Origin of the sequence: Marinobacter sp. EhC06 (assembly GCF_001650915.1) — a bacterium.
Classification (GTDB): domain Bacteria; phylum Pseudomonadota; class Gammaproteobacteria; order Pseudomonadales; family Oleiphilaceae; genus Marinobacter.
This window is the reverse complement of the sequence record NZ_LXYO01000001.1, coordinates 1-115,343: the sequence shown is the minus strand read 5'-3', so window position 1 is coordinate 115,343 and position 115,343 is coordinate 1. Positions and strand designations below refer to the sequence as shown.

91 protein-coding genes and 4 tRNA genes (1 of these 95 running past the window's edge) are annotated in these 115,343 nt (G+C 57.2%); 63 read left to right on the top strand and 32 right to left on the bottom strand.

What is annotated here, in order from left to right:
- Positions 1 to 540, top strand: the 3' portion of a protein-coding gene (locus A8B84_RS00470; protein WP_064228906.1) for an amino acid ABC transporter ATP-binding protein. Its footprint begins 231 nt before the window's first position; 540 of the gene's 771 nt are visible here — the last part of the coding sequence; its start codon lies off the left edge, out of view; the stop codon is at positions 538 to 540.
- Positions 541 to 578: 38 nt separating this feature from the next.
- Here A8B84_RS00470 and A8B84_RS00465 read toward each other — a convergent pair whose 3' ends face one another.
- Positions 579 to 1,304: a UDP-2,3-diacylglucosamine diphosphatase gene (locus A8B84_RS00465; protein ID WP_064228907.1), complete on the bottom strand. Its 726-nt coding sequence runs from the start codon at positions 1,302 to 1,304 to the stop codon at positions 579 to 581.
- Positions 1,301 to 1,801 carry a peptidylprolyl isomerase gene (locus A8B84_RS00460; protein WP_064228908.1) on the bottom strand — a complete coding sequence of 167 codons (501 nt, stop codon included), beginning with the start codon at positions 1,799 to 1,801 and terminating at the stop codon, positions 1,301 to 1,303. The genes A8B84_RS00465 and A8B84_RS00460 overlap by 4 nt, the downstream gene beginning before the upstream one ends.
- A gap of 138 nt (positions 1,802 to 1,939) precedes the next feature.
- On the opposite strand from A8B84_RS00460, the gene A8B84_RS00455 reads away from it, so the two are divergent.
- From A8B84_RS00455 to A8B84_RS00445, 3 genes are all read left to right on the top strand, one after another.
- Positions 1,940 to 3,619, top strand: coding sequence for a glutamine--tRNA ligase/YqeY domain fusion protein (locus tag A8B84_RS00455; protein WP_064228909.1), 1,680 nt, complete (start codon positions 1,940 to 1,942; stop codon positions 3,617 to 3,619).
- Positions 3,616 to 5,004 (top strand): cysteine--tRNA ligase, encoded by a 1,389-nt coding sequence (gene cysS / locus A8B84_RS00450; protein WP_064228910.1) that lies wholly within the window; start codon positions 3,616 to 3,618, stop codon positions 5,002 to 5,004. Before A8B84_RS00455 ends, cysS begins: the two co-directional genes overlap by 4 nt.
- 150 nt (positions 5,005 to 5,154) lie before the next feature.
- Positions 5,155 to 7,335 (top strand): malate synthase G, encoded by a 2,181-nt coding sequence (locus A8B84_RS00445; protein WP_064228911.1) that lies wholly within the window; start codon positions 5,155 to 5,157, stop codon positions 7,333 to 7,335.
- 138 nt (positions 7,336 to 7,473) lie between these two features.
- On the opposite strand, the gene folD is transcribed toward A8B84_RS00445, so the two are convergent.
- Positions 7,474 to 8,331, bottom strand: coding sequence for a bifunctional methylenetetrahydrofolate dehydrogenase/methenyltetrahydrofolate cyclohydrolase FolD (folD, locus tag A8B84_RS00440; protein ID WP_064228912.1), 858 nt, complete (start codon positions 8,329 to 8,331; stop codon positions 7,474 to 7,476).
- Between the two features lie 223 nt (positions 8,332 to 8,554).
- Here folD and A8B84_RS00435 point away from each other — a divergent pair.
- The 10 genes from A8B84_RS00435 to A8B84_RS00390 all read left to right on the top strand — a co-directional run bounded on the left by A8B84_RS00435 (position 8,555) and on the right by A8B84_RS00390 (position 17,842).
- A tRNA-Pro gene (locus A8B84_RS00435) sits at positions 8,555 to 8,631 on the top strand.
- A gap of 32 nt (positions 8,632 to 8,663) precedes the next feature.
- A tRNA-Arg gene (locus A8B84_RS00430) sits at positions 8,664 to 8,740 on the top strand.
- Positions 8,741 to 8,815: 75 nt separating this feature from the next.
- A tRNA-His gene (locus A8B84_RS00425) sits at positions 8,816 to 8,891 on the top strand.
- 79 nt (positions 8,892 to 8,970) lie between these two features.
- Positions 8,971 to 9,055, top strand: a tRNA-Leu gene (locus A8B84_RS00420).
- 223 nt (positions 9,056 to 9,278) lie between these two features.
- Positions 9,279 to 10,583 carry a trigger factor gene (tig, locus tag A8B84_RS00415; protein ID WP_064228913.1) on the top strand — a complete coding sequence of 435 codons (1,305 nt, stop codon included), beginning with the start codon at positions 9,279 to 9,281 and terminating at the stop codon, positions 10,581 to 10,583.
- Between the two features lie 172 nt (positions 10,584 to 10,755).
- The gene (gene clpP / locus A8B84_RS00410; RefSeq protein ID WP_064228914.1) at positions 10,756 to 11,391 is read left to right on the top strand and encodes an ATP-dependent Clp endopeptidase proteolytic subunit ClpP; all 636 of its coding nucleotides are present in this window, start codon (positions 10,756 to 10,758) and stop codon (positions 11,389 to 11,391) included.
- A 76-nt stretch (positions 11,392 to 11,467) separates the two neighbouring features.
- A complete protein-coding gene (gene clpX / locus A8B84_RS00405; protein ID WP_064228915.1) occupies positions 11,468 to 12,751 on the top strand; it encodes an ATP-dependent Clp protease ATP-binding subunit ClpX in 1,284 nt (427 codons plus the stop codon).
- 161 nt (positions 12,752 to 12,912) lie between these two features.
- Positions 12,913 to 15,330 carry an endopeptidase La gene (lon, locus tag A8B84_RS00400; protein ID WP_064228916.1) on the top strand — a complete coding sequence of 806 codons (2,418 nt, stop codon included), beginning with the start codon at positions 12,913 to 12,915 and terminating at the stop codon, positions 15,328 to 15,330.
- A gap of 238 nt (positions 15,331 to 15,568) precedes the next feature.
- Positions 15,569 to 15,841, top strand: coding sequence for an HU family DNA-binding protein (locus A8B84_RS00395; RefSeq protein ID WP_008174603.1), 273 nt, complete (start codon positions 15,569 to 15,571; stop codon positions 15,839 to 15,841).
- Between the two features lie 156 nt (positions 15,842 to 15,997).
- Positions 15,998 to 17,842 (top strand): SurA N-terminal domain-containing protein, encoded by a 1,845-nt coding sequence (locus A8B84_RS00390; RefSeq protein ID WP_064228917.1) that lies wholly within the window; start codon positions 15,998 to 16,000, stop codon positions 17,840 to 17,842.
- A gap of 79 nt (positions 17,843 to 17,921) precedes the next feature.
- On the opposite strand, the gene A8B84_RS00385 is transcribed toward A8B84_RS00390, so the two are convergent.
- The 4 genes from A8B84_RS00385 to A8B84_RS00370 form a co-directional block, all read right to left on the bottom strand.
- On the bottom strand, positions 17,922 to 18,350 hold the full coding sequence (locus A8B84_RS00385; RefSeq protein WP_082905029.1) for a hypothetical protein: 429 nt from the start codon (positions 18,348 to 18,350) through the stop codon (positions 17,922 to 17,924).
- A 72-nt stretch (positions 18,351 to 18,422) separates the two neighbouring features.
- Positions 18,423 to 21,587: a pullulanase-type alpha-1,6-glucosidase gene (gene pulA / locus A8B84_RS00380; protein ID WP_064228918.1), complete on the bottom strand. Its 3,165-nt coding sequence runs from the start codon at positions 21,585 to 21,587 to the stop codon at positions 18,423 to 18,425.
- Between the two features lie 217 nt (positions 21,588 to 21,804).
- Positions 21,805 to 23,133, bottom strand: coding sequence for a carbohydrate porin (locus A8B84_RS00375; RefSeq protein WP_227512766.1), 1,329 nt, complete (start codon positions 23,131 to 23,133; stop codon positions 21,805 to 21,807).
- 275 nt (positions 23,134 to 23,408) lie between these two features.
- A complete protein-coding gene (locus A8B84_RS00370) occupies positions 23,409 to 24,281 on the bottom strand; it encodes a MurR/RpiR family transcriptional regulator (RefSeq protein WP_064228920.1) in 873 nt (290 codons plus the stop codon).
- Between the two features lie 211 nt (positions 24,282 to 24,492).
- Here A8B84_RS00370 and zwf point away from each other — a divergent pair, with 211 nt between their 5' ends.
- From zwf to A8B84_RS00355, 3 genes are read left to right on the top strand one after another with little or no spacing between them, the layout of a single operon-like run.
- Positions 24,493 to 25,968 carry a glucose-6-phosphate dehydrogenase gene (gene zwf, locus A8B84_RS00365; protein ID WP_064228921.1) on the top strand — a complete coding sequence of 492 codons (1,476 nt, stop codon included), beginning with the start codon at positions 24,493 to 24,495 and terminating at the stop codon, positions 25,966 to 25,968.
- A complete protein-coding gene (gene pgl / locus A8B84_RS00360) occupies positions 25,961 to 26,674 on the top strand; it encodes a 6-phosphogluconolactonase (protein WP_082905043.1) in 714 nt (237 codons plus the stop codon). Before zwf ends, pgl begins: the two co-directional genes overlap by 8 nt.
- A 29-nt stretch (positions 26,675 to 26,703) precedes the next feature.
- Positions 26,704 to 27,351, top strand: coding sequence for a bifunctional 4-hydroxy-2-oxoglutarate aldolase/2-dehydro-3-deoxy-phosphogluconate aldolase (locus A8B84_RS00355; protein ID WP_064229015.1), 648 nt, complete (start codon positions 26,704 to 26,706; stop codon positions 27,349 to 27,351).
- A 569-nt stretch (positions 27,352 to 27,920) separates the two neighbouring features.
- On the opposite strand, the gene pyk is transcribed toward A8B84_RS00355, so the two are convergent.
- Both pyk and gap read right to left on the bottom strand, forming a co-directional pair.
- A complete protein-coding gene (gene pyk, locus A8B84_RS00350; RefSeq protein ID WP_064228923.1) occupies positions 27,921 to 29,369 on the bottom strand; it encodes a pyruvate kinase in 1,449 nt (482 codons plus the stop codon).
- Positions 29,370 to 29,437: 68 nt separating this feature from the next.
- A complete protein-coding gene (gene gap, locus A8B84_RS00345; RefSeq protein ID WP_064228924.1) occupies positions 29,438 to 30,442 on the bottom strand; it encodes a type I glyceraldehyde-3-phosphate dehydrogenase in 1,005 nt (334 codons plus the stop codon).
- Between the two features lie 169 nt (positions 30,443 to 30,611).
- Here gap and edd point away from each other — a divergent pair, with 169 nt between their 5' ends.
- Together edd and A8B84_RS00335 are read left to right on the top strand one after the other, a co-directional pair.
- Complete coding sequence (gene edd / locus A8B84_RS00340; RefSeq protein ID WP_064228925.1) at positions 30,612 to 32,432, top strand: phosphogluconate dehydratase; 1,821 nt, start codon at positions 30,612 to 30,614, stop codon at positions 32,430 to 32,432.
- Positions 32,429 to 33,394, top strand: coding sequence for a glucokinase (locus A8B84_RS00335; RefSeq protein ID WP_064228926.1), 966 nt, complete (start codon positions 32,429 to 32,431; stop codon positions 33,392 to 33,394). The genes edd and A8B84_RS00335 overlap by 4 nt, the downstream gene beginning before the upstream one ends.
- A 21-nt stretch (positions 33,395 to 33,415) precedes the next feature.
- Here the strand turns inward: A8B84_RS00335 and A8B84_RS00330 are convergent, their stop codons facing one another.
- Entirely contained in the window at positions 33,416 to 34,156 is a 741-nt protein-coding gene (locus A8B84_RS00330; RefSeq protein ID WP_064228927.1) for a nitroreductase family protein, read from the bottom strand.
- Positions 34,157 to 34,248: 92 nt separating this feature from the next.
- Here A8B84_RS00330 and A8B84_RS00325 point away from each other — a divergent pair, with 92 nt between their 5' ends.
- Positions 34,249 to 34,851: a uracil-DNA glycosylase family protein gene (locus tag A8B84_RS00325; RefSeq protein ID WP_064228928.1), complete on the top strand. Its 603-nt coding sequence runs from the start codon at positions 34,249 to 34,251 to the stop codon at positions 34,849 to 34,851.
- 14 nt (positions 34,852 to 34,865) lie between these two features.
- On the opposite strand, the gene A8B84_RS00320 is transcribed toward A8B84_RS00325, so the two are convergent.
- On the bottom strand, positions 34,866 to 36,617 hold the full coding sequence (locus tag A8B84_RS00320; RefSeq protein WP_064228929.1) for an ABC transporter substrate-binding protein: 1,752 nt from the start codon (positions 36,615 to 36,617) through the stop codon (positions 34,866 to 34,868).
- Between the two features lie 359 nt (positions 36,618 to 36,976).
- Between A8B84_RS00320 and A8B84_RS00315 the strand changes: the two genes are divergently transcribed.
- Positions 36,977 to 38,119 (top strand): porin, encoded by a 1,143-nt coding sequence (locus A8B84_RS00315; RefSeq protein ID WP_064228930.1) that lies wholly within the window; start codon positions 36,977 to 36,979, stop codon positions 38,117 to 38,119.
- A 275-nt stretch (positions 38,120 to 38,394) separates the two neighbouring features.
- Here the strand turns inward: A8B84_RS00315 and glpD are convergent, their stop codons facing one another.
- Together glpD and A8B84_RS00305 are read right to left on the bottom strand one after the other, a co-directional pair.
- Entirely contained in the window at positions 38,395 to 39,924 is a 1,530-nt protein-coding gene (glpD, locus tag A8B84_RS00310) for a glycerol-3-phosphate dehydrogenase (RefSeq protein WP_064228931.1), read from the bottom strand.
- Positions 39,925 to 40,106: 182 nt separating this feature from the next.
- A complete protein-coding gene (locus A8B84_RS00305; RefSeq protein ID WP_053112348.1) occupies positions 40,107 to 40,865 on the bottom strand; it encodes a DeoR/GlpR family transcriptional regulator in 759 nt (252 codons plus the stop codon).
- 204 nt (positions 40,866 to 41,069) lie between these two features.
- Here A8B84_RS00305 and glpK point away from each other — a divergent pair, with 204 nt between their 5' ends.
- Complete coding sequence (glpK, locus tag A8B84_RS00300) at positions 41,070 to 42,542, top strand: glycerol kinase GlpK (RefSeq protein WP_064228932.1); 1,473 nt, start codon at positions 41,070 to 41,072, stop codon at positions 42,540 to 42,542.
- Between the two features lie 26 nt (positions 42,543 to 42,568).
- On the opposite strand, the gene A8B84_RS00295 is transcribed toward glpK, so the two are convergent.
- Positions 42,569 to 44,449: a sigma-54-dependent Fis family transcriptional regulator gene (locus A8B84_RS00295; protein ID WP_064228933.1), complete on the bottom strand. Its 1,881-nt coding sequence runs from the start codon at positions 44,447 to 44,449 to the stop codon at positions 42,569 to 42,571.
- A gap of 332 nt (positions 44,450 to 44,781) precedes the next feature.
- On the opposite strand from A8B84_RS00295, the gene A8B84_RS00290 reads away from it, so the two are divergent.
- The 10 genes from A8B84_RS00290 (at position 44,782) to A8B84_RS00245 (ending at position 57,069) form a co-directional block, all read left to right on the top strand.
- The gene (locus A8B84_RS00290) at positions 44,782 to 45,876 is read left to right on the top strand and encodes an ABC transporter ATP-binding protein (protein ID WP_064228934.1); all 1,095 of its coding nucleotides are present in this window, start codon (positions 44,782 to 44,784) and stop codon (positions 45,874 to 45,876) included.
- Complete coding sequence (locus tag A8B84_RS00285) at positions 45,876 to 46,976, top strand: ABC transporter ATP-binding protein (protein WP_064228935.1); 1,101 nt, start codon at positions 45,876 to 45,878, stop codon at positions 46,974 to 46,976. Before A8B84_RS00290 ends, A8B84_RS00285 begins: the two co-directional genes overlap by 1 nt.
- Entirely contained in the window at positions 46,976 to 47,842 is an 867-nt protein-coding gene (locus A8B84_RS00280) for a carbohydrate ABC transporter permease (RefSeq protein ID WP_064228936.1), read from the top strand. The genes A8B84_RS00285 and A8B84_RS00280 overlap by 1 nt, the downstream gene beginning before the upstream one ends.
- Before the next feature lie 10 nt (positions 47,843 to 47,852).
- Positions 47,853 to 48,659 (top strand): carbohydrate ABC transporter permease, encoded by an 807-nt coding sequence (locus tag A8B84_RS00275; RefSeq protein WP_064228937.1) that lies wholly within the window; start codon positions 47,853 to 47,855, stop codon positions 48,657 to 48,659.
- Positions 48,660 to 48,670: 11 nt separating this feature from the next.
- Positions 48,671 to 48,946: a DUF2160 domain-containing protein gene (locus A8B84_RS00270; protein WP_064228938.1), complete on the top strand. Its 276-nt coding sequence runs from the start codon at positions 48,671 to 48,673 to the stop codon at positions 48,944 to 48,946.
- Positions 48,947 to 49,168: 222 nt separating this feature from the next.
- Complete coding sequence (locus A8B84_RS00265; protein ID WP_064228939.1) at positions 49,169 to 50,911, top strand: extracellular solute-binding protein; 1,743 nt, start codon at positions 49,169 to 49,171, stop codon at positions 50,909 to 50,911.
- A 214-nt stretch (positions 50,912 to 51,125) separates the two neighbouring features.
- A complete protein-coding gene (locus A8B84_RS00260) occupies positions 51,126 to 53,132 on the top strand; it encodes a methyl-accepting chemotaxis protein (protein WP_064228940.1) in 2,007 nt (668 codons plus the stop codon).
- A gap of 162 nt (positions 53,133 to 53,294) precedes the next feature.
- Positions 53,295 to 54,596, top strand: coding sequence for a phosphopyruvate hydratase (gene eno, locus A8B84_RS00255; RefSeq protein WP_064228941.1), 1,302 nt, complete (start codon positions 53,295 to 53,297; stop codon positions 54,594 to 54,596).
- 23 nt (positions 54,597 to 54,619) lie between these two features.
- Positions 54,620 to 55,426 carry a triose-phosphate isomerase gene (gene tpiA, locus A8B84_RS00250; RefSeq protein WP_064228942.1) on the top strand — a complete coding sequence of 269 codons (807 nt, stop codon included), beginning with the start codon at positions 54,620 to 54,622 and terminating at the stop codon, positions 55,424 to 55,426.
- Between the two features lie 11 nt (positions 55,427 to 55,437).
- Positions 55,438 to 57,069, top strand: coding sequence for an NADP-dependent glyceraldehyde-3-phosphate dehydrogenase (locus tag A8B84_RS00245; protein WP_064229016.1), 1,632 nt, complete (start codon positions 55,438 to 55,440; stop codon positions 57,067 to 57,069).
- Between the two features lie 23 nt (positions 57,070 to 57,092).
- On the opposite strand, the gene A8B84_RS00240 is transcribed toward A8B84_RS00245, so the two are convergent.
- From A8B84_RS00240 to A8B84_RS00230, 3 genes are all read right to left on the bottom strand, one after another.
- Positions 57,093 to 58,343, bottom strand: coding sequence for a substrate-binding protein (locus A8B84_RS00240; RefSeq protein WP_064228943.1), 1,251 nt, complete (start codon positions 58,341 to 58,343; stop codon positions 57,093 to 57,095).
- Positions 58,344 to 58,520: 177 nt separating this feature from the next.
- Positions 58,521 to 59,399, bottom strand: coding sequence for an aldo/keto reductase (locus A8B84_RS00235; RefSeq protein ID WP_064228944.1), 879 nt, complete (start codon positions 59,397 to 59,399; stop codon positions 58,521 to 58,523).
- A 7-nt stretch (positions 59,400 to 59,406) separates the two neighbouring features.
- Positions 59,407 to 61,230, bottom strand: coding sequence for an alpha-amylase (locus tag A8B84_RS00230; protein WP_064228945.1), 1,824 nt, complete (start codon positions 61,228 to 61,230; stop codon positions 59,407 to 59,409).
- Between the two features lie 261 nt (positions 61,231 to 61,491).
- On the opposite strand from A8B84_RS00230, the gene malE reads away from it, so the two are divergent.
- From malE to malG, 3 genes are all read left to right on the top strand, one after another.
- Positions 61,492 to 62,691 (top strand): maltose/maltodextrin ABC transporter substrate-binding protein MalE, encoded by a 1,200-nt coding sequence (gene malE / locus A8B84_RS00225; protein WP_064228946.1) that lies wholly within the window; start codon positions 61,492 to 61,494, stop codon positions 62,689 to 62,691.
- A gap of 163 nt (positions 62,692 to 62,854) precedes the next feature.
- The gene (malF, locus tag A8B84_RS00220) at positions 62,855 to 64,348 is read left to right on the top strand and encodes a maltose ABC transporter permease MalF (protein WP_413772189.1); all 1,494 of its coding nucleotides are present in this window, start codon (positions 62,855 to 62,857) and stop codon (positions 64,346 to 64,348) included.
- A gap of 10 nt (positions 64,349 to 64,358) precedes the next feature.
- Complete coding sequence (gene malG / locus A8B84_RS00215) at positions 64,359 to 65,249, top strand: maltose ABC transporter permease MalG (protein ID WP_064228948.1); 891 nt, start codon at positions 64,359 to 64,361, stop codon at positions 65,247 to 65,249.
- Positions 65,250 to 65,447: 198 nt separating this feature from the next.
- Here malG and malK read toward each other — a convergent pair whose 3' ends face one another.
- Entirely contained in the window at positions 65,448 to 66,563 is a 1,116-nt protein-coding gene (gene malK, locus A8B84_RS00210) for a maltose/maltodextrin ABC transporter ATP-binding protein MalK (RefSeq protein WP_064228949.1), read from the bottom strand.
- Positions 66,564 to 66,594: 31 nt separating this feature from the next.
- A complete protein-coding gene (locus tag A8B84_RS00205) occupies positions 66,595 to 68,208 on the bottom strand; it encodes an alpha-glucosidase family protein (RefSeq protein ID WP_064228950.1) in 1,614 nt (537 codons plus the stop codon).
- Between the two features lie 217 nt (positions 68,209 to 68,425).
- Between A8B84_RS00205 and A8B84_RS00200 the strand changes: the two genes are divergently transcribed.
- Entirely contained in the window at positions 68,426 to 69,439 is a 1,014-nt protein-coding gene (locus A8B84_RS00200) for an FAD:protein FMN transferase (RefSeq protein ID WP_227512767.1), read from the top strand.
- A 21-nt stretch (positions 69,440 to 69,460) separates the two neighbouring features.
- Here A8B84_RS00200 and A8B84_RS00195 read toward each other — a convergent pair whose 3' ends face one another.
- Genes A8B84_RS00195 through A8B84_RS00185 form a run of 3 tightly spaced genes read right to left on the bottom strand, consistent with a single transcriptional unit; the run spans position 69,461 to position 74,765 of the window.
- On the bottom strand, positions 69,461 to 71,020 hold the full coding sequence (locus A8B84_RS00195; RefSeq protein ID WP_064228951.1) for a hypothetical protein: 1,560 nt from the start codon (positions 71,018 to 71,020) through the stop codon (positions 69,461 to 69,463).
- A gap of 12 nt (positions 71,021 to 71,032) precedes the next feature.
- Positions 71,033 to 73,498: a LamG domain-containing protein gene (locus A8B84_RS00190; RefSeq protein WP_138103132.1), complete on the bottom strand. Its 2,466-nt coding sequence runs from the start codon at positions 73,496 to 73,498 to the stop codon at positions 71,033 to 71,035.
- Between the two features lie 31 nt (positions 73,499 to 73,529).
- A complete protein-coding gene (locus A8B84_RS00185; protein ID WP_138103134.1) occupies positions 73,530 to 74,765 on the bottom strand; it encodes a hypothetical protein in 1,236 nt (411 codons plus the stop codon).
- A 170-nt stretch (positions 74,766 to 74,935) separates the two neighbouring features.
- Between A8B84_RS00185 and A8B84_RS00180 the strand changes: the two genes are divergently transcribed.
- From A8B84_RS00180 to A8B84_RS00115, 15 genes are all read left to right on the top strand, one after another.
- The gene (locus tag A8B84_RS00180; RefSeq protein ID WP_064228954.1) at positions 74,936 to 77,626 is read left to right on the top strand and encodes a PD40 domain-containing protein; all 2,691 of its coding nucleotides are present in this window, start codon (positions 74,936 to 74,938) and stop codon (positions 77,624 to 77,626) included.
- Positions 77,627 to 77,648: 22 nt separating this feature from the next.
- Positions 77,649 to 78,401, top strand: a complete 753-nt coding sequence (locus A8B84_RS00175; protein ID WP_064228955.1) for an SH3 domain-containing protein — start codon at positions 77,649 to 77,651, stop codon at positions 78,399 to 78,401.
- Entirely contained in the window at positions 78,371 to 79,015 is a 645-nt protein-coding gene (locus A8B84_RS00170; RefSeq protein ID WP_064228956.1) for an outer membrane beta-barrel domain-containing protein, read from the top strand. The genes A8B84_RS00175 and A8B84_RS00170 overlap by 31 nt, the downstream gene beginning before the upstream one ends.
- A gap of 17 nt (positions 79,016 to 79,032) precedes the next feature.
- A complete protein-coding gene (locus tag A8B84_RS00165) occupies positions 79,033 to 79,530 on the top strand; it encodes a TlpA family protein disulfide reductase (protein ID WP_064228957.1) in 498 nt (165 codons plus the stop codon).
- An 18-nt stretch (positions 79,531 to 79,548) separates the two neighbouring features.
- Positions 79,549 to 79,785 (top strand): DUF4266 domain-containing protein, encoded by a 237-nt coding sequence (locus tag A8B84_RS21155; protein WP_082905028.1) that lies wholly within the window; start codon positions 79,549 to 79,551, stop codon positions 79,783 to 79,785.
- Positions 79,772 to 80,935: a DUF3570 domain-containing protein gene (locus tag A8B84_RS00160; RefSeq protein WP_064229018.1), complete on the top strand. Its 1,164-nt coding sequence runs from the start codon at positions 79,772 to 79,774 to the stop codon at positions 80,933 to 80,935. Before A8B84_RS21155 ends, A8B84_RS00160 begins: the two co-directional genes overlap by 14 nt.
- A gap of 19 nt (positions 80,936 to 80,954) precedes the next feature.
- On the top strand, positions 80,955 to 81,506 hold the full coding sequence (locus A8B84_RS00155) for a hypothetical protein (RefSeq protein WP_064228958.1): 552 nt from the start codon (positions 80,955 to 80,957) through the stop codon (positions 81,504 to 81,506).
- A gap of 20 nt (positions 81,507 to 81,526) precedes the next feature.
- Entirely contained in the window at positions 81,527 to 83,461 is a 1,935-nt protein-coding gene (locus A8B84_RS00150) for a hypothetical protein (protein WP_227512769.1), read from the top strand.
- The gene (locus A8B84_RS00145) at positions 83,454 to 86,339 is read left to right on the top strand and encodes a tetratricopeptide repeat protein (RefSeq protein WP_064228959.1); all 2,886 of its coding nucleotides are present in this window, start codon (positions 83,454 to 83,456) and stop codon (positions 86,337 to 86,339) included. The genes A8B84_RS00150 and A8B84_RS00145 overlap by 8 nt, the downstream gene beginning before the upstream one ends.
- Positions 86,326 to 86,895 (top strand): tetratricopeptide repeat protein, encoded by a 570-nt coding sequence (locus tag A8B84_RS00140; protein ID WP_064228960.1) that lies wholly within the window; start codon positions 86,326 to 86,328, stop codon positions 86,893 to 86,895. Before A8B84_RS00145 ends, A8B84_RS00140 begins: the two co-directional genes overlap by 14 nt.
- 15 nt (positions 86,896 to 86,910) lie before the next feature.
- Entirely contained in the window at positions 86,911 to 87,216 is a 306-nt protein-coding gene (locus A8B84_RS00135) for a hypothetical protein (protein WP_064228961.1), read from the top strand.
- A 139-nt stretch (positions 87,217 to 87,355) separates the two neighbouring features.
- Entirely contained in the window at positions 87,356 to 88,063 is a 708-nt protein-coding gene (locus A8B84_RS00130; RefSeq protein WP_064228962.1) for a MotA/TolQ/ExbB proton channel family protein, read from the top strand.
- Positions 88,064 to 88,088: 25 nt separating this feature from the next.
- Positions 88,089 to 88,601 carry an ExbD/TolR family protein gene (locus tag A8B84_RS00125; protein ID WP_064228963.1) on the top strand — a complete coding sequence of 171 codons (513 nt, stop codon included), beginning with the start codon at positions 88,089 to 88,091 and terminating at the stop codon, positions 88,599 to 88,601.
- Complete coding sequence (locus A8B84_RS00120) at positions 88,598 to 89,098, top strand: ExbD/TolR family protein (protein ID WP_064228964.1); 501 nt, start codon at positions 88,598 to 88,600, stop codon at positions 89,096 to 89,098. Before A8B84_RS00125 ends, A8B84_RS00120 begins: the two co-directional genes overlap by 4 nt.
- A gap of 5 nt (positions 89,099 to 89,103) precedes the next feature.
- Positions 89,104 to 90,102: an AgmX/PglI C-terminal domain-containing protein gene (locus tag A8B84_RS00115; protein WP_201257839.1), complete on the top strand. Its 999-nt coding sequence runs from the start codon at positions 89,104 to 89,106 to the stop codon at positions 90,100 to 90,102.
- A gap of 24 nt (positions 90,103 to 90,126) precedes the next feature.
- On the opposite strand, the gene A8B84_RS00110 is transcribed toward A8B84_RS00115, so the two are convergent.
- From A8B84_RS00110 to A8B84_RS00100, 3 genes are all read right to left on the bottom strand, one after another.
- Positions 90,127 to 91,491 (bottom strand): sodium:solute symporter family transporter, encoded by a 1,365-nt coding sequence (locus A8B84_RS00110; RefSeq protein ID WP_064228966.1) that lies wholly within the window; start codon positions 91,489 to 91,491, stop codon positions 90,127 to 90,129.
- Between the two features lie 99 nt (positions 91,492 to 91,590).
- Positions 91,591 to 93,393, bottom strand: a complete 1,803-nt coding sequence (locus A8B84_RS00105; protein ID WP_064228967.1) for a PHA/PHB synthase family protein — start codon at positions 93,391 to 93,393, stop codon at positions 91,591 to 91,593.
- A gap of 9 nt (positions 93,394 to 93,402) precedes the next feature.
- Positions 93,403 to 93,735 (bottom strand): phasin family protein, encoded by a 333-nt coding sequence (locus A8B84_RS00100; protein WP_064228968.1) that lies wholly within the window; start codon positions 93,733 to 93,735, stop codon positions 93,403 to 93,405.
- A gap of 143 nt (positions 93,736 to 93,878) precedes the next feature.
- Between A8B84_RS00100 and A8B84_RS00095 the strand changes: the two genes are divergently transcribed.
- The 7 genes from A8B84_RS00095 (at position 93,879) to A8B84_RS00065 (ending at position 102,584) form a co-directional block, all read left to right on the top strand.
- Entirely contained in the window at positions 93,879 to 94,199 is a 321-nt protein-coding gene (locus A8B84_RS00095; protein ID WP_064228969.1) for a TraR/DksA family transcriptional regulator, read from the top strand.
- A 7-nt stretch (positions 94,200 to 94,206) separates the two neighbouring features.
- Complete coding sequence (locus A8B84_RS00090; protein WP_064228970.1) at positions 94,207 to 94,938, top strand: ABC transporter ATP-binding protein; 732 nt, start codon at positions 94,207 to 94,209, stop codon at positions 94,936 to 94,938.
- A gap of 20 nt (positions 94,939 to 94,958) precedes the next feature.
- A complete protein-coding gene (locus tag A8B84_RS00085; protein ID WP_064228971.1) occupies positions 94,959 to 97,340 on the top strand; it encodes an ABC transporter permease in 2,382 nt (793 codons plus the stop codon).
- 32 nt (positions 97,341 to 97,372) lie between these two features.
- Complete coding sequence (locus tag A8B84_RS00080; RefSeq protein WP_064228972.1) at positions 97,373 to 98,578, top strand: efflux RND transporter periplasmic adaptor subunit; 1,206 nt, start codon at positions 97,373 to 97,375, stop codon at positions 98,576 to 98,578.
- Between the two features lie 98 nt (positions 98,579 to 98,676).
- Positions 98,677 to 100,425 carry an N-acyl-D-amino-acid deacylase family protein gene (locus A8B84_RS00075; protein WP_064228973.1) on the top strand — a complete coding sequence of 583 codons (1,749 nt, stop codon included), beginning with the start codon at positions 98,677 to 98,679 and terminating at the stop codon, positions 100,423 to 100,425.
- 20 nt (positions 100,426 to 100,445) lie between these two features.
- A complete protein-coding gene (locus A8B84_RS00070; protein WP_064228974.1) occupies positions 100,446 to 101,051 on the top strand; it encodes a DUF2238 domain-containing protein in 606 nt (201 codons plus the stop codon).
- 51 nt (positions 101,052 to 101,102) lie between these two features.
- Complete coding sequence (locus A8B84_RS00065; RefSeq protein ID WP_064228975.1) at positions 101,103 to 102,584, top strand: SLC13 family permease; 1,482 nt, start codon at positions 101,103 to 101,105, stop codon at positions 102,582 to 102,584.
- Here A8B84_RS00065 and malT read toward each other — a convergent pair.
- Positions 102,581 to 105,337, bottom strand: a complete 2,757-nt coding sequence (gene malT / locus A8B84_RS00060; RefSeq protein WP_064228976.1) for an HTH-type transcriptional regulator MalT — start codon at positions 105,335 to 105,337, stop codon at positions 102,581 to 102,583. The two genes, A8B84_RS00065 and malT, sit on opposite strands and share 4 nt — an antisense overlap.
- 249 nt (positions 105,338 to 105,586) lie before the next feature.
- Between malT and A8B84_RS00055 the strand changes: the two genes are divergently transcribed.
- The 4 genes from A8B84_RS00055 to A8B84_RS00040 all read left to right on the top strand — a co-directional run bounded on the left by A8B84_RS00055 (position 105,587) and on the right by A8B84_RS00040 (position 110,208).
- Positions 105,587 to 106,387 carry a C39 family peptidase gene (locus tag A8B84_RS00055; RefSeq protein ID WP_064228977.1) on the top strand — a complete coding sequence of 267 codons (801 nt, stop codon included), beginning with the start codon at positions 105,587 to 105,589 and terminating at the stop codon, positions 106,385 to 106,387.
- 54 nt (positions 106,388 to 106,441) lie between these two features.
- On the top strand, positions 106,442 to 107,452 hold the full coding sequence (locus A8B84_RS00050) for a hypothetical protein (protein WP_064228978.1): 1,011 nt from the start codon (positions 106,442 to 106,444) through the stop codon (positions 107,450 to 107,452).
- A 38-nt stretch (positions 107,453 to 107,490) separates the two neighbouring features.
- Positions 107,491 to 109,116, top strand: coding sequence for an OmpP1/FadL family transporter (locus A8B84_RS00045; RefSeq protein ID WP_064228979.1), 1,626 nt, complete (start codon positions 107,491 to 107,493; stop codon positions 109,114 to 109,116).
- A gap of 117 nt (positions 109,117 to 109,233) precedes the next feature.
- A complete protein-coding gene (locus A8B84_RS00040) occupies positions 109,234 to 110,208 on the top strand; it encodes a MalM family protein (RefSeq protein ID WP_227512770.1) in 975 nt (324 codons plus the stop codon).
- 4 nt (positions 110,209 to 110,212) lie between these two features.
- On the opposite strand, the gene A8B84_RS00035 is transcribed toward A8B84_RS00040, so the two are convergent.
- Genes A8B84_RS00035 through A8B84_RS00025 form a run of 3 tightly spaced genes read right to left on the bottom strand, consistent with a single transcriptional unit; the run spans position 110,213 to position 112,628 of the window.
- On the bottom strand, positions 110,213 to 111,244 hold the full coding sequence (locus tag A8B84_RS00035) for a polysaccharide deacetylase family protein (protein WP_064228980.1): 1,032 nt from the start codon (positions 111,242 to 111,244) through the stop codon (positions 110,213 to 110,215).
- A gap of 45 nt (positions 111,245 to 111,289) precedes the next feature.
- Positions 111,290 to 111,955 carry a DNA-J related domain-containing protein gene (locus tag A8B84_RS00030; RefSeq protein ID WP_064229021.1) on the bottom strand — a complete coding sequence of 222 codons (666 nt, stop codon included), beginning with the start codon at positions 111,953 to 111,955 and terminating at the stop codon, positions 111,290 to 111,292.
- Between the two features lie 28 nt (positions 111,956 to 111,983).
- The gene (locus tag A8B84_RS00025) at positions 111,984 to 112,628 is read right to left on the bottom strand and encodes a TetR/AcrR family transcriptional regulator (protein ID WP_064228981.1); all 645 of its coding nucleotides are present in this window, start codon (positions 112,626 to 112,628) and stop codon (positions 111,984 to 111,986) included.
- A gap of 72 nt (positions 112,629 to 112,700) precedes the next feature.
- Between A8B84_RS00025 and ttcA the strand changes: the two genes are divergently transcribed.
- Complete coding sequence (gene ttcA / locus A8B84_RS00020; protein WP_064228982.1) at positions 112,701 to 113,615, top strand: tRNA 2-thiocytidine(32) synthetase TtcA; 915 nt, start codon at positions 112,701 to 112,703, stop codon at positions 113,613 to 113,615.
- Between the two features lie 4 nt (positions 113,616 to 113,619).
- Here the strand turns inward: ttcA and A8B84_RS00015 are convergent, their stop codons facing one another.
- The 3 genes from A8B84_RS00015 to A8B84_RS00005 all read right to left on the bottom strand — a co-directional run.
- On the bottom strand, positions 113,620 to 114,309 hold the full coding sequence (locus tag A8B84_RS00015) for a sulfite exporter TauE/SafE family protein (protein ID WP_064228983.1): 690 nt from the start codon (positions 114,307 to 114,309) through the stop codon (positions 113,620 to 113,622).
- Positions 114,306 to 114,566, bottom strand: coding sequence for a cbb3-type cytochrome oxidase assembly protein CcoS (gene ccoS / locus A8B84_RS00010; RefSeq protein WP_064228984.1), 261 nt, complete (start codon positions 114,564 to 114,566; stop codon positions 114,306 to 114,308). Before ccoS ends, A8B84_RS00015 begins: the two co-directional genes overlap by 4 nt.
- Positions 114,567 to 114,603: 37 nt before the next feature.
- On the bottom strand, positions 114,604 to 115,343 hold a 740-nt coding region (locus tag A8B84_RS00005), incomplete at its 5' end, for an HAD-IC family P-type ATPase (RefSeq protein ID WP_138118288.1).

Sequence of the window (115,343 nt, the reverse complement as noted above, 5' to 3'; positions counted from 1 at the left end):
GAGCTGACCGATGATGTCCGCCATATTGATACGGTTCGGCGGGAAGTCGGCATGGTGTTTCAGCACTTCAACCTTTTCCCGCACCTGACCGTCCTCGAAAACTGCTGCCTGTCGCCGATCTGGGTGCGAAAAACGCCCCGAAAGGAAGCGGAAGCATCGGCGATGGAGTATCTGGAGCGGGTCAAGATTCCGGACCAGGCCAACAAATTCCCGGGGCAGCTTTCAGGGGGGCAGCAGCAGCGCGTGGCTATCGCCAGGGCACTCTGCATGAAGCCGAAGATCATGCTGTTCGACGAGCCAACCTCGGCCTTGGATCCGGAGATGATCAAAGAGGTGTTGGATGTCATGATCGAGTTGGCGGGCAGTGGCATGACCATGCTCTGCGTAACCCACGAAATGGGTTTCGCGAAGACGGTGGCGGACCGGGTTATCTTTATGGATGGAGGTGAGATCGTAGAGGAGGCGCCACCCCACGAGTTCTTCACAAACCCACAGGAAGCCAGAACTCAGAAGTTCCTCCAGCAGATACTGGCGCACTGAAGCCAAGGTTAGAAAAGCCGGGCATTTGCCCGGCTTTTTTATAATGGCTGCTTTTTCAACTCGGGCTCTTCGCCCGGTTTCGCCTCAAGCCACCAGACGTTCCTGTCCCAATCCCCCAGAACAATGCGCTTGGCCGGCGAGCCGTTGGCGGTAAGCTCATGCATTGCGGGGCGATGGGTGTGGCCATGGATCAGTCTCTGAACCCCGTACTTTTCCATGTCCCTCACGACTTCCTCGGGCGTTACGTCCATGATGAATTCTTCCTTGCCCTGGTTTTTCGCCATGCTGATTTCCCGAAGCTGGCGGGCCATCTGCTGTCGGTCTTCCAGTGGGCGTTGGAGAATCATCTGCTGCCACTGCGGGTTACGCATGTTGGCCCGGAATTTCTGGTACTCCACATCGGCGGTACACAGGCTGTCGCCATGCATCAGCAGAGTAGGGGTGCCGTGCAGATCAATCACCGTTGGGTCGTCCAGAAGCGTTGCGCCGGCCCGGTCGCAGAAGTCCTGGCCGATCAGGAAATCCCGGTTGCCGTGCATCAGGAAGATATCGGTGCCGCTGTCCCGAAGCTTGCGCAGGGCCGCAGCGACCTGCTCCTGAAGCGGCGTGCGCTCGTCATCGCCGATCCAGGCCTCGAAGAAATCGCCGAGGATATAGAGCTGATCGACACCCCTGGCTTTCTCGTCAAGAAATGTGAGAAACGCCTCAGTGATATCCGGACGGGATTCCTCGAGGTGGAGGTCTGAAATAAACAGCGTGGTCACGCGTCCTCCAGAACCTCGGCCTTTTCGATAACCACGTCTTCCGCTGGCACATCCTGGTGGCCGGCGCGCATGGTGGTGCGAACGGCGCGGATCGCGTTTACCGTGTCCATGCCTTCGACGACTTTGCCGAACACGCAGTAGCCCCAGCCTTCCGCGTTCTTGGCTGTGTGGTCCAGGAAGCCGTTGTTCTCAACGTTGATAAAGAACTGGGCTGTAGCAGAATGCGGGTCCATGGTGCGTGCCATGGCAATGGTTCCCTGCATGTTGCTCAGGCCATTATCGGCTTCGTTCTGGATGGAGTCGCGGGTTTTACGTGGGGTCATGCCCGGCTCGAAGCCGCCGCCCTGAATCATGAAATTGCTGATCACACGGTGAAAGATCAGGCCATCGTAAAAACCGTCGCGAACGTACTGTTCGAAGTTTTTGGCGGTTTCCGGTGCCTTGTCGTAGTCCAGTTCCAGCTTGATGTCACCGTAGTTGGTTGTCAGCAGAATCATCAGGTTTTCCTGTTCAGAAAGGTTAGGTACGTTAACGGGCCCATTGTACTCAAGAGTTTCCCGCTATGCATGAGTCCGGCAAGGATTTGTGAGTATAATACGCGGTTTAAGATTCACTCCCCTTTTAACAGAGATTGTATGAGCGCCGAGTCGAAGAAAGCCCACAACTTTATCCAGAGCCTGATCGAAGACGCCATCGCCAGCGGAGAGCATACCGGCAAGGTGGTCACCCGATTCCCGCCGGAGCCCAATGGCTACCTGCATATTGGTCACGCCAAATCGATCTGCCTGAACTTTGGCATTGCCGAGACCTTTTCCGGCGACTGTAACCTTCGGTTTGACGACACCAACCCGGAAAAGGAAAACCAGGAATACATCGACGCCATCAAGCAGGATGTGGAGTGGCTTGGCTACGAGTGGGCCGGGGACGTGCGTTACGCCTCCGATTACTTTGACGCCCTTTATGAATTTGCCGAGGAGCTGATTACCCGGGACAAGGCCTACGTCTGCGCCCTGACGGCCGATGAAATGGCCGAATATCGGGGCAGCCTGAAAGAGCCCGGCAGAAACAGCCCCTACCGTGACCGCCCGGTGGAAGAAAGTTTGCAGCTGTTCCGTGATATGCGGGACGGAAAGTACCAGAACGGCGAACTGGTACTGCGGGCGAAAATTGATATGGCCTCTCCGAACATCAACATGCGGGATCCGATCCTTTATCGCATCCGTTACGCCGAACACCATCAGACTGGGAACAAGTGGTGCATCTACCCGATGTACGACTTCACGCATCCGATTTCCGATGCCATGGAAGGAATCACCCATTCCCTGTGCACACTGGAGTTCGAGGATCACCGGCCGCTGTATGACTGGGTGCTGGATAACATTTCCGGCCCCTGCCATCCGCGTCAGATCGAGTTTGCCCGGCTGAATCTGAACTACACCATCACCTCCAAGCGCAAGCTCAAGCGTCTGGTGGATGAGAATGTGGTTGATGGCTGGAACGATCCGCGTATGCCTACCATTTCCGGTATGCGCCGGCGTGGCTACACGCCGGAATCCATCCGCACCTTCTGCGACATGATTGGCGTGAACAAGGCTGGCGGTACCGTGGATGTGGGCATGCTGGAGCACGCCATTCGGGAAGACCTTAACACTCGCGCGCCGCGGGCCATGTGTGTGATGCGCCCGTTGAAAGTCACGCTGACCAATTACCCGGCGGATCAAAGCGAAACGCTCACCTTGCCAGTGCACCCGCAAAATCCGGATATGGGCGAGCGGGAAGTGCCCTGGACCCAGACTCTGTACATCGACCGGGAAGATTTCGAAATGGAACCGCCGCGTAAATGGAAGCGGCTGGCCCCGGACCAGGCCGTACGTCTCCGTGGCGGCTACGTGATGACCTGCCGGGAAGTGATCCGTGACGACAGTGGCCAGATTGTCGAGCTCAAGTGTGAGTACGATCCCAACACTCTGGGCGTCAATCCCGAGGGCTACAAACCGAACGGCGTGATTCACTGGGTTTCGGCGAGTGACAGTGTAGAGGCAGACATCAATCTGTATGACCGCCTGTTTAACCACGAGTCGCCGGACAGTGACAAGGAAGGGGATTTGATGGATCACCTGAACCCGGAATCACTGGTGGTTCTGAAAGGTGCACGGGTCGAGAAGAGCCTGGCCGCGCCCCGCACAGATCTTCCCTACCAGTTCGAGCGGGAAGGCTATTTCTTCTGTGATCAGGCCCATACCGAAGCTGCCGGTCGGCCGGTATTCAACCGCACTGTTACGCTCAGGGATTCCTGGGGTAAGGGGGGCAAGTGATCCGCATCTACAACACGTTGACTCAGCAGAAGGAAGAGTTCCGGCCGATTGAGCCGGGCAAGGTCCGGATGTATGTCTGCGGGATGACAGTTTACGACTACTGCCACCTGGGCCATGCCCGGGTGCTGGTAGCCTTTGACGTGATTACCCGTTACCTGCGTCATCGCGGCTACGACGTGAACTATGTTCGCAACATCACCGATATTGACGACAAGATCCTGCGCCGTGCGGATGAGAACGGTGAGCCCTATAACGAGCTCACGGACCGGATGATCAAGGCGATGCACGAAGACGAAGCCCGTCTTGGTGTGTTGTCTCCGGATGAAGAGCCCCGGGCTACGGCGTATATCGACGAAATCATCGCGATGATCCACAAGCTGATTGCCAGTGGCCACGCCTACGCGGCGGACAATGGCGATGTCTACTTTGCCGTTGATTCCTTCGATGACTACGGCAAGCTCAGCAAGAAAAAGCTCGAGGATCTGCTGGCGGGCGCGCGGGTGGATGTTCAGGAAGCCAAGCGCAGCCCGGCGGATTTCGCGTTGTGGAAAGCAGCAAAGGCAGGGGAGGTCAGCTGGCCTTCGCCCTGGGGGGATGGTCGTCCCGGCTGGCACATTGAGTGCTCCGCCATGTCCACCTGCTGCCTGGGCGATACCTTCGATATTCACGGTGGTGGCCCGGATCTGCTGTTCCCGCATCATGAGAACGAGATCGCCCAGTCGGAATGTGCCACCGGCCATACCTTTGTGAATACCTGGATGCACGCGGGTGCCATCCGGGTAAACAAGGAAAAGATGTCCAAGTCCCTGGGCAACTTCTTTACCATCCGTGAAATCATGGAGAAGTACCCGGCAGAAGTGGTCCGTTACTTCCTGGTTTCCAGCCACTACCGCAGCCAGGTGGATTACTCCGAGGAAAATCTGGCCGAGGCCGGCCGCACGCTCACCCGGCTTTACCATGCGCTGAGGGGTATTGTGCCCGCCAAGGCCGCTGATGTGCCGGAATCCGAGCACGACGAGCGATTTGCCGAGGCGATGGACGATGATTTCAACACCGCCGGAGCAATTGCTGTCCTGCATGCTGTTGCCAACGAGATCAATCAGCATCGTCGCGATGGTCGTGAAGACGATGCCAAGCAAAGTGCGGCGATTCTGGTGAGGCTCGGTGGTGTTCTGGGTCTGCTGCAGCAGGACCCCGAGGCGTTCTTCCAGGCAGACACGGGTGGTGAGCTCAGCGCCGAAGACATTGAAGCACTGATCCAGGCCCGGGCTGATGCCCGCAAGGCAAAGAATTTTGCCGAGGCCGACCGGATCCGCGACGAGCTCCTGGCGAAAGGTATTATTCTGGACGATTCCCGAGAGGGGACGACCTGGCGTAAAGCCTGAATTTCCGGGAGCTGCCGGTTGGTCAGACCAGTTTTGCGCCTGCAGGAATGATCTTGTAAGGATTTTCCCTTACAATGCGGCGCTCAAATTAGAATGCCCCCTCAAGATGAAGGGGGAGTCGGGAAACGTAACCCACTGAGGCAGACAACGATGACAGAACGCGTACAAGTCGGCGGCATTCAGGTCGCAAAGAATCTGTATGATTTCGTGAACAACGAAGCGATCCCGGGCACAGGAATCGATGCCGATAAATTCTGGGCAGAATTTGACAAGATCGTGAACGAGCTGGCGCCACGCAACCGTGAGTTGCTGGCCAAGCGTGATGCTATCCAGGAAAAAATGGACAGCTGGAACCGCGACCACAAGGGCCAGAAGCTGGACATGGCCGGGTACAAGTCTTTCCTGAAAGACATCGGTTACCTGGTTGACGAGCCTTCCGAGTTCAAGATCTCCACCTCCAATGTTGACCCGGAAGTGGCAACCATGGCCGGCCCTCAGCTGGTGGTTCCGATCATGAATGCCCGTTTCGCGCTTAACGCGGCGAACGCGCGTTGGGGTAGCCTGTACGATGCCCTCTACGGTACCGACGCGATTTCCGAGGAAGACGGCGCTGAAAAAGGCCGTGGTTACAACCCGGTTCGCGGTGCCAAAGTGATCGAATGGGCCCGCAACCTGCTCGACAGCTCAGCGCCATTGGCCTCTGGCAGCCATAAAGATGCTGCCAGGTATCTGGTTGAAGGCGGCAAGCTGGTGGTCAAGCTGCAGAACGGTGAGTCCACCGGCCTGAAAGACGAAGCCGGCTTTGTTGGCTACACCGGTGCTGCTGACGCGCCTACCGGCGTACTGCTGGTCAAGAACGGCATGCACTTCGAGATCCAGATTGACGCCAGCCACCCGATTGGTAAAGACGACGGAGCCAACGTCAAAGACGTACTGATGGAGTCTGCACTGACCACTATCATGGACTGCGAAGATTCGGTCGCCGCCGTAGACGCTGACGACAAGGCGCTGGCCTACCGTAATTGGCTGGGTCTGATGAAGGGCGATCTGCAGGAAACCTTCGAAAAAGGTGGCGAGCAGTTAACCCGCAAGATGAATCCGGACCGCACCTACACCGCGCCGGACGGCAGCGAGCTGAGCCTCAAAGGCCGCAGCCTGATGTTTATCCGTAACGTCGGCCACCTGATGACCAACCCGGCCATTCTGCTGAAAGACGGCAACGAAGTGCCGGAAGGCCTGATGGACGGCCTGATCACCTCGCTGATCGCCATTCACGATATGAAGGGCAATGGCCAGTTCCAGAACAGCACCAAAGGCTCCATGTACATTGTGAAGCCGAAGATGCACGGTCCGGAAGAAGTGGCGTTCACCAATGAATTCTTTGGTCGTGTTGAAGATGCGCTGGGCCTGCCGCGCTTCACCCTGAAAGTGGGCATCATGGACGAGGAGCGCCGCACCACGGTTAACCTGAAGTCCTGTATCCATGCTGCCAAAGAGCGCGCTGTGTTCATCAACACCGGCTTCCTGGACCGCACCGGCGACGAGATCCACACCTCCATGGAGCTGGGTCCGTTCATCCGCAAAGGCCCGATGAAGCAGGCGACCTGGATCAATGCCTACGAACAGTGGAACGTGGACATCGGCCTGGAAACCGGTTTCCGTGGTGTTGCCCAGATCGGCAAGGGTATGTGGGCCATGCCTGACCTGATGGCCGGCATGCTGGAGGCGAAAATCGGCCATCCGAAGGCGGGCGCCAACACTGCGTGGGTTCCTTCTCCCACGGCGGCCACGCTGCATGCCACTCATTACCATCAGGTGAACGTGGCTGACGTCCAGAAGCAGCTGGAAAGCCGCACCCGTGCCGCGCTGGAAGATATCCTGACGGTGCCGGTGATGGATGATCCGGCCTCCTTGAGTGCCGAAGATATCCAGCAGGAGTTGGACAACAACGCCCAGGGTATCCTCGGTTACGTTGTGCGCTGGATCGACCAGGGCGTTGGCTGCTCCAAGGTACCGGACATTAATGATGTCGGCCTGATGGAAGACCGTGCGACTCTGCGTATCGCCTCCCAGCTGCTGGCCAACTGGCTGCACCATGGTATCTGCTCTGAAGATCAGATCATGGAGACCATGAAGCGTATGGCAGCGGTGGTCGACAAGCAGAACGCCGGCGATTCGGCGTATCGCCCGATGGCCGGGAACTTTGATGACAGCGTCGCCTTCCAGGCAGCGCTGGATCTGGTTCTCAAGGGGCGGGAGCAGCCGAACGGCTACACCGAGCCGCTGCTGCACGCCTACCGTCTGAAGGCGAAAGCCAAGTACGGGCAGTAAGCGCTGCGCACAAAAAACCCCGCTTCGGCGGGGTTTTTTGTGGCTTGTCGGATTACGGCTTCGCCTAATCCGACCTACCTGACAGACTGCTCCCTTCCGTAGGTTGGATTAGGCGAAGCCGTAATCCAACACCTGAGCTCAGTCCTTGTGCAGTACGTCTGCGGCGTACAGGGTATTCTGCAGCAGGGTCGCGATGGTCATTGGCCCCACACCGCCGGGAACCGGCGTGATGTAGGCGGCGCGTTCAGAAGCGGCTGCGAAGTCCACATCGCCATGCAGTTTCCCGTCCTCCATCCGGTTGATGCCCACGTCAATCACGGTTGCCCCCGGCTTTACCCAATCGCCCTTGATCAGGCCGGGCTTTCCGACGGCAGCGACCAGGATGTCGGCTTCCCGGACAAACTTCTCCAGATCCGGTGTGAATCGATGACAGACGGTAATGGTGGCGCCCTTGAGCAGCAATTCCATGCTCATGGGGCGCCCGACAATGTTGGATGCGCCGACAATCACGGCATGCTGGCCCTTGTAGGGCGTGTCAATGCTGTCGAGCAGGGTAATGATGCCAGCCGGTGTGCAGGGGCGCAGGGTGGGTTTGCGCTGCATCAGGCGACCGATGTTGTATGGGTGGAAGCCATCAACGTCTTTATCTGGCCGGATTTTCACCAGAATCGGATCTGCATCCAGGTGAGCCGGCAAGGGAAGCTGCACCAGTATCCCGTCCACGGTGGGGTTTTCGTTCAGCTCATCAATCAGTGCCTCAAGCGCTTCCTGGGAGGTGTCTTCCGGCAGATCATATGAGAGGGAGAGGATTCCGGCTTCATCGCAGGCTTTCCGCTTGTTGCCTACGTATACATGGGACGCGGGGTCGTTGCCGACCAGCACCACGGCCAGTCCCGGAGCCCGGAGCCCCTGCTGTGTGCGTGCTTCTACCCCGGCGGCGACCTGCTGTCTTACTTCGCCGGCAATTTCTTTTCCGTTGATCAGTTTGGCGGTCATGTCTCGTCTTGTCGGTTGGGCATCGGTAAATTGGAGGCCGGGCATTGTCTCATGCTTCCGCCGGAACTCCAATTGGGTGGGGGCTCAGCGGAACTTTCGTCAATGTGCTTTGTCACTGAAGAGCCTGTTGTTTCAGGGAATTTGGAAATCCGTGTTGACGGAACCCTCCGGCGCCGGTAATATGCGCGCCAACTTTGCTGAGGCACTTGTTGTTCAGTTCAAACGGGGTATAGCGCAGTCTGGTAGCGCGCCTGCTTTGGGAGCAGGATGTCGGGAGTTCGAATCTCTCTACCCCGACCATTTTCTGGATGTTCAGGTGGGCGAACGGTCAAGCGCCCGTAGCTCAGCTGGATAGAGCACCCGCCTTCTAAGCGGGTGGTCGCAGGTTCGAGTCCTGCCGGGCGCGCCATCAAGTCGTCGGCTTGGTCCGCGCCGGAGCGACCGTAACCAGCAAAGTTGAAAAGTAAAGGCATGTCCCGATGTGGTGGACGTAGCTCAGTTGGTAGAGCTCAGGATTGTGACTCCTGCGGTCGAGGGTTCGAACCCCTTCGTCCACCCCACTTTTCTTTAAGAGTTGATTCCGCGTTTGTTGAATAGATTGATGGCACTCTGGCCATCGGGCATTCTTCATTCTGTTGTGCGCGAGTGGCGGAACTGGTAGACGCGCTGGATTTAGGTTCCAGTGGGGCAACCCGTGAGAGTTCGAGTCTCTCCTCGCGCACCACCCCTTTCTTTTTTCTGTTTCGTCCCCATCTCTTTTTTTACCCGATTTACCAGCCGTGTTTTTAAGTGATATCAAACTGCACAGCAGGGTGATTCTCTCGGCGGTGCAAAGCATGATAAACTACCGGCTTTTAATTTTCGGTCCTTTTGCGGGAATTCCCCCGGAATCGGACTTTTGGGTTTAATTTCATTCACATACCGAACCTGTAATTTGAGGATCTTCCATGCAAGTGTCTGTTGAAACGACCTCCAACATCGAGCGTCGCATGACGATTGGTGTGCCCGCCCAGGAAATCGACCAGGCGGTCCAGAAACGCCTGCAGGAAACCGCGCGTACCGTGCGCCTGAACGGTTTCCGTCCGGGTAAGGTGCCCATGAGCGTCGTCAAACGTCGTTTCGGTGACAGCGTCCGCCAGGAAATCGTTGGCGAGGTTATGCGCGACAACTACATCAAGGCACTGCAGGAACAGGATATCAACCCGGCAGGTTGGCCGAAGTTTGAGCCGAAGACCATGGAAGAGGGCAAAGACCTGGAATTCGTTGCTATCTTCGAAGTGCTGCCGGAAATCGAATTGGGCGATCTGAGCAAGATTTCAGTCGAAAAGCTGACCTCCGAGATCACCGACAAAGACGTCGACAACATGATCGACAACCTGCGTCGTCAGCAGGCCACCATGAAAGAAGTCAAGCGCAAGTCGAAGAACAAGGACGTGCTGACCATTGACTTCAAAGGTTTCATCGACGGTGAAGAATTCGAAGGCGGAGCCGCTGAAAGCCACCGTCTGACTCTGGGTTCCGGCCAGATGATTCCGGGCTTTGAGAAGGCTATCGTTGGTGGTAAGGCTGGCGAAGACATGGAAATCGAGGTTACCTTCCCGGAGGATTACCACAACGAAGATCTGGCAGGTAAACCGGCCAAATTCGAGATCAAGATTCACAAGGTTGAAGAGCCGCAGTTGCCGGAACTCGACACCGAATTCTTCAAGAAGTTCGGTATCGATGCCGAAGATGAAGCGACTTTCCGCGAAGAAGTCAAAAAGAACATGGAGCGCGAGCTCAAGCAGGCGGTTTCCAACAAGGTCAAGAACGACGTTGTTGACGGACTGCTGGAAACCACCGAGCTGGATATTCCGGCTGCCCTGGTTGATCAGGAAATCGATCGCCTGCGTCAGGATGCCGTTCAGCGTTTCGGTGGCCAGGTTGATTTCCAGCAGCTGCCGAAAGAAATTTTCCAGGAGCAGGCTGAGCGCCGTGTGAAGACCGGCCTGCTGTTCCAGGAAGTGGTCAAGAAGAACGACCTGAAGGCCGACCCGGCGAAGGTAGACGAAAAGATCCAGGAAATCGCGTCTACGTATGAACAGCCGGAAGAGGTTGTTGCGCACTTCAACAGCAACCCGGAGCAGAAGTCCCAGATTGAGTCTTCTGTCCTGGAAGATGCGGTTGTTGACCATGTGCTGGAGCAGGCCAAGGTCAAAGAGAAGAAGGTCAAGTACGAAGAGGCCGTTCAGGCCGGTCAGCCCCAGCGCTGATTTTGCCCGGGTCCGGCGTAAAAGCCGGTCCCGAAGGCCGACCCCGAGAACAGCCGGCATGCCCGGCTGTTTTCATCTGGGGCTGCTGCTGGCAAAGTATGGGGTGCAACATTACTGAAACTGCCGTGGCGCGAGTCCACGACCCATTGTCCATAAGGAGTTCAGGCGCATCATGACGCAGAAACCAATCGATGGTCCCGCAATGGTTACCAATTCCGGACTGGTACCGATTGTTATCGAGCAGACAGCTCGCGGCGAACGGTCGTTCGACATTTATTCTCGTCTGCTCAAAGAGCGGGTGATCTTCATGGTGGGCCCGGTCGAGGACCACATGGCGAATCTGATCGTGGCCCAGCTCCTGTTCCTGGAGTCTGAAAATCCGGACAAGGATATTCACTTGTACATCAACAGCCCGGGTGGCTCGGTAACTGCTGGCATGTCCATCTACGACACCATGCAGTTCATCAAACCGGACGTTGCGACCCTGTGCGTCGGCCAGGCGGCCAGCATGGGCGCGTTTTTACTCGCCGGCGGTGCCGCTGGAAAGCGGGCCTGTCTGCCCAACTCCCGCGTGATGATTCATCAGCCGCTGGGTGGTTACCAGGGGCAGGCAACGGACATCGAGATTCACACCCGGGAAATCCTGAAGATCCGGCACACGCTGAACTCCATCCTGGCCCATCACACCGGGCAGGATCTGGAGACGATCGCCAAGGATACCGACCGTGACTACTTCATGGATCCGGGCCAGGCGAAAGAGTATGGACTGATTGATTCAATACTTGATAAGCGCGTACCGAATAAATAATACTGGAAGTAATCGCATCATACTTGGCCGGCGTATCAGGCAGTGACGCCGGCAAAACGAGATCAGAGGTATTTCAATGGCAGATGAAAGAAACGGCAGGGGCGACGATAACGGCAAGTTGCTCTACTGCTCGTTTTGTGGAAAGAGCCAGCATGAAGTCCGAAAGCTCATTGCAGGGCCCTCGGTGTTCATCTGCGACGAGTGCGTCGACCTGTGCAACGACATTATCCGGGAAGAAATCCAGGAGAATGCGCAGGAAGAGCCGAGCGATCGCCTTCCTACACCGGCCGAGATCCGCACTACTCTCGATGAATACGTCATTGGTCAGGATCGCGCCAAGGTGGTGTTGTCGGTTGCGGTCTATAACCACTACAAGCGTCTTCGTTATGGTGAAGGCAAGGGTGATGTTGAACTCGGCAAGAGTAACATCCTGCTGATCGGTCCTACGGGTAGCGGTAAGACGCTGCTTGCAGAGACCCTGGCGCGGATGCTGAATGTGCCCTTCACCATTGCCGATGCCACCACGCTGACCGAAGCCGGTTACGTGGGTGAGGATGTCGAGAACATCATCCAGAAGCTTCTGCAGAAGTGCGATTACGATGTCGACAAGGCCCAGCGGGGAATTGTTTACATTGACGAGATTGACAAGATTTCCCGCAAGTCAGACAACCCGTCCATTACCAGGGATGTTTCCGGTGAGGGTGTTCAGCAGGCGTTGTTGAAGCTGATTGAAGGTACCGTTGCGTCGGTCCCGCCGCAGGGTGGCCGCAAACATCCGCAGCAGGAGTTCCTGCAGGTTGATACCGGCAATATGCTGTTCATCTGCGGTGGTGCCTTTGCCGGGCTCGACAAGGTCATTCGCGAGCGTACCGAAAAGAACAGCATCGGTTTCTCCGCTTCGGTAGCCAGTCAGGACGACGCCAAGAACACCGGCGATGTCATCAAGGACGTGGAGACCGAGGATCTGGTGAAATACGGTCTGATCCCCGAGTTCGTGGGTCGTTTGCCGGTAGTTGCCACTCTCAACGAGCTGGACGAGGAAGCGCTGGTGCAGATTCTGACCGAGCCCAAGAACTCCCTGACCAAGCAGTACCAGAAACTGTTCGATATGGAAGGGGTTGAGCTTGATTTCCGGGAAGACGCATTGCGGGCTGTTGCCCGGAAGGCCATGGAGCGCAAGACCGGCGCCCGGGGCTTGCGTTCCATTATGGAAGCCACGCTGCTGGACACCATGTACCAGATTCCTTCTGAGCATGACGTGACCAAGGTTGTGATCGACGAGAGTGTAATCAGCGGGGACTCCGAGCCCTTCAAGATCTACGCGAGCAGTGATCACGCCAAGGCTGTGCCCGAGGATTGAAGGCTGTTCAGTGGTTAAAATGAAAAGGGGCGGTGACGCCCCTTTTCGCGTTTTGTATCCCGATATTCCTGCCCTGTTTCGTTTGGTAAAAATATTGCAATTTTTGCGGGCGCCCCAATGAAGGGTGATATGCTGAAGTAAATACCGTCAGAGGATTCCCAATGACCCGTATACCCGAGAATGCCGTGCAAGAATACCCGCTGCTCCCGCTGCGTGACGTGGTGGTGTTTCCGCACATGGTGGTCCCGCTGTTCGTGGGCCGTGAAAAATCCATTCAGGCTCTTGAAGCCGCGATGGAAGGAAGCAAGGAAATCCTCCTGGTAGCCCAGAAAGATGCTTCCACCGATGAACCTGGTCCCAAGGATGTGTTCGAGATGGGCACTCTGGCCACGGTCCTGCAAATGCTCCGCCTGCCCGACGGCACCGTCAAGGTGCTCGTGGAAGGTAATGCCCGCGCCACTATCAGCGATATCACTGAGGGCGAATACCTGTCCGGTAGCGCTGTCCTTATGGATGAAGAGGGGCTGCCTGAGCGTGAGCAGGAAGTGCTCGTCAAGACCTTGATGGACGAGTTCGAGAAGTACGTAAAGCTGTCCAAGAAGGTGCCCTCCGAAGTTTCCAATGCTCTCACGGGTATTGAGGAGCTGGAACGTCTGGCCGATACCATGGCCGCGCATCTGGAAATGCGCATTCCCGAAAAGCAGGAGCTTCTTGAAGCGCTGGATATCCGCAAGCGCGTGGACCTGCTGCTGGGCAAGCTCGATGGCGAGATCGACCTGATCGAGGTCGAGAAGCGTATTCGTGGCCGCGTTAAGAAGCAGATGGAGCGTAGCCAGCGCGAGTACTATCTGAATGAGCAGATGAAGGCTATCCAGAAGGAGATGGGTAACCTGGGCGAAGGCAACAACGACTTCGAGGAACTTGAGCAGAAGCTTGAGGAAGCTGGTCTGCCGGAAGAAGCCCGCAAGAAGACCGAAACCGAACTGAACAAGCTCAAGATGATGTCGCCAATGTCTGCGGAAGCTACCGTAGTGCGTGGCTACATCGACTGGATGCTGGCGATTCCCTGGAAGAAGCGCAGCCGTGTCCGTCACGACATCGAGAAAGCCCGCGAAATCCTCGACAGGGATCATTACGGCCTGGATGAGGTCAAGAAGCGCATTCTGGAATACCTTGCGGTTCAGAGCCGTGTGAAGAAGGTCAAGGGTCCGGTGCTTTGCCTGGTTGGGCCTCCTGGCGTTGGTAAAACGTCGCTCGGGCAGTCCATCGCCCGTGCCACCAACCGGAAGTACACTCGCATGGCCCTGGGTGGCGTTCGGGATGAAGCCGAGATCCGTGGTCACCGGAAAACCTACATCGGTGCGCTGCCGGGCAAGCTTCTGCAGAAGTTGTCCAAGGTGGGCGTGAAAAACCCGCTGTTCCTGTTCGATGAAATCGACAAGATGGGTATGGATCACCGCGGTGATCCGGCATCAGCGCTGCTTGAGGTTCTGGATCCGGAGCAGAATCACACATTCAACGATCACTACCTGGAAGTGGATTACGATCTCTCCGATGTGATGTTCGTGTGCACCTCGAACTCCATGGACATTCCGCCGGCGCTGCTGGACCGGATGGAAATTATCCGGATTCCCGGGTACACGGAGGACGAGAAGGTCAACATTGCCCTGCGGTATCTGTTGCCCAAGCAGATCAAGGCAAACGGGCTGCGCAAGGACGAATTGAAGCTGCCCGAGGATACCCTCCGGGACCTGATCCGATACTACACCCGTGAAGCCGGTGTGCGTGGCCTGGAGCGCGAGATTGCGAAGATCTGCCGTAAGGTGGTACGCGACCACGTGGAGAGTGGCGAGAAGGCGTCTGTGACCCTGAGTCAGGACATGCTTGAAGACTACTCAGGGGTCAAGAAATTCAAGTACGGCCTCGCCGAGGAAAAGAACGAGATCGGTCAGGTTACGGGTCTGGCCTGGACCCAGGTTGGCGGCGAACTGCTGCACATTGAATGTGCACTCACACCGGGCAAGGGCCGGGTAGTCAAAACCGGTTCCCTGGGTGATGTGATGCAGGAGTCCATCCAGACGGCCCTGACAGTGGTACGCAGTCGTGCACCCGGACTGGGTATTGCGGATGATTTCCACGAGAAACACGATCTGCACGTCCACGTACCGGAAGGTGCAACACCGAAAGACGGCCCGAGTGCCGGTATCGGCATGTGCACGGCGCTGGTTTCTTCACTGACCAAGATTCCGGTTCGCGCCGACGTGGCAATGACCGGTGAGATTACCCTGCGCGGGCGTGTACTGGCCATCGGCGGCTTGAAGGAAAAGCTGCTGGCGGCGCACCGGGGTGGCATCAAGACGGTGATTATTCCGGATGAAAATGTCCGGGATCTCAAGGAGATACCGGAGAATATCAAGGAATCGCTGGAGATTCGCCCGGTGAAGTGGATTGACGAAGTGCTGGATATTGCGCTGGCTTATCCGCCCGAGCCCAGGGCGGAAGATTCATCCCCGGAAACCGGGTCTGGTAAGCCGCGTGATGAAGAAGGTGACGCGTCAGAACGCATAAATACACATTAAAGCCTTGATGAGTTGTTGACATGCCTGAGAGCCCATTGGTATAACTGTTTCGCCGTGAAGCAGCCAATACCAAGGGCTCCCGCGCAGTTAGTGCCTATTCCGAATGCCGGTATAAAGCCGAAAGGAATAAGAAAACTGAAGAATGGAATTCTCTGACCGCTTATGCGATAGTCGAGAACGTCCGAGAAAAAACAAACCAACCTATAACATCTTCAACCTGAAATCGAAGGGGTTTAGTGTGAACAAGTCCGAACTTATCGATGCAATTGCAGAGTCCGCAGATATCTCCAAAGCCGCCGCTGGCCGTGCTCTGGACGCAATGACCAACTCCATCACCGGTGCCCTGAAAAAAGGCGATCAGGTAACTCTGATCGGTTTTGGTACCTTCTCCGTTAAAGAGCGTGCTGCTCGTACCGGTCGTAACCCGCAGACTGGTGCCGAGATCAAGATTCCGGCCTCCAAAGTGCCTGGGTTCAAAGCAGGCAAGGCCCTGAAAGACGCCGTTAAGTAACGGTTCTTTCTCCGGTGGCTCCTGTCACAGGGAGCCACCCAAGAAGAATTCAAGGCGCATTCCAGACCGGGTGCGCCTTTTTACGTTAAGTCCGCCCGTAACAGCGCGCTCAAACGAATAACACTGCACGACCTTGAACAGGGATCCGGGAGAAACATGCTTCAAGATATTCGGGAAAATGCCCAGGGCACGATTGCCAAGATCATCATTGGTCTTCTGATTGTGTCGCTATCCATCTGGGGAATGGACGCCATTGTTGGCGGCTTCTCCGGCGAGCCTGAAGTGGCAACGGTCAATGGCGAGGATATTACCGAGCGGGAGTTTCTCCGCGTGGTGCAGATGGAGAGCCAGCGCAGGCTATCCAGAATGGAAACTCCCGATCCTTCCATGCTTAACGAAGACCAGATCCGCACGGATGTACTGGATTCCCTGATCCAGGAGCAGGTCCTGATCCAGGATGCCAATGCCCAGGGTCTGGAACTCAATGATACCGATATCGATGCGTTGATTACCCAGATGCCGCAGTTCCAGGTGGACGGACAGTTTAACCGCGACCGGTTCGTTTCCACGGTGCGCAACATGGGCATGGGTGTCGGCGAATTCCGCGAAGCCATGCGCAAGCAGTATGTGGTTAACCAGATCCGTGCAGGCATCGTCCAGAGTGGCCTGGTGGCGGATGAGAACGCCGAGCAACTGCTCCAGATCCAGAATCAGACCCGCAGTTTCCGGGTGCTGGATATTCCTGCCAGCGCAGTGGCCGACACTATCTCGGTTACTGAGGCTGATATTGAAGCCTTCTATGAAGAGAATTCAGGGGCATTCCAGAAGCCGGAGCGGGTCGATGCAGCCTATATCACCCTGTCCCAAGGTGCCCTTGCCGAGAGCATTGAAATTGACGATGCGGAGCTTCAGGCCTATTACGAGCAGCGGTCGGCTGATCTGGCGAGCGAGGAGCGTCGTGCGGCTCATATCCTGATCGAAGAGGGCAGCGATGCGGACGAGACCATGGCGACTATCCAGGAGCGCCTGGCGGCCGGTGAGTCCTTTGCCGATCTGGCCCGGGAGTATTCGATCGATACCGTCTCCGCTGAGGAAGGCGGCGATCTGGGTTATGCCGGCAGGGGAATCTATGCCGAGGCTTTCGAGGAAGCGTTATTTGCCCTTGAAGAGGGGGAAATTTCCGAGCCGGTTCGTACGTCATTTGGTGTCCATCTGATCCGCCTGGAAGATGTGAGGGAGTCAGAGGTGCCGTCTCTGGCCGAAATGGAAGAGCAACTGCGTCGTGAGCTGGCTCGTGAACAGGCCAGGGAGCGTTTTGCGGAAGTTCGTGCCGAGCTCGCCGACTCTGCCTATGCAGCCGATGATCTGGCCGGCCCTGCGGAAGAGCTCGGTCTGGAGGTGCGTGAGGCCACCGGCATTACCCGCGAAGGTGGTCAGGCTCCGTTTGATCATGCCGGCCTGGTTCGGCAGCTGTTCTCCGAGGATGTTCTGGAGGCGGGCTACAATACCGAGTTGATTGATGTCGGTGACAACGTGTCCGTTGTCGCGCGGGTTCGGGAGTACCATGAGGCCGAACAGCTGCCGCTGGACGAGGTTCGTGGTCAGATCCGAACCACACTTGAGCAGCGCAAGACACGTGAGGCTCTCTCTGAAAGGGCCGATATGATTATCGCTGACCTTGAAGCGGGCGATACCCCTGAGGGTATTGGTGAATGGTCGAGCTATGAAGGGCTTGCCAGGAACTCCTCGGATGTTGGGCCTGCCATTTTGCAACAGGTCTTTTCTCTGCCCCGTCCTGCGGATAACACCCGTTTCGGCAAGGCTGTTACGGCCAATTCAGCTGCTGTGATCGCGTTGGATGAGGTCACCGACGGTCAGGTGGCCGAAGAAAGCACTGAGCTGAACCAGCTCCGTGAGTTCCTGGCGTCGCTTGAAGGGCAGCGTGAATACGCCGCCTACCAGCAGTTCCTGAGGAACCGGGCGGAAGTCGAGAGACCCTGATGTCTGCTCCATAAAAAAGGGCGCCGAATGGCGCCCCGCGAGAGATGAAAAGCCCGGTGCGAATGCCCGGGCTTTTCTGTTATTCGGCCTTCTTGATATAGACCTGTGGCACTTCGCCGGAGGTGTCAAAATAGAAGCCATAGACCGCCGACTCCGGTGGTGTGAAACGGAAGTTCTCGAACACGGCGGAACAGTTAGCGTTTACCGGCTTGTCCAGCTCAACCACCTTGTCGTCGGCCTCTGAGAGATAGCCACAATTGGTGCCACTGCTCCAGTTGGCATCGCCAAACTTGAATTCGTAGGGCTGACCGTCCGCTTTCAGTTCCACTTCAGTCCGGTACAGCCCGCTGTCGACCTTCTTCACTTTGTACTCTGGCAGTGCATCCCACCAGGCAAACTGGCCTCTGAGATACAGCGAGTCACTGTAGTCTCGCTCGCCCCCGGTCGTCGCGCAACCGGTGACGGCCAGAACGGAAGCCAGGGCGAGAGTGTGGAGTTTCATGTTCATGGGTGTTCTCCTTCTTTTTGTAGAAGCCACCGGGTGGCCCGGTGGCTGTTTGGTGGTCCCAGTACCCGCCGGTCAGCGGGCAAAGACGCCAACGGACAGTGCGGGAACGGAGAAATCGCCGCCCGACGCGCTGGCCGTGCTGGTTGGCGAGGTGTCCGCCAAGACAGCAAAGGTGCCGGTCAGCGCCGTACTTAGAGTCTGGGTGGTATTGCTGGCATTGATCACAACAACAATCTCGTCGTTGGCGGCATCCAGATCTGCAAGGTCGTTGCTGGTGTCATCCAGCAGGCTGTAACCGATTACTCCTGGAATCTGCCCGGTGCCTGTATTCAGGAAGTGCAGCCGATTCTGGATAGCCTCGGCCGTCTGCAGGCGGAACAGCGGGCTGTCCCTGCGCACGGTCAGAAGCTCACCGACCTGTTCGTTGGTGTAGGCAATCGCTTGAGGCGTTGGCGCTGCACCGGCTCCTGCGGACTGAATCACTTCGCTGATGAGGTCCCAGTTCGAGCCGTCCTTGTCCTGGCGTGGCAGACCCCGATTCCAGGCGGAGCTCTGGTAACTGAAGTCCACTTCGTTGTACCAGTCGCCGGAGTCGTAGCTGTCCCGTTCCATGGATTTTGAGCGCAGCAACTCCGAACCCATATGCAGGAATGGGATGCCCTGGCTGAGGATGGGTACGGCCAGGCTGATCACCTGCATCTGTGCCCGCTCCATAGTGGTCGCGGCATAATCTGCCTTGTACTGGTTGTTGTCCCACAGGGTCTGGTTGTCGTGCTTCGAGACGTAGTTGATGATTTCCTGGGGATCGTCGGTGTAGCCGGCATTCTGCCCGTTGTAATCAATCTGGGCGCCACTCAGAATCTCGCCGTTGGCCGTCTCAAAGCTGAAATCCTTCAGGCTGCCGGCAATACCGATGCGCACCCAGTCGCTGAGCTGCAGCAGGCGGTTTTTCTCGTCTTCGCTGCCACTGTTGCGATCGTTCGGTAAGGTGAAGAGCCCATTGCCAAAGCCCTGGTTGGCGCGTATGGCATCGCCGCCGTCAAATGGGCCACCGCCACGGACGGCATCCCGGAGCCGGTCGTTGAAAGAGCCGATGCCGGTGCCTGCCATATTCGACTGGATGGCGTTTTGGCCCCGGGCATTATTGGCCACTTCGCCGAAGTTCCAGGCCTCCCCGTAGAAGTAGGTGTCCGGATCAACTGCCTTTACCGCTGCAAGGGCTTTTTCCATATTGCTGAGCATATGGTGGCCCATGAGGTCGAAGCGGAAACCGGAGATCTTGTAATGGTCCGCCCAGGTCACCAGTGAGTCCACCATGAGCTTTTCCATCATGGCGTGTTCGCTGGCGGTATTCTCGCAGCAGGTGGATTGTTCCACCGCTCCGGTTTCCGGATTCTGGCGGTGGTAATACCCCGGGACCAGCTTGTCCAGTACGGAATTCTCGGCAAGCCCGGATGAGTTGGTGTGGTTGTAGACCACATCCATGACCACGTTCAGGCCGAGTGCTGTCGCCGCCTGCACCATTTCCCGGAACTCCAGAATACGCTGGGTGCCGTCCGCATCGGAGGCATAGCTGCCCTCAGGAACGGTGAAGTGTACCGGGTCGTACCCCCAGTTGAAGCTGTCCAGGTCCCGGAAGGTGTTGTACAGAGCCTGGGCGTCGCCGGTCAGCGGATCAAATTCAGCCAGCACCTGACGAATCGTTTTGCCACTGGCGCAATATGACTGATAGGCGCTGGCAGTATCGTCGGAAAGATCGCAAAGACGGCCGAAGTCGTCACTGATGTCGACCACCGCGGTGGGGTCCTCGTTGACGGTGGCAATATCGAAAGCGGGAAGCAGGTGGAGGTGGGTGACGCCGGCATCGGCCAGGGATTTCAGGTGTGCGACGCTGTCGACGCTACCGTCTGCGGGTGCGGTGAATGCACGGTATTTGCCCCTCAATGCCGGATCCAGGGTTTCATCGGTGGCGCTGAAATCACGAATGTGGGTCTCATAGACAACCACATCCTCCGGCGCCAGCATGGCCGGTGTTGACAGAGAATCCCAGCCAGCCGGTTTGTGGTTGCTCTCCAGATCCACAACCTGGGCATACTCGCCGTTGGTTGAGAGGCTGAGCGCGTAGGGATCTGAAACCATGGTGGTTTCGATGGCGCCTGTTCTTGGGTGGTAGACAGTCACCTCGTACTGGTAGAACTGCTGATCGAGGTCCCCAAAACTTCCGCTGTGGGTCCAGACACCATCGGTTTCAGTCATGCTGACCGGGTAGCCTGTAAGCAGAGTGCCAGAATCGTCGAAAACGTGCAGACGCAGAGACCGTGCGGTGGGCGCCCAGACGGCGAAGTCTACGTCTGCGCCGTTTACCACGGCACCCAGCTCCCCGTTATAGGCAAACAGATCGTCCAGCACCCCCGGAATCTGGACGCCGGTCGCCATGACCAGATCGTCACTACTGTTGAAGCCGGCGGCCACTAGTTGGCCTTTGAGGGCCGCTTTGATGTCCGAGTTGCCTGCCTGAACCTCAAAGGCCGGCCAGTCACTCAGGTGCGGGAATTTTTCCGCAAGGGCAGGAGCAAGGGACGTTGCCGATAGTGCCAGGGACTGTCCCCCGTTGAGCGTTTCGCTTTCGGTAACATTGATTTGCGCATTCTGGTCGTGCCGTAGTTCAACCCGGGCTAGGCTACCTGCGTCCTTGATCACAACCGTGGTTTCATCGAGCCAGTGAGCCTTGAACCCGGCGATGGTTACGGCCTCTGCCTCATTCGGGTTTTGTGACAATTCCTGGCTGCCGCTGAGGGTAAAAATTCGGTCGCCGAGGGAGCCGAAGTGCCAGCGGTGATCAAGGCCGCCCAGATCTTTTTCATCGCCCTTGTGCATGATGAAGTTCATGCACTCTCCGGCTTCGCGCATCGGGATCAGGTACCAGGCTCCGTAAGTGTCGCTGACACCATCGGGCAATCGTGGGCTGCTCCATTCTGTTGGAACCCCCTCGGCAAGGCCGTCGCAGCCATCTGCGGGGTTGTTCCAGAGATGCAGGCCCCAGCCGCTGTAGTTTTCGTCAGGTCGTTTGTAATAGAGCAGTGCTTCGTTTTCACCCGGCTCCAGCAGTGTGTCGGTCTGGCCGCCACCACCGGTGCCGTCATCCGGCGCAGGGCTGTCGCTTCCGGAATTGCAGCCGGCCAGCGCCAGCGAAAACGCCAGTGCCAGGCTGCCTGCAACCAGTTTTTGCTCAGGCATGGGAAATCCCCTTTTCCATTGTTTTTGTTTGGCTTTGAACCCTTTCGGGTCAGTTTCATAGTTGCGTGATAAAGCCGGAAGAACATCCTTCGGCGGGCAATTTTTCGGGGCGTAGATGGAATGGTGCTGGGGTAGTAGAAACGGTTCAGCAGGCAAAAAAAGGGGCCGGCAAAAGCCGGCCCAGAGGAGGTCCAACGAGAGTGTGGGTTTTAGAGCCTTACCACCAGGCTTCGATCTGGGCGCCGATCTGGATATCTCCATCGACACCTTCACCACCGCGAGCTCCTTCGGCTTCGTCACCAAAGAAGGTTGCGGCGTAGGCACGGATAACCGGGCGCGCCCAGTATCCGGGGCCTGCTTGCCACTGCTGGGCGATCGCGAATTTACCGAGGTCCTGGGATTCGGTGAACCAGGGGCGGTCGGTGTCGCTGTAGCCCACTTCGATTGCGGTGCTCATCACTGGCGACCAGTTGTAGATCGGGCGCGCAACAATGCTCAGGCGTTCGCCGTCTTTGGCGGACGGGTCATGAGACTCGGCCTGCTCGTAGACAACGGAGTGGCCGAGATCCCAGCCTTTGCCCAGCTTGATCACACCGTGGTTGAGCACGCGCCAGCTGGATTCGAAGTAGCCGGCCACGTTGCCGTTGTCCACCCGGCCACCACTGGCATTCTCCGCCAGGGCGAAGCCCATGGAGTCAGCGCCGTACTGAACCGCAAATTTGTTGAAGCCGCCCATCACGCCGGACGAGAATTCAGCGGTGAAGAAGTAGCCGTTCTCATCATTTACGCCGGCGTCTTCCTGGGCGTCGGTCAGGTCGGCCATGGCGTAGATGCCGATCAACTCCAGGTTGTTACCGCCTGCCAGAGGGAAGGAGTAGCGCACGTCGACTTTGTTGTTCTGAACAAAGTTGTCACCATCACTGGTATCGGAGTTGGTATAGGCCAGAGAGAGTTGGCCGGAGCCTGCGGTGATGTTCTCGATACCGGCACCGTAACCGGCGTTACTGACGTAGAACAGGTCCAGCTGGTGGATGTCCTTCCGCTTGTAGAAGCGCTTACCGGCCCAGAGGGTAGCGCCGGGCAGTGATTCAATCACGTTGTTGGCGGAGACATAGAGCTGGCGAAGCGCAATGTCACCCCCGCCGTAGGGGTCGGAGCTGTTCGAGGTGGTTTCCTGATTGCCAAAATCCACGTTGTTGATGTTGTTGAAGCCGTTCAGGGCCTGGTAGTCGTTGCCCTGGCGGTTGGCGCTGTAGGCCAGCATGGAATCAAACCGGAAGGTTTTGCCGTCCTGGCTGAATAGTTCGTCGCCAAGTGCCAGTTCAGAGTAGGTGTCGCATTCATCGGCCAGACGACCAACGTAGTGGCCGGTGGAGCCGCTGCCAAAACAGGTTTGCTCGCCACCGCTGCCAATGTTCGTGGACACGCCTGCCCGGGCATAACCGTGGAAGTCAACGGCAACGGCTGGCGTTGCCAGGACTGCGGCGGTGATTGCTGCAGCCAGGGGAAGCTTGTTTGCAGTAAAGCGCTTTTTATTTTGCATCATCTGTGTCCTGTGCTTTTTGTCTTTTTTAAATGTCAGGGAAGCGGAATCTCCGGTTGCCGGTTATGGTTCAGCCATGGCCGGATCAGGCTTCCGGTTCCCGCGATTGCAGCTTCTGCCAATCAGACATTGGGAAACCGGATTTCATAGTGTTGTAACGTAGTGGTTAGTACATCATCCGCCCCAAAGAATTTGGGGGGTGAGTTTTCAGGGGGAGGAGGGGCGTAGGAGGATGAGCCCCTCTGTTATTCGCTTTGCTACCTTTCCTGTGGTTGCTTTCAGTTCGGCGGGAAGCGGGTGGGCTTGAGGCTTTCCTTGATCTTCTTGAGGTGCCCGAGGAAGTCAGCGCCGCGTTTCAGGGTTACGCCGGTTGCCAGGATGTCGATAACGCTCAGGTGAATGATGCGTGAGGACATTGGCATATAGACCTCGGTGTCCTCCGGAGCGGTCACGCCCAGCACCACCGTGCAGCTTTCTGCCAGGGGTGAGTCGGGGTTGGTGATGCCAATCACAGTAGCACCGTTGGCCCGCGCCAGTTGGGCGATATCCACGGTTTCCCGGGTGCGGCCTGTATAGGAGATGAGCACGATGACATCACCCACGTTGGCGCCGGCCGCAACCATGCGCTGCATCAAAGCGTCGTCGTAAGACATGACCGGGATATTGAAGCGAAAGAACTTGTGCTGGGCGTCCATCGCCACAGCAGCAGAGCCGCCCATACCAAAGAAGTTGATCTGTTTTGCCTGGATCAGGTAATCGATCGCAGTGGCCAGGGCTTTCGGGTCGAGCGCCTGCCGGGCCTTGTCCAGGCTGGCAATGGTACTGAGCATGATCTTGTCGGCGAATTCGGCAACGGTGTCGTCAGGCTCGACGTTCTGGCCGATATAGGGGGTGCCGGTGGCGATGCTCTGGGCAAGGCGGATCTTGAAATCCGGGAAGCCTGTGGCCGAGAAACCCCGGCAGAAACGGTTAACCGTTGGCTCGCTGACGTCGGCGGCTCTGGCCAGGGCAGCTATGCTGTAACGGGTGGCCGCGCTTGGGTCGCGGAGAATGGCCTCAGCCACTTTCCGCTCGGATTTGTTAAGGGTCTCCAGCCTGGACTGGATGTCCTCAAGCAGATTGTCGTCACGGTGCGCCTGGTTCGCGGCCATCAATGGTACTCCCTGAATCATGGGCGGTCGTTGTCTTGAAAATGCGGTGATTATACCGCTTTTTTACCGGTTTTGGGGTAGTAAAAGTATCACGAAACGCAGTTTTTTCTTGGAAAATTGATTTTTGGATGTCATTATTTGTTTAAAATTACTACATTGATGCCTGTCATCGAGTTTTTGCGACGGGCTGCCCACCAGAGAGAAGGAACCAATGGTCAACAAGATTAATACCCGTTGTGACCTCATGCTATTCGGAGCGTTGGGTGACCTTGCCCAGCGAAAACTGTTTCCGGCCCTGTACCAGCTGGAGCGCGCCAACCTCCTGGCCGACGGTAGCCGGGTGCTGGCTATTGCCCGCACAGAGGCGGATACCGAGACCGTGCGCCAGCAGTTGTTTGACAAGCTGAAGCAGCATGTAAAGCCAGAAGAGTTCGATGCTGAACTGGCCAAGTCCTTTCTGAAGCGGGTTGATTACCAGATTCTGGATTTTAACGAACCGGACGCTTTCGGTGTGCTCAACGAGTGGCGTGATGACGCGAACAATGAGCTTATTGTTTATATGGCAACCCCGCCGTCCATGTATGGCGTCATAGCCCGAAACCTGCGCTCCGCCAGTTGCTGTACCGAGAAGACGCGGGTGGTAGTAGAAAAACCGATCGGTCACGATCTGGAGTCGTCGAAGGTGATCAACGACGAGCTGGGCGAGGTCTACAACGAGAACCAGCTGTTCCGGATTGATCATTACCTGGGCAAGGAAACCGTTCAGAACCTGATCGCTCTGCGTTTTGCCAACAACCTGTTTGCCTCCCAATGGGACCAGAACCACATCTCACACGTGGAAATTACCGTTGCTGAAAGTGTTGGCATTGAGGGCCGGTGGGGTTATTTCGACAAGGCCGGCCAGATTCGCGACATGATCCAGAACCACCTGTTGCAGCTGCTGTGTCTGATCGCCATGGACCCGCCTTCGGATTTGTCCGCGGACAGCATTCGGGATGAAAAGGTAAAAGTGCTCAAGGCGCTGAAGCAGATTACTCCGGACATGATGGACAGCTACGTTGTGCGTGGTCAGTACACCGCCGGCACCAGTAACGGCAAACCGGTTCCCGGTTATCTCGAAGAAGAGGGTGCGAACAAGGGCAGTGCCACCGAAACCTTCGTGGCGCTCAAGGCCGAGATCGACAACTGGCGCTGGTCCGGTGTTCCTTTTTACATCCGCACAGGCAAACGCCTGCCGGAGAAGCTGTCGCAGATTATTATTCACTTCAAGCCGGCGCCGCACTACATCTTTGATCCGGACCAGAAGCACCTGGCCAACAACAAACTCATCATCCGTCTTCAGCCGGATGAAGGTATGGCCCTGAAAATCCTCACCAAGGACCAGGGTCTGGACAAGGGCATGCGCCTGCGCCAGGGCCCGCTGGAGCTGACGTTTTCGGAGACGTTTGCCACTGATCGTATTCCCGACGCTTACGAGCGTCTGCTGTGGGAGGTGATGAAGGGCAACCAGTACCTGTTTGTCCGCCGGGATGAGGTGGAATATGCTTGGCGCTGGGTAGATCAGGTTATCCAGAACTGGAAAGACAGCGGCGAGCCGCCCAAGCGGTATGCCGCTGGAACCTGGGGGCCGGTCGCCTCCATTGCCATGATTACCCGGGACGGAAGGAGCTGGTATGAAGATGTCTGATCTTCGCTTGCCCGAGGGAGTTAGCGGCCGTTCAGGTGAAACGCCAGAGAAAGTGGCCCTGAATCTTGCGGATGCGGTCGCCGGGTTCCTGGATGCCCGCCTTAGAGAGGCGCCCAGGGCGAGCCTGGTGGTATCCGGCGGCTCCACGCCGCTGCCATTTTTCAAAGCGCTTTCCGGCAAGGATCTGGAATGGAGCAGGGTAGACGTGCTGCTGGCGGATGAACGTTGGGTGGATGAAACCGACGACGCCAGCAATACCCGCCTGGTTCGCGAGCATCTGCTGCAGAACAAAGCTGCGTCGGCCCGCTTCCTGTCCCTCAAACAGCCCGGCGCCACGCCTGCCGAGGGCCTTGAGCGGGTGAAGGCCGAGCTGGCGGATCTGGCTCTGCCCATCGACGTGCTGATTCTGGGCATGGGCAACGACGGCCACACGGCGTCGCTGTTCCCGGACGCACCGGAGCTGGAGGGCGCCATGAATCCGGAGTGTCAGGAAATCGTTGCGGCCGCCACGCCCGCGTCGCAACCCCAGAAACGCATCACCCTGACATGGCCACCCCTGAGAGATGCCCGCTTCACCGCCTTGCATCTCAAGGGCGAGGACAAGCTGCAGACACTCGAGCGGGCCATGTCCGAACCGGACAAGGTGCTCGAAATGCCCATCAGAGCTTTCCTGAAGCCTGGCCTCCAGGTGTTCTGGAGCCCCTGAAACGCCCGATCTTTGTTATGGAGAAAATCATGAACCAACTTTCCGATTACCATCGCGAGCGCGTCAGGGCGGTACTGCAATCCTCACCCCTGGTGCCTGTGATCGCTATTCAAGATCTCGAAGACGCCGTGCCACTTTGCCAGGCACTGGTTGATGGCGGCATCAACGTCCTGGAAATCACTTTGCGTACCGAACACGGCCTCAAAGCCATCGAAAAAGTCCGCAAGGCCATCCCGGACGCCTGGGTGGGTGCGGGCACCGTCACCAGCATTGCCCAATACCGTCAGGTGGAAGCTGCAGGCGCCCAGTTTGTTATCACCCCGGGTGTGACCGAAGCCATCCTGGAATTCGGCGTGACCTCCGAAGCCCCGCTGTTGCCGGGCATTGCCACCATCTCAGAGTTGATGGTCGGCTATAACCTCGGCTACCGCGAATTCAAATTCTTCCCCGCCGAGGTCGCCGGCGGCATCCCGGCCCTAAAAGCCTTCAGCGGGCCATTCCCGGATGTCACCTTCTGCCCCACCGGCGGCATCCGCCGCAACACCGCGGCAGATTACCTGGCACTGGGCAACGTCCAGGCTGTTGGTGGCACTTGGTTGACCCCTGCGGATGTGGTGGCGGCCAAAGACTGGTCGCAGATTACGGAGATTGCGCGGGGGAGTCTGGCTGATCTCTGACTTCCAACTTGGTTTCCCAGACTGGAAGTTTTGGAGTGGACGCACTTTGGGGCAGGGCTCCCGGGAAACGCTACGAGCACATCCATGTGCGCTTGGCGCTGGCCATCCTTGGCCAGCGACATTCCCGGAAACCCTGCCCCAAAGTGCTGGTTAAACCGTCCGATAACGCGAGTATTCGCCGTAACTTCGTAGGTCGGATTAGCCCCAGGCGTAATCCGACAATCAATCTCGGAAACCCAAAAGAGGTCCGTCGGATTACGCCTGCGGCTAACCCGACCTACATGCTGTCCCCGTAAAGAGTTGGCCTTTCAGTAGGAGAAGCGGAAGTTTTATCCGTCGAATGATGAATTGCTGAAAAGCTTTCGCGCTGAGATATCTTCAAGAGTTTGGAAGAGGGAGTGGGGTTCCCCTTTCCAAAAATGGCTGTGGCCAAGGATGGCCACAGCCAAGCGCACATGGATGTGCTCGTAGCGGTTTTTGGAAAGGGGAACCCCACTGCCGATTCGCACATTGCCGCAGGCTACAAGGCCATGCGCCAATCGACTAAGGGCTGGAGAGAGGGCTTACAGTCAGCGAATATCAGAACCAACCCGAACAATCTTCATGGTATTGGTACCACCCTGGGCATTCACATAATCACCCTTGGTAATCACCACCAGATCACCATCCTTGACCGCCCCGCGGTTCACCAGCTCCGACACCGCCAGCGCATTGGTCCGCTCGTTCGGAATCTTGGCAGAATCGAAAGGCACCGTCTGAACGCCCCGGAACATCACAACCCTGTGCTGCGTGGAGTGATGACGCGAGAACGCAAAGATCGGCAGGCTCGATTTGATGCGCGACATCAGCCTTGGCGTGGCCCCGGTTTCGGTCATGCAGATGATGGCTGAGACGCCTTCAAGATGGTTGGCCGCGTACATGGCAGACAGGGCAATGGCCTCGTCCACCGCTTCCATGCTTTCGTGAATTCGGTGCTTGGACTGATGCATGGACGGATGCTTCTCTGCACCCAGGCAGATCCGCACCATGGCTTCCACGGCTTCCTTCGGATAATCACCCACAGCGGTTTCCGCAGACAGCATGACTGCATCGGTGTAGTCCATCACCGCGTTGGCAACGTCTGAGACTTCGGCTCGCGTTGGCATCGGGCTGGTGATCATCGACTCCATCATCTGCGTGGCTGTGATCACCGCACGGTTAAGGACGCGAGCACGGGAGATAATGTGTTTCTGTACGCCAACCAGCTGGGCGTCGCCGATTTCCACGGCCAGGTCGCCCCGGGCAACCATCACGGCATCGGATGCTTCAATTACCGCGTCCAGGGCTTCGACATCGTCGGCAAGTTCCGCCCGCTCAATTTTCGCGACCAAGCCCGCGTCAGAGCCTGCCTCTTTCAGCAGGCGCCGGGCGATGTGCATATCCTCGGCGGTGCGGACAAACGAGACCGCCACGTAATCCGCGCCCAGTTTGGCGGCCGTTACGATGTCCTGCTTATCCTTTTCCGTCAGTGCTTCAGCGGACAGGCCGCCGCCGCGCTTGTTCAGGCCCTTGTTATTGGAAAGCGGGCCGCCGATCAGAACGGTGGAGGTGATGCTGTGGTCATTGACCGACTGCACTTCCATCTCTATACGGCCGTCATCGAGAACAAGAATGTCGCCTGGTTCCACATCTTCGATCAGTTGCTCGTAATCGATACCGACTCTTTCTTCAGTGCCCGCTTCCTTATCCATGGCGGCATCCAGGATAAACGTCTCGCCTGCCTTGAGGGTGACCTTGTTTTCCGAAAACCGGGCAATGCGGAGCTTTGGGCCCTGCAAATCGGCCAGCAGTGCGACGAACCGGCCCTGTGATGCTGCCGCCTCGCGAACGCGGCGGGCTCGTCCAATGTGCTCCTCGGCGCTGCCGTGGGAAAAGTTAAGTCGTGTAACGTCTACACCGGCGGCGATAATGGCCGCGAGGGATTCCGGTGAGTCGGTGGCGGGGCCGAGGGTGGCGACAATCTTGGTACGCCTGAGCATGGTTGGTGTCCTTTGGTTCTTCAAAATGGTCTCGAACAGAGTAGCGGAATCAGCCGGGACGGCCAGATTTACTGGCCGGCCTTGATCAGGGCGAGGGCATTATCCAGCATGCGGTTCGAGAAACCCCATTCATTGTCGTACCAGGCCATGACTTTTACGTGACGACCCAGAACCCGTGTGTGGTTGGCGTCATAAATGCTGGAGAGCGCATTGTGATTGAAGTCCACGCTTACCAGTTTCTCGATATTATAGCCAAGAACCGGATTTTGCTCGGCGGCTGCTTTAACCGCGTCGTTCACTTCCTCCACGGTTGTTTCCCGGCTGGCAATAAAGCCGAAATCTACCAGTGACACATTGATGGTGGGAACGCGAACCGCCAGGCCATCGAGTTTGCCGTCAAGCTCCGGAATGACCTTGCCAATGGCGGCGGCAGCGCCTGTCTTGGTTGGAATCATCGACTGGGTGGCAGAGCGTGCGCGATAGAGATCGGAATGGTAAACGTCGCTCAGCTTCTGATCGTTGGTGTAGGAGTGGATGGTGGTCATCAGGCCACTCTCGATGCCAATGGTCTTTTGCAGGGCTTCAACAACCGGTGCCAGGCAGTTCGTGGTGCAGGACGCGTTGGAAATGATCTCGTGTTCGGCGGTCAGTGTATCGTGGTTCACGCCGTATACCACCATGGCATCCGCATCGGGGCTGGGCGCCGAGATGATGACCTTGCGGGCGCCTGCCTTCAGGTGTGCCGCTGCCTTGTCGCGTTTGGTAAAAAGGCCGGTACACTCGAAAACAACATCAACACGGTGATCTTTCCAGGGCAGTTCTTCGGGATTGCGGAGAGCGGTAATGGCAATCCTGTCCCCGTTGACGGTCAGGGATTCGGCGTCGTGGCTGACGTCAGCATTAAATCGGCCATGAACGCTGTCATACTTGAGCAAATGGGCGTTGGTCTCGGCGTCGCCAAGGTCGTTGATGGCAACAACCTGGAGCTGGCTCCGGTAGTTATTTTCATACAATGCTCTGAGAACATTGCGACCGATGCGGCCAAAACCGTTGATTGCGATACGGATTGTCATGGTCTGACTCCTTGGGTGGTCGTTTTTTGTTCGTTTAACCTCGGTAATGTAGTAAATATAACAACAAAAAAAGAAGAAATGAACGATTCAACGGTGGAAATGACAAAAAAAGGAAGTAAAATTACGTCTAAAAACGACCACTCTAATAAATTATGCAATGGAGCCCACCATGCACCCGACCGTAGACAAGGTTACTCAGAGAATTATCGAGCGCAGTCGCTCAACGCGGCAGGACTACCTGGACCGCATGAATGCTCTCAAAGCCCAATCCCCGCACCGGAGTTCTCTGTCCTGCGGCAATCTGGCCCACGGTTTTGCGGCCTGTAATCAGGGCGACAAGGACACCCTGAAGTTCATGAACAAGGCCAACGTGGCCATGGTAACGGCCTATAACGATATGCTTTCGGCCCACCAGCCCTACGAAAAGTTCCCGGATCTTATTCGGGAGGCGGCCCGGGGGATGGGATCCGTGGCTCAGGTGGCCGGTGGCACGCCCGCCATGTGTGATGGCGTAACCCAGGGCCAGCCGGGTATGGAGCTGAGCCTGTTTTCCCGCGACACCATCGCCATGAGTACCGCCGTGGCCCTGAGTCACAACATGTTCGATGCCACGATGCTACTGGGCATTTGCGACAAGATTGTGCCGGGCCTTCTGATCGGCTCGCTGAGCTTTGGCTACCTTCCCACCATCCTGGTTCCTGCAGGCCCCATGCCTTCAGGGCTGCCGAACAAGGAAAAACAGCGTATTCGCCAGCTTTACGCCGAGGGCAAGGTTGGCAAGGACGAGTTGCTGGAGGCCGAGAGCAAGTCCTATCACAGTCCGGGCACCTGCACGTTTTATGGCACGGCTAACAGCAACCAGCTGTTGGTGGAGGTCATGGGTCTGCACATGCCGGGGTCGGCTTTTGTAAATCCCAATACGCCGCTGCGCGATGAGCTCACCCGGGCGGCAACCGAGCAGGTGATCAAACTGTCGAAGCCTCACGGCGGCGAGCTCGGCCTGGGCGACATGGTGGATGAAAAGAGCATCGTCAATGCCCTGGTGGCATTGCTGGTTACCGGTGGCTCCACCAATCACACCATCCACTGGATTGCTATTGCCCGTGCGGCAGGGATCATCATCGACTGGAATGACTATGCCGAGCTTTCCTCGGTGGTTCCGTCCATGACCCGGATCTATCCCAACGGGCAGGAAGACGTGAATGCCTTCCACGAGGCAGGCGGTACCCCGTTCCTGATCAGGGAGCTGCTGAGCGGTGGCTTCCTGCACAATGACGTGAACACCGTGGTGGGCTTTGGCCTGGAGCGATACACCGAAATGCCGGAACTGGTGGGTGAGAAGCTGGTTTGGAAGCCGGCGCCGGAAAAAAGCCTGCGCCCGGATGTGCTGAGCCCGGTTGCGGAACCGTTTGCGCCGGATGGCGGCCTGAGAGTGCTTGATGGCAACCTTGGGCGGGGCGTCATCAAGGTATCTGCCGTTGCCCCGGAACACCGGAAAGTTGAAGCGCCGGCCGTTGTCTTTAATGACCAGAACGAACTCAAGGCAGCCTTTGAGGCTGGCGACCTGGACAGGGATTGCATTGTGATCGTGCGTTTCCAGGGGCCCAAGAGTAATGGCATGCCGGAACTGCACAAGCTCACCCCCTACCTTGGCGTGTTGCAGGATCGCGGGTTCAAGGTGGGCCTCGTGACAGATGGCCGTATGTCCGGCGCATCGGGCAAGGTTCCCGCGGCGATCCATGTGTACCCAGAGGCACTGGATGGTGGTCCCCTGGCGAAGGTCAAGAATGGTGATACGGTCTGCCTGGATGCCGAAAACGGTGTTCTTGCCATCCGCGTGGATGAACAGGAGTTCGCCGGCCGGGAATCTGAAAAAGCCGACCTGACCGGGTATCATCACGGATATGGTCGGGAGTTGTTTGGCTGGATGCGTCGCGCTGCCAGCAATCCCGAGGAAGGGGCCAGCTTTTTCTGGAATCATGAGGCATGACAGCAACACATTATTCACTGGTTGGTGATATTGGCGGCACCAATGCGCGGTTTGCCCTGGTAGAGCAGGGCAGCGTGCAGCCTCGTGCCATCGAGATTCTGCCCTGTGGGGAATATACAAATCTTGATGACGCCGTGCGGGATTATCTGGCCCGGGTCGGGGTTTCAGAGGTAAATGGGGCCTGTCTGGCAGTTGCCTCACCGGTTCGCGGTACCCAGGTTCGGATGACCAACAACCATTGGCGTTTCGATACCGATGAAGTCCGGGAACAGTTTGGCTGGTCCACGTTCAAGGTAATCAATGATTTTACCGCCATGGCCCTTGGCGTTCCCCACGTTGCGGACGACCATCTGGTGCATGTTTGTGGCGGCCCGGGTGACAGCCGTCGCCCCAGACTCGTTATGGGTCCTGGAACTGGGCTCGGTGTTTCAGGCCTGGTGCCCATTGAGCATGGCTGGGTGCCGTTAATGACCGAGGGTGGCCACGTGGATTTCGCTCCCACGGACGATACCGAAATGGCTGTGCTGCGGATTCTCAAGGCCCGGTTTGGCCGCGTGTCCGTAGAACGAATTCTGTGCGGCCAGGGCCTGCTCAACCTGTATCAGGCCCACGCAGAAATTCAGGGCGTGGCCGCCCCACTGGATGCACCGGAGAAAATCACTTCGGCTGCGGTGGAAAACACCGATAGCCTGGCTCGTCACACGCTTCGCCATTTCTGTGAAATCCTCGGTCGGGCAGCCGGCAATGGGGTTCTGACCCTGGGGAGCACTGGCGGTGTCTACCTGTGCGGCGGAATCCTGCCCCGTTTCCTCGAGTTCTTTCTGGAAAGTCCATTCCGTAATGGCTTTGAGGATAAAGGAAGAATGCGTCCGCTGCTGGAGTTCACACCGGTCTATGTGGTCACCGAGCCCTACACCGGTCTGCTGGGAGCAGCCGAGGCACTGGGCAATCCGGAGGTGTGACGCCGGATTGCCGCCGCGTGATCAGAGGTAATGCACCACTTGGCTCTGGTCGAAACGGTACTGACGGTTGTACACGCCGTTTTCTGCCCGTCGGCCGGCTGCCAGTACCATGGTCACCAGTCCTTTCCCGGGCAGGTTGAGCAGTTTCTTGACACGGTACTCGTCAAAACCCTCCATGGGGCAGGAATCATAGCCGTGGGCCCGGAGCGCAAGCATCAGATTCTGGGCCGCCAGGGCTGTGGATTTGGTGGCCCAGATTTTCATCTCGCAGGTGGAGTATGGGCCCCGGGGCACAGGTCGGGTGATTCCCACCGCAAGGCCCGCCGCTTTCTTTGCTAATCCCAGAATACCGAAGGGGCCCTGGTTGTAATGAATGGGGGCGACTTTGCGGTAGTACTTTTCAACGATGGGCGGCAGCTTTTCTTCCGGCCAATCCTCCAGCGCTTGCCGCGCATGGGCCCGCCAGGTATCGGGTCGGGCAACCACTACGATTAGCGCGGCGGCGGTTTTCGCGGCATTCTGGCCAAGGCAGGCGTGGGCAAGCTTTTCTTTCAGCTCCGGAGTGCGGACAACGAAAAATTCCCAAGGCTGCAGGTTACTGGAATTGGGAGCCAGGGTCGCCAGCTCCAGGCAATCCTCAAGCACCGTCTCGGGAATCGGCTCATCGGTGAAGCGCCTGATGGAACGGCGCGTGCGAACGACTTTCCGGAACTCTTCGATATCGATTTCGGGCAGCGGTAGAGGGCCTGCTTTGGCATTCATGATGTGTCCTTCGAGACTTGTTGTGTCGTGATTGTGCCTCTATCGTTACGAGAAAAGTCTGTTTATGCAATCACCCTGAAGACGGAACGCTCATGACTGAGGATCTTTCCCGGCTTCCCTTCGACGACCTGGTTCGACGCGTGCGGGCCTGTACGATTTGCGCCGACGTTCTGCCCCGTGGGCCAAGGCCGGTCATACAGATATCGGAAAGCGCCCGCATTCTGGTGGTCGGGCAGGCCCCGGGCAGGCGAGTGCACGAGACCGGGCTGCCCTTCAACGACCCCAGCGGCGATCGGCTTCGGCAATGGATGGGGATAACCCGGGATACCTTCTATGACGAGCAAAAGCTCGCCATCCTGCCCATGGGGTTTTGCTATCCGGGTACCGGAAAATCCGGGGATCTTCCGCCGCGGCCGGAGTGCGCGCCAGCCTGGCGCAACTTGTTGCTGGATCGTCTGCAGCATATCGGGTTGACTCTGGTTATCGGCCAGTATGCCCACGCCTGGCACCTGGCCGATTGTCGTAAATCCGTCACGGCCAATGTGCAGCATTGGCAGGAGTATTGGCCGGACGTTCTGCCTATGCCTCATCCCAGCCCCAGAAATAACCTCTGGCTGCGCCGCAATCCCTGGTTCGAAAGCGAAGTGGTGCCCGCGCTGCAGGGTCGAGTTGCCAAGCTTCTTGAGCCCGATTGAGGCCGGGAGGTTGTTTACTTGCCCGCGATGTCCCACTGCCTGAGCAGGTCCTCATAGCGGATGGTTTTGCCCTGGGGTTTTTCATTGTTCAGGCGAGGCTTCGGCGCACCGGGTTGGCCCAGCCACCACTCTTCGCCCTTTAGCTGTTCTTCATCCGCCATTCTCGGGCCGCAATCACCGGCCAGGAAATTACGCTCAATGACCGACAGGGTTCTGTCCTGTGCCGCAGCCAGGTTATCGAGCGCCTGCTGCGGGCTGACTTTACCCGTCACCGCATCGGCGATGTTTGGCCACCAGAGCTTTGCCAGCCTGGGGTAGTCTGGCACGTTCACTCCGGTGGGCGACCAGGCTGTACTCGCTGGACTGCGGTAGAACTCGACCAGGCCTCCCAGTGCCGGCGCTCTTTGCTGCATTTGCGGCGATTCCAGGTCTGAAAGCCGGATGGGTGTCAGGCCGTAGAGGGTTTTCTGCAGTGACACGGTGCGCGAGACGGTGAATTGGGCGTAAAGCCAGGCTGCTTTCTGCTGGTCAGCCCCCATTGCGCGCGGAATAGTCCAGGCACCAACGTCCTGGTATCCCAGTTTCATTCCCTCCTGCCAGTAGGCGCCGCGGGGGGAGGGCGCCATGCGCCATTTTGGGGTGCCGTCTTCGTTGACGACGGGTAAACCCTCTTTTGTCATATCGGATGTAAAGGCTGTGTACCAGAAAATCTGCTGTGCAACCTGTCCCCTGGCCGGTACGGGCCCGGCTTCCGAAAACGTCATGTCCGCAGCTTCCGGCGGAGCGAAGCGCTGCAACCAGTCAATGTATTTGTCCAGTGCGTAGACCGCCGCCGGGCTGTTGGTAGCGCCGCCACGACTAACCGACGAGCCAACAGGATGGCAGCCCTCCATACGAATGCCCCATTCATCGACCGGTAATCCGTTGGGGATGCCACGGTCACCTGCGCCTGCCATGGAAAACCAGGCATCGGTGAAGCGCCATCCCAGGGACGGGTCCCGTTTGCCGTAGTCCATGTGCCCGTAGACGCGCTCACCGTCAATTTCCTTCACGTGTACCGTGAAAAATTCCGCAATGTCTTCGTATGCGGACCAGTTAACGGGCACGCCAAGCTCGTAGCCGTAACGTTCCCTGAAGTGGGCCCTCAGTTCCGGCCGCTGGAACCAGTCGTAACGGAACCAGTACAGGTTGGCAAACTGCTGGTCGGGTAGCTGGTAGATCTTGCCATCCGGACCGGTGACGAACTCCAGGCCAATGAAATCTTCCAGTGCCAGGGTCGGCAGTGTAAATGCCTTGCCCGTCCCCTCCATAAAATCGCTCAGTGCCAGAGCCCAACCGCTGCGAGAATGGGTACCGATCATGTCGGAGTCATTGACGAATGCGTCATAACGGCCTTTGGCAGCCATGATCCGCTGCAGGTTTATCTGGCGGATGACCTCGCCTTCCGGTTTTCTGTCGTGAGTTACGGGAATCTCCGTGAGCTTCGAAAACGCAGGCGCTAAAACCCGAGCTTCATAGTCATGGGTTGGCAGTTGTTCCGACAGGACCGAGATCTCGGTTCCCTTGAGCTCCATGGCTGCGTGGGCGAACCAGGCCAGCTCTTCGGCCTGTTCATCCCCCGACAGGGTCGAATCCGGAAAGTGGTCATGGATCAGCGTGCGGATGAGCGATCGCTTTTCATCGGACAGCGAGTCGAAGAGGGGGCCGGCTATTGCCGGGCGGCTAATCACTAGCATCAAGCCGATAAATAGCAGAAATGTTTTCATGATCGTCTCTTGTTTTTGTTGCTTTTCGTACAATTAACGATCTTATGACTAGATAGAAGGTTCGTCAACGAAAAAAATATTGATCAGTTGTTTATTGGATTAAAGTGCTATTAAACAATAATTTAAGTGGTTTTTATGGTATTTTTGCCTTTCTGAAGCTCGTCTAAACGAAAATTTTTTCGATCATAAACTTTTCATTTCCGATTTTCGGCGTTAGATTTGTTCTGTTTCGAACTGTTGCGTTTTAAAACGAAAAGCGGGCAGTTCGTTAACGCAGTTAGCCACCCATGGCTATGTCCTTCGCAAGACGTTTTGGGTGGCTGACGATCGTTCAGCGCTAACAAAAACAGGAAGCTAACATGATCGAAAATAACAATGTTCCAACGTCGTCCAACAACCACTCGTTCCGAAAAGCTCCTCTGGCAGCCGCGCTCTTACTGGCGGCAGGCGTTTCTTCGCCAGCCCTGGCGGAAGTTTCTTTTGAGTCTGATAACGGGTGGAAAGCCGGTTTTAACGGGCATATTCCGATCTTTGCGGTGTTCGGGAACTATGACCAACCAACCGATGAGGATTCATTCACCATCACGACCGGCTTTAATCCGGCAACACTGCAAACCAACATCTATGCGCCGACCCAGAATGGCCTGGAAGTCTCTGGTCATTTCCAGATGAACGCCAACATTGCACCGGGCGATGCCAACGCCGAGTTCCGTAGCCGGGTTTCCGAGATTGCCGTGGCCGGCGATTTCGGCAAGGTCAATATTGGTAAGGGCTTCGGGATCTATGGGGTTCCTGCTATTGGTGATAACGGCAGCGCGCTGGGTGTCGGCCTGATCGGTGGGCCGGACCAGGTGGCAGCCACCGCCGGGCGCATCGGTAACGGTTACTTCTACGCCAACTTCACGCCCCGCGTGATGTATACCTCCAACAGCCTGGGCGGCCTGCAATTCAAAGTTGGCCTGTTCAGTCCGTCGAAGGTTAGTGAAGCAGATTTTCCAGCGGCGGCAGACGCTGAATACACCATGCCCCGGATCGAAGCGAACGTGGTGTACTCCGGCAACAATTTCTCCCTATGGTCCAGTGGCTTCACTCAGGACGTGGACTCGAAAACCGGTGCTTTTGATAACTACACCATGTCCGGTATCGATTTCGGTGGCTCCGTCTCACTTGGTGGTCTGAGTGTTCGCGGTAACTACGGCATGACCCAGGGTACCGGCAACGGCGTTTTTGCGGCCCGCCTGGACCCGAACGAGGAAGACGCCAGCCAGTGGTATGTTGAAACCACCTACCAGATCAACCGAACCACGCTGGGTGTCAGCTATGGTGAAGGCGAGGACGACTTTATTGCCGGTGACGGTGACGATACCGATCTGACCATGCTCTTCGCCCGGTATGCGGCGACAGACCACCTGACCCTTATGGCGGAATACACTACTCTGGGTACGGGTGACGGGCAGGGCGAATATGATGCGATCATCTTTGGTTCGCAGCTGACGTTCTGATTGATGCCAGATGACTGCTCCTCCAACCATAGGGGATGCAATGAAAAGGTTGAGGGTCATTCCTCAACCTTTTTTGTTGGAGTTTATGCACAAAGTTTCCGAGGGCAGGGGGAGGACTTACCCAAAACCGTGCGGAGCCAGGGATGGCGGAGCCGAGCTTACAGGGACGTATTTACAGCGTGTTTTGGGAAAGCCCTCCCCCTGTCCGTGTACTCCGGCGTAAAAAAGCTCCGGGCGGATAGAATCCGGCCGGAGCATAAATGCCTGAGAGAGCTTCAGGCGCTGTGGTGGAGAGCAGTTTTGCGAGTTTCAGTAGTGACAGTTTTCATCAGATAACGTTCCAGGGCTTCAATATCGGAGTCGCTGGCGTATAGCCCCTGTTTGGTCCTGCGCCAGAGAATATCCTCTGACGTCATGGCCCATTCGTTCTTGATCAGGTGCTCGACTTCGCGCTGATACAGCGTCCCGGCGAAATGTATGCCCAGATCGTCCATCGAATGGCAATCCCGGAGAATGTCATAGCTGGTTGTGCCATAGGTGCGCACATAGCGGCTAATCACCTTCTCTGAGAGCCAAGGGAAGTCTCGTCTGAGCTTTTCTTCAAGTGCCTCGTGGTTGGCAAAGTCGCCGCCCGGCAAAACTCCGGTCTTGGTCCAGCGCCCGCCAGCCTCTGGAAAGAACTGACACAGTTTGTCAGTGGCGGCTTCGGCCAGCTTGCGATAGGTCGTGATCTTGCCCCCGAAAACCGAAATCAGCGGCGCCTTCCCTTTTTCACTATTGACCTCGAAGGAATAGTCTCGTGATGCCTTTTGGGCATTCTCCTGCTCATCGTCCATAAGGGGGCGCACACCGGAGTAAGACCAGATCACATCCGAAGGCTCCAGTTGTCGCTTGAAATGGGAGTTCACGATGTTCAGAAGATAGTCGGTTTCTTCAGGCGAGATCTTTGCTTCTTTCGGGTCACCCTCGTAATCGACGTCGGTGGTGCCCACCAGCGAGAACTCATCCTCGTAGGGAATGACAAACACGATCCGCTCATCTTCATTCTGAAGAATGTAGGCTTCGGTGCCCTTGTTAAGCCTTGGAACCACGATATGGCTGCCTTTGACCATACGAATCATTTTCGGGGCCGGCATCGACAGGGTTTCACCGAATAACCTGCTCACCCAGGGGCCGGAGGCATTAACAATGGCCTTGGCCGACACGGTTTTTTCCGTTTCATCGGTCATGTCGCGGAGGGTGACTTTCCAGTCTCGGTTGCCCTGTTCCGCTTTGACGCACTTGGTGCGAGTCAGTATCTGCGCACCGAACTGCTGTGCTTTTTTCGCGGTCAGAACCACCAGGCGAGCATCGTCGACCCAGCCGTCCGAGTACTCGAAGCCCTTGGTGATATCGGGTTTCAGCGGATCGTTCTCACCGAACTTGATTGAGCGGGAGCCCGGCAGGATTTCCCGTTTTGCCAAATGGTCATACAGAAAAAGACCGGTGCGAATCATCCAGGCTGGGCGCAGGTGAGGACGGTGAGGTAACCGAAAGCGCATCGGCCACATGATGTGTGGGGAATTGCGCAGCAGGGATTCGCGCTCGGCGAGAGCTTCCCGGACAAGGCGGAATTCATAATGTTCCAAATAGCGCAGACCACCGTGTATCAGCTTGCTGCTGCTTGATGACGTGGCTGATGCCAGATCATTCATTTCGCAAAGCAGGACCTTCAGGCCTCTCCCCGCCGCGTCCATGGCAATGCCAGTGCCGTTGACTCCGCCGCCAACGACAATAACGTCAAACTGATCGTGCTCCATAGTCATTGTTGGTCATCTCCTGACGCCAATGGAAAAGACGCTTTGTTGTCATGCGCACTTTTCAATGTTCAATATGCGGTATGACTCTATTATGCGAAAGCCAAAGATATTCGTAAAGGAAAAAATAGAAAAAAAACGAAAAAGCGGAGGCGTTCACGTTTTCGTATAGAGGGGCAAGCGAAAAGCAATCAGACGATGTGGAGTTGTACGTTGTGTTCGGTCAGCAGCTGGCGGATTTCCACGGGAGGTTGCTGGTCCGTAAACACGTGATCGGCCTGGGAAATGCTACCGAGTCGGACCATGGCATTGCGCCCGAACTTGGAGTGGTCGGCTGCGAGAAGAACCTGGTTGGAGTTGGCAATGATTGCCTGGGCGACGCGGACTTCGCGGTAATCAAAGTCCAGGAGGGAACCATCGTTGTGAATACCGCTGATGCCAATAATGCCGAAGTCCATCTTGAACTGGTTGATGAAGTCTCGGGTAGCTTCGCCGACAATCCCGCCATCCCTGTTGCGTACCTCACCACCGGCAATGATCACGTGGAAATCTTCTTTGGCTGAAAGTATGGACGCAACGTGAAGGTTGTTGGTGACGATCTGCAGGTTGTTTTTTTCCAGCAGGGCCTTGGCAATAGTCTCGGTGGTGGTGCCGATATTGATGAACATCGAGGAGTTGTCCGGAATCAGTTCCACTAGAGCCTCAGCGATCCTTTCCTTGGCCTCTAGATCCATGATCTTGCGGGCTTGATAGGCGGTGTTGACCGTACTGGAATCGATGCCCGCTCCGCCATGGTGTCTGCGGAGCTTTTTCTGCTTGGCGAGTTCATTCAGGTCCCGGCGGATGGTCTGGGGCGTAACCTTGAACTGGTCTACCAGCTGCTCGGTCGTGACGAAACCGTTCTGCTGGATCAGCTCCATAATCAGATCCTGTCGGCGACGCTGTGCCATTAAAACCTCCTCCGCTCTGTCATTTTTCTCATGCGAAATACTGTGCGTCCGAAAACAGTCTCAAAGTTTAGTAGTTTTCAGCGGGTTATGCAGCTTTTTTAAAGGGGCTGGTTGGTAATATGCGCGCTTACCGTGAAAACCACTTGGCATTTATGTTCAAAAAAGTAAAAATACGAAAAAATAAGAAACCGAGGTCGAAACCCTATGAGCCAATACATACTTTCCATCGATCAGGGGACTACCAGTTCCCGAGCCATACTCTTTGACCTGCAGGGCAACATACATGCCACCCGCCAGCAAGAGTTTCCTCAGCACTTCCCGGCCAGTGGTTGGGTTGAGCATAATCCGGAAGATCTCTGGTCTTCGGTTCAGCAGACCTGTCACGCAGTAATGGCCGAAGAGTGTGGTGATCGTGGTGAAGTGGTTGCTGTAGGCATTACCAACCAACGCGAGACCACTGTAGTCTGGGATCGCAAAACCGGAGAGCCCGTATACAACGCCATCGTCTGGCAGGACCGGCGAACCGCCTCCTACTGCGAGTCCCTGAAAAGTGAAGGGCTCGAACCCTGGGTCAACAGCAAGACCGGCCTGCTGATTGATCCTTATTTCTCTGCCACCAAAATCCGCTGGATTCTGGAAAATGTCGACGGAGTGCGGGAGCGTGCGGAGCGCGGCGAGTTAGCTTTCGGTACCGTCGACAGCTTTTTGTTGTGGCGATTGACAGGTGGCCGCGAGCATCGCACTGACGCCACCAATGCCAGCCGTACAATGCTGTTCAACATTCACAACCAGAAATGGGATCCGGAGCTCCTGGAGCTTTTCGGCATTCCCGAATCGCTGTTGCCCGAGGTAATGGACTCTGCCGATCAGTTCGGAGAGATCACAGAGGGTGGAGCCCTTAACGGAACCTCGGTGCTCGGTATTGCTGGAGATCAACAAGCGGCCCTGTTCGGTCAGACCTGCTTCGGTATCGGTATGGCGAAAAGCACCTACGGCACCGGTTGCTTCCTGATGCTCAATACCGGCGACAAAGCCTTGCAATCGGAGCACCGGTTGCTGACCACGGTGGCCTATCGGGTGAATGGCAAGCCTACTTATGCCCTTGAGGGCAGTATCTTTATCGCCGGCGCCACCATTCAATGGCTGCGGGACGGCCTTCAGCTTATCCGGGATGCCTGTGAAACGGAGCCTCTGGCTGAGGGAACGCCAGTCGATCATGGTGTATACCTGGTGCCGGCATTTACCGGGCTTGGGGCGCCCTATTGGGATCCCAATGCGAGAGGCGCCATATTTGGTCTGACCCGCGATACCGGCATCAAGGAGATTGTCACGGCGGGCCTGCAATCCGTTTGCTATCAGACCAAGGATCTGCAGAAGGCCATGGAAAAAGACGGCATTCGCCCGGTTAACCTCAGGGTCGACGGTGGCATGGTGGCGAATAACTGGGTTTTGCAGTTTCTGGCTGACATTCTTGGTGCCCGGGTGGATCGCCCGTCGCTTGTTGAAACCACGGCCCTGGGCGCCGCTTACCTGGCGGGCCTTGAAGCAGGTGTTTACAAATCTCTCGAGGAGCTCGCGGAATTATGGCGATGCGATCGGAATTTCGAGCCGGTCATGACCAAAGAGGATCGGGACAAGCTGTACGATGGCTGGATCCAGGCGGTGGAAAAGCTTTGAAGCCCTGACTTTCCCGGCAGCGAATATCAGCGAACTCCCAATTCCCGCAGGCGCTTGTAAAGTGTGTTGCGGCTGATAGCGAGTTCTCTTGCTGCCTGAGATACGTTGCCTGTGCATTTTCGATAGACCTTGAGCGTTGTGGCAAGTGTATCTTCTGGTTCCACCTCAACGTTGTCGACACCGGGCTCCAGGATCGCTGTTTCGGACTTCTCACCGGTAGTGGCCTCGAATTCCGCGAGAAAGTCTTCCGGCAAGTGCCAGACCTGCACGTCCTCCCCGTCTGCAATCGCGATCGCCACCCGCAACACATTTACCAGTTGCCGGATGTTGCCAGGCCATGGGTGGTTCTCCAGGGCGGAAAGAACTTTGGGAGACAGATGCTCTGACTGGCCGGGATCCCGGTGCTGCGAATAGAGGGTTTGTATCAGGGGCAACCTGTCGGCCCGGTTCCGAAGCGCAGGGAGTTCTACGCAAAGGCCGTTGATGCGGTAGTAGAGGTCCGCCCGGAAATGGCCGTTGTCGATACGTGAGGCCAGAGGTCGGTTGGTCGCGGTAACCAGCAGAATATCGACAGGAACACTGTCAGTGGAGCCCACCGGGGTAACGACCCGTTCCTGCAGCACTCGAAGTAGCCGGGACTGCGCCGACAGGGGCATTTCGCCAATCTCATCAAGAAACAGAATACCCTTGTGGGCCTTCCGGATAAAGCCCAGCGAACCCTGCGCCCGGGCGCCGGTGAAGGCACCGGCTTCGTAACCGAACAGCTCCGACTCAACCAGTTCCGGCGGAATGGCCGCGCAGTTAACCGCGACCAGTGGTTGATCCTTGCGGTGGGATGCCCGATGCAGGGCCTTGACCAGCACTTCCTTACCGACCCCTGTCTCGCCGGTGATAAGAACCGGAACGCCCCGTTGAAGTACCTTGAGACTTTGTGTGGCGCAACGTTTCACTGCCGAATCACCGAACTCCAGGTTGTCGATACCCAGAAACTCATCTGAATACCTGCGGTCGTTCGACAGCGGTAATGGGCTGATCCGAGCCGGGTTATCGGCAACCCTTGTAGGGCGTTTGATCCGGGCACTCAGTCGCACCTTGCTGCGGGTGGTCAGTTGCAAGGTTTCGGTTTCCGGATGGCCAAGAATTTGATTGCGGCGGCTCGTAAACAATTCATCCAGGCGGGCCTCGACGGTATTCATCCCCAGTAACTGGTCCGCTCGCTGGTTGCTCGCAATGACCCGCCCGGAATCATCGCAAACCAGGATTCCCGACCAGGGGCTGTCGAAGTTATCCGCCGTTGTATTCAGGGTTATCTGGAAATGATCGGGGCCAAACTGACGGTTGATGAGGCGATTTTCGACAGATTGAGAAAGTAGCCGAACCATGCCCAGGGTGTGCGCCTGTGGCAGGTAAGCGTCGCTGAATACACTTAGAACACCGGCAATCTGCCTGTGGGCGTCGAAAATAGGGGCTGCAGAACCAATGATGCTCCGGTTCATTTTCAGGAAATGTTCGTTTCGCTGAATCTGGACGGGCGCACCGACGGCAATCGAGGTGCCAATGGCGTTGGTACCGCAATTCTGTTCCTGCCAGTTCGCTCCTGTCTGGAACCAGGGTTTCAGGCGGGTCTCGGTGATACGTTCATCACCCCAGCTGTTCAGCACCGTGGCGTGCTGATCGGCAAGCAGAATGAGGCATCGGCTGTTGGAAAGTACGTTCCGGTAGTAGGGCAGAACTTCAGCCTCGGTCACCGAGAGCAATTCCCTGTACTGGCGGTTTATTTCTTCCAGCCTGGCGGATTCCGGCATCAGCGGTGTTGGCTCATGATCGTGATCAAGGCCCCAGGCAATACACCGGTTCCACGAATCGGCAATAACGCTCCGGTAATCCGAATATTCGTTTTTTCTCATCTGGTGTCACTCTGGCATTCGTTTTTTGTTCTGGTCGACGTTCGAGCAGCTAACCCAGGCAAATGTGTCAAAGGTTTTGCTCAATCATCTGTGCAAATGGTGTTCACGTCAATGTTCAATTTGAACAAAGTATTGCTAAACGAACATTCGTATTTTCGGATGAGAAACTAGAGTAAAAATAAAATGCTATGTAAAACAGTGTTGTAGGTGAAATTACCTACGGAGCTTCGAAATCTGGTATAGCCCTTGCGTAAGGAGATTCGAAATCGAATTTTCGTGGTCGGTGTAAATCGGCCCGGAGTGCGTTTCCACAAGAACAAAAAGGAAAGCCTATGTCCTTAACACTGGAGAATCTCTCCCGTGAGGTCGACGGTGTCGACTATATCCGGGATGCCAACCTCACCTTTGAGGCAGGTTCCTTTAACGTTCTGCTCGGCCGGACACTGGCCGGAAAGACTTCACTGATGCGACTGATGGCCGGGCTGGACAAGCCTGATAGCGGCCGTCTGATCTATAACGGTGAGGACGTCACAGGGCAGAGCGTGCAGAGCCGCAACATATCGATGATCTATCAGCAGTTCATCAATTACCCCAATCTGACCGTCTACGAAAACATCGCCTCGCCGCTGCGGCTTGCAAAAATGGCGGAGTCCGAGATTGATCGCCGGGTGAAAGAAACCGCGTCCATGCTTCGGATAGACCCTCTGCTCAAACGCTACCCGCTGGAACTGTCTGGTGGCCAGCAGCAGCGAACTGCCATGGCCCGGGCGCTGGTGAAGGATGCCGCGCTGGTGCTATTCGATGAGCCTCTGGTCAACCTTGATTACAAGCTGCGCGAAGAGCTCAGGGCGGAACTGCGGGACCTGTTCCGGGAGCGGCAGTGCATAGCGGTATACGCCACCACGGAAGCCAACGAAGCCCTGGCGCTCGGTGGCACAACCACATTGTTACACGAAGGCCAGGTGGTTCAGACCGGCCCGGTGATGGATGTCTACCGCGCCCCCGTGAACACCCTCGCTGCACAGTTGTTCAGTGAACCCCCGATGAACATGATTCGCGGGCGTGTTTCTGAAACCGAAGTGACCTTCGACGAATATTCACACCACGCGCTGACCCAGGAGCTGGCCAAGCTTCAACCGGGTGACTACTGGTTCGGGATCCGACCCAGCCATATCGGTCTGGTGCCTACCAGCGACGATGATCTGGAAATGTCCATGGAGGTAGAGCTCAGCGAAATCAGTGGCTCTGAAACCTTCATGCATGTGGAGAACAGTCACTTCGAAATGGTCTTGCAGTTGATGGGCGTGCATCAGTACCACACAGGCTCACCAATCAAGGTGTACTTGCCGATCAACAAACTGTTCGTCTTCGACAATAACGAACAACTGGTGCACACACCGTCTCAGGTTTCAGGAGGGTCTGTCTGATGGCTGAAATTCAATTGAAATCACTCGCCCACAGTTACAGTGATATGCCCGAGGGCCCTGACGATTACGCCATCCGTCAGCTCGACCACGTCTGGCACAAGGGTGGGGCTTACGCGCTGCTGGGGCCGTCCGGTTGCGGGAAAAGCACCATGCTGAACATTATTTCCGGCCTGGTTCAGCCCTCCGAGGGCGATGTCCTGTTCGACGGAAAGCGTGTCAATGAGCTGTCTCCCCGAGACAGAAATATTGCCCAGGTTTTCCAGTTTCCGGTCATTTACGACTCCATGACCGTCTACGACAATCTGGCGTTTCCCCTCAAGAACAACAAGGTTCCAGCTTCCAAGATCAAGGCCCGCGTTCATGAGATTGCCGAAGTCCTGGAGATTGAGGACAAGCTCTACAAAAAGGCAAAGAACCTGACCGCGGATGAGAAGCAGAAGGTTTCCATGGGCCGCGGCCTGGTGCGGGAAGACGTTTCGGCCATTCTGTTCGACGAGCCACTGACGGTGATCGATCCGCAACTCAAGTGGAAGCTGCGCCGCAAGCTCAAGCAGATTCACGAGCAGTTCGACATCACCATGGTGTATGTCACCCACGACCAGCTCGAAGCCTCCACTTTTGCCGACAAGATTGCCGTGATGTACGGCGGGCAGATCGTCCAGTTCGGCACCCCAACGGAGCTGTTCGAACAGCCCAACCACACCTTCGTGGGTTTTTTCATCGGAAGTCCCGGCATGAATCTCATCGAGGTACAGCGATGTCCCCGGGGCGTGTGTTTCGGAGGCACGGTTGTGGCACTTGAACCCTGGCAGGTTGATGTCCTGCAGCGGACCAGGTCCACCAACATCAAGATCGGAATCCGCCCTGAGTTTGTGGAAGTGTCCTCAGTGGCTTCAGACGACACCTTCGAGGCGGAGGTCCTGGATGTCGAGGATCTGGGTACCTACAAGATAGTTACCGTGCAGCTCGACCACGAGAAAATGAAAGTCCGGCAGAGTGAGGACTTCGCAGCATCGATTGGCAGCCGGGTTCATCTCTCGTTCCCGAAGCAATGGCTGAAGCTGTATGTGGATGAATTCCTGGTACAGGAGCAACAGTGATGCAAAAGGTACAAAACAACAAAGCCTGGTGGCTGGTGCTGCCGGTATTTCTGCTCGTTGCCTTCTCGGCGCTGATTCCGCTGATGACCGTGGTGAATTACTCGGTCCAGGATATTTTCGGTCCGGGCCAGGCGTTCTATGTAGGCACAGAATGGTTCAAGGAGGTGCTGAGCAACGAGCGCCTGCAGGATTCCCTGATTCGCCAGTTTATATTCTCTGGCGCGGTCCTCTTGATCCAGATCCCTCTCGGGATCGGGGTTGCCCTGATGATGCCCAAATCCGGCATCAAGGGCTCGCTCTGTCTGATTCTGCTGGCCATTCCGCTGCTGATTCCCTGGAACGTGGTTGGCACCATCTGGCAGATCTTCGCCCGTGGCGACATCGGTCTGTTCGGCTGGGGGATCAATCAGTTGGGTATTGACTACAACTATACCGGAGACACCCTTGATGCGTGGTTGACGGTTCTGTTGATGGATGTCTGGCACTGGACTCCGCTGGTGGCCTTACTCTGCTACTCCGGACTGAGGGCGATTCCGGAGGCCTTCTACCAGGCGGCGGAAATTGACCGTGCCTCGAAATGGGCGGTGTTCCGGTATATCCAGCTGCCCAGGCTCAAGAGTGTTCTTATCATCGCAGTGCTGTTGCGGTTCATGGACAGCTTCATGATCTACATTGAGCCGTTTGTGCTTACCGGTGGTGGGCCGGGCAGCTCCACAACCTTCTTGAGCCAGACCCTGACAACCATGGCAATCGGGCAGTTTGATCTGGGGCGCGCGGCTGCGTTCTCGCTGATCTACTTCCTCATTGTATTGCTGATTTCATGGCTCTTCTTTACCGCCATTACGCACGCCGACAAAGAAAAATAAGGAGAGTGTGATGAGACAGACACGTTCAAAAAACGTCGGGATTACGCTGTTTATTCTGCTGCTCCTGACTCCGATCTATTGGTTGTTGAACATGTCGTTCAAGACCAATCAGGAAATTCTCGGGGGGCTTACCCTCTGGCCCCAGAATTTCACCCTGGATAACTATGCCGTCATCTTTACTGATCCCAGTTGGTACAACGGCTACATAAACTCGATGATTTACGTGTCCATAAACGTAACCATTACGTTGCTTGTGGCACTGCCGGCGGCCTATGCGTTTAGTCGCTACAAGTTCCTGGGTGACAAACACCTTTTCTTCTGGCTGCTGAGTAACCGGATGGCGCCGCCGGCGGTTTTCCTGCTGCCTTTCTTTCAGCTGTATTCATCGATTGGCTTGTTCGACACCCACATTGCGGTGGCGCTGGCTCACTGTCTTTTCAATGTGCCCCTGGCTGTCTGGATACTGGAAGGGTTCATGTCCGGCGTACCCCGGGAGTATGACGAAATGGCCTATATTGATGGCTACAGCTTTCCAAAGTTCTTCGTGAAGGTGTTTCTGCCGATGATTCGCTCCGGAATCGGGGTAACGGCGTTCTTTGCCTTCATGTTTTCCTGGGTTGAGCTGCTGCTGGCCCGGACGCTGACGTCCGTGGATGCCCAGCCGATCGGTGCAATCATGACCCGAACGATAGGGGCGAGCGGTATCGACTGGGGTGTTCTGGCTGCTGCCGGTTCACTCACCATCATTCCCGGCCTGCTGGTGATCTGGTTCGTTCGTAACCACGTTGCCAAAGGCTTCGCCCTCGGACGCGTGTAAGGAGACGTTTTATGATTGCCTGGATGAACTGGACACCGACCGTTGCCATTTTCTTTGCCGTGATTGCGGGAATTCTGGCAGTAATGACGGTTTACGAAATTGTCTCCCCGTGCACCGAAAGAAAGGGCTTTCTGCCGATTGCCACCACCCGTGGTGACCGGCTGTTTATCGGATTGCTCTCGGCTGCGTACATACACCTGGCTTTCCTGGCTGTAAGCGATATCACGTTATGGGTTGCGCTTGCGGCTTCGGTGGTGTGGCTATTGGTGCTGTTGCGCTGGGGGTGAATCCGTAACCGGATGTTCGTTATGTTCTTTTTGCGAACATCCGGACCTAAAATTTCTTTAAAGGGACTTGTAATGATTTCGAAAACGAACTATTTTTAATTTAATGATCGGAATCGATCACGGGAGATTCCGGTAAAAAAGAATAGCGACCAGAGCGCTATAACTGCGGAAACGAAACCCGGCTGTTTCGTTCCATTCATAAAAAGACGAACGAGGTTGGATATGTTCAACAACAATAAATATCCGAGGACCCTTTTGCTTAGCGCCGCCGTTGGTGTCGCCTGCATGGGTTTGAGCCTGCATGTCAGCGCCGATCAATACAGTGAAGCGGCTGAGAAGTGGGTTAATGAAGCGTTCAAGAACTCTACTCTGAGCAAGGAAGAGCAGCTCAAGGAAATGGAGTGGTTCATCAAAGCCGCTGAGCAATTCCGTGGCATGGACATTAATGTGGTTTCCGAAACCATTGCGACTCACGAATATGAGTCCAATGTTCTGGCCAAGGCGTTTTCGGAAATTACCGGCATAAACCTGACCCATACACTGATTCAGGAAGGCGATGTCATCGAGAAGCTCCAGACCCAGATGCAGTCCGGACGCAACATCTACGATGGCTACGTGAACGATTCTGATCTGATTGGTACCCATTTCCGCTATGGCAAGGTAGTGGCCGTTGAAGACATCATGAACGGTGCCGGTAAAGATCTCACTCTGCCCACTCTGGATCTCGATGATTTCATCGGGCTCGACTTCACTACAGGGCCTGATGGCAAGCTCTATCAGTTGCCGTCGCAACAGTTCGCCAATCTTTACTGGTTCCGGGCCGACTGGTTCGAACGTGAAGATCTGCAAAAACAGTTCAAAGAGATCTACGGCTACGACCTGGGTGTTCCCGTCAACTGGTCGGCCTATGAGGATATCGCCGAGTTCTTCTCGGTTCACGTGAAGGAAATTGACGGTGAGCGCGTTTACGGTCACATGGACTACGGCAAGAAAGACCCTTCCCTAGGCTGGCGCTTTACCGATGCCTGGTTCTCCATGGCGGGTGCCGGCGACAAGGGCCTTCCCAACGGTCTGCCTGTTGATGAGTGGGGTATCCGCGTTGAGGAATGTCATCCGGTTGGAGCAAGCGTCAGCCGCGGCGGCGCAACCAACGGGCCTGCGGCTGTTTATGCCACTACGAAATACGTGGATTGGCTGCGTGAGTACGCGCCCCCCGAAGCTCAGGGCATGACCTTTTCAGAGGCCGGTCCGGTTCCCGCTCAGGGCAACGTTGCCCAGCAGATCTTCTGGTACACCGCCTTTACCGCGAGCATGATCAAGGATGGCCTGCCCGTTGTGAATGAGGATGGCACCCCTAAATGGCGCATGGCACCGTCTCCACGTGGGCCCTACTGGGAAGAAGGTATGAAGCTGGGTTATCAGGACGTAGGTTCCTGGACTTTCCTGGATTCCACGCCTGAGAAACGTCGCCTTGCAGCTTGGCTGTACGCGCAGTTCACCGTATCCAAGACCGTATCTCTGGAGAAAACGATTGCCGGCCTGACTCCGATTCGTGAGTCCGACATCGAGTCTGAGGCGATGACTGAAATGGCTCCGAAGCTGGGCGGCCTGGTGGAGTTTTATCGTAGCCCGGCACGTGTGCAGTGGTCCCCGACCGGTACCAACGTGCCAGACTATCCGAAGCTGGCCCAGCTATGGTGGCAGTACATTGCCCAGGCGGCCAGTGGTGAAGCCACTCCTCAGGAAGCCCTCGACGGCCTCGCCCAGGCTCAGGATCGGGTCATGGAGCGCCTTGAACGTGCCAACGTACAACCGACCTGTGGTCCAAAGCTGAACGAGCCGCGCGACCCGCAGTACTGGCTGGACCAGCCCGGCGCACCCAAGCCGAAGCTGGCGAACGAGAAGCCGCAAGGCAAAACCGTTGCCTATGATGAGCTGCTGAAAACCTGGGAAGAGGCGCGCTAAAGCGAGCTGATTCCTGCAAGAGCAATGTCTGCCGCAACAGGACCCTTTAGTTGCGACAGGCAGAGCACCGTTGTCACGGTGGGTTTTGGCCGGTTGCTTATAGTTCCCCCCCTTTAAAGCATTTCAAGGTAGCCCCTCCCGGGGCCAACCCTGCCGGCCCTTTTTCTACCGTTTTGCCCGCTTTTTGATAACCGCGGCGGGAAGGGTGTGTCCAATGAACAGAATCTCCGTAATTCATCGTTTGTATGCGGGCTTCGGCCTGCTTTGCGTGATCATTGTCTGCTGGGGAGCATTCAATATCAGCATCATGTCTTCGTTCTCGGGAACCACAGACAAACTGACATCGGATGTGTTTCCGCTCAGCGGATTGATTCAGGAAATGGAAGCCCATCGATCACGAACCGCAAGATATTCAGTGGAAGTGGTATCTGCAGTTGATCAAAAGCTGCTGAATTCCCGATCTGACAGACTTTCGGACGCACTGAGCGACCTTGCCGGCAGCCTGGATGCCTTCGGTGCGTCCGACAGTACGGCGATGTTCCCCACGCTCGCTTCGGTCAACCAGTCCGCGAACGCCCAACTGGTTGATCTCCAGACCTCGGTTGAGGCGATAGTGGCCCTCAAGGGTCAGTTGCTGTCGGTGTCGGAGTCGGTGAATTCGGGGCTGAGTGAATTCCTCGCCAATAACGGGGAGATGAAAAGAACCCTGGTCAGGGAAAGCGCTGAACCGGCGGGACGGGATATATACATTCGCGACCTGTTCACCACGGTGATGGAAAACCTGACAAACATTGAGCTGCTAATCATGCAGATGGTGAGTACAGAAGACGCGAATGAACTGAATGCCATCGTCGACAATCTCCGATTCAATACCAGCACCTTTGAACAAGACATATCGGCCCTGGTGAGTGAGGTGCCTCGCCTGGAAGGTCTGCCATCATTGGTTGAGATGTTTCTTGCTGCCGTGAACAATGACGCCGGAATCATCAGCCAGTATTCAGATTATCGTCAGAGCCGGCTTGAATTGGAGTTATTGGCCAGGAAGGTCGACGGCACGCTTTCGGCAATGGCATCCGGACTGGATGAAGCACGACAAACCGTTGCCGAGAAAGCAAGCGCCTCTGTGTTCGCGCTGGATGAAACCGCGCTGAATTCTGAACAGCTGGTTTACTGGCTGTTGCCCCTGGTGGTTCTGATCGCTCTGGCAACGTCAGTCAGGCTTGGACGGATGATCAACCGGCCACTTCAGGCGACCCAGGAACATCTGGCTGCCATGGCCGGGGGCGACTATTCTCGATCCCTCGAATTTCCGGCTTGTGGCGAGTTTATCGACCTGAAGCGTTCCGTGAACCGGTTATCCGAAGCCATGGCGACTGTTTTGGGAAGCCTGCAACAGGCGGGGTCGGACATTTCAGTCATTGCCTCGGGTAACGCCGGGTTTGCCAGGGACTTCAACGAACGGATACGAATTCAGTCCGATGAATTCAGGTCTATTGCAGCGGCGATGACTCAAATGGAGGCTTCTGCCAGGGAAGTAGCTGGTTCGGTTCGGGATACCCATAAACTTGTTGGCAAGGTAAATAAGCAGGTTGAAGACAACCTGTCCGCAGCCGGGCGTGGCATGGACTGTGTTGCTGATCTGGAGCGCCAGGCAGAGCAGACCGCCAGAAAACTGCGTCAGCTTGAGCAGGCTTGCTTCGATATTGGCAGGATTACCGAGGCCATTGATGATATTGCCAACCAGACCAATCTTTTGGCCTTGAACGCCGCCATCGAATCAGCGCGTGCAGGTGATGCCGGTCGCGGCTTTGCTGTGGTTGCAGATGAAGTTCGCGGTCTGGCCCGGAAGACCACCGAAAGCACCGATACGATCCGGAATCTCGTGGAAGGGCTCCAGCAGGAAGCATCGGAATCGGTCAGTTCCATGGACTCCAGCTTTGAACAGCTGCGATCGGTGCGTGAGTTGATGGCCAGTGTCTCAGAAGGAGCCGGCAGAATTGGTTCGGCAATGGGGCAAATTCATCAGGGCGCTGAACATATCCGACATGGTATGGATGAGCAGGAGGATGTCAGTCAATCGGTGGCGCGGCAGGTCACTGAAATCAGCGCCTCGGCGGCTGAAGGCCTTGAAAATATTAACGAATTGGTCACTACCTGTGACAGGCTGGAGGATTCCGTGACCAATATTGAGTCGCTGATGGCTCGCTTTCGTATCTACTGAACAAACTGCCGACCAACCAACTTTCGTTTCCATATAACAAATTTGTCTGATTGGTCGGTTTTTTTCGCTTGATAATGTTCGTTTACGAATATTAATATGTAATTAATGTTCGTTATCCAAAAATAAATTCGCAAACAACAATGATTGAACAGGAACGACGCTATGGAACACATAAAAAAAGTCACGGCCCGGGAAATTCTGGATTCCCGGGGATTCCCTACAGTGGAAGTGGACGTTGAACTCCGTAACGGCGTGGTCGGGCAGGGCCGGGTGCCATCCGGGGCATCCACAGGAACCCGGGAAGCGCTGGAAAAGCGCGACGGTGATGCCGGCCGCTACAACGGCAAGGGCGTCCTGGAGGCAGTCCGGTGTGTTAACCAACGCATAGCACCGGCCCTGGAGGGGCGGGTGGTGTTTGACCAGTTGGTGATGGACCGCCTCATGTGCGAGATGGATGGCACACCCAATAAGGCAGAACTGGGTGCCAATGCGATTCTGGCCGTATCCCTTGCCACGGCCAACGCCGGTGCCAATTACCGGCAACAGCCTCTGTACCGGTATCTTGCCGAGCTCTATGGCTGCAACGGCCCCAGCATCCTGCCGGTGCCCATGATGAACATCATCAACGGTGGGGCTCATGCCGACAACAACGTTGATATCCAGGAGTTCATGATCCAGCCCGTCGGGGCGCCGAGCTACAGCGAGGCGCTTCGGATGGGTGTGGAAACCTTTCATGCCCTGAAGTCGCTTCTCCGGAAAAACGGCCTGTCCACGGCGGTAGGCGATGAAGGTGGTTTCGCCCCGAATCTGCGTTCCAGCGAGGAGGCCCTGGACCTCATTCTGGCCGCTGTTGAAAAGGCGGGTTACCGGCCCGGGTCCGATGTGGTCCTTGCCCTCGATTGCGCCGCTTCCGAATTCTACGAAGATGGCCTCTACAACCTGAACGGGGCTGGCAAACAGTTTACCTCTGAAGAGTTCTCGGATTACCTGCTCGACCTGGCCATGAAGTACCCCATCGCCTCAATTGAAGACGGCATGGATGAAAGCGACTGGGACGGTTGGAAACTGCTGACCGAGAAGCTCGGCGAACGGGTACAGCTGGTGGGCGACGACCTCTTCGTGACCAACACCGCGATCATCACTGAGGGCATCCGCAAGGGCATTGCCAACTCAGTACTGATCAAGTTCAACCAGATCGGGACCCTCACAGAAACTCTGGATGCGATCGGTATGGCCCAGGATGCCGGCTACACCACGGTGATTTCCCATCGCAGCGGTGAGACCGAAGACACGTTCATTTCGGATCTGGCGGTGGCAACCCGATCGGGTCAGATCAAAACCGGCTCACTCTGTCGATCGGACCGGGTCGCCAAGTACAACCGCCTCCTGCGTATCGAGCAGGATCTTGGCGCTCACGCGTTTTATCCCGGTGTCGGCGCGATTCGTTGCGCTCTGGATACCTGAAACCGCTTTTCGGGAGAAACATCATGAGAAAACCGATTCTGATTGGAAACTGGAAGATGAACGGCAGTCTTCAGGCCAACCAGGCCCTGATGGTCCGTGTGCTGCCCCGTCTCAGGATGTTCCGCAAGTCCATAGATCTGGCGGTATGCCCTCCCCACCCCTATCTCTTTCAGGTGCGGGATCTGTTGGGCTATACCGGCATCATGCTGGGTGCCCAGAATGCGTCTGGGTTTGTCTCCGGCGCCTACACCGGCGAAGTCAGCGCCACCATGCTTCAGGAGATGGGCTGCCGCTATGTGCTGGTGGGTCACTCTGAACGCCGGTTGTTGTTCGGTGAAACCAATCAGGAGGTCGCCGCCCGTTACCGGTCGGTTCTTGGTGCCGGTCTCATGCCGGTGCTGTGCGTCGGCGAAACCCTGGAAGACCGGGAGTCCAACCGTACCGCGCTAGTCATTGAGCAGCAGATCCAGGCTGTTATTGACGAGGTAGGTCTGGCGGCCATGGCGAACGGAGTAATCGCCTATGAACCGGTATGGGCTATCGGAACGGGCAAAACCGCAACGCCGGAGCAGGTATCTGCGGTGCACCAGCAAATTCGCCAATTCATCGCGAAAAGTGCACCTGAGGCATCCGATGACATCAGTCAGGAGCTTCGGGTGATATACGGAGGCAGCGTCAAGGCTGCCAATGCCTACGAGTTGTTCAGTCTTGCCGACGTTGATGGTGGCTTGATTGGCGGTGCCTCACTGCATGCTGACGAATTCGGAACGATTGCCGGTGCCCTGGCTGAGGCTTCCGGCATTCTGGCCGGCGAATGCGAAACCAATTGATGGAGATGGAAATGCAGCCAAGACGCTGGATGCAAACCACGTTTTTTCCGAGAAAAACCGACGTACCCGAACAGTTTCGTCGGGGCGGCGTGGAAATAGCGCATACCCTGGTGGCGGGGAAACTGCGCCCCTGGGACGGTCCTTTCGCAGAAGTTCGCAGCCCGATCTGCACTATCGTGCAGGGTGAAAGCGAACCTCAGCCTCTGGTGATCGGTTGGACGCCGCTGATGGACGAGGCGGCCGCCCTCGAAGCTCTGGATGCGGCGGTGCAGGCCTACGGTCAGGGCAGCGGAGAATGGCCCAGCATGTCAGTAGCCAATAGAATCGAACACGTCGAACAGTTCCTCGTGGAAATGCGCTACCATCGGGAGGCCGTGGTAGAGCTTCTGATGTGGGAAATCGGCAAGACCCGAAAAGATGCCTGCAAGGAGTTTGACCGAACCTGCGACTACATCAACGATACTATCCATGAGTTGAAGGTGCTCGACCGACGCTCATCGAGATTTGAAATCGTCGGTGGTGTGGTGGCTCAGACCCGTCGTTTACCGGTGGGCGTTGCACTGTGCATGGGGCCGTTCAACTACCCGCTTAATGAAACGTTCACAACGCTGATTCCGGCGTTGATCATGGGCAACACTGTGGTGTTCAAACCTGCCAAATACGGGGTGCTCCTGATCGGCCCTCTGATGGAAGCATTTCGGAAGTCGTTTCCACCGGGAGTCATCAACATTATCTTCGGACGGGGCAGGGATACCGTCGGACCATTGATGAAAAGCGGTAAGGTCGACATGTTCGCCTTTATAGGAACCCACCGGGGTGCGTCAGCGCTCAAACAGATGCATCCAAAGCCCCACAGGTTGAAGGCTGTGCTGGGTCTGGACGCCAACAATCCGGCCATTGTGCTGTCAGACGCGGATCTTGAGCTCGCCGTCAACGAATGTGTCACTGGCGCGCTGTCTTTCAATGGCCAGCGCTGCACCGCTCTTAAACTCCTGTTTGTCCATGATTCCCTTGCGGATCAGTTTGTCAGTAGGCTATCGGCAGGCGTCAACGAACTCGTTGCGGGGATGCCCTGGGAGCAGGAGGTATCGCTGACGCCATTGCCCGAGCCGGGCAAGATCGGGTTCCTCAGGGCGCTGGTGGACGATGCCGTCGCCAAGGGTGCATCGGTGATCAATGAAGGTGGTGGTGAGGTCAATGGCACGTATTTTCATCCTGCCGTGCTTTACCCGGTAACCGCCGATATGCGCATCTACCATGAGGAGCAGTTTGGGCCGGTCATTCCTGTTGCAGCCTTTGCGGACGAGCAGGAAGTGGTTGAGCACGTCCGGGATTCCAGTTACGGGCAGCAGCTCAGTATCTTCGGTTCGGATTCTGACACGGTGGGCAAGCTGATTGATCTGCTTGCCAATCAGGTAGGCCGGATCAACCTCAATGCCCAGTGCCAGAGGGGGCCGGATACCCTGCCGTTTAACGGACGAAAGGATTCCGCTGAGGGTACGCTGTCGGTATCGGATGCCCTGAGGGTGTTCTCGATCCGCACAACCGTGGCCACCAAGTCCAGTGACAGCAATCGGGACCTGGTGACCGGCATCGTGCGTGGACGACAATCGAAGATCCTGACGACCGATTACCTGTTCTGATCGCCGGATCTTTTAGTGTGGACTCAGAGCCGGAGGGGTTTGCCAGCCTCCCGGCGCCGCTCTTCCCATTCTTCCCGGGTCTGAGCCGCCTGGTCGCCGGGCATGGAATCGATGATGCTGAAATAATCGGAACTGTATTCGTCAGCAATGATTGTGTTGCGCGGTTTTACCTTGACCACATACACCGTCTGGACGTTCTGGTGATCGAATTCCCGCCAGTACTGCTCGTCCTTCAGGAAGGTGTACCTGTGTCCCTCCAGGGCTTCGATCAGGCTGGCGGTATTGGTAGTGCCGGTACGTTCCACCGCATCCTTGTATTGGTAAACAATGCTGTAGGCAGAGGCCGCAGCGGTTGATGGCCGCATTTCATACCGTTCTGAGAAGGCTTCGACAAATTCTTTTCCTCTCGGGTAGTTCAGCTCGTAGGGTACGTTCCATACCCAGGGTGAGCCGCCGATAACGCCTTCCATAATGGTGGGGCCCACCTGACGTGCCATACCGAGGGTGAGGTTGGGCACAACGATCTGCATTTTTTTGGTGAGGCCCATTTCGTAGGCAACATTCAGGGCACGCACCATGTCGTCGCCGAACAGAACCATCATCAGAACCTTGGCATCGCTCGCGTCTGCCTGCTCCAGCGCCTCCCGGAAGTCAGTAATCAGCGCTCGGGGGAAAGGCGTTTTCACGCCCTGGTGGCGGTCGGTATCCTCGGTTCCCGAAAACTTGCGCACAGACTCTTCCACAGACCAGCCCCAGGTGTAGTCAGCGGTTATGTAGAAGTATTCGTCGTCGGCGTGATTGGTGGTGAGATATTGGCTCAGCGCCTTGGCGGTCATCCAGGCGTTGTAGGGCTCCCGGAACATGTGTGAGTGACCTTCGGCACCGGTGGTGGCGTTCGAGTAGGTGAGGGTGCCAAAGTAAATCCGGTTGCGATCCCGCGCAGCCTTGCCAGAGGCAATGGCAACGGCGCTGGACACGCCGCCGAACACCATCTGGACGCCTTCACGGTCGATGAGCTCCGCGGTGTTCTTGGCACCCTGGGCAGGTTCGCCGCGGGTATTTCTGATCACCAGTTCCAACTGGCGGCCCATAACACCGCCGGCTTTGTTGATTTCGTCAACGGCCAGAAAGGCGCCCAGGCGCTGTTGCAGGCCCTGGTCCTTGTAACGACCGGTTTGAGGATAATTCAGGCCGATTTTAAGAGTTTCGGCATAGACGGTGGTGCTCGCCAGCAACAGCAGGCAAGCAGAAAAGAGTACTTTTCTGACGTTCATTCAGGTTGGCCTCCGGAATTGCAGCGCCACTGGGGGGAGGGGCTGCCAATCGTTTTTTTGATTATTTGTTAAGCAGAGCTAGTGTCAGCGCTGATTATGGAGTCAACAATGGGACTAAAGTGGAATTTTGGGTAACAAATTGTAGGTCGGTGACTTATATCAAATTTGCGATGCCCCTCAGGGCACCGCAGTTTGCCGCATTGCCTCCAGTAGGGCGAACCAGAGAGGTCTTGGCAGGACCGTGCGGGCGCCCTCAAGCGCGGCCTCAATTCTGGCCTCACGCATTGAGCCAAGAACCGGGATGGGGGCGCCTGGAAGCTGTCGCAGCCAGGCGATGGCCAATCCTGTTTCGCATAGGCCGGTTGCTTCCCTGGCGGCCTGAAGCAAGCTTTCGGGAACCGAGCTGGGCAGGGTGCCGCCGGCCAGCGGAGACCAGGCAAGCCAGCGAAGCCCATCGTTCAGATGGGCCTCATAGGTGCCATCAACCAGGGGTTCTGAGTGGCTGAGAGAAAGCTCGCTCTGATTGCACACCAGAGGCAGATCGGTATTTTTCTGAAGCCAGCGCCACTGCTCCGGCAGAAAATTGGATACCCCGATATGTTGAATCTTGCCGGCGGTCACGGCCCGTTCCAGGGCTCTCGCCAGTGATTCCGCATCCAGCAGCGGATCTGGCCGGTGAATAAGGAAGGTGTGGATCTGCTCAACTCGAAGCCGGCTGAGTGACTTGTCGATTGCCCCGGAAAAATAATCAGCTTCCGCACGATAGTGTTTGGTGTTCCAGGTGGAGGAGTCCCGATGGGCCGGCACGATCCCGGCCTTGGATATAACCTGCACCTTCTGACGCAGTTCCGGTGAGGCTATCAGTGCCTCGCCAAAAACACGCTCGCACTCGCCATCCCCGTAAATGTCGGCATGATCGAAGACAGTCAGTCCTTCATCCAGTCTTCCGTGGATCCATTTTGCCAGCCTCGCCGGCTGGCAGAGATCGGGATGGTCCAGCAGACGCATCATGCCCGGAATAAGGGGGGTGTCTTCCAGAAATCTCGAATAACTCATGGTCAGGTCACTTCCTCCCGAACGCAATCACCACCCGGTCATCGCCGTTGGTTCTTGAGAATACATAGGGTTGCTGGCTGATCAACCGGTGCTCGCCTGCGCCGATCGCGGGATGACGATCGCGGAACTGACCCAGCTTCTGCCAGTGCTCAAGGATACCGGACACCTCGCCATTCTCAATGGCACTCCAGTTCATGTCCGAGCGGGTGCCCTGGTGGGGATCGGAACCGGTTGGCCCGAACGCGCGACCGGACTCGTCACCGTAGAACACCTGAACCGCTCCGGGAGTAAGCATGAGGGCCGCCGCAGCCCGCTTCTGGAGCGCCGGATCATTGCCCGCAACCTGACTGAACAGCTTGGTGTCGTGGGAAGAGATATAGCTCAGCACGTTGAAGTCGTCTTCCCCGTGGAGTTTGCTGGCGTAATCACTGTAGATGGATTCCATGGAGGGCAGGCACTGTGCACCGGCCCGGGCTTCTTCCTGTAGGTCGAAGTTAATGACCGCATCAAAGCCGGCATCGAAATAGGCGGTCTTGCGGACCGAGTGGGGGAATACCTCGGCAACCATCCAGAATTCCTCTGCCGGCAGTTTGGCGTCGGGATTGTGGCTGCGGTAATCGTCCAGGGCTGCCTGGGCCTCCTGTTTGAGCGCCAGCCAGGCTTCCGGTTCCACATGCTTGGCAGTATCTACCCGGAAGCCATCCACACCGAATTCCCGTACCCAGTCGGTCAACCAGGTGATCAGGTAATCCCGAACGGTGGCTTCGTCCAGTTGCTGGCTTCTGGAGCTGGCTTTGTTTCTCAGGAATTCCGGGAGATCCACGGGCTGTTCGGATTCGGTCTTGAAATCCGGCAGGAACGCGAGAGACCCGCGCTGGGCATCCACGGAGGCGTTCGGCGGCGTGTCGTAGTCGGCGATACCAGCCCGGACCCAGTCCTTGCCCCACCAGTTGCGCCAATCCGGATGGTCGTAATCAATGAGGGCATGATAGGCGTGGAAGTTTTCCCAGGATTCCGGTTGCCAGTCGCCCCAGCGCTCGGGCAGATGCTTTTCGAATCCTTCAAACAGCGAGCCGAACCCAAAGGTCTGCATATCCTGCAGGGTACTGTAGCCCGGATGGTTCATGACCACATCCATAACCACCCGGATACCTCGCTTGTGGGCTTCCTGAACCAGGGTCCGGAATTCTTCCCGGGTACCGAAGTTGGAATCCGGAACGGTGAAGTCCAGAGCGTAATAGCCATGGTAGCCGTAGTGCTGGAAATCGCCCCGGTCGCCACCGCCGACCCAGCCGTGCATCTGTTCGAACGGAGGGGTAATCCATAGCGCGCTGACACCCAGTTCCGCCAGGTAGTCCAGTTTCTGGGTCAGGCCGACAAAATCACCGCCATGGAAGGTGCCGATTTCATCCTTGCCGTCTGGTTGACGACCATAATTCAGGTCGTTGTCGGTCCTGCCATTGGCAAACCGGTCTGTTACGGCGAAATAGACGGTCGCCCCGGCCCAGGTGAACTGGCCCGCCTTGGCGTCGACTGATTCCAGTAACACCAGCCCCTCGGCATTGGCACCCGGTGCCATGCTTACCTCACCGTCGATAACCCGGGCAGTGTTGCCTGTGTAGAAATCCCGGACCAGTGTCCCGTCCGGGAATGCGGAACCGACCGGAATCGTCATTTCGGCTGACGCGGCTTCGCAAAAGACATTGGTATCATTGGCTGAAGGTGGCCCGGCCACAACCGCGGGCTTGCCCGGGCCCGAGGCGCAACCGGCCGTAATAAGGGCTGAGGCGATACAAGCTGAGAACTTCAGGTGTCTGGCGCGGGTTGTCATGGCAATTGCTCCGTTTCGGTTTTCATTCTTGTGGATGCCATCAAACCAGACTCCACCCCGGGGTGGTAGAAGGAATTTTCTACGCCCGTCTACTCCCCTCTACTACGCCTCGGGGAATGAAATAAGGGGTGATGCTTATTACCGGGAATTGCCACACAGTGCCAATACTCGCAAAAGAAAGTTTGCGTTAAGTCCGGCCCGACAACCTCGTGAATGGCCGGAAAACAAGAATAAGGCAAGAACATACAGAGGAATCACCTGATGAATCGTCGAACTTTTATCCGCAGCACACTCGCCGCCTCCATTGTTGCCGCCAGCTTCGGTGTTGCCGCGCCGGCTCATGCCGAAATTGAAGAGGGCAAGCTTCTGGTCTGGATCAACGGTGACAAGGGCTATGATGGCCTGCAGGAAGTGGGGGACTGGTTCACTCAAGAAACCGGTATCCCGGTTGAAGTCGCCCATCCGGACAGCGCCACCGACAAGTTCCAGCAGTCTGCCGCAACCGGCAATGGCCCGGACATCTTCATCTGGGCCCACGACCGTTTCGGTGAATGGGCCCAGAGCGGCATTATTTCCGAGATCAAACCGTCCAAGAGCGTCATCGACGCCAATTATGATTTTACCTGGGATGCGGTCACGGTGGGCGGCAAGATGTACGGCTATCCGATGGCGGTCGAGTCTATTGGCCTGATTTATAACAAGGATCTGTTGCCCGAGCCTCCCAGCGCCTTCGAAGACATTCCTGCCGTTCATGAAAAGCTGGCGGAAGACGGTAAGCGCGCCATTCTGTGGGATTACAACAATACCTACTTTACCTGGCCGATGCTGGCCGCAGCCGGAGGATATATCTTCGGTGAAAATGCCGATGGTTCCGTGGATGTGAAGGATACCGGGGTGAACACCGAAGGTGCCATCAAAGGTGCCAGAGCGCTGACCCGGCTGATCGAGGAAGGCGTGATGCCCCGCGGAGCAGACTACAGCGCCATGGAGTCCAGCTTCAACAAGGGCGAGACCGCCATGATGATCAACGGCCCCTGGGCGTGGGGCAACCTTGAGAAGAGCGGCATCAACTTCGGCGTAACCACCATTCCGACGGTGGATGGGCAGCCCAGCAAACCCATGGTGGGCGTTATGGCCGCGACCCTGAATTCTGCCAGCCCCAACAAGGATCTGGCGGTTGAATTCCTGGAGAACTACGCGCTCTCCGTCAAGGGCCTGAAAATGGTGAATAACGACGTTCCCCTGGGTGCTGTGGCCAACAAGGAATTCATGGACGAACTCTCCTCCGATCCCAATATCAAGGCGACCTTCGAGAATGCCCAGCTGGGCGAACCCATGCCGAATGTACCGGCCATGGGTGCCTTCTGGTCGTCCATGGGGCCGGCCCTGCAAAACATCACGTCCGGACGCCAGTCCGTTGAAGACGCCCTGAGCGCAGCAGCACAGCGAATTACCCGCTAAGCAGAAGGGTAACCCGGTGTCGGACGGCTATGCTTCCGTCCGACACCGGCCCGCTGAGACGTGCAAGAACATCCGCCGTTGCCATCGCGCGACGGTCATTAACGGGCTGACTACAATGATAACGGAAACCCTGTCCTCTCCCGGTATTGAAAGCAGACACTCCATGACCCGAGTACTTCTCAAATGGGGAGCGCTGGCTGCGCTGGTCGGCGCCGCGCTCTACCTTATACTGGCACTCTACGCCCAGCGCGAGTTTGTCTTTGCTATGCTGTTTCTGGTGCTCACCGCCTCTGCTGTTGCGGTGTTTGTCAGCAAGAAGCTGTACGCGCACCGATATATTTTTCCGGCCATCGCCGGCATGGGCCTGTTCGTCATTTTCCCACTCATGTACACCGTGGGCATCGGCTTTACCAATTACAGTGCCAGCAATCTGTTGAGCTTCGAGCATGTGCAGGAAAACCTCCTGAGCCGGACCTATCAGTCCGAAGCGGTTCGCTATGACTACCAGCTCTACAAGACTGAAGAAGGCTATGTTTTCTGGCTTGAGGGAGAACATCAGAACCTGACTTCAACACCTGTGGACCTGGAGTCGGGTGAACGTTCGGCGCCGGTATTGCCGGTGTCCGGCAAGCCGCAGGGTGAGCCCTTGTCCATTCGAGAGATCATCCAGCTCAGGGGTGAACTCTCGGATCTAACCCTGATCACCGAAGATGGGCGTGAGTTAAGCCAGGCCAGCCTGCGCTCTTTCGCGGCGATTCACCCCCAGTTTACGCTGCATGACAATGGCAGCCTGACCAACAACCAGACCGGCGTTACCTATTTCCCGGACCAGGAAACCGGTTTCTACCGGGACGGCGATGGCAATGCCCTGTCGCCGGGCTGGACGGTCAATATCGGCTGGGACAACTATCTCAAAGTGGTGTCCGACCCCTCCATTCGCGGGCCATTCTTCGAGATTTTCGTGTGGACGCTCTCGTTCGCAGTCGCCACGGTTGTCTTTACCCTGGCGTTGGGCCTGCTGCTGGCCAACCTGCTGCAGTGGGACCAGATTCGCGGCAAGGGCTTTTACCGCACCATGCTGATCCTGCCCTACGCGGTGCCGGCCTTTATTTCGATTCTGGTGTTCAAGGGTTTGTTCAATCAAAACTTTGGTGAGATCAACCTGGTGCTTGAGGGACTGTTCGGGATCCGTCCGGACTGGTTCAGCGATCCGGCGCTGGCGCGCACCATGATTCTGATCGTGAATACCTGGCTCGGCTATCCCTACATGATGTTGCTGTGTATGGGACTTTTGCAGGCCATCCCCCGGGACCTGTATGAAGCCTCGGCCATGGACGGGGCAGGCCCGGTGAACAATCTGTTCAATATTACCCTGCCGTTGATCATCAAACCGCTGATGCCGCTGCTTATTGCCAGCTTCGCATTCAACTTCAACAACTTTGTCCTGATTGCACTGCTGACCGGGGGCGCCCCGGACATCATCGGTGCGAGCACGCCGGCAGGTACCACCGATCTTTTGGTGAGCTACACCTACCGCATTGCGTTCCAGGACTCCGGACAGAACTTTGGTCTGGCTGCCGCTATTGCCACTGCAATTTTCCTGGTGGTGGGCGCGTTGTCCCTGATCAATCTCAAACTGTCCAAGATCAAGGTGTAAGGAGCTTCTTATGGCCATGGTTGAACCCCGCTCCACCAAATACCGCGTGCTGGCATCCCACCTGGGGATGCTGGCGTTCATCGCGATCATTCTGTTTCCGCTGCTGATGGTTATTTCCATCTCGTTCCGCAGCGGAAACTTTGCCGCCGGCAGCCTGCTGCCGGAGAATCCTTCGCTGGAACACTGGTATCTGGCGCTGGGTATTCCCTACACCGGTGAAGATGGTGTTACCACGCAGCCACCGTTTCCCGTGCTTCTGTGGTTGTGGAATTCGATCAAGATCGCTGTTGTTTCGGCGGTGCTGATCCTGGCACTTTCCACCACCAGTGCCTACGCCTTTGCCCGCATGCGTTTTGCCGGCAAGGGATTTGTCCTGAAATCCATGCTGATCTTCCAGATGTTCCCGCCGGTGCTTTCCCTGGTGGCGCTGTACGCCCTGTTCGATCAGATTGGCAATCACGTCAGCTGGCTCGGGCTGAATACTCATGGTGCGGTCATCGTGGCCTCCCTGGGTGGTATGGCGTTGCATATCTGGACCATCAAGGGCTATTTTGACTCTATTGACCGCTCCCTGGAGGAGGCCGCTATCGTGGATGGCGCCACCACCTGGCAGGCGTTCCGCTATATCCTGCTGCCTTTGTCGGTTCCGATTCTGGTGGTGGTGTTCATCCTGGCGTTCATCATGACAATCATGGAGTACCCGATGGCGTCGGTGCTTCTGGTAGATACCGATAAACTGACCCTGGCGGTGGGTGCCCAGCAGTATCTGTATGAACAGAACTACCTTTGGGGAGATTTCGCGGCAGCGGCGGTACTCTCGGGCCTGCCGATCACGGTGATCTTCCTTTACTGCCAGAAATGGATTGTCGGTGGCCTCACGGCCGGCGGTGTTAAAGGATAGGCGACTTCTCTTTACGCGATCTCTGCGTCTTCCAGCGTTAACTTTCGCGACCCGGTCAGGTTAATTCCCCCTGCTGACCGGGCTTTTTTTGGTCCCAAAAAAAGGGCCGGTACGTGACGGAACCGGCCAAAGAGTAACCCCGTTAAGGGTGACGACAGATCGAATCAGACAGGGGCCGGGTAGGCCCCTCGGAGTGGGTTAGAAGTCGATGCAGGGCTCCCGGTAGAGGCGCGGACAGGCGGTACCGTCCTGGCGGAACAGATGGCACTTGTTGGCGTTCATACCCAGGGTCATTCGGGCCCCTTCCTGAATCGGGTTGGAGCCATCGGTGCGCATGGTGATGACGCCCTCAACGTTATTGACGTCCAGATGTACCAGGGTCTGGTAGCCCAGGCGTTCGACCACGTGCACCTCGCCTTGCAGGTACATGTCGGCTTCCTGGTCTTCGCTCAGGTGTTCCGGGCGAATCCCGAGGGTGACGGTTTCGCCCTCGGAGAGTTCGGCGCCGTTCACCGGCAGCTCCAGACGGTGGTCACCCGGCATGACGATGGTGGCCGACTGGCTGCTGGCGGAAACGACGGTGCAATCAATGAAGTTCATCTTCGGCGAGCCGATAAAGCCGGCGACAAAGCGGGTAGCGGGGTAGTGGTACAGCTCCATGGGTTTGCCCACCTGGGCGATGGTGCCGTTGTCCAGGGCCACGATCTTGTCTGCCATGGTCATGGCTTCTACCTGGTCGTGGGTCACGTACACCATGGTGGCGCCGAGGCGCTTGTGCAGCCGGGAAATTTCGATGCGCATCTGGACCCGCAGGGAGGCATCGAGGTTTGAAAGGGGCTCGTCGAACAGGAATACTTCAGGCTCCCGGACAATGGTCCGGCCGATGGCCACACGCTGACGCTGGCCGCCGGAGAGGTCTTTGGGCTTGCGCTCCAGTAGCTTGTCCAGTTGCAGCAGGTTAGCGGCATCCTGGACCCGACGATTGATTTCAGTCTTGTTGGTTTTGGCCAGCTTGAGGCCAAATGCCATGTTTTCTGCCACGTCCATATGGGGGTAGAGGGCATAGGACTGGAACACCATGCCCACTTCCCGTTCCTTGGGCGGCAGGTTGTTAACCCGGTCGTTACCGATGTACATGTCGCCGGAGGTAATGTCTTCCAGACCTGCGATCATGCGCAGCAGGGTGGATTTGCCGCAGCCCGAGGGCCCGACAAAGACCACGAATTCTCCGTCCTGAATGTCCAGGTTAACGTCTCGGGTTACCTGGACTTCGTCATAACTCTTGCAGATATTGCGTAAAGTGACGCTGGCCATATCTCGTGTCTTCTTGTTAGGTCATTGAATGTCAGAGCCGGGCGATGTCGATGCCCCAGGGCCCGAGTGTCAGATCCTTGCCATGCCACTGGCCGCCCACGAAATCCGGGGTACCCGGTTCAGGTGAGCCAACGCCGGGCATTGGAATGGTGACGGCGCTTTCGCTCAAGTTCAGTGCCACCATCACGGTTTCATCACCCAGACTGCGTGTGTAAACCAGGGTATTCTTCGGGCTCTTGCTGAACTCTATGTCCCCTTTGAGCAGGATGGGTTGGTCTTTTCTCCAGCCCAGGAACGCCCGGTAAGCGGCCAGCACGGAATTATCCTCAGCATGCTGGACAGCGACAGCCGCATTGTAATGATCATCATAAACCGGCAGCCAGGGGCGCGCATCGGAGAATCCGGCGTGGGATTCCTCGTGGTGCCAGACCATGGGCGTACGGCAACCATCCCGGCCCTTGTATTCCGGCCAGAAGGTAATGCCGTAGGGATCGACAAGGTCTTCGTATTGCAGTTCGGCCTCGGTCAGCCCCAGTTCTTCACCCTGGTAGATGCAGACGCTGCCGCGCAGGGTCAGCAGCATGGCCATGTAGGCCTTGAGCTGCTGCTCCGATGTGGCGTTCCAGCGAGTGGCAACACGGGCTACATCGTGGTTGCCGATGGCCCAGCAGGGCCAGCCGTCGGTCAGCTTGCCTTCGATGGTGTTCACGGTTTTGTGGAAGAAATCCGCACCGTGCTGCTCTGTCAGCAGATCGAAGGAGTAAGCCATGTGCAGCTTGTCGCCACCGCTAGTGTAATCGGCCATGGTCTGAAGGGAATTGTCGTCGCCGATTTCGCCTACCGTGGTGGTGCCCGGGTACTGGTCCAGCAGAGCACGAAGGCGCTTCAGAAATTCGATGTTTTCCGGCTGGGTCTTGTCGTACTTGTGGAACTGGTAGGCGTAGGGGTTTTCCTTGCGCACGCCAATAGAGCCTTCTGCAACAGCCTTGCTGGCAGGGTTATCCCGCAGTTTGGGGTCGTGGAAGCAGAAGTTGATGGCATCCAGACGGAACCCGTCGACGCCGCGGTCCAGCCAGAATTTAACATCTGACAGAACCTGTTCCTGAACCTCCGGGTTGTGGAAGTTCAGATCCGGCTGGCTGGTGAGAAAGTTGTGCAGATAATACTGCTTTCTGCGACTGTCCCAGGCCCATGCCGAGCCACCAAAGACCGACAGCCAGTTGTTCGGCGGCGTGCCGTCGGATTTCGGGTCGGCCCACACGTACCAGTCTGCCTTCGGGTTGTCACGGCTGGCACGGCTTTCGAAAAACCAGGGGTGCTGGTCTGAGGAATGGCTCAACACCTGATCGATCATGATTTTCAGGTCCCGCTTGTGGGCCTCGGCAATCAGCTCGTCGAAATCCTCCAGAGTTCCGAAGATAGGGTCCACGTTGCGATAATCCGAGACATCGTAGCCGAAGTCTTTCATCGGGGAGGTAAAGAACGGGGATAGCCAGATAGCGTCCACGTTCAGGCTGGCGATGTAGTCCAGCTTTGCGGTGACCCCGGGCAGGTCTCCTATACCATCGCCATTGGAGTCGTAAAAACTTCGCGGATAAACTTGGTAAATGACGGCGCCACGCCACCAGTCCGGGTTCTTGATCATGTAGCCTCGCTTGTACTTCTGGCGGTGAGAAGTTGTTATTGTTGAAGTGGTCATAGGATTCCACCCAAATAGACTCGATCCATACTGCGTCTGGCGCGCCTTCCCTTCATCCTCCTGCGCCACTTTTTGTTGGCGTAGACGGGGGGATGAGGGGGGAGTAGGAGGGGGGAGCCAACGATGGTGATGAGGAGTGGATAACAGACATGGTGAACCCAGAATGAGTAATGAAGGATTTAGCGAGTGGTTATGGCGCGCCCCGGTGTTGGTAACCTGCCTCTGGCTTGCCGGCTTTGCGGGCACGGCCAGCGCTGACTGGTATCGGTTCTCCGATACCGCCATGACGACGCCTGTCGAGCTGGAGTTCTGGGCAGAGGATAAAGCGCTGGCGAACCGGGTTGGGGAAGAGGTGCTGGCGGTTTTTCATCAGGTTGATGAGCAGATGAGTCGGTACCGGGAGGACTCGGAAGTCTCCCGACTCAACCGCAATGCCGCCAATGGTCCCGTTACCGTCAGTGACGGTCTGTTCCAGGTGCTTGAAAAGGCGAGGGAGGTATCGATTCTCAGTGATGGCGCCTTCGACATCACCTTTGGCTCAGTCGGTTATCTATACGACTTCAGGGCCGGCAAAAAGCCGACGGAGGAGGAGCTTCGATCTGGCCTGCCCCGGGTGAATTTCCGGGATGTAGTTCTTGATCAGGATGCGCGAACCGTCGAATTCCGCCAGGCAGGCATCCGGGTGGATCTGGGCGGTATTGCCAAGGGCTATGCCGTTGATCTGGGCATCGAACGCCTGATCAATCTTGGCATTCGCCATGCCCGGCTGAGTGCTGGCGGCGACATGCGGCTGTTGGGTGACAAGCGGGGTCGGCCCTGGTACGTCGGCATTCGGGACCCCCGCTCAGAAGGGCGCAACGCGGTGGTTCTGCCGCTGGAAGACGTGGCGGTGTCTACCTCCGGGGATTACGAGCGGTTCTTCGTGGATGAAGCGGGAGAAAGAGTCCATCACATCCTGTCGCCTGAGACCGGCAAATCGGTTCAGGGCGTCCAGAGCGTGACCATTATCGGCGAGGACGCGCTGACAACCGACGGCCTGTCCACGGCGGTGTTTGTTCTCGGACCTGCCAAGGGATTGGAGATGATCGAGCGTTTGCCGGGTATTGATGTTGTGGTTATCGACGATCAGCGCATGATGCACGTGTCAGAAGGGCTCGTTCCGCCCCAAACAGACTAGGGGCGGAACGAGCAGTTTCCGTCAATTTCCGATAGTGCCGTTTACGACATTCGAGAACGCAATAAGGCTGTCCTGAGATGTGCCATTGCCCAGTCCGTGGCCATTGAAGCGCGTTCCGAACTGGTTTTGTTCACCGTGCAATGCCATGTAGTTGAGCAGCACGGTCTGAACCAACTGGTTGACGTTGTTGGCCGCAGGACTGGAGGCAGTTTCCACCGACGCATCAGAGCGCATGAAGCCGATCTGCCTGCGAATCGGAGTAGGGCGGCCTGCCGGGTTGTAAACCAGGAAGAAAGAGGCGGCCGTCTGCTGGTTGTCGCCGGTCCATTCGCCCTTGCCACGACCGTCCATGGAATCGTCAATCCGGCCGTTGCTCGACACCGAGCCGTCACTGAATACGTAGAGCATCAGCGGCATGCCCACCCGGGCTGCGTATTCCAAGCAGGCCCCCATACAACGGCCTGCCTGTTCGTCACGACGTTCGCCGGTTCCGCGCTCACCCGTGTGGTAGTCGTAGCCTCCCATGGTGATCGTGCCGGCACCGGCATAGCCGCTCAGAACCAGCTTCATCACAGATGCAGTTTTGCGGAATTCGCGGTTGCTGTTGAACTCATCGCGGCTGAATATGCCAGTGGGGCCAACGATTTCGAGATCCAACTCCGGATCCAGATCCGCCGGGTTGCCGAATCGGTCGGCGAGATCGGCACTCTTTACATAGCCACAGCGGACAAGGTCCTTGACGACTTCATCCGTCGAGATGCCCGTATTGACCTGGTTCATCTTGGCGTCGCTGATGCGCTGGATGGATTCCATGACGGCGACAGCATCTTGCTGGTCCAGAATGCCGATCAGGTCGCCCACGTCCACCAGGCCGGTAACGTCTGAGGGCCGGTCAATCTTCGTGGGACGTACCTCAGGATTGATCAGGTTCATCGGTGCCAGCGAGTTACCACCGGATTCCGAACTCTGTGAACCGACAAGAGAGAGCAGGGAGCCGTCGGCACCGGCGCGATGAATGCCATACATCGGGTTATGGGGGTTGTTGCCGGTGTCGTTTTCCGAGCGAGCCGCAATAATGGCGCCGTCGATTGCCGCCCGGGTGCCGGCACTGGTGCTCTGCAGGATGCCGCGCAGGAAACCACTGTCGGAATGGAACGCCAGGCCCAGCTCAGTGTTCACGAACGCCGGGTCGTTCGGCAGCATGTCACCCGGCAGCCCGAGTTTGTTGTAGCCCGCGGTACTCAGGAAGTCCATTTGCCCGCCGGATTTTCCCATCAGCACGTTGGAGCCGGCAATGTTGGCACCGCCTGCCAGATCAAAGCAGATAAATGGAATCTTGCCGGCACCCTGAACCGCTATGCCACAGCTTTCCTTCAAAGTGTTTAGATCGTCTGAAAGCGCAGCTGCGGCCATTCGTGGGTTTCCGAACAGGCTGAACAGAGAGGCACCGAATACCGTCGCAGAGCCCGCCATCAGGCCTTGTGCGATAAACTCTCGGCGCGTCCTTGGCTTGCCGTGATCGTCGTGGAGCAGTGGGCTGCCGTTGACCAGGGGCTTTTTACGAGATTTGCGTATAAACATGATCGGCTTCCTCTACTGAACCAGGGTGGTGGCGCTGCCAAGCACAGCCGCGCAGCTTGCCTTTACGACCGTTTCTGTGCGGTCAGGCTCACACCCTGCACCACAGCTGGTCAGTCTATCCATGAGCTCGCTGAGCTCCGTTTCGATTGCGCTATCACCGGGCTGTGATGCCAGGTTGCTGCCCACGAACCGGGACAGCAATGGCCCGATAACCAGGCTCTTGCCGCCATGACCAAATGCGGTGCTGGCCGGTGCTGAGAAATCGAACCCTGGGAACATCTGGTCCCGAAGTTGCGCATTTGAGACCAGGGCATCGCAATACTGGATGGCCATCTGGGTAACCGCCATCTGATGAGATGACAGGAAACCCTGGATCGTCTCTACCGTGGGCAATTGCTGCTTTACCGTGGTGTATGTGTTGAATACAGCCTGGTTGGTTGTGGGAACACCGGTCATCCGCGACATGGACTCGTTGATCTCGTCAAAAGTTTTCAAGCCGATCTCCGATGACGGTGGCAGGTCAGCGGGTTCCAGCTGCGGTGGCAGAGAAGGTTCCGAGCGGGCAAAGTTGTTACCGCCCAGTTGGTCGAACGTCAGGAAAAACTCATCGCTCTCGGGCCCGTTTTCCAGCGCAATGATGGTGCCAAGAGAGGAGAGCGGTTGCCCGGTGCCGGGTTCATAGCTGCCGCTGTCCAGGACAACGTCCAGGTTGGCCCAGGCCTGTCCGACAGTCGCTTCTTTGCCATTGATGCCCAGTCGCATGCCGCGCAGAGGAATGTTTGATGGCTCGGCGGTGTCATCAAGGCTGATGAAGAAGGGACTGGTGAACCGGTACGCATGGCTATCGAACTGGCTGACTTCGAACACGATGAAACTCTCGGGCACGTCGATCAGGTGAGAGACTCCGAACAGGAGATAGAACTTCTGACCAACACCCACCTCGAAGTTGGCCTGGACCTGTTCTGGTGTCAGCGCACGATTGTGGATGGCAACCATCCGGATCGCACCCTGCCAGGGGGAGTTGCCATCGGTCTCGTTGCCCAGTACCAGGGCAAAGCTGTCGTCCCATTCTGTCAACAGTCCGCCGTCGTCCGGGTCGACATCGCCGGTCGGAACGCCATTCACAAAAATCTGGCGCCCGGTCGTCGGGGTGTAATTCACCACCACGTGCTGGAGGGTTGCCTGCAGCAGCATGTCGGCGTCCTGGGTCGCGAAAGGCGTATTCTCATCACTGGTGGTGCTGCGATGCAGTACCTCGTAACGCTGGAGCGACTGGCTCAGGGTGACGTTGCGGGTGGTGGATGAGCCGGAGTAGGTCACGATCCGGGCATCCTCCTGGGTGATGTTGCCCGGGGCGACCCAGGCCTCGATGCTGTATTCGCCGGAGGCGGTCAGCAGGGTGTGCAGCTTCCGGCTGGCGGTGGTGCTGCCCTGGGCCTTGCCCGCAGGGATCATGAAACCCTGCTCGTCTTCGCCTGCGGGGCCAAGGTCAATACCCCAGCCACCAACCCAGTCGACGTTTCCGCTCAGGGTTAGGTCCAGCGCAGGCGACACGCCGCTGGTATCAAAAGCGGTCTGGCCTTCTCCGAACTTGAATTCGTAGAGGGCAATCACGTTGTCTTCAAACCGTCCGCCCGAGTTGGCAAGCAAACCGTCTGCCTGGAGGTTGAGTGCTTTGCTGGCAACCATTGCCGGGTCTACGGGCTGGGCGCTCAGGTCCTGGACCATTTGAAGAATCCTCAGCTCCATCAAATCGGCTGATGCCTCGCAGTCGTCATCCCAGCAGTTGTGGAAGTCATAGCGCAGGCGCTCAACCAGTCGGGATGCGCCCGGATTCATAGGATCGATACGGCTTTTGGCCTGATCGTAGGCAGTAGTGACATCGGCACTGGCAATGTAAGGGGTTTGGCCACCATCAGCATGGCAGTCGCTGCAATACTCTCTGAGTTCGGGGTATACCGTTGTGGCAAACAGGCCAGTGTCGCTGGGCAGGGCAACCGTGGCGCCCGGTTCTTTGAGCGCTGGAGCGCGTAGTTCAACGGTTTTGGCAGAGCCTTCTGAGCCGCCTGCCCAGTTGGAAATATAGGTGGTGAGAATGTCCACACAGGCTGACGTGCTCTGGAGCCAGCAATTGTGGCCACCGGCGACCTTGGTCACCATAGTGGACTGGGATGGATCAGACAGGTTAACGATGGAGTTCGCCTGGGCATAAGCCAGGTTCACGTCCTGCTCGTTGACGAACGTGGGTGCCTGGCCATTGGAGCCGTGGCACGCGCCGCATTTATCCTGGGTGACCAGGTTGTCCCACACCGTACGTTTGAAGTTGGCCACATCATCGGTGGAGGGTGGGGGCCCGTTGTAGGTAACCGTGCCGGAATTCTGGGAGGTATTCGGCAGTTGTTCCGTGGATTCGCCGCCGCAGGCTGAAAGCAGGAAAGCCAGGGCCGTGACTGCAATCGCTGATTTGAGGGAGCTCATGGAAATTCCTTTAAGTGTTTTCATAGCGTCCTCACTCCCCCATGCAATACACGGCGGATTCTGCGAATACCTGCTTCAGGTCGTAACCCTGGCTTGCGAAGCTGGCAACCATACTGCTTACCTGTGAACGGTCTGCGCTGTTTGAGGGAGGTCGCAGGCAGACATTCTCGAACACCTTCTTGACCTGGCACTCGGCGAAGGCGTCGGAATGGGCGAACTCTCTACCCAGGCTCTTGGCACCGGCGCCAGAGCCCGGGAGCGACTGATCCCATCCCAACCTGCGATTGGCGCCCTGGCGCCAGTAGTTATCCCAGCTGTCGTCTGGTGTCACATAGCCTTGCTCAAAGGTTGCAGCATTAATGTGATACTTGGCCTGAACTCTGGAGCCGGTTTCCGGATCCGTTTCGCCCATGGCGTTGTAGACGAGCCTGCCCAGCTCCCCATCAGGGTCGGCATTGGCGTCGTATTCGTAGTCGTAGTAGGCAAACGCCTGGGTCATGGGGTCCATGCCGCTGTGGCAGCCCACGCAATTATTCAGGAATACCCGGCTGTCACCACCCGGGCTGCGGGACACATCCTGGCGAATGCGGTCTGGTGGCAGAGTAACGTCCGCAACCTGCTCCAGGTCGTTGCACATGTGATTGATCAGCGTGAAGCGGAACATGGCACGGTTGGTGCCCGCACTGAAGAATGCTCGGGCTGAGGCTCTTGACGTAATGACGCCCGCGGTGGCAGAGGGCGGCAGGCCGGTGTAGGTCGACTGATTCACGCTCATCAGATTGTTCTTGAGGCTGGCCCCGCTGTTCTCCAGGGATTCGTAGTGATTGTTGTTGCTGTTGGAGTAGTTCGGCAGATTCAGGGAAGGATCTCCGATATACAGCACATCGTCATACAGGACTTTGCGGAAATCTTCCCCGTCCCGCACCAGGCCAATCACCGTGGCGATATAATCATTGAGGGGTACGAACTTTGACATCGCCTCGTTGGTCCAGGGGGCGGCGAAATTCTTCAGGGTGACGTCGTAGAAGGCGCTGTCCTCCATGGCAGTGAAGGCGGCGTCAATCGTGTTGCCCGAGATAATATCGCCTTCCATCTGGTTGAGAACGTCGGCGGAAGGGGGCACACCGGCTATCCGGTCGTGGATTCGTTTGGCCTGCTCTCTGGGGCCGGCCTGAACAAGGCTTGCCTGTCCAGACATCAGTGCGACGAGAACTGCGGTACTGCAAGCCTTGCAAAGGAGGCTCCTGATCCTGTTCCGGGCGGTCATGTCCTTTCCCTCGGTGATCGATAGCATTTGCACATTAATGCTTTTTGACAATTGTTAAAAGTTTACGGCTTGCTATATCCTTCGTTTTGAGTCGTAGGCCACGTTATTACATTGCGTTACGTAAAACCCTTGGAGCCTGCCAACGGAACCGACTTAATTTATGTCATGGAATGTCATCCGAAACAGGGTTTGTCACGTTGGAAATTAAGTCGCCCAGCCTAAATATCTCCCGCAGTGCTCGCCTGGCTATCGCACTTGGCTCGCTTGCCGCTCTGTCTGGCTGTCTTTCAAGCAGTGACAGCCAGCAGGCAGATCCGGTTGTTGTCGAGAACCCTGTGGCTTATGTCGAAAGGGCTCTGCTTTTTGACGAGAACACCGGTGCCCTGGTGGAGGACAACCTGGCCGACCCGAGCGCCTTTCGCCCCGGTGCTCGACTGCTTCTGAAGGCCAGCGCGACCGCCGACGCCGAAACACGGGATATTGCTTCCAGGGCGTTCGCCGGGCCGCAATTCCTCGATGACAACGGCCAGTTACGTTACGACGTGAAAGATCTCCACGTATCCCACGATGGCTCCAGATTGCTGTTCTCCATGCGCGCCCCGGAGATCGAAGACGCCGATGACGAGGATCAGCCAACCTGGAATATCTGGGAATACGACGTTAGTACCGACGCCCTGCGTCGGATCATCGATTCGGACGTCACTGCCCGTGCTGGCCAGGACGTTGCGCCCGCCTATCTTCCCGATGGCAGGATCGTTTTCTCTTCAACCCGCCAGCGGATTTCCAAGGCGGTGCTGCTGGATGAAGGCAAACCCCAGTATTCCGGCCTGGACGAGGAGGGTGACAGCCCTGCGTTTGTTCTTCATGTGATGGACGATGATGGCCAGAATATTGAGCAGATCACGTTCAACCAGAGCCACGACCTCGACCCTATGGTGGCCGATGATGGCACCATTGTGTTCAGCCGCTGGGACAATGCCGGCCAGACCCGCAACAACGGTGTAAACCTCTATCGCGTGAACCCTGACGGCACCGGCCTGAGCTATCTCTTCGGTCGTCACTCTCACGATTCGGTACCAGAAACCAACGATATTCAATATCTGCAGCCCCGCAAGTCAGACAGTGGCAATCTGCTGGTTCAGCTAAGGCCATTTGAGAGTGATGATTATGCGTCCGTGTTGGCAGAAGTCGATGTTGACCAGTTTGTTGAGGCCAACCTGCGCATCGACGGGACCGAAGGTTCTGGTCAGCGCTCGCTTGTGCCCGGTGTAGGCCTGGATGGGCAGCTGTCGCTGAAAGGCAGCTATGCATCGGTTTCACCGCTGCTGGACGGTACCAACCGTTACCTGGTGAGTTGGACACCCTGCCGGTTGCGGGAAACAGCAACCGACCGGATCGTTAACTGCACGGAAGACCGCCTCCAATCCGAAGAATACCAGCCCGCAGAGCCCGTCTACGGTCTCTGGCTTCTCGATATCACCAGTGAAACCCAGCGACCAGTCGTCCCACCTGTTGAGGGTATTCAGTTCGATGAAGCCGTACTGATGAAGGAGCGGTCCCTGGAAGGATTTATTCCTGAGTCCCAGTTTACCGGTGATGAGGGCGCCCTCGGGGATGCCGGTTACGGGGTTCTGCACATCCGCAGTGTCTATGATATTGACGGAGTAGACACCACGCCGGCTGGTATTGCTGCAATGGCCGATCCGCTGCAGACGCCACCGGAGGATCGGCCTGCCAGGTTCCTTCGCCTGGAAAAACCCGTGGCCATTCCCGATGAGAATGTCCGGGATTTCGACAACAGCGCTTTTGGCCGCAGCCGAGCTCAATTGATGCGGGAAATACTGGGTTACGTACCGATCGAGCCGGACGGCTCAGTGAAGGTGGCGGTGCCGGCTAATGTCGCATTCGCCATCAGTGTACTGGATGAGCAAGGCCAGCGAATCGGTGCCAGGCATCAGAACTGGCTGACGGTGCGCCCAGGCGAGACCCTCGAGTGTTCAGGGTGTCATAACCCGAACAGTCCGACACCCCATGGCAGGCCGGATGCCGGTCCATCGTCCGTGTGGGGTGGGGCCGCAACCACCAGCCTTCCGTTTCCGAATACCGACCAGGCTCTGTTTGCCGACATGGGTGAAACCATGGCTCAGGTGTTTGCCCGCATCAACGAGATTCGCCGGCCGACGCCGGATGTGATCTATGCCGATGAATGGTCCGGAGATGCCGTGGATCCCAAGCCTGAAAGCTTTGCCTACGGCTATGCCGATCTGCAGACACCGCCGCCAGTATCCGGCGTTTGCGCCACCGACTGGGCGCCGAATTGCCGGATCGTGATCAACTACGAGCAGCATATTCACCCGCTCTGGGGCCTGAATCGGGAGGTGTTGGACCCGAACACCATGACGGTCGTGGATGACTACACCTGCACCAGTTGCCATACCGACACTGATGCGGCAGACGCTCAGCAAGTGCCGGCTGGACAACTGGATCTGGGCGATGGCCCTTCACCCGATGAACCGCTGCATTTCAATGCCTACCGAGAACTGCTTTTTCCGGATAACAAGCAGGAGGTGGTGAATGGTGCGTTGGTCGATGAACTCGAGGATTCGGGAGAAATACTGAGAGATGAAGAAGGCAACCCAATTCTGGATGCCAACGGAGACGAGCAGCCCATTTTCGTAACCATTCCAGTGCCAGCGTCAATGTCTGTTAACGGCGCCCGTGCCAGTGATTTCTTCGATGTATTCGCCGAGGGGGGAACTCACAGGGATTTCCTGACTCCTGCAGAACTTAGACTGATCGCAGAGTGGCTGGATATTGGCGGCCAGTATTTCAACAATCCGTTCGATGCCCCGGAAGACTGATCCAAGGACTGAAACTCGCGCCATGCCCATTGCCTTTCTCATGTTTCTATTATTTTTGCCGGCCCAGAGCTGGGCTGGCTGGCTGTGGGGCCAGGCTGAAGAAGACGTGGCGCAAGTGCAGGTGACCGAGCCTTACATTGAATGGCGAACCGGCCCGGCAACTGGCTATCCGGTTTTCCATACCAGCGAGAAAGGGGAATGGCTGACCATTCTTCAACGCAAGACCAGCTGGATCAAAGTAACGGACGCCCGGGGCCGGGAAGGCTGGGTTGCGGTTGCTGATATCGCCCAGACCGTGGATGGCACCGGTAATCGAGTGGATCTTCAGGTACCGGATTTCGATTCATTCGGTAACCGGCGAGTCGAAGCTGGTTTAATGATGGGTGAGTTTGATGGTGCCGCTGTCACGGCAGGCTACGGCGGTTTCTGGATGACGAGAAACCTGTCGGCCGAGCTCTGGGCCTCGCAGATCCTGGGCAGCGCCTCGGAGATTCAAATGGTGAATGCGAATCTGGTGCATCAGCCATTCCCGCACTGGCGGGTATCGCCCTTTTTTACGCTCGGGGTCGGACATATCTGGGTTGATCCCAAGGCCACTTTGGCTCAGCCCGAAGAGCGGGATAACAGTATTGGCCATGCCGGACTCGGTATTCGTGCCTACATTACCGATCGATATTTCATCCGTGCCGAAGTGAAGGACTACAAAGTGTTCACGACCCGGTCCACCAACGAAGAAGCGACAGAATGGAAAATCGGACTAAGCATCTTTTTCTGAAACCGCTGTGTCTCGGAGCTGGGCTATGCGTAGCCGCAGCCGCCCAGGCCCAGGATGATCGGCCGCTGATCGAGCCGGATGTTACCCCGGTGCCGGTCACCGAGGCGCTGATTGACACCGAGAACTTTGAAATCGGCGCGTTTGTGGGTGTGCTCAATATCGAGGACTTCGAGTCGTCGCTGCTTTATGGCGGCAAGCTCACCTACCACCTCAGTGAGTCCTTCTTTTTCGAGGCGGGAGTGGGCTTTGCGGAGGGCGGCGAAACCAGTTTCGAGAAGCTGGCCGGCAACGTGGAGGTGCTCACCGACAGTGAGCGGGATTACAGCTATTACAACATTAACCTGGGTTACAACGTGCTGCCGGGCGAGGCCTTCCTCACTGAGAACTATGCGTTCAACACCAATTTCTACCTGATCGCAGGGGCCGGAGCCACAGATTTTGCCGGTGATACCCGGTTTACCCTGAATGCCGGGGCGGGCTATCAGGTGCTGTTGACGGACAGCGTCGCAGTCCACCTTGGTGTGCGCCAGCACTACTACCGCATTGATGTTCTGGGGGCCGAGAAGACCTCCATGAACACCGAGGTCAGCACTGGCCTGTCGGTCTTTTTCTGATTACAGGAGCAACGGTTATGAAAGCATCCATAAAATCGCTGGCAGTAGCGGGCATCCTGGTCTGCCTGAGCCCACTGGCAGGCGCAGAAGCAATCAATGTTCCGGCTCCGGATTTCACCCTGGAAAGCCGTTCCGGGGAGAACCTGAGGCTGGAGGATCATCGTGGTGAAGTGGTGATGCTGAACTTCTGGGCCTCCTGGTGCGGGCCCTGCCGCCAGGAAATGCCCCTGATGGATGAGTTGTACAGCCAGTACAAGGATCTCGGCTTCACAATCCTGGCGGTCAATGTGGATGAGAACCGGGAGGAGGCGCATCGCTTCCTGGACAAGGTGCCCGTGAATTACCCGATCCTCTACGATCCGGAGAGCTCGGTGAGCGAACTGTATGAAGTGCAGGCCATGCCAACCACCGTGATGATTGATCGCAGTGGCAATGCCCGTTATCTCCACTACGGATACCAGCCGGGCTACGAAGACGAGTACGAACAGCAGATTCGCGAATTGGTGCGCGAGTAATTTTCGGACGGGACGTTTATGCGTAGTTTGTCGATCTTCACTGTCTCCGCTCTTCTGGCCGCCTCGTTCGCGGTTTCTGGATGCAGTTCAGTCAAGCCGTGGGTGAAACCTTACGAGCGGGATAATCTGGCGGATCCGGTCATGAGTCTCAGTCGTCATGGCAAAGCGGATTCCTACATGCACCACGTCTATCAGTCCCGGGAGTCTGCACGGGGAGCGGAAGGCGGTTCGGGAGGTGGATGTGGCTGCAACTGACAGAAGACAGTTGGTGCGGTCCGGGTTGCTTTTTTTGCTGGCGCTGTTGCCGTTCGGGCATCAGGCGATTGCGGCGACCTTGCCAGTGGATAACGTGGATGTTCTCTACCACCGCTACGATGGTGGTGGCATGGTCATTGACGGCCCATCAGTTCTGGTGCGCAAGGGTATTGGCTCGTCGGTTTCGTTTTCGGGGCAGTACTACGTCGACTCTGTTTCGGCCGCTTCGGTGGATGTCCTTGCAACGGCGAGCCCCTATGAGGAAGAGCGGAACGAGTACACCTTTGGCGTTGATTACCTGCACGACAAATCCATTCTGAGCCTTGGCTTTACCAACAGTACCGAAAACGATTACGAAGCCAATACCGTTTATTTTTCTGTCAGTCAGGAGTTCTTCGGGGGTATGTCCACGGTCACCATGGGTTATGCCAGTGGCTGGGATGAGGTTGGCCGGGTTGGTAACGATTCCTTCAGCGAGGAAGCCGATCGTCGCAACTATCAGCTGGGTCTGAGCCAGGTTGTCACCCGCAACAGTCTGGTGGGCCTGGACCTTGAGGTAGTCACGGATGAGGGCTTCCTGCAGAACCCTTACCGACAAAACCGCTACATCGACCCGAACGATTCCACAGGGTTCCTGTATCAACCGGAGCGTTATCCGGAAACCCGAACCAGCACCTCCGTGGCCATGCGAGCGCTTTACTATCTGCCGTATCGCGCCTCAATTCGCGGTGAATACCGTTATTTTTCCGATACCTGGGGCATCAACGCCCACACGGTCGAGCTGGGATACGTGCACGGATTGAACCAGCATTGGACCCTTGAGGGGTCCATTCGTTACTACAGCCAGAGCGAGGCGGACTTTTACAGCGATCTTTTCCCATTCGAGAACTCCCAGACACACCTGGCCCGTGACAAGGAACTCAGCTCCCTTTCCGGGACAACCCTGGCGGTGGGCGCGGTCTACGAATGGAAGCAGACGTCGCTTCCCGGCATCGATCGCCTCCAGTTCAGCTTACTGGTTGACTGGCTGAATTTTGAATATGACAACTTCCGGGATGTCACCGCAGCCGGTGACTTTCTCCCCGGCGAAGAACCCCTTTATTCCTTCGATGCCTATGTAACCCGGGCGTCGTTGATTCTTGAATACTGAGCATGCAGGAAGAACGACCATGGCCACTTGCTTGAACTCCCGATTTCCGGTGCTTTTAGCGGCATTGACCCTCGCCCTGACAGCCCCCGCATTTGCCCAGACCAATCCCGGCGCGGAGAAAGATGATACAGCCGTCGCCGAGCAGGTGGAGGCTCTCAAGAAGAAGGTGATCCGCCTGAACCGGGACCTGTTTATCCTCGAAGAGGATCTGCTGTTCCCGGCCAATACCCAGGTTGCGGTGTTTCTCAGCGTGGATGCCGGGAAGTTCCTGAAGCTTGATGCAGTGAAGCTGAAGGTCGACGATGAGATCGTTGCGTCTCACCTCTATACCGAGCGTCAGGCGAAAGCGCTTGAACGTGGCGGCATGCAGCGGCTGTACGTGGGCAACCTGAAGACCGGAGTCCACCAGATGACGGCGTTTGTTGAGGGAATCGGTCCGGATCAGCGGCCCTACAAGCAGGCCGCGTCCCTGGAATTTGAAAAGAGCACCGGCACAGCCGCTCTGGAGATCCGTGTCGAGGATCGCTCCTCCGATTACCAGCCCTCAGTTTCCATCGTGGAGTGGGAGTAAGCCGCGTCGTGGGATTGACAGTGTTCAAGCCGTTTCGGGCAGGCCCGGTACTTTTCACCGGTGCTTTGCTATGGCTGACGATGATTGCTCCGGCCCAGGCCGATGAGCCCCAACCGGAGCGTGCGGAGGACCTCAGGTATGGTTGGGTACTTTATGAATACCATCAGGGCAACGCCTTTGAGGCTCTGACCCAGCTGGCGGTTGCCCGGGAACAAGGCGGTATCGACGGACATGGTGATCATCCGGCTCTGGTAGAGGGCGGGCTCATGCTGTCCTGGGGGATGACTCGTGAGGCCAGCAGATTATTCACGGAACTGCTCGGTGCTGACGGTGCGGGCAGCACACTTTCGACCGATGTTCGCAATCAGGCCTGGTTCTATCTGGGCAAGGTGTTCTACCTGGAAGGTGATCATGACCTGGCCAGCGAGAATCTCGAGCGTGTAGATGGTGACATCCTGGCTGAGGCCAACCATGACCTGTTTCGCGAGTGGATTTATCTGCGAGCCCGACTGGCCATGATGTCTTCGAGGTTCGGAGACGAATCGGATTTGGCGTCGCTCCGGGCGAAACTGGAAGACACGGATATCTGGTCCCTTTACCTCCGGTACAATTCGGCCGTTTCCGCCCTGGCTGCCGGAGACGCCGTCACGGCCGAGGCGGAACTGCAGGCACTCATCGCCATCATTGAACAGTCTACCGACTCTGCCGAACCAGAGGCAGAACGCGAGGGGCTGTTGGGCAGGGCCCGCCTGTCACTTGCCCGACTGTATCTCAGGGATAACCAGTTCGACGCGGCCCTGGGGGTTCTTGGGGACATGCCCCTGAATGGGGTGTTCGCCGATCAGGCCCTGTTTGACTATGCCGTAGCCGCGGCCGGGCAGGGTAGGCCGGAGCGGGCACTCCATGCCCTTGATACCCTCTCGAACCGTGATCTGTTCTTGCCGTGGCGACAGCAGGTTCCGTTTGCCCGGGCCTATGTGCTTGAGCAGATGAACAGACCACAGCAAGCATTGCCCGCGTTTAAACAGGCAGCCGATCATTACCAGGCCCGTATCGAGGAACTCAATAACATCCGGAACCGGCTCAGTGAAGAAAATTTGATGGCGCAGCTCGATTTCAGCCGCGATAGTGACGGGATTCTCACAGATTCCTACGGACGACTGCGGGTTCAGCCGGTCGATTTCGGCATGGCCGAAGTGCTGGCTTCGGAAACGTTCCAGCAGGCCCTTGCGGAACTGAACGAACTTTACCGGATGCAGTCCTTCGTCGCCGAGCGGCAGTCCCGGTTCGAGTCCTTCCGGGTCATGCTGGAAACCCGCGAACAGCAGCGTCAGGTTCGTATTGCCCAAACCCGTCGGGCGCTGGAAAACCAGCAGGCGGACCAGTGGCAGCAGTTGCACCAAGAATTCAGTGAGAAGATTTCTGAGGCACTGACGGAGGAAGACGCCGGTTTCTTCATGACCTCCAAACAGAAGGCGCTGAGAGACAAGCTCGATAAGGTTGAAGAAACTCTGGCGGGCTTGCCTGACGACGCGACCACGGCCAGCCAGCGTGCGACTTATCAGAGGATGCGTGCCTACTTCGACTGGTGGATTGCGGATGACTATGGCGTGAATCGCTGGGCGGCGCAAAAACAGTTGCGGGAGCTGAATCGCGAAATGGATCGCTTTCAGGCTCAGCGGCAGCGGGTTGAAACCCTGATGGCCGACGACGCCCGCCATGCTGAACTGGCTCGACGCATCGCTGCCAGTGAACGGGAACTCGCGACCCTTGGGGAAGAGATTGCCGATGCATTGGGCAATGCCCGGCAAGCCCTCTTGAGCCAGGTAGACAGCATGCTTGTAGCCCAGCAGGAGGAGCTGAACGGGTATCTGTTGGCTTCCCGTCATGCCCAGGCCAGACTGGCGGACCAGCTGTTCCGTGCATCGCAAAATGCAGGTGCCGGGGATGAGTAATCGGACGATTGGAAAGACCGTTAAGGGACTTGTCATCGCGGGGGCCCTTGTTATGGCCAGTGGCTGCCAGATGTTGCAGTCGATGATGCCCGCCGGCGACGAGGAAATGCCCCGGGTCCGTGAGGGCACCCTGGCAGCGCTTCCGGCGACCGAAACCCGGCAAGCCAGTGGAAGTATAGAAGCTGGTAGCGACCCGGCGGGCGATGTTTCCATCGAGACGGTGATGGACAGCTACAAGGCACTTTTGCCACTCGTGGACGATCCCCGGAAGCAGGTCACCATCCGGCATCGGCTGGCCGATCTGGAGTTCCAGCGGGCGGAGCGGAAAATGGCCGATACCGCCGTCGATGAGCTCTCCGGTGCTATTGAAGCCTACCAGCGCCTTCTGTCCGAATATCCAGAACGCGAAGGCAATGATCAGATCTACTATCAGCTTGCCAGGGCCTGGGAGCTTCGGGGTGCGACGCCTCAACAGCTGGAGGCCCTGAATACCCTGGTCCAACGTTACCCCGATTCAGAATACTGGATTGAAGCCCAGTTCCGTCGGGGCGATCTGCTGTTCATCGATGGCCGGTACCGGGAAGCCGAGCAGGCGTTCGACGAGGTTACCCTGGCCAGCCAGGAACGCTTGGCCGATGCCTCGTTCCTGGTGAACGCGCATTACATGAAAGGCTGGAGCCTGTTCAAACAGGCGCAGTACCAGGAGGCCCTGTTCAGCTACGTAGAAGTGCTCGATCTGGTGATGCCCGATGGGCAACCGGTTGCGGATGTGGATCAGCGTAGCCAGACCCTGATAGAGGATTTATTCAGGGTAGTTGGGTTGTCGCTGTCTTACCTTGACGGCGCGGAAACCCTCCAGGCGCTGTTCCGCCAGACGGGTGGGCGTCCATATGAAATCCTGGTCTACGACCGATACAGCGAGCTTTTGCTCGAGAGGGAACAATACAGTGACGCCATCGATGTCTTTGAGGCCTATATAGAAGACCATCCGGCCAGCCCCTGGGCGCCACGCTACCACATCCGGATCATCGATACCCTGGAGCTCGCCGGTTTCACCCGTACCATCCCTGAACGAAAGGCCGGCTTTGTCAGCCTTTACGGACTCTACAGCGATTACTGGCAGTCAGCGGACCCTGCGGCGATCGGTTTTATCGAACAGCAGCTGGAACAGCTGTTGCCGGAACTGGCAGACCGTCAGTACCTGCTGGCAGGGGAGGCCACGGATGATCAGCAGGCGGACGATCACTACCGCAAAGCCGCCAGTTATTATGCCGAATTTGCGGCTACTTTCCCGGATCATCCCCGCACACCCGAGCGTCTCTTCCTCCTGGGTGAGACTTATCTGGAACTGGAAGACTGGCCGGCGGCCATCGCTGCTTTTGAGCGGGTGGCCTATGACTATCCCGGCGACCAGGTGCCCGAGCGAGCAGCGGAGGCAGGCTATGCTTCGGTACTCGCTTTCCGGGAGTACGCAAAGACGTGGGGCGACGATCCCGTATCTGAGCAAATGGCTTATCAGGAACTACAGCAGTTGAACCGACTGAGGTTTGCAAATGCTTTCCCAGGTGATTCCCGGGCGCCGGCTGTGTATTACATTGCACTGCAGCGGGAGTTTGACCAGAACAATTGGGAAGAGTCAGTCAACATGGCGGCTCGTCTTGTTACCTGGCAACCGGCGCCTCCGGCCGAATTAACAACGGAAGCCTTGTTGTTATCTGGCCACAGTCTGTCCGAACTGGGTCGATATGCGGAGGCGGAACTGGCTTACCGTGACGCCCTTGCGACAATGGCTGAAGACGATGAACGCAGAAGCGGGGTTCGTGAAAATCTGGCCGCCGCGGTCTATCGGCAGGCAGAGCAGTTAGCTGATGCCGGCAATGTGGAGGCGGCCGTCAGCGAGTTCCTGCGAGTCGGCACGGCCGTTCCCGAATCCGTTCTGCGGGCAAATGCGGAATACGATGCTGCCTCACTTCTTATAACTGCCAGTCTTTGGGATCAGGCTATCAGTGTGCTGAACGGATTCCGGAGGACTTTCCCGGATCACGAACTGATTGATACGGTCCCGGCAAAACTGGCGTTGGCCTACCGTGAAACGGAGCAGTGGGAGCGAGCAGCCGACGAACTTCAGCAAATGGTGGCACTGGCGACGACGCCGGAAGAGCGAAGAGAAAATCTGTTGATTGCAGCAGAGTTGTACGATCAGGCCGGCAACCGGGAAAAGGCGATCGACACCTGGCGCAGTTACGCCAACAGCCATCCCGAGCCGGCGGATGTCTACATGGAAGCGGCCAATCGGTTGTCCGAGCTCTACCAGGAAGAGGGGGATACCGAAAAACGGGATTACTGGCTGCGCAAGCAGATGGAAACGGTGGACCGGGACCTGGACGCCGCGGACGATCGCATGAGGTACCTTGCGGCGTCAGCCTCTGCAATTCTCGCCCGCGATGCCCTTGCCCGGTATGACAGCATTCGCCTGACTCTGCCGCTGAATCAGAGCATGACAGCAAAGACCGATGCACTCGAAAGGGCAGTCAATGCCTACAAGAAAACTGCCAGCTACGGTCTCTCGTCGTTTGCAACCGAGGCCGGGTACCAGATCGCCCATATCTATGGACGCCTCGGTGCCGACCTGATGGACTCTGAGCGGCCCACCGGATTGAGCGAGCTTGAACTGGCCCAGTACGAGCTACTGCTGGAAGAACAGGCCTACCCGTTTGAGGACAACGCCATCGATATCCACGAGCAGAACATCCGGCGGGCCCGGGAGGGCATTTTCGATGAGTGGGTCAAGCGCAGCTATGAGGCTTTGAAAGTCCTGTTGCCGGGGCGTTACCGAAAAGAAGAAGTGACCTCGGGGGTTGTCTATGAAATCGATTAAGGCCTGTGGACTGTGTCTTTTGGTGATAGTCGCCCTGTCTGGATGCGTGACGGCCCCGACGCCGCCAGAGTCTGACGCAGAAGCCGAGCAGGCTGTCCTTGAAGCCTCATTCAGCGAAGCGGTCCAGGCCATGGAGCAGGGCAATCTTGCCGAAGCCCGGTCCCGTTTTGAGCAATTGGCCCGCGACTATCCGGAAAAGTCCGGACCCATGGCCAACCTTGGCATCATTGCTTTCCAGGAAGGGCACACCGATATCGCGACACGGTGGTTTGAGGCCGCGCTCGCGGTGAACCCCGAACATGTCCAGGCGTTGAATCATCTGGGCGTGATTGCCCGGAACGCCGGTGAATTTGATGAAGCAGAGCGGTATTACCGTGCAGCTCTGGCCGTGGATCCTGGATATGCGCCCGCGATTCTTAATCTGGCTTTCCTGCTTGATATCTACCTGGGTAAACCTGCTGACGCCGTTGAACTTTATGAGCGCTATCAATCAGCTGCCAGCGAGCCACACCCGAGACTGGAAGACTGGATCTTCGATGCGCAAAACAGAATCTGATATGGATAACCTGATATGAAACGTCTCGCGCTGATAGCTCTGGCCGCTTCCGCGTTGTTGCCTGCGGCGCCCATGCTCTACGCCCAGGATGCCCCGGGGGTGGTAACCATTGAGGGCACTCGCATCCGTGGCGATCAGGAAGTGCCCACGGTGATGTATCTGGTGCCCTGGCAGCCACCGGAAGTGGACGAGTTGCGAGCGCCGGAGGAACGCCTGATGGTTGATCAGGGCCTTCGGCCCCTGGAGCGCTATGAATTCCAGCGTTTTATCAAGTACCACGAAGCCTTTATCAGACAGACGGAGGCCGCCATCGGGCAGTAGAATGTGACGTTTGTCACGTCCTGAGTGTGTTCCTGCGCAAGATTAAACAAACCCTCACACAGACTTTCGCGAACTTACCCTCTCGGGGGAGGGTCGCGCATAGACTGATCTGAAAACCGGACCATGGAGTGCCCAGAAAATGATCGATACCGCCGTTCGCTTCTTCCAGGAAGGTGGCTTTTTTATGTTTCCGATCGCCGTTGTGCTGATTATCGGACTCATTGTTGCCATTGAACGTTACGTTTACCTTTCCGCCCAGAAACTGACCAACCGTCGGGACTTCAACCGTCTGCACCAGATGATTGCCAAGCGCGATCTGAAGGGCGCCCTGAATTACACCCAGGAATCCGGTAGTGCCATGTCGACCATGATCGGCTTCGGCCTTCAGCGTCTGGCCCGCCGCCAGGGGCGCGAAGAGATCGAGTACGCGATGGAAGAGGGGCTGCTGGATGTCATGCCCAGGCTGGAAAAGCGCACCCAGTACCTGGCGACGCTGGCCAACATCGCCACGCTGCTGGGTCTTCTCGGTACCATCATTGGCCTGATTGCGGCGTTCACTGCCGTGGCTGCAGCGGATCCAGCCCAGAAGGCAAGTCTGTTGTCCCAGAGTATTTCAGTCGCCATGAACACCACGGCGTTCGGCCTGATGTCGGCTATCCCAATGCTGCTGATTCACTCCTTGCTGCAAACCAAGACCAATGAAATCGTCGACAGTTTTGAAATGGCCGGCATCAAGGTGCTGAACCTTCTCAGCGACGGTTCTGGTAACAAACCGGTCGCCCAACCACAGGCCCAGAACGCCGCTGCACCGGCACAGGTAGCGACTCCGGCCGGTAGCCCGGCCTGATAACCAGCCAGAAGGATGTCAGGCCATGAGACGGAAACATCGTCGCCTACAAAGTGAGGCCGATCTCGACATCACGCCCTTCATGAATCTCATGATTGTGCTGGTGCCGGTACTGCTGCTGAATATGGTGTTCGCCCACACCAGCGTTCTGGAACTGAACTTCCCTACCGGTGAGAGCCTTTCGGCCGAGCAGGCGGAAGAGCTCCAGATCCAGGTGGTGATCTATGAGGATCGCCTGGTCGTTGCGGATAACCAGGGCGGCGTTATCAAGAACATCCCCCAGCGCGAGGGCGAGTATGATTTCGTTCTGCTCAAGGATGTCATGAAGGAAATCAAGAGTCGGGTGCCGGACAAAAAGGATGTGATCATCATGCCGTCCCGGCAAACCTCGTATCAGTCCCTGGTCTCCGTGATGGACACAGTGCGCTCCTACGAAGCTGTCGTGGCTGGCAGCGTTGTTGAGGCAGAACTGTTCCCTGAGATCTCGCTTGGTGATGCTCCTGTTAAGACTTCTGGATCCGCGGAGGTGAGTTCATGAAAGAATCCGCGAAAGCCCGTCGTCTGAAGCGCCACTATCGACGCAACAAGAGCCAGGGAAAGATGAACCTGGTCTCGTTGATGGATATCTTCACCATCCTTGTGTTCTTCCTGATGGTGAACTCCTCCTCTGACGTACAGGTATTGAACCAGAACAGCACCATCAAACTGCCGGATTCCACTGCCCAACAACCCCCGGGTGATGTTTTAGCGTTGACCGTAACCGACAGGGACATCCTGGTGAACGGGCGACTGGTGGTAAAACGCGACGCTTTCCAGACCTTCGACGGGCAGGTTGAGCCCTCCCTGAAACAGGAGCTTGACTACCAGGCCAGCCGTTCGTCGGCGCCTGCACCGGATGCTGGCCGCCCAATTACCATTCTTGCGGATCGGGAACTGCCTTACGAGCTGCTCAAGAAAATCATGTCCACCTGTGTGGACGCCGGTTATGCCAGCATTTCCCTGGCGGTTAATCAGCGTACGGAACAGGGAGCCTGACCATTATGGATTATCGGTACGGATTGCCCTGGAATCAGGAGCGCGGTGAGCGGAAACGTCTGCTGGCTGCGGCCGTTGTGGTGGTGCCGCTGTTCCTTGCGTTCGCAGGCTATGTCAGCTGGATAGAACTACCTGAGCGGGACAGGCAGGAACAGGAGGCGTTGCCGCCACAGCTGGCAAAACTGATCATTGAGAAGAAAGAGCCGCCAAAACCGGTACTGCCTGAACCCGAGCCGCCGAAACCTGAGGAAAAGCCGGTGGAGCAGGCTAAGCCAGAACCCGAACCGGAGCCTGTGCCCGAACCGGTGGTTGCGGAACCGGAGCCTGAACCTGAACCAGAAGTAGCGGAAAAACCAGAGCCAAAGCCGGAACCCAAGCCCGAGGAAGTCGCCAAGGCGCGGGAAAAGGCAAAGAATACCGGTATTCTGGCAATGGGGAACGAACTGAAAAAGCTCAGCTCGCTGGCGGAGTCGGTCAAGCTGGATGGCCCGGTTGCCAATACAGCTGAGCCTATTGCTCGCAAAACCGGTGATACGCTGGCCTCCCGCGCTACCGCGAGTGCCAAGAGCAGTGGCGTGAACGAGGAAGTGCTCAATCGGGAGGCCGGTCAGGTCGCCCTGGCTGAGCGCCAGCGCGCGGAAGTTGCGGAAGCCGAACGGGTTGCTGCAGTCAAAGAGGCAGCCCGCAATGAACGGCAGGAAACCGCTGCCAGAACCCGGAGCAAGGAGGAGTTGCGCCGGACCATGGACGCCAACAAGTCCGCGATCTACAGCATCTACAACCGGGAGCTGCGACGGAAGCCTTCGCTTCAGGGGAGTATCACGCCGGAGCTGGTGATTGAGCCCAACGGTGCGGTATCCAGTTGTTCAGTCGTGGAGTCCACCCTCAACGAACCGGCACTGGAGAACAAGATCTGTAATCGTCTGAGGCTGGTGGATTTCGGGGCCCGGCCGGGCGTCGACCAGACCAAGATCCGTTATCCGATTGAATTGCTGTCCAGTTAACCAACTGGACAGCACAGCGTCTTGCTAGCGTTTCGGGGCCGCAACTGCGATTGCGAGACTGACCAAACCAGAGCCTGCAAGGGCACCCACGAATGGCATCAGGGTTGGAATGCTGCCGGGGAAACTCGCAGCTTCCAGGCCGGCCATCAAACTGCCTCCGGACATCCAGCCGGGCAGAATCGCCCCGAAAAGCCCTGCCAGACAGCCCAGAATGGCCGCCCGGGTGGTCATTTTCCCCCAGAGTCCCATCAGCACAGGCAGTACCGCCGTGGCACACAGCAGGTCGGCGATCAGGAACAGCCGGAGCACGGAAATGCCCTGAAGGGCTACCAGAACCACCGGAATCATCAGCAGCACTGTGAACCATCGGGCACTGACAATGGAAAGGCCCTGTTTTTCGGTAACCGCCAGGGATGCGAGCGCATTCTGCAGGGTATCCACCGAGGAAGCGACCAGGGTGATGGCCAGAATAAGGGCCGGCAAAGCCAGCCAGGCCGGGGCATCGGCCAGCAAGGCAAAGAACGGAATCGGAGGATTGCCAAGGTCCGCGCCACTCAGGGCCGCCAGGATTCCTAACCCGCCCACAACGGCGACAACGCCGATGGTAACTACGCCGCCGAGCAGTGCTCCACGGCTGAGGGCATCGGTGTCGCGGGCTGACCACAACCGCTGCCAGTATCCCTGATGGAACAGGTTGGCGGCGGTGACGGCGATCACCAGAGTCAGCGCCACGCTGAGGGCCCCAGAGGTCGGGATGTCGGGCAAGGCTGCGGGAGCTGCGTCCGGGAGTTTGCCAAGCGCGACGAAACTGACAATCGCCAGCAGGCCGATCAGCAATAATGCCTGCCATTGATCGGTAACGATACTTGCCCGGAGGCCACCGACAGCCGTGTATACCAGCGTGGTAACCGCAACTCCAATGACCACGACGCCACCGTCAATGCCGGAGAGCAGCGAGGTAATGGCGCCGATGGCAGTGAGCTCGGCGGTCAGGAAGCAGAGCATGTAAAGTACTGAGATCATCGAGACATAGCGGCGCACGCCATTGCCATAGCAGGCGTTGGCAAACTCGCCGATGCTGCGCCCCTCGGGCAGGAAGCGGCGGATGGCGGGTCCACAGAAGGCGAACACAATGAATGGCAGAGCGGCACCTAGGGCATAGCCTGCCAGTGCCAGCGGGCCGACCAGCGCGCCTACTTCCGGCGGGGCAAACAGGATCCAGCCGCCCATCCCGGAGGCCAGGAAAGAAAGCCCCAAAGCCCTGGCTCCCTGACTGTTCCGTGCCGTTACGTAATCATCCAGACCGCCGTCTGCGAGCCGGGCTCTGAGTCCCAGCCAGGCGAACAGAATCATGGCGACCGCAATCGCCGCGAGGGTGGTATAAAACATCGGGTGCTTCTCCGCCAGTCATCGAGCGGGCAATAGTGCCACAACGGCGGGTGCGGGGCGAGAAGCGGTGGCCGGCAGGAGCGCGAGCCACCCAAAAGTCTACTGCTTAACTGCCTCTGCAGCTTTGACTTTGACGTAGCTACCCGGTGCGTTCTCGATTGCAGGCAATTTCCCTTCGCCCGGGATACGAGCGGGTACGTCACCGTCCGAGAAACGCGCAATCCACTCAAGCCAGTGGGGCCACCAGGATCCGGGATGGTGTTCGGATTGCTCGAACCAGGTGTCTGCATCCGGCACCAGTGTGTCATTGGTCCAGTAGCCGTACTTTTCCTTGTAGGGCGGGTTGATCACCCCGGCGATGTGGCCAGAGCCAGACAGCACAAAGCGGACATCGCCACCGTGGGCCAGTGCTCCCTTGTAAGTGGTTTTCCATTTGGCGATGTGATCCTGTCGGGCGGACAGGAAGAATGAGGGCACCTCGATCTCGGACAGATTGATGGACTCACCGAGCAGACTCAGGGAGTCTGGCTGCACCAGCCGGTTATTCAGGTACATCTGGCGCAGGTAGAAACTGTGCATCCGGGCCGGCAGGTTGGTGCCATCGGTGTTCCAGTACAGCAGGTCAAAAGCCGCCGGTTTCTGGCCTTTCAGGTAGTTATTGGTCCAGAACGACCAGAACAGTTCGTTTTCCCGCAGCAGGTTAAAGGTGAACGCCATGGCGCGACCGTCAAGGTAGCCCTTGCGCTCCAGCATTTTCTCAATGCCCCGGATCGAGTGATCGTTGATGAAGACACCGATTCCGCCAGGGTCCGAGAAGTCCAGCAGGGTAGTCAGATAGGTAGCACTGGCTACTGGATTACGGCCTTTTTTCTTGAGCCAGGCCAGCGTTGAGCCCAGCAATGTGCCACCGATGCAATAACCGATCAGATTCATCTGTTCTTCGCCGGTGGCTTCGGTAACGGCATCCATGGCAGCCAGTGGCCCGAGTTCCATGTAGTCTTCCCAGCCTTTGTCACGCATGGAAGGGCCAGGATTGCGCCAGGAAATAATAAATACGGTCTGTCCCTGGTCAACCAACCACTGGATAAAGGAGTTTCTGGAGGTCAGGTCCAGGATGTAATACTTGTTGATCCAGGGCGGAACAATCAGCAAGGGGCGCTTGTTGACGGTGTCTGTCGTCGGCGAGTACTGGATCAACTGCATCAGTTCGTTCTGGAACACCACCTTGCCCGGGGTGGTGGCCAGGTTACGCCCTACCTCGAAGGCGGAGCGATCGGTCATTCCAACATTGAACAGGGACGGGTTCTGGCGCAGATCTTCGATCAGCTGGCGACCACCGTCGATCAGGTTCATCCCTTTGCGTTCCCAGGTAATCCGGAGCACTTCCGGGTTCGTGGCAGGGAAATTAGAGGGTGACAGCGCACTGGTCAGTTGCCGGGCATAAAAAAGCATCTGGTCCCGTCCGGCTTGGGGCATGCCCTCCATGCCGGCTACCCAGTTCAGGAACGTGCGGGAGTTGATCAGGTACGCCTGGTGGAGAACATCAAAAGGCAGATGCTTGTGCCAGTCCTCGGCTTGGAAACGCCGGTCGTCGGGCTCAGGTTCGACAACGGGCTTATTATCCTTGCCCACCAGCCGGGCGAGGGTGTAATACCCCAACGCGGCATGTTTGCGAGCCAGATCCAGTTCCGCACCGGCGAACCGGAGCGGGTGGAGTAGCAGGTCCTCTGCCATCGTACGGTAGGCATCGGACATTTCCGTCATCGTGGAGAGCGTTGCATCATCCAGGACGCCAGCGTCGCCCAGCAATTTCTCCAATTGCTGCTGCCCCTGACGGACGTTGGTTTCGAAACCGTTGACGAGCTGACCAACAGCTTTCCCGAGCGTATCCAGACCGAACATGGCTATCCCTTATTTGGCAGCTTTCGGGCTGGCTTTGGTGGTTTCTTCCGGCGTTTTTTCGAACACCTTCTGAATCTGCTCCCGGCTCTCGTTGAAATAATCCTGCCAGGCTTTCCAGTCTGCCGTGAACTGCTCGCTCAGGGATTTCAGGGTTTCCGCCTGATCACCGGTAAGGCTTTTCAGGCCCTCCAGATCACGAACTTCAGACACCTTTTTAGCCTGCTCCATGGTGACATCGGCATAGCGGCGGAAGGCGTTCATCTGCATTTCGGCAGCCTTGCCTACCTGCTCAAACAGGGTTTCATTCAGTCGCGTCGCTTTCTCGAAAAGCTCGGTGTTCATAGTCACAACTCCTTTGCATACAGGTTTGATGGGTCTCTATTCTGCCTCACTCCGCATGACGCAATTTTGACAAGCATCAATCCCGGGTTCAGCTTATGCTTTACTGTAGGAACATGTTTTCCAGGCAAGGCAGGAGGCGCCACATGACTGACCGGAAATCCGAACTTGAAACACTGAGGGCAGACCTGACGGCCAGGCTTTCCCGTTATGAAGCTCACCAGCATCGAGAGGGTGGCGCGCTGGACAAGGATTTCGAGGAGCAGGCTACCCAGACCCAGAATGACGAGGTGGTCGACTCGCTTGAAACGGAAACCCGTGCCGAACTCGCTCAGATTGAACACGCGCTTGCGCGGATAGAGAGCGGTGTTGGCGACGAATGCGAATCCTGCGGCGAGGCCATCGACCCCCGCCGTTTGCAGGTGCTGCCTTACACCACGGTTTGCGTGGACTGTGCCGAAGACTGACTGACCCATGGAGCCAGGAAAGGCAGCCAGGAGCGGCTCCGCGGTATTCCAGACCCGGGGCCTTACGAAAACCTATGATCAGGGAGAAGTTCAGGTTCATGCGCTCCGTGGGGTGGATCTGGATCTCCATGGCGGCGAACTGGTCGTCATGCTGGGCGCTTCCGGCTCGGGCAAATCCACACTTCTGAACATTCTTGGCGGGCTGGATGTGCCATCCTCCGGTGAGGTCCGGTATCGGGATATCGATCTCAGTGCAGCCGGAGACCGCGAACTGACCCGTTACCGGCGTGAGCATGTTGGCTTTGTGTTCCAGTTTTACAATCTCATTCCAAGCCTGACGGCGCGGGAAAATGTTGCGGCAGTCACCGAGATTGCATCCGATCCGATGTCTCCCGAAGAAGCTCTTGAGCTGGTTGGATTGAAGAGCCGTATCGACCATTTTCCCGCCCAGCTTTCCGGTGGTGAACAGCAACGGGTTGCCATCGCCAGGGCCATTGCCAAACGACCGGAAGTACTTCTTTGCGATGAGCCGACCGGCGCTCTGGATTCGGCCACTGGTGTGCTGGTTCTTGAAGCTCTGGAAAAAGCCAACCGGGAAACGGGCACCACCACCGTTATTATCACCCATAATGCCTCCATCGCTGGCATGGGGGATCGTGTAATCACGCTCTCCGACGGCAATATCAGTGGTGAGCGTCATAACGAACGTCGCCAGGATCCCAGGACGCTGTCCTGGTAACGGGGCCAAATGGAAGAAAAATGGCCACGAAAGGTCTGAACACGGTTCTGAATATCAAGCTACGGCGCGAGCTCTGGCAGATGCGGGGCCAGGTACTGGCTATTGCGCTGGTGATCGCCGGAGGCGTGGGTGTCTGTGTGATGTCGCTGGTGAACTATTCATCGTTACTGGCGACCAGAGCCCAGTACTACGATCAGCACCAGTTTGCCGATGTGTTTGCACCCGTTAAACGTGCGCCACGCCACGCCCTCAAGGAAATAGGTTCATTACCTGCCATAGCAAGGTACGAGGGGAGAGTTGAGGGAGCTGCAAAACTGGAAATGCCGGGCTTCCCGGACCCGGTGTCGGCCCGATTGGTGTCTATTCCTCCGGAGGGCCAGCCCGAGGTCAATCGCTTGTTCATCCGTCAGGGTCGGCTTCCGGGCACAGGTCGCAGCCAGGAAGTCGCGATCATCGGAAGCTTTGCCGAAGCGCACGAGTTAGAACTGGGTGATCAGTTCCAGGCAATCATCAATGGTCGTCGCCAGGCACTTACTGTGACCGGCATTGTTGAATCACCGGAGTTCATATACGTCATTCCGCCTGGTGGCATGCTGCCGGACTATCAGCGGTATGGTGTGCTGTGGATGAACAGGGAGGCCCTGGAATCCGCCATGGACATGAGGGGCGCATTCAACAGTCTGGTTTTAACACTCAGACCGGGGCATTCCGTTGCCTCTGTGGTCGATGCCCTGGACCGACTCCTGGCCCGTTATGGGGCGACGGGAGCCTTTGGCCGGGATGATCAGTTCTCTCATCGCTTCCTGAGTGACGAGCTGAATCAGCTGAAAACCATGGCGACGGTGTTTCCACTCATTTTCATGAGTGTGGCCATGTTTCTGCTGAACGTGGTGATCGGCCGCCTGATAAGCACCCAGCGGGATATTGTTGCCGTGCTCAAGGCCTTCGGCTACAGCAACCGCCAGATCGCCTGGCACTACAGCAAACTGGTCATCGTGATTGCGGTTATCGGTTTGTTGGCCGGCCTTGCCCTGGGGCTTTGGCTGGGGAGGTCACTGGGGGAGCTCTATATGGATTACTACCGATTCCCCGGGTTGTTGTTCCGTATCGACCCTCTATGGCTTCTGTTACTGGGTATTCTGACCATCGCGGTGGCCTGGCTCGGTGCCTGGCGGGCCATCAGACAGGCGGCCTCCCTGCCGCCCGCCGAAGCCATGAGGCCCGAAGGCCCCGCCAGGTACCGAGTGACCGTAGTGGAAAAGCTGCTGTCGGGAATCCGCTTCTCCCAGCCCTCCCGAATGATTGTGCGTCAGCTTTCCCGTCGCCCGGTCCGGACTCTGTTATCCATGAGTGGGGTCGCCATGGCGACCGCCATCGTGATGGTGGGTAACTTCCAGTTCGATTCGGTATCCCTGATGGTGCACACGCAGTTTGCACGGGTGCAGCAACAGGATCTGGCTGCGACCTTTATTGATCCGGTTAACAGCGCGGCGTTGTTCGGCTTGCAGAGGCAAGCCGGGATCCGGTACGTGGAGGGTCGCCGCTCTGTGCCGGCCCGCCTGGTTGCTGGCCACAGGGAGTGGCGAAGTGCGGTCACCGGAATACCCTCCGATGCGAGACTGCAATTTGTCATCGACAGCGATCTGCAACCGGTCACGCTCCCCAGGGAGGGGCTGCTATTGACCGATTATCTGGCTGAAGAGCTGGGCGTTGGGCCAGGAGATGTTCTGCAGCTGGAGCTCCTCGAAGGTGACCGGCGAACGGTTATGGTTCCGGTCGCCGGTATTACCAGCGAGTTTCTTGGGGTCGGTGCCTACATGGATCTGGATGCCCTGAACCGGGCGCTGGGTGACGGCCCCCTGATCAATCAGGCCATGATAAACCTGGAGCCCGACAAGGCTTCGGAAGTCTACAACAGCCTTCGTGAAACACCGGGGGTGCTTGGCTTGAGCATCCGCCAGGCCATGCTGGACAGTTTCTATGACACCCTGGCGAGAACCTTCCTGACGTTCACCTTTTTTAACAGCCTGATGGGCGGAATCATTGCCTTCGGGGTGGTCTACAACACCATCCGGATTTCCCTCGCCGAGAAAGGTCGGGAGTTGGCTAGCCTGAGGGTGCTGGGGTACACCCATAATGAGGTTGCGCATATATTGTTGGGAGAGGTTGCGCTATTGCTGTTACTGGGCATTCCGCTCGGTTGGCTGATTGGCCAGGGTCTGGCGCTCATGATTGTTACTGCCATGCAAACCGAGCTGTACCGGGTGCCCCTGACCATAACCACCCAGACCCTTGGCATGTCCGCGCTGGTCGTGGTGGTATCGGCAATCGCTTCCGGGGTGATTGCCTGGTGGCGCCTGAAAGCGCTGGATCTGGTGGCAGTGTTGAAAACACGTGAATAGGTGCGAAAGCAACCAGGGAGTGAACTGAGATTATGGCGAAAAAAGGGTTTGCCGGAAAATGGTTGTTCTGGGGCGTGTTTGTTTTGCTTGCCATTGCTGCAGTTGTGATCACGATCCGGCCCGATCCGGTTTGGGTGGACCTGGCGCCGGTAACCCGTGGACCCATGGAAATCACCATCAAGGAAGAAGGAAAAACCCGGGTGCGGGACCGTTACGTGGTGTCTTCCCCGGTTGCCGGCTACTTACACAGGGTTTTGCTGGAGGTGGGGGATCCGGTTATTCCGGGAGAGCTGCTGACGGAGGTGGACCCCATGCCTGCCAGTACCCTCGATGCCCGCAGCCGGGCAGAAGCGGAGGCCAAAGTACAGTCGGCCCGATCGGCGCTCAATTCAACCCGACAGAAAGTCGCAGCCGCCGAGGCGGAAGCAGATCTGGCCGTTCGGGAACTGGCCCGCCTGCAGGCTCTGAGTGATGACCATTTTGTTTCCGACGAGCGTTTGCAGCAGGCGAGGGCAGCTGCGGACAGGGCAAAGGCCATTCTGCGTTCCGCCCGCTTTGACGAGGAAGTAATGGCCCATGAACTGGCAGCGGCCAGAACCCGCCTTGAAGTGTCTGCTGCTCGGGCTAATGGCGACGGCGCAGTGGAGCGTGTGCCGGTCAGATCTCCGGTGAATGGCTCAGTCCTCGGCATAGTCCGGAAAAGTGAGGGTGTGATTCAGGCCGGTGAAGCCATTCTGGAACTGGGAGACCCCGGGGCGCTTGAGGTGGTTGTCGATGTGTTGAGCTTTGATGCCGTGAACCTCCGGCCCGGTATTGAGGCGCGCCTCACTGGATGGGGTGGCGGCACCCTGGATGCCGTTGTCCGACGGGTTGAGCCGGTGGGCTTCGAGGATGTGTCCGCCCTTGGAGTTGAGGAAAGACGGGTACAGGTCGTTGCGGACATTACCAGTCCTCCGGATGCGTGGCAGAGCCTGGGAGACGGCTACCGGGTGGATGCGGAGTTTGTGCTCTGGCGATCAGACAATGTTCTTCAGGTGCCGGAATCTGCCATCTTTGTCAGTGACGGCCAGCATCAGGTATTCCGCGCTGTTGAGGACAGAGCGGTGCTTACAAACGTGTCGGTCGGACGTACAAACGGATTCCATACGGTTATTCAGGATGGTCTTGGCGAGGCAGACCGTGTGGTCCGGCATCCGGATCGCCAGCTGGAAGATGGCAGCCAGATCAGGGTTCGTTAATGGCCCGTATTGCCGGCCCCGTCCGTTGAAATGAGAGGACATATCACGTTTCGCTGGCTAGACTGACGGCAGAAAACAACAAAAAGGAGCCTTTCAAGGTGGACCGGTTCGACACTCTTATTATCGGTGGCCGCTATTTTGACGGTACTGGCGGCCCCTCACGCATAGCCCATGTTGGCGTCAAGGATGGGCGGGTTGCCAAGGTATTTGATGAACAGCCCGACATCAGCCTTGCGACGCGCACAATTGACGCCAGCGGTTGCTGGGTGACGCCGGGATTTCTCGATACCCATACCCATTACGATGCCGAGTTGCTAGTGGCGCCCTCCCTGTCTGAGTCTGTGCGTCACGGTGTCACCACTGTGCTGATCGGCAGCTGTTCCCTGAGTATGGTCTGTTCCGATCCGGAGGACGCCTCAGATATTTTTACCCGGGTGGAAACTGTCCCGAGGGAAAAAGTGCTGCCCATTCTGAAACAGTACAAGTCCTGGCAGACACCCAAAGAGTGGGTGGCGTTCATGGACCAGCATCCACTGGGGCCCAATGTCATCAGCTTTCTTGGTCACAGTGATCTGAGAACCGCCGTTATGGGGCTGCATCGCGCCACCGACCGGAGCGTGACTCCGACCACCGATGAACAGGAGCGGATGGAAGCCTTGCTGGAGGAGGCTTTGCAGGAAGGTTTTCTCGGACTTTCCACCATGTGCCTTAAATGGGACAAGGTGGACGGTGATCGGGAGTGGTCCAAGAGCCTGCCAAGCACCTACGCCCGCTGGCGGGAGGTCAGCCGTCTGAATGCACTTTTGCGCCGTTACGGGCGGGTGCACCAGGGCGCACCGAATGCGGCCAATCCGTTGCAGGTGACCCAGTACCTGAAAGAGACCCTGGGCTGGTTGAGAAAGCCCCTGAAAACAACCCTCATTGCGATGATCGACCTCAAGGGTAACCCCACGGTCAAACCGATGGCGAGTCTGGTCGGGTGGCTGGCCAACAGCTTTGGTGGTAATTTTCGCTGGCAGCTGCTCCCGACACCGTTCACGGTCTATGCCGATGGCATGGATATCGTGCTGTTCGAAGAATTCGGTGCCGGTGAAATGGCCCTGGATATACGGGATCAACTGGAGCGCAACGAACTTCTGAAGGACGAGCAATACCGTCGGAAATTCAGGAAATTCTACAAGGAAAAGCTTTCGCCCCGGGTGTGGCAGAGGGATTTCGGCGATGCCGTGATTCTCGATTGCCCGGATAAAAGCGTGGTCGGCCGCAATTTTGCCGAGCTTGCCGCTGACCGTGGCATCCATGTGGTCGATTTCTTTCTCGACATGGTGGTTGCCCATGGCCGTTCGCTGCGCTGGTTTACCACGGTAGGCAACCACAGAAAGGATCGGCTCCGGAAAATGGTCGCCAATCCCGGTGCCCTGATCACTTTTTCCGATGCCGGGGCGCACATCCGGAATATGGCCTTCTACAATCTGCCTCTAAGGTTTCTGAAGCTGGTTCACGAAAGCCATGGCGAGGGTGAGCCGGTCATGTCGCTGGAACGCGCTGTACACCGGCTGACCGGCGAACAGGCAGAGTGGCTTGGAGTTGATGCGGGTCATATCAGAGTGGGGGACCGGGCCGATATAGCGGTACTTGACCCCCGTGGCCTTGATCAGGATCTGGAGCAGGTTGAGTGGGCCGAGATGGAAAACTTCGGACTGGAAAGAATGGTTAACCGGGTCCCTGGCTGTGTCAGAGACGTGCTGATCAATGGCCAATCTGCGGTAACGGATGGTGAGGTGGAAGCTGCATTGGGCAGGGAATCTGGATACGGACACTTCCTGCGCGCCGGGGCGTCTGGATAATCACGGACAAAAGGAAACCTATGAACCAGCGATTTGCACCCGCAGTCTGGGTGGTGGTCTTTCTTGCAGTCTTTGTCTGGTCTGCCATCGGGCCCACGGACCGGGCCACCTGGGTTCTTGAGGTGCTGCCTGCCGCCGTTGGTTTCGCAGCGGTTGTCTGGTGTTTCTTCCGTTATCCACTCACGCCGCTGGTTTATGTTTTGGTTCTGGTGCATGCCATCATCTTGATGGTTGGCGGGCACTATACCTATGCGGAAGTGCCTTTGTTCGACTGGTTTCGGGACTGGTTTGATTGGGAGCGCAATAATTACGACAAGCTGGGCCACCTGGCACAGGGGTTTATACCGGCAATGGTCGCCAGGGAAGTGGTCATTCGCTTCGACGTGTTCTCCAGTCGCCGCTGGGCGGCGTTTTTCATCGTCTGTTTCTGTCTGGCGGTAAGCGCCTTTTACGAGTTGATTGAATGGTGGGTGGCCTTGCTAAGTGACGAAGCCGCCGAGGCCTTTCTGGGCACACAGGGCTACGTCTGGGATACCCAGTCGGATATGGCCTGGGCCTTGTCCGGCGCCATTCTGGCCCTGATCCTGCTCGGGCGAGTTCATGATCGCCAGCTTCAGGCGCTCTGACGTTTCGCTCGCCTGCTGATGTTGAATGTCCGAATGGTGGATTAGAACCGTATGTCCGAAGAGCTCAAAGCTGACAACCAGGCCGAGGGGCTGCCCCGCAGCCAGGTCATCGGACTGATCCTCGGGGCAGCATTTCTGCTGGCAACCACCATACTCCCACCTCCGGAAACCATGGCCCCGGAAGCCTGGGCGGCGCTGGGGTTGATGCTGCTCATGGCTACCTGGTGGTCTACTGAAGCTATTCCGATTCCCGCCACTGCCTTGCTGCCAATCGTGCTGGTTCCCGCCCTCGGGCTTGGCACGGTTGCTGAGGCTACCGAGCCCTTTGCCAATCCGATCATTTTCCTGTTCCTGGGTGGCTTCACCCTCGGGCTTGCGATGCAGCGATGGAACCTGCATCGCCGGATCGCCCTGATGACGCTGAGGGCCGTTGGCAGTAAACCCCGACGGCAGATTGCCGGGTTCATGTTGGCAACCGCCTTTTTGAGCATGTGGGTCAGCAATACCGCAACAGCGATTATGATGCTGCCGATTGGTCTGTCGGTGGTGGCGATGATGGACAGCAATGACAATCCCGAGGGCATTCGGCGTTACGCCACAGCACTACTTCTGGCTATCGCCTATTCCGCCAGTATCGGTGGTATTGCCACACTTATCGGCACACCGCCAAATGCCTTGCTGGCGGCCTACCTGAGCGAAAACCAGGGTATTTCTGTGGGCTTTGCTCAATGGATGTTGCTGGGGGTTCCGGTAACGGTTGTCATGCTGGCGCTGGCCTGGTGGTGGCTGACCCGGCGTGACTTCGGGCTGGGCAGCTCCGGCGACGGTGGCAAGGCCATACGGGAGGAGCTTGACGCATTGGGGCCGCTGGGCAAGGGCGAAAAGCTGGTTGCCCTGGTGTTCCTGATCACCGCCGCCGCCTGGATATTCAGACCGCTGCTATCCGAGAATCTCATGCCCTGGTTGAGCGACACCGGCATTGCCATTGCAGCGGCTATTGCCATGTTCCTCATGCCCGTTAATACCCGTACCCGCGAATTCGTGCTCGACTGGGAGACCGCGAAGGGCATTCCCTGGGGTGTGCTGCTACTGTTCGGCGGAGGGCTGGCCATGGCCGGCGTGATCAGCAGTTCCGGTCTGGCAGAATGGATCGCCCAAAGCCTTGGCGTGGCCGGCGCCCTGCCAACCCTTGTCATGATTGTTCTGGTGGCGGGCATCATCATCTTCCTGACGGAAGTTACCAGCAATACCGCGACGGCGGCGGCGTTTCTGCCGTTGCTGGGGGCGTTGGCCCTGAGTCAGGGGGTGTCACCGCTACTGTTGACCGTGCCTGCCGCCATTGCGGCCAGCTGTGCCTTCATGATGCCGGTGGCTACGCCACCCAATGCCATCGTGTTCTCCAGTGGTCATATGCAGATCAGTGACATGATCAGAGCCGGGTTTGCTCTCAATCTGATGGGCATTGTCGTGGTGACACTGATTAGTTATCTGCTTCTTGGCGTGGTTTTCTCCATGCAGTCAGGGGTTGGCTAATCGCCCTGAATCTTGCTCAGCAGATCTTTGGCCAATTCGATGGCCTCTGAACGATGGCTGATGTTCTGTTTTTGATAAAGGCTGCGGATATGGGTCTTGACCGTTGTCGAGGCCACTTTCAGGTGCTCGGCAATCTGGTCATTGGAAAGACCAGCGTGTATCAGACTGAGGATCTGCCACTCCCTGCGGGTGAGGGGGGAGGTCCGGATCAGTTCCGGCACGTCCGGCCGGTCGATGATGTCCTGAATGATGGCCTCATCCAGCGAGATCCGGATGGCGCGGCTGAAGTCCCGTTGTTGCTGGGCCAGCTGAATCAGACGCTCCGCCCGCTGAAGTTCCATGCCTTCAATAGCTTCGTCGTTTATCAGCGCCTTGAGCAGAACAATCAGTTCCTTGCCCAACCGAAGGAAGCTGCCGACAGCACCGGTGGTACTCGCCAGTTCCAGTGCCGTTTTCATATGATCGAGAGCCTGTTCGCGCTCATCCAGTTGCCAGTAGAGGTAGGCGAGGGCAATGTGGTTGCGATTCAGATCTGTTTTCAGGCCAAATTCCCGCGCTACCGCGGTCAGTTCTTCCAAGAGCGGTCGGGCCAGTTCGTACTGGCCCAGGCTGATTAATGCCCGGGCCTGGTTGCGGCCATTGCACTGATTAAAATGGTTAGTGGCCTTTGCGGGCTCACAGAGTGGTGCAATCGTGAGCCAGCGCTGGATTGAGTCATGATCCCGAACGGCATCCCAGTACGACAGCATGGTGGCCTGGGCGTTGGCCACCCAGTCGAGGTGGTAGTCTTCGGCCGCCAGCATTTTCTGGATCTTGGCAATGTAGTCCGCACACAGGCTCTGCCGGCCCCGGGCCTGGGCGACCTTGGCCAGGGACGTGTAGCTCTGCACGTACCAGCGCTCCCCCTGCGCCTCAAGAATTTCGATGCCCTGAAGCGCGCAACGCTCGGCACTTTCCAGGTGGTGCCACTCCCACATGATCTGGCTGCGGATGCGAAACAGGAATTCCAGGATCGGCAGATGGTTCAGTTGGTTTTCTTCCGCGTATTGGAAAGCGCGATCCTGAATGTTGTAGGCCTTTTGCAGGAGCCCCATGGCGACACTGATTTCGCTTTGCTGGCAGAGCGCCCAAATAACGTTCTGGTGGGCCTGATGGGCCCGGGCAAGATGCTCGGTGTCCTGCATGCGAGCCAGGGCTTCCTCGAGTTCTCCGCGCACAAACAGCGCTTCACCAATAACCGAGGCCGCGGCCACCCGGGATGTGGGCAGGTAACGCGCTTCCTGTTCGATGGCTTCCCGGGCAAGCGTCAGGGCGCGGTCGCCGTCACCATAATTCATGGCTACCTGGGCGCGGATGGCGCTGAACTCGCCATGAACGGCCCGCTGAGTGTCCTCGTTCATGGATGCCTGCAAACGGGCTTCCGCCGCTGATAACCAGTTTTCCACTTCATCAAACTTGTACTGGCCCTGGGCAACCCATGCCCTGAGCAGCGTCAGAGTGGGATCTTCCGCAATGATTTCCTGGGGCAGCGTATCGAGGCAGCGCTGCAACAGATGAAACTGACCCTCGGTAAAGAATTTTCGTCCGTGGATGGTCAGTACGCGGGTGATTCGCTCGGGATCTTCTGCGGCAATGGCATGTTTGGCAGCCTCTTCGGCATGGTCCAGCTCAAGCCAGGCATCGGCGGCCCGTTGATTCAGGTCTCTCTGGTTCTCACGGGTAGTACAAGTCAGGAGATGACGCAGATACACCGAGAACAGAGGGTGGTACCGGAACCAGAGCGCGGAATTATCCACGGGCGTTATGAATAGCCCCATGGACAGTAGGCTACTGAGCAGCGCCTGGCCGTCGGTATCGTCCATAACACGCATCACCATTCCCGCATTGAATCGGTCGAGAATGCTGGTACGCATGAGAAACCGCCGCTGCTGTTCGCTCAGGTCGTTTCCCACCAGCTCATCAAAGTAATCGAAGATATTCTGGTTTCCGTGTTCCAACTGATCGACAAACTCGGTGAATTCGACACTGGTTGCAGATGAAGCGGAAAGCAGCTGCAGGGCAGAAATCCAGCCTTCAACCCTTCGGACAGCCCGCTCAATATCCTCTCTCGCAATCTCGAACGGCAGCCGGCTCTGGAGATACTGCTGGGCTTCGTCCGCTTCAAAACCAAGGTCCCGGCTGGTGATTTCGGTCAGACGCCCCTGCATCCGGAGCTGGGCTACCCCCACAGGCGGCATGGTGCGGCTGATGAGAACCAGAGTCAGGTACCCAGGAAGATGCCGTAGAAGGAAGCGCAGCGCCTCGTGGATTTCGCCGTTGGTGATCAGGTGATAGTCATCAAGTACCAGATAGAGCGGCTCATCATCCTGGGGCAGACCGGCGAGCAGATCTGTCAGAAAGGATTCGAGGCTGTCATAGCCTTCTGTCTGAAGTCGTTCCAGTACCGGTTGGCAGCTCCCCTCGGTAGCTCTGGCCAGTGCATTGGCCAGGTATCCGGCAAAGCGGCCCGGTGCGTTATCACTGGTTTCCAGACGGAACCAGGCCGAACGGGCCTCGAGACTTGCCAGTCGCTCGGCAATGGTGGTGGTTTTGCCATAGCCGGCCGGTGCATGAACCAGAAGCAGACTCACCGGCTCGAGGCCATGCAGCACATCGTTGAACTTCTCTCTTGGCAGCAGCGCGGGGGGTGACACCGGGCTCTGGTTCTTGGCAGTGATAAAGGTGATCTGTCCCGGATTCAGTGTTGTTGTCATCAGGATCTACATCAGGAAATTAAGTGTCTGGACTGGTGTTGATACCGGCTTTGTGCCGTTCCGTCAACTCCCGAGGCCTTCTCGGTCAGCGTCTTGAACCAGTTCTCAAATCCGCCCCGCAAGGCCCCTCCTGCAGCGACAGATTTGAGGCACAGTTATCTTTAAGGGCGCAGGCTTTTCGGTATCTTACCGTAACAACATGTAACCCGATTAATAACGTGGCCAATAAAAACAGGGACTTCGTCTGACATGCTGCTGGTGCTCGCTGGATCCATTCTTACATTCACCATGGTGCAGGAAGCGACCGTGGTGGAGCCTTTTGAGAAGGGCCAGATCGTCATCGAGCAGGATGTGGATTCGAGCCCGATAGAGCTACGGTCCGACGTCAGGGTCGAGCCGCTGGTTGAGCAGAAATTCCGGAATATCGTGCGTCAGGCCTATGACTACAGCTGCGGAAGCGCAGCGCTGACCACCGTGCTGAATTTCTACCTGGGCCGGACTTTGTCAGAACGACAGGTCATGGAGGGGTTGCTCCATTACGGCGAAAGCGAGCGCATTGTTGAGCGCCGCGCTTTTTCCATGCTCGACATGAAGCGACTGGTGACGGCACTCGGTTACCCGTCAGGTGGCTTCCGGGCCACCATTGATGACCTCAAGGACCTTGATCACCCGGCAATCGTGCCGATCCATCACGCGGGCTTCAAGCATTTCGTGGTGTTACGGACGATCCGGGACGGGCGCGCCTACCTGGCAGACCCGTCGGTCGGCAATATCTCCTTTACCCTCGCCCAGTTCGAGGAGAAATGGGACGACAACGTGCTCTTCATTGTCTTTCCAGGCAGTGACAAGCCACTGGACAACCTCGAGCTGAAGGAGGAGGACCTTCGCTTCGTGGATGACCAGACAATGACCCTTCTGGCGCTGGAACGGATACCGGCGTTTCACGAGTCCACCCAGAGGCGGATCCAGAATCTGCTGGAACGCCAGAAAAACAATCCCGACGGCAGTGTAGAAAACACCCGAAAGCAGTTGCACTACCGTCGTAACTAATTCGCCGGGCAATCCCCGGGTCAGGAACACTACAAATAAAATAAGGGAGTCAGGATGAATCGTTGGTTTGTGCGAGGTTTTATCCTTGTTTCCACGGCAGGTCTGCTTCCGGGCATGGCCCTGGCGCAGGAAGGGAGTGTGGACCAGGCGCGGGAAGCGCTGGCCAAACAGGAGGGAGACGAGGACGCTTCACAACAGCTTGAAGAAGTGTTCCAGGCTGCAGAGAAGAACTATTCTTTGCAGAAGAAAGGCTCCCACTCCCTGAATTATTCGTTCGACTATTCCTACACTGCGGACCAGCGACTGGACCTGGCCATCACCAATGGTTCAGTGAGAAACCTGGACGTCGTGCCGTCGGCAACTCACAGCTTTACCAATTCCTTTTCCTACGATTATGGCCTGTTGGATAACCTGACGGTGGGTACCCGTATTCCGCTGGTGGTTAAATACGATACCCAGGACGAGCTCAACGTTTATGATTTTGGCGATATCTCCTTCACCGGACGCTGGCAGCCATTTGCCTACGTTCCGGGCAAGATGTCGACCACTCTGTTCGGAACCCTGTCCACCAAGACCGGCGTCAGCCCCTACGAGATAGACATCAATGAGCAGCTGTCCACTGGCAGCGGCTATTACTCTATCGGGGGTGGGGCGAGTCTTTCGAAGGTTCTGGATCCGGTGGTGGTGTTTGGTTCAGTGAGTGCCACCTACAACCTGCCAGCTGAAGACCTTCAGCAGGTTCGGGGGGCACGTTTGCTGACCGAAGTGGACCCCGGTTTCGGGTTGTCCGGTTCCGCTGGCTTTGCCTACTCGCTTTCCTACGATATTTCACTGAGCATCTCGGCCCAGCTCAGCTACAGCGATGAAACCATTCTGACCTTCTCCAATGGCGATCAGGCCGTTGCCCAGGACCAGATGACGGGTTTTCTGAGCATGTCACTGGGTACCCGTGTCAGCGACACCACCATCGTCAACACCAGCCTGGGTATTGGCCTGACCGAGGATGCGCCGGACTTCTCCCTGGGGGTCTCCCTGCCCATTAACTTCTCCGGTCTTAAAGAGTGATTGGTGTCGTTGACGATCTACGGGAAGGGAAGGACTTCATGGGACAGAAAAGCCACAACCGTCAGATTCTCGCGGCCCTGATCGCCACGACCATCTCCTGTGGCGCACAGGCCCAGCTGGCGCAGAATTTAACCATTCATCCCAAGGCATTGGCTCTCGGTAACGCCGTGACCGCCGATCCGCCTGGGATCATGGCGATTCACTACAATCCTGCTGGCCTGACCAAACTGGACGGGCGTCAGCTGGAAGTGAACCTGATGAGCGTCTATCTGGACATTGACGCGGACTTCACCGCACCGGAAGGCTATGAGATCTTCGGCATTGACGGGCTGGAGATTGATCCTCAGACGGGGAAGCAGCGGGACCCGGTTGCCAATACCCACAGTCACACCAACAATGTGGCTCTGTATTTGCCAGGATACGGTATTCTGCGTGCGCCGCCCGGGCCGGCCCTTGCGCCTTCAGCGGGGATCAGCATCAATCCGCCTGGCTCCAAGCTGACCTTCGGTAATGCTTTTTACCTGCCGTTGGCGGCCGGTTTTTACCGCGACAAGGACGATCCAGGCCGTTACCAGCCCCAGGCCACGGCGCTGCAGCGCACCACCTATCTTTCACCGACGGTCGGTTACGAGATCAACGATGACTGGTCCGTAGGAGCAGGCATCCACCTGTCTCATATGGGCATCGCGGCGGACCAGTATATGCGCGCGCCCAACCTGCTGCTGGGGGTTGCTGAAGTTCTGCAGGACGCCTTCAACTGTGAGAGTGGCGATGAGCCCCTTCAGCCCTGGTTGGCGCTTTGTGGTGGTAACGTCGGCCCCTGGGATGACATTGGCGCCCTGAACATCAATGTCCAGGAAACCTTGTCCCCCACCTATGCTCTAGGTGTGATGTGGGAGCCGACGGACTGGTTCAGCTGGGGTGCAAGCTACACCTCGGAAGCCGAAATGAACATGAAGGGCACCTTCGAGATCCAGTACACCGAAGACTGGTCAGGCTTCTGGCAGAGCGTCAACGGATCCGTTCTGGGTGCTATCACCTCGGCGATCCTGAGTCTGCCATCCGGTGCGCCAAAGGAATCCGGTAATGTCAGTATGGATTTGGTGTACCCCCAGCATTTCCAGACCGGCATCAGTGTTGACGTGCACCCGAAACTGACCCTCAACGCCGACATTGGCTGGACCGATTACAAACAGTGGGATGCCTTCGTTTTCCGGTTTGACCGCAACCTGGAGTTTCTCAATGCGGCCCGGATCCTTTCACCGGACAATGCCACACCGAATACCCTGAGGCTGCCCCTGGGGTTCAAGAGCCAGTGGAACTGGGCGTTTGGTATGGAGTTTCATGCGTCTTCCCGTTTAGACCTGCGTGCCGGTGTGGAAATCCGGGATTCCGTTATCCCGGATGATCAGCGACAGGTAATGGCACCTTTCGGTGGCGCAAACCTTTACAGCATCGGCATGGGGTACCAGTGGGACAAGGACACCGAAATTGACATGAACCTCAGCTATCTTCACTCGATAGAGTCGATTCCCGCGGACACCAGCTGTAACGTAAACTGCGACAACATCACCAATATTATCTACAACCCTTATGCGGGCCTTGATATCAAGACATCGCTGAGGGTTGTCATGGCAGGTCTCAGTTTCCGGACCAAGTTCTGAGTGGTGCCAATAACCGAAGGGTAGTCATTCGCAGTGATAAACGGCTCTGTACGGAAATCAGCCTTGTGCCTTTCTCTGGCAGCACTTCTCGGAGGCTGTCAGATTGGTGGATCCACGGTGTCGGAACGGGAAGGCTATTTTACCTGGGTAGACGAGCAGGGAAGGGTGCGGTATTCCCCCATCGCCGAAACCGGGAACAAGGAGTCTGACAAGGACGCTCAAGAGCAGGGTGACCCGGGGGCTGCGGTGGAACCAGCGCAGTCAGATAATTTGGCTGACCCTGAGTCAGAGCTGCGAGAGGAAACTGAGTACACACTTGAAAACTACCCGGATGCCGGGGAGCTTGAAAAAAATGGTTACGTTCGGCCCGGAGAGCGGCAGCCCTATTTCACCTGGCGCGACGCCGAAGGTAATGTACGGGTCAGCTATTACCGGCCGGATACCCGCTCTGACCTTGAGAAAGGGCTGGTTGCGCCCCCTGTACAGATCACCGAAGCCAGCGTTTACCATGCGGGGCCCGATGGAGCAGACCAGACTCCGGTAGAGGGTTATGACCCGGACGCCTTCGCCATCCTCGGCATCGAGGCCCCAACCGATGACTTCTTTACCCGGTTTTCAGCCACCTGTTGCGATTCCATGGATGCCGCCAGTCGGCAAGAGTGGCAATCGGGACGAGAGTTTGGAGTCACTCTGTCGGACGGTTCAGTAACCCATCCGTTTCTCACGGGAACCAGCCCCTATCAACTGGTTGAGCTCCCGGATGCGGATAAGCACGCCAGTCTGGTTATACGCCTGCGCTCCTATGCCAAAGACGGCGTGTTCTTGCCCTCCCTGGTGTTTCTGGATGAGACGATGGCACCGTTAAGGCTGGTAACAGACCTGGTTATGGATTTCACCCCGGAGAACTGGCACCGGCGAGGCTACCTGGAAGCATGGGTTCCCGCGTTTCCGCGCCAGGGGGAGCGTTGGCTGGTCCTGTTTACCCGGCAGCAGGATCTGGAGGGCCAGACGGTTATGGAAACCGGCGATGGCCCCCGGAAAATCCCTCACATCAGGCGCGGTGAAATTGGCCTGATGCAGGTCGAGAAATGAGGTCTCAGTCCTCAGGTTTGCTTAGATCCAGCCACTGCTGGGACAGCCAGTAGAAGCTGCCGTCGCCTGCAGGGTGGGTGCAGTTGTAGCGGAATCGTCGGCTGTTGAAGGTTTCTGGTGCCTGCACCTCCACGTTGCCGTCAATCACGTTAAAGTCGATACGTCCCTGGCCGGAGGCAAAGCACGTCAGCCGGTCAGGATCAATGGGATCAGCGAGCGGGAACACCAGGGTGGGCGGATTCTCCGAGATCACGCCGTCTGGAAGTCTGCCGGTATCAACAGGGAAAGCTTTGCTGCGTAGTTTGTTTTCAAGGCTCCCAAGTTGGCCATAGGCGTTCGCCATTGGAAAGCGAGGCAATCGGGTTTTCTCGGTTTGTTGGCCAATGGCGCCGGATTGCTGGCCAAAACCATACCAGCCGCGCTCGGCAACTTCTCGCTCCAGTGCTTCGTCAAATTCTCCGTAAGGATAGGCGAACATGGGCGCCGGCGCGTCCAGCTCCCGGGCGAGGGCCTTCTGGGCCGAATCAAGGCTGTTGGTAACCCGGGCCTGCCAGTCACTTTCGCTTTCCTTTGGCTTCCGGGCCAGGTGCCCATGGTCCGCGCTGTGATTTGCTATCGTTACGCCCGGACGTTCGGCCAACTCCCGAATCTGATCCCAGGTCATGTAGCCGTTTCGGCCAACCGCTTCGGTGTTTACAAAAATCGTGTAGGGATAGGCCTTGTCGGCCAGCAGCGGCGCCGCCGTATGGTAGACGGAGTCGTAGGCGTCATCGAAGGAAATAGCGATGCGACTACCTTGTCCATCGGTGCCAGCCAGTGTTGTTTCGGTGCCTTTCTGCAGATCTACAACTTCCAGCTGCAGATCCGAGATCATATCCAGTTGCCCTTCAAACAGAGACACAGATGTGCTGGTGGCAGGCGGTGTTGAATCACTGACATGATGATACTGCAGGACAACCAGGTCCGCGCGGGCTGAGATGGCCGTCGCCATAACAGCGACGGTCACGGAAAATTTCAGGAATACTTTGAAGGGCATATCGTCTCCTGTGTTTCTGTTCTCCGGCCAGCTCGAACAGACCGGTCAGATGCTATGGCGGAAATGGGCTTTCAGTACCGCGAAGGCCTGATTGAGATGCTGAATGGTTTCGGTCTTGCCGCCGCGGTCAGGGTGGGCGTGCATCACTGCCCGGCGGAAACGCTTTTTGACCGTTGGAAAGTCCGTGGGAACAGACTTGAAGCCCAATGCTTCCGCTGCTTCCCTTGTTTCGGACTGGGCAGGTGCCTGGCCAGGGGCACCTGCCCAGAAATCATTCATCATCTGCTGAATAGCTTCCTCTGGCAGGCGGTACTGAGAGAGGTCCAGATAGAAATGGCGAAGTGCGTCGACACTGTCGGGCACCCCCTCGCCACTGACCACAGTCTGCGCTTCGATACGTACGTTGAGAGGCGAAATCGTGAGGCTCTCGCCGGCCTCGGACAACTGGTCCCGGAGACGGTAAAGTACATGGAACAACAGAAAATGAACCGGGTAGAGCTTTTCCGGTTCGCTGAAAACAACGTCTCCAAGCAGTTCCCATGGCGGTTTCTGAAGCGCCTTGATCAGCGATAATTCGTTCATGCCTGCCGGTGCCGACCTGAGTTCGTGCTCAACGGCTACCAGCAGGTGCTGAATCTGCTGCTCCAGGCAGTCATCTTCATTCTCTGCTCCGGGATAAGAGGCATTTATCGGGGAATGGCTGTCTGTCATAGAGCCCATGGTAGGCCACTCCCGGCTATCAGGGAAGTGCAGCCAGCCCGGGAAGGCCGCCCATGAACAGAGCGCTCGAAAACCGGGTTGCGGTCAACGCTTCAGTATCCGCCGACTCCGGGTTGCTGTGGGCGCGTCTTGCGAGAGTCAGGCTGGTCTCGTAGGCGACGCCGAAAAAAGCGGCACACAGGTATTCGTGATCGATCCGGGGAAGCAGTCCTCGCTCCATCGCCTCGCGGACATCGTCCTCCAGGGATAGCATGGTCAAACCGAGAATATCCGAACCGAACAGTTCCCGAAGCGCACGATCATTGCGATGCGCCAGCTCATAAACCAGTGGATCCCTGGCGGTCGCGGTGAAAAGGGCCAGATAGGCATAGTGGATGAAATCCTCGGTGGTATTTGCCGAGCGCCGATGGCGGGTGAGATTGTCGTTCAGGTTGGTCAGGAAGTCGGTGAGCAGGGCGGCAAAGATATCTTGTTTGCTGGAAAAATAATTGTAGAAAGTGCCGGCGGCAAGGCCCGTACGGCGTACGATGTCGCGGATGGTCGAGTTTTCGTACCCCCGTTCTCGAAAGCACTCCCGGGCGGCATGCAGGATCGCCCTGCGGTTCCGGATCCGGTTTTGTTCCCGTTTGCCCGCGACCTCTTCACTCGATTGCAACATATCCATGTCGGTATCCTGTCCCTGAATCCATGTGACGCGTATAATCCCACGTCCACTTGCCTTATGAACGTAGTTGGTATGTCCGAAGCAATGATCGCCAGTTCCGAACAGTCCCTCAACCCAGAGCGGGAGCGCCGCCAGAAACTGGAGTTGAACAAGCTGCAGAAACGTCTGCGCCGCGAAGTCGGGCAGGCGATTGCCGATTTCTCGATGATTGAAGCCGGCGACAAAGTCATGTGCTGCCTCAGCGGTGGCAAAGACTCCTACGCCATGCTCGATATTCTGCTCAACCTGCAGAAGAGCGCCCCGGTTTCGTTCGAGCTGATTGCCGTCAACCTTGACCAGAAGCAACCCGGCTTTCCGGAGGAGGTATTGCCCGAATATCTGTCCTCCATGGGCATCGAGTATCACATCATCGAGAAGGACACCTACAGTATTGTTAAGGAAAAAGTCCCTGAAGGGAAGACTACCTGCGGTCTGTGTAGCCGGCTACGCCGCGGAATTCTCTATAATTTTGCGGAGGAGCACGGGGTTACCAAGATAGCCCTGGGCCATCATCGGGACGATCTGCTGGAAACCCTTTTCCTGAATATGTTCTACGGAGGCAAGCTGAAGTCCATGCCTCCGGTTTTGCACAGTGACGATGGCCGCAACACGGTTATCCGGCCGCTGGCGTACAGCCGGGAAAAAGATATAGCCCGTTATGCGGGTCTTCGGGAGTTCCCCATCATCCCGTGCAATCTGTGTGGTTCCCAGGAGAATCTTCAGCGCCAGGTGATCAAGGACATGTTCCAGACCTGGGATAAACAGCACCCCGGTCGGCTGGAGACCATGTTCCGCGCCATGTGCAATGTGGAACCCTCGCACCTGGCGGATACCAATCTCTTCGATTTCAAGGAAGGCAAGCGCCTCGGGGGCAAGCGCCAGGCCGTTCAGACGGCGGAACCTGAGGCACAAACGGACTTCGGGCGTCTGGATGTACTGAATATCTAGCCGGTTAGTGTCCGGCGAGATGCAGGAAAGGCAGTGTCCAGAGGCCGAACAGGATAAGCAGGCCGCCAGTGACTTTCCGGAACAACTGGTGGCTCTGCAAGCCGCGGATCCAGTTGGCCGCGAACCCTGTGGCCAGCATGGAGGGCAGGGTGCCAAGCCCGAAAAACAGCATGGTGAGGGCGGCAGAGCCCACCGTTGGCTGCAATGCCGCCCAACCCAATGTGCTGTAAACCAACCCGCAGGGCAGCCAGCCCCAGAGCGCACCAAGCGCAAGTGCCTGTCCGCCGTGATTCACGGGCAGGAAGCGACGGGTCAGGGGTGAAAGGCGTGCCCAGACTGGAGCACCGATCCGCTCCACGTAGCGAATCCCTTGCCACCACTGTCCCATGGACAACCCCATAAAGATCAGCAGAATCCCCGCCAGGGTCCGAAGCACAAGGCCCGCAGCCGCCCATTGGCTGGCGGCCGAAGTACTGGCCAGCGCAACCAGTGTGGCGATCAGCACATAGCTCCCGATGCGCCCGAAGTTGAAGGCCAGAAGCATTACCGTTTGCCGGAAACGGAACCCCCGGCCCACCGGCAAGGCCATGGAGAGGGAAGCGCTGATGCCGCCGCACATGCCAAGGCAGTGTGTGCTGCCGAGCAGTCCGATCAGGAAGGCACTCGGGTAACTGAGGTAGAGTTCCGGATTCATCCTTGCTGGGACTTATCCTCATCCGGAGTGGCGGTCTTGCTGACATCAGCTGTCTGCTCCGAGGTTTGTTCCTCTGCAGCCGGTTTATCGGTGCGAGCGTCGTCCGGGATCATGTCCTTGTCATCATCGTAGAGTATCCGATGGGCAGGGCCTTCGAGATCGTCGTACTGACCGTTCTTGACCGCCCACGAAAACAGAACGATGCCCAGGGCCACCAGGATGAGCATCACCGGTACCAGGAACATTACGATTTGCACGGTGAAACCTCGCAGAAATGAGTATAAGGCTACGGTATCAGGACAGGGCCTGGGCGCCAACCGCCGGATTGTGCTGACTCGGTTGAGGCGGTGCCTTGCCGAGTCTCAGCGCGTTTAACACAACCACAAGGGAACTGAGGGACATGCCAATCGCTGCCAGCCAGGGGGGCACCATGCCTGCCGCCGCGAGGGGCAACGCGCAGACATTGTAGGCAAGTGCCCACCAGAGATTCTGCCTGATGATGCGCCGTGTCTGACGGCTTGCTTTCAGGGCCTCGACCAGTTGCAGTAGCTGGCCGTTCAACAAAACCGCATCGGCCTTCAGTTGTGTCAGGTCTGCGGCTGTGCCCATGGCAACCGAGATTCCGGCACCGGCCATGGAGGGCAGATCGTTCAGCCCGTCGCCAACCATCATGATATGCCGGCCTTCGGATTCCAACTTCTGCAGCACTGCCAGTTTTTCTTCCGGAGAGGCCTGTCCGATCGCTTCATCAATGCCCAGGATGCCAGCCACCTGCTCAACATGCCCGGAGCGGTCCCCGCTCAGCAGTACAGTGCGAATGCCAGCTTCCTGAAGAGACTTGATGGCCGCTCGGGCGTCGTCCCTGGGTTGGTCGTCGAGCCTGAAGCCGGCCAGCCATTCGTGGTCTGAGGCAAGCCAGATCTCCATTCCCTGATGATGTTCTACCTGTGGGGCCGGCGCAGAGGTGTGCTTCTCTACAAACCCCCGGTGACCGATAAAAAGTCGCATGCCCCCAAACTGCCCCGAAAGTCCCC

Coding starts and splice junctions, on each gene's coding strand:
- A8B84_RS00460 (WP_064228908.1), bottom strand. CDS start 1,801: ATGATTCTGCTGACAACCAACTACGGTGACATCAAGCTGGAACTGGAC.
- A8B84_RS00455 (WP_064228909.1), top strand. CDS start 1,940: ATGAGCGCCGAGTCGAAGAAAGCCCACAACTTTATCCAGAGCCTGATC.
- A8B84_RS00445 (WP_064228911.1), top strand. CDS start 5,155: ATGACAGAACGCGTACAAGTCGGCGGCATTCAGGTCGCAAAGAATCTG.
- folD (WP_064228912.1), bottom strand. CDS start 8,331: ATGACCGCCAAACTGATCAACGGAAAAGAAATTGCCGGCGAAGTAAGA.
- tig (WP_064228913.1), top strand. CDS start 9,279: ATGCAAGTGTCTGTTGAAACGACCTCCAACATCGAGCGTCGCATGACG.
- clpP (WP_064228914.1), top strand. CDS start 10,756: ATGACGCAGAAACCAATCGATGGTCCCGCAATGGTTACCAATTCCGGA.
- clpX (WP_064228915.1), top strand. CDS start 11,468: ATGGCAGATGAAAGAAACGGCAGGGGCGACGATAACGGCAAGTTGCTC.
- lon (WP_064228916.1), top strand. CDS start 12,913: ATGACCCGTATACCCGAGAATGCCGTGCAAGAATACCCGCTGCTCCCG.
- A8B84_RS00390 (WP_064228917.1), top strand. CDS start 15,998: ATGCTTCAAGATATTCGGGAAAATGCCCAGGGCACGATTGCCAAGATC.
- A8B84_RS00385 (WP_082905029.1), bottom strand. CDS start 18,350: ATGAACATGAAACTCCACACTCTCGCCCTGGCTTCCGTTCTGGCCGTC.
- pulA (WP_064228918.1), bottom strand. CDS start 21,587: ATGCCTGAGCAAAAACTGGTTGCAGGCAGCCTGGCACTGGCGTTTTCG.
- A8B84_RS00375 (WP_227512766.1), bottom strand. CDS start 23,133: ATGATGCAAAATAAAAAGCGCTTTACTGCAAACAAGCTTCCCCTGGCT.
- A8B84_RS00370 (WP_064228920.1), bottom strand. CDS start 24,281: ATGGCCGCGAACCAGGCGCACCGTGACGACAATCTGCTTGAGGACATC.
- zwf (WP_064228921.1), top strand. CDS start 24,493: ATGGTCAACAAGATTAATACCCGTTGTGACCTCATGCTATTCGGAGCG.
- pgl (WP_082905043.1), top strand. CDS start 25,961: ATGTCTGATCTTCGCTTGCCCGAGGGAGTTAGCGGCCGTTCAGGTGAA.
- A8B84_RS00355 (WP_064229015.1), top strand. CDS start 26,704: ATGAACCAACTTTCCGATTACCATCGCGAGCGCGTCAGGGCGGTACTG.
- pyk (WP_064228923.1), bottom strand. CDS start 29,369: ATGCTCAGGCGTACCAAGATTGTCGCCACCCTCGGCCCCGCCACCGAC.
- gap (WP_064228924.1), bottom strand. CDS start 30,442: ATGACAATCCGTATCGCAATCAACGGTTTTGGCCGCATCGGTCGCAAT.
- edd (WP_064228925.1), top strand. CDS start 30,612: ATGCACCCGACCGTAGACAAGGTTACTCAGAGAATTATCGAGCGCAGT.
- A8B84_RS00335 (WP_064228926.1), top strand. CDS start 32,429: ATGACAGCAACACATTATTCACTGGTTGGTGATATTGGCGGCACCAAT.
- A8B84_RS00330 (WP_064228927.1), bottom strand. CDS start 34,156: ATGAATGCCAAAGCAGGCCCTCTACCGCTGCCCGAAATCGATATCGAA.
- A8B84_RS00325 (WP_064228928.1), top strand. CDS start 34,249: ATGACTGAGGATCTTTCCCGGCTTCCCTTCGACGACCTGGTTCGACGC.
- A8B84_RS00320 (WP_064228929.1), bottom strand. CDS start 36,617: ATGAAAACATTTCTGCTATTTATCGGCTTGATGCTAGTGATTAGCCGC.
- A8B84_RS00315 (WP_064228930.1), top strand. CDS start 36,977: ATGATCGAAAATAACAATGTTCCAACGTCGTCCAACAACCACTCGTTC.
- glpD (WP_064228931.1), bottom strand. CDS start 39,924: ATGACTATGGAGCACGATCAGTTTGACGTTATTGTCGTTGGCGGCGGA.
- A8B84_RS00305 (WP_053112348.1), bottom strand. CDS start 40,865: ATGGCACAGCGTCGCCGACAGGATCTGATTATGGAGCTGATCCAGCAG.
- glpK (WP_064228932.1), top strand. CDS start 41,070: ATGAGCCAATACATACTTTCCATCGATCAGGGGACTACCAGTTCCCGA.
- A8B84_RS00295 (WP_064228933.1), bottom strand. CDS start 44,449: ATGAGAAAAAACGAATATTCGGATTACCGGAGCGTTATTGCCGATTCG.
- A8B84_RS00290 (WP_064228934.1), top strand. CDS start 44,782: ATGTCCTTAACACTGGAGAATCTCTCCCGTGAGGTCGACGGTGTCGAC.
- A8B84_RS00285 (WP_064228935.1), top strand. CDS start 45,876: ATGGCTGAAATTCAATTGAAATCACTCGCCCACAGTTACAGTGATATG.
- A8B84_RS00280 (WP_064228936.1), top strand. CDS start 46,976: ATGCAAAAGGTACAAAACAACAAAGCCTGGTGGCTGGTGCTGCCGGTA.
- A8B84_RS00275 (WP_064228937.1), top strand. CDS start 47,853: ATGAGACAGACACGTTCAAAAAACGTCGGGATTACGCTGTTTATTCTG.
- A8B84_RS00270 (WP_064228938.1), top strand. CDS start 48,671: ATGATTGCCTGGATGAACTGGACACCGACCGTTGCCATTTTCTTTGCC.
- A8B84_RS00265 (WP_064228939.1), top strand. CDS start 49,169: ATGTTCAACAACAATAAATATCCGAGGACCCTTTTGCTTAGCGCCGCC.
- A8B84_RS00260 (WP_064228940.1), top strand. CDS start 51,126: ATGAACAGAATCTCCGTAATTCATCGTTTGTATGCGGGCTTCGGCCTG.
- eno (WP_064228941.1), top strand. CDS start 53,295: ATGGAACACATAAAAAAAGTCACGGCCCGGGAAATTCTGGATTCCCGG.
- tpiA (WP_064228942.1), top strand. CDS start 54,620: ATGAGAAAACCGATTCTGATTGGAAACTGGAAGATGAACGGCAGTCTT.
- A8B84_RS00245 (WP_064229016.1), top strand. CDS start 55,438: ATGCAGCCAAGACGCTGGATGCAAACCACGTTTTTTCCGAGAAAAACC.
- A8B84_RS00240 (WP_064228943.1), bottom strand. CDS start 58,343: ATGAACGTCAGAAAAGTACTCTTTTCTGCTTGCCTGCTGTTGCTGGCG.
- A8B84_RS00235 (WP_064228944.1), bottom strand. CDS start 59,399: ATGAGTTATTCGAGATTTCTGGAAGACACCCCCCTTATTCCGGGCATG.
- A8B84_RS00230 (WP_064228945.1), bottom strand. CDS start 61,230: ATGACAACCCGCGCCAGACACCTGAAGTTCTCAGCTTGTATCGCCTCA.
- malE (WP_064228946.1), top strand. CDS start 61,492: ATGAATCGTCGAACTTTTATCCGCAGCACACTCGCCGCCTCCATTGTT.
- malF (WP_413772189.1), top strand. CDS start 62,855: ATGACCCGAGTACTTCTCAAATGGGGAGCGCTGGCTGCGCTGGTCGGC.
- malG (WP_064228948.1), top strand. CDS start 64,359: ATGGCCATGGTTGAACCCCGCTCCACCAAATACCGCGTGCTGGCATCC.
- malK (WP_064228949.1), bottom strand. CDS start 66,563: ATGGCCAGCGTCACTTTACGCAATATCTGCAAGAGTTATGACGAAGTC.
- A8B84_RS00205 (WP_064228950.1), bottom strand. CDS start 68,208: ATGATCAAGAACCCGGACTGGTGGCGTGGCGCCGTCATTTACCAAGTT.
- A8B84_RS00200 (WP_227512767.1), top strand. CDS start 68,426: ATGAGTAATGAAGGATTTAGCGAGTGGTTATGGCGCGCCCCGGTGTTG.
- A8B84_RS00195 (WP_064228951.1), bottom strand. CDS start 71,020: ATGTTTATACGCAAATCTCGTAAAAAGCCCCTGGTCAACGGCAGCCCA.
- A8B84_RS00190 (WP_138103132.1), bottom strand. CDS start 73,498: ATGAGCTCCCTCAAATCAGCGATTGCAGTCACGGCCCTGGCTTTCCTG.
- A8B84_RS00185 (WP_138103134.1), bottom strand. CDS start 74,765: ATGACCGCCCGGAACAGGATCAGGAGCCTCCTTTGCAAGGCTTGCAGT.
- A8B84_RS00180 (WP_064228954.1), top strand. CDS start 74,936: ATGTCATCCGAAACAGGGTTTGTCACGTTGGAAATTAAGTCGCCCAGC.
- A8B84_RS00175 (WP_064228955.1), top strand. CDS start 77,649: ATGCCCATTGCCTTTCTCATGTTTCTATTATTTTTGCCGGCCCAGAGC.
- A8B84_RS00170 (WP_064228956.1), top strand. CDS start 78,371: ATGGAAAATCGGACTAAGCATCTTTTTCTGAAACCGCTGTGTCTCGGA.
- A8B84_RS00165 (WP_064228957.1), top strand. CDS start 79,033: ATGAAAGCATCCATAAAATCGCTGGCAGTAGCGGGCATCCTGGTCTGC.
- A8B84_RS21155 (WP_082905028.1), top strand. CDS start 79,549: ATGCGTAGTTTGTCGATCTTCACTGTCTCCGCTCTTCTGGCCGCCTCG.
- A8B84_RS00155 (WP_064228958.1), top strand. CDS start 80,955: ATGGCCACTTGCTTGAACTCCCGATTTCCGGTGCTTTTAGCGGCATTG.
- A8B84_RS00145 (WP_064228959.1), top strand. CDS start 83,454: ATGAGTAATCGGACGATTGGAAAGACCGTTAAGGGACTTGTCATCGCG.
- A8B84_RS00140 (WP_064228960.1), top strand. CDS start 86,326: ATGAAATCGATTAAGGCCTGTGGACTGTGTCTTTTGGTGATAGTCGCC.
- A8B84_RS00135 (WP_064228961.1), top strand. CDS start 86,911: ATGAAACGTCTCGCGCTGATAGCTCTGGCCGCTTCCGCGTTGTTGCCT.
- A8B84_RS00130 (WP_064228962.1), top strand. CDS start 87,356: ATGATCGATACCGCCGTTCGCTTCTTCCAGGAAGGTGGCTTTTTTATG.
- A8B84_RS00125 (WP_064228963.1), top strand. CDS start 88,089: ATGAGACGGAAACATCGTCGCCTACAAAGTGAGGCCGATCTCGACATC.
- A8B84_RS00120 (WP_064228964.1), top strand. CDS start 88,598: ATGAAAGAATCCGCGAAAGCCCGTCGTCTGAAGCGCCACTATCGACGC.
- A8B84_RS00115 (WP_201257839.1), top strand. CDS start 89,104: ATGGATTATCGGTACGGATTGCCCTGGAATCAGGAGCGCGGTGAGCGG.
- A8B84_RS00110 (WP_064228966.1), bottom strand. CDS start 91,491: ATGTTTTATACCACCCTCGCGGCGATTGCGGTCGCCATGATTCTGTTC.
- A8B84_RS00105 (WP_064228967.1), bottom strand. CDS start 93,393: ATGTTCGGTCTGGATACGCTCGGGAAAGCTGTTGGTCAGCTCGTCAAC.
- A8B84_RS00100 (WP_064228968.1), bottom strand. CDS start 93,735: ATGAACACCGAGCTTTTCGAGAAAGCGACGCGACTGAATGAAACCCTG.
- A8B84_RS00095 (WP_064228969.1), top strand. CDS start 93,879: ATGACTGACCGGAAATCCGAACTTGAAACACTGAGGGCAGACCTGACG.
- A8B84_RS00090 (WP_064228970.1), top strand. CDS start 94,207: ATGGAGCCAGGAAAGGCAGCCAGGAGCGGCTCCGCGGTATTCCAGACC.
- A8B84_RS00085 (WP_064228971.1), top strand. CDS start 94,959: ATGGCCACGAAAGGTCTGAACACGGTTCTGAATATCAAGCTACGGCGC.
- A8B84_RS00080 (WP_064228972.1), top strand. CDS start 97,373: ATGGCGAAAAAAGGGTTTGCCGGAAAATGGTTGTTCTGGGGCGTGTTT.
- A8B84_RS00070 (WP_064228974.1), top strand. CDS start 100,446: ATGAACCAGCGATTTGCACCCGCAGTCTGGGTGGTGGTCTTTCTTGCA.
- A8B84_RS00065 (WP_064228975.1), top strand. CDS start 101,103: ATGTCCGAAGAGCTCAAAGCTGACAACCAGGCCGAGGGGCTGCCCCGC.
- malT (WP_064228976.1), bottom strand. CDS start 105,337: ATGACAACAACACTGAATCCGGGACAGATCACCTTTATCACTGCCAAG.
- A8B84_RS00055 (WP_064228977.1), top strand. CDS start 105,587: ATGCTGCTGGTGCTCGCTGGATCCATTCTTACATTCACCATGGTGCAG.
- A8B84_RS00050 (WP_064228978.1), top strand. CDS start 106,442: ATGAATCGTTGGTTTGTGCGAGGTTTTATCCTTGTTTCCACGGCAGGT.
- A8B84_RS00045 (WP_064228979.1), top strand. CDS start 107,491: ATGGGACAGAAAAGCCACAACCGTCAGATTCTCGCGGCCCTGATCGCC.
- A8B84_RS00035 (WP_064228980.1), bottom strand. CDS start 111,244: ATGCCCTTCAAAGTATTCCTGAAATTTTCCGTGACCGTCGCTGTTATG.
- A8B84_RS00030 (WP_064229021.1), bottom strand. CDS start 111,955: ATGACAGACAGCCATTCCCCGATAAATGCCTCTTATCCCGGAGCAGAG.
- A8B84_RS00025 (WP_064228981.1), bottom strand. CDS start 112,628: ATGGATATGTTGCAATCGAGTGAAGAGGTCGCGGGCAAACGGGAACAA.
- ttcA (WP_064228982.1), top strand. CDS start 112,701: ATGTCCGAAGCAATGATCGCCAGTTCCGAACAGTCCCTCAACCCAGAG.
- A8B84_RS00015 (WP_064228983.1), bottom strand. CDS start 114,309: ATGAATCCGGAACTCTACCTCAGTTACCCGAGTGCCTTCCTGATCGGA.